General features: G+C 60.4%; 104 protein-coding genes and 2 pseudogenes (1 of these 106 running past the window's edge). 53 read left to right on the top strand and 53 right to left on the bottom strand.

The window, feature by feature from the left end; all coding sequences use genetic code 11:
* Positions 1 to 87: 87 nt before the first annotated feature.
* Positions 88 to 324: a hypothetical protein gene (locus tag GDN47_RS25035; protein WP_113354827.1), complete on the bottom strand. Its 237-nt coding sequence runs from the start codon at positions 322 to 324 to the stop codon at positions 88 to 90.
* A 443-nt stretch (positions 325 to 767) separates the two neighbouring features.
* Here GDN47_RS25035 and traI point away from each other — a divergent pair, with 443 nt between their 5' ends.
* Genes traI through trbI form a run of 12 tightly spaced genes read left to right on the top strand, consistent with a single transcriptional unit; the run spans position 768 to position 10907 of the window.
* The gene (gene traI / locus GDN47_RS25040; RefSeq protein WP_152094495.1) at positions 768 to 1391 is read left to right on the top strand and encodes an acyl-homoserine-lactone synthase; all 624 of its coding nucleotides are present in this window, start codon (positions 768 to 770) and stop codon (positions 1389 to 1391) included.
* A gap of 10 nt (positions 1392 to 1401) precedes the next feature.
* Positions 1402 to 2382, top strand: coding sequence for a P-type conjugative transfer ATPase TrbB (gene trbB / locus GDN47_RS25045; protein ID WP_145635157.1), 981 nt, complete (start codon positions 1402 to 1404; stop codon positions 2380 to 2382).
* Positions 2372 to 2755: a TrbC/VirB2 family protein gene (locus tag GDN47_RS25050; protein WP_145635154.1), complete on the top strand. Its 384-nt coding sequence runs from the start codon at positions 2372 to 2374 to the stop codon at positions 2753 to 2755. Before trbB ends, GDN47_RS25050 begins: the two co-directional genes overlap by 11 nt.
* Complete coding sequence (locus GDN47_RS25055) at positions 2748 to 3047, top strand: conjugal transfer protein TrbD (protein WP_069610839.1); 300 nt, start codon at positions 2748 to 2750, stop codon at positions 3045 to 3047. The genes GDN47_RS25050 and GDN47_RS25055 overlap by 8 nt, the downstream gene beginning before the upstream one ends.
* Positions 3048 to 3057: 10 nt before the next feature.
* A complete protein-coding gene (locus GDN47_RS25060) occupies positions 3058 to 5514 on the top strand; it encodes a conjugal transfer protein TrbE (RefSeq protein ID WP_152094496.1) in 2457 nt (818 codons plus the stop codon).
* Positions 5486 to 6289 (top strand): P-type conjugative transfer protein TrbJ, encoded by an 804-nt coding sequence (gene trbJ, locus GDN47_RS25065; RefSeq protein WP_152094552.1) that lies wholly within the window; start codon positions 5486 to 5488, stop codon positions 6287 to 6289. Before GDN47_RS25060 ends, trbJ begins: the two co-directional genes overlap by 29 nt.
* Positions 6286 to 6474: an entry exclusion protein TrbK gene (gene trbK / locus GDN47_RS25070; RefSeq protein ID WP_145323691.1), complete on the top strand. Its 189-nt coding sequence runs from the start codon at positions 6286 to 6288 to the stop codon at positions 6472 to 6474. Before trbJ ends, trbK begins: the two co-directional genes overlap by 4 nt.
* Positions 6468 to 7649 carry a P-type conjugative transfer protein TrbL gene (gene trbL, locus GDN47_RS25075; protein WP_113396282.1) on the top strand — a complete coding sequence of 394 codons (1182 nt, stop codon included), beginning with the start codon at positions 6468 to 6470 and terminating at the stop codon, positions 7647 to 7649. The genes trbK and trbL overlap by 7 nt, the downstream gene beginning before the upstream one ends.
* Before the next feature lie 18 nt (positions 7650 to 7667).
* Entirely contained in the window at positions 7668 to 8330 is a 663-nt protein-coding gene (locus GDN47_RS25080) for a conjugal transfer protein TrbF (protein ID WP_069610834.1), read from the top strand.
* A 16-nt stretch (positions 8331 to 8346) separates the two neighbouring features.
* Positions 8347 to 9159, top strand: a complete 813-nt coding sequence (gene trbG / locus GDN47_RS25085; RefSeq protein ID WP_152094497.1) for a P-type conjugative transfer protein TrbG — start codon at positions 8347 to 8349, stop codon at positions 9157 to 9159.
* 3 nt (positions 9160 to 9162) lie between these two features.
* On the top strand, positions 9163 to 9600 hold the full coding sequence (gene trbH / locus GDN47_RS25090) for a conjugal transfer protein TrbH (protein ID WP_152094498.1): 438 nt from the start codon (positions 9163 to 9165) through the stop codon (positions 9598 to 9600).
* Positions 9601 to 9611: 11 nt separating this feature from the next.
* Positions 9612 to 10907, top strand: coding sequence for an IncP-type conjugal transfer protein TrbI (trbI, locus tag GDN47_RS25095; RefSeq protein WP_152094499.1), 1296 nt, complete (start codon positions 9612 to 9614; stop codon positions 10905 to 10907).
* A gap of 125 nt (positions 10908 to 11032) precedes the next feature.
* Here trbI and pepT read toward each other — a convergent pair whose 3' ends face one another.
* The 7 genes from pepT to GDN47_RS25130 all read right to left on the bottom strand — a co-directional run bounded on the left by pepT (position 11033) and on the right by GDN47_RS25130 (position 19719).
* A complete protein-coding gene (gene pepT / locus GDN47_RS25100; protein WP_152094500.1) occupies positions 11033 to 12277 on the bottom strand; it encodes a peptidase T in 1245 nt (414 codons plus the stop codon).
* Between the two features lie 96 nt (positions 12278 to 12373).
* On the bottom strand, positions 12374 to 13657 hold the full coding sequence (locus GDN47_RS25105) for a CapA family protein (protein WP_152094501.1): 1284 nt from the start codon (positions 13655 to 13657) through the stop codon (positions 12374 to 12376).
* Positions 13658 to 13747: 90 nt separating this feature from the next.
* Positions 13748 to 15421 carry a dipeptide ABC transporter ATP-binding protein gene (locus tag GDN47_RS25110; protein WP_152094502.1) on the bottom strand — a complete coding sequence of 558 codons (1674 nt, stop codon included), beginning with the start codon at positions 15419 to 15421 and terminating at the stop codon, positions 13748 to 13750.
* Positions 15418 to 16293: an ABC transporter permease gene (locus GDN47_RS25115; protein ID WP_145635131.1), complete on the bottom strand. Its 876-nt coding sequence runs from the start codon at positions 16291 to 16293 to the stop codon at positions 15418 to 15420. Before GDN47_RS25115 ends, GDN47_RS25110 begins: the two co-directional genes overlap by 4 nt.
* 11 nt (positions 16294 to 16304) lie before the next feature.
* Complete coding sequence (locus GDN47_RS25120; protein ID WP_145635128.1) at positions 16305 to 17282, bottom strand: ABC transporter permease; 978 nt, start codon at positions 17280 to 17282, stop codon at positions 16305 to 16307.
* 5 nt (positions 17283 to 17287) lie between these two features.
* On the bottom strand, positions 17288 to 18877 hold the full coding sequence (locus tag GDN47_RS25125; RefSeq protein WP_145635270.1) for an ABC transporter substrate-binding protein: 1590 nt from the start codon (positions 18875 to 18877) through the stop codon (positions 17288 to 17290).
* A 266-nt stretch (positions 18878 to 19143) separates the two neighbouring features.
* Positions 19144 to 19719, bottom strand: a complete 576-nt coding sequence (locus GDN47_RS25130; RefSeq protein ID WP_145635126.1) for a hypothetical protein — start codon at positions 19717 to 19719, stop codon at positions 19144 to 19146.
* Between the two features lie 165 nt (positions 19720 to 19884).
* Here GDN47_RS25130 and GDN47_RS25135 point away from each other — a divergent pair, with 165 nt between their 5' ends.
* From GDN47_RS25135 to GDN47_RS25145, 3 genes are all read left to right on the top strand, one after another.
* On the top strand, positions 19885 to 20085 hold the full coding sequence (locus tag GDN47_RS25135) for a helix-turn-helix transcriptional regulator (protein ID WP_145635268.1): 201 nt from the start codon (positions 19885 to 19887) through the stop codon (positions 20083 to 20085).
* A 449-nt stretch (positions 20086 to 20534) separates the two neighbouring features.
* Entirely contained in the window at positions 20535 to 21929 is a 1395-nt protein-coding gene (locus tag GDN47_RS25140; RefSeq protein WP_233788743.1) for an Eco57I restriction-modification methylase domain-containing protein, read from the top strand.
* Positions 21919 to 22866: a hypothetical protein gene (locus tag GDN47_RS25145; RefSeq protein WP_145323671.1), complete on the top strand. Its 948-nt coding sequence runs from the start codon at positions 21919 to 21921 to the stop codon at positions 22864 to 22866. Before GDN47_RS25140 ends, GDN47_RS25145 begins: the two co-directional genes overlap by 11 nt.
* A 341-nt stretch (positions 22867 to 23207) precedes the next feature.
* On the opposite strand, the gene GDN47_RS25150 is transcribed toward GDN47_RS25145, so the two are convergent.
* The 4 genes from GDN47_RS25150 to GDN47_RS25165 all read right to left on the bottom strand — a co-directional run bounded on the left by GDN47_RS25150 (position 23208) and on the right by GDN47_RS25165 (position 27149).
* Positions 23208 to 23720, bottom strand: coding sequence for a GNAT family N-acetyltransferase (locus GDN47_RS25150; RefSeq protein WP_173002565.1), 513 nt, complete (start codon positions 23718 to 23720; stop codon positions 23208 to 23210).
* Between the two features lie 75 nt (positions 23721 to 23795).
* Positions 23796 to 25199, bottom strand: coding sequence for a hypothetical protein (locus GDN47_RS25155; RefSeq protein WP_152094503.1), 1404 nt, complete (start codon positions 25197 to 25199; stop codon positions 23796 to 23798).
* A 27-nt stretch (positions 25200 to 25226) separates the two neighbouring features.
* Entirely contained in the window at positions 25227 to 26285 is a 1059-nt protein-coding gene (locus tag GDN47_RS25160) for a class I SAM-dependent methyltransferase (RefSeq protein ID WP_233790118.1), read from the bottom strand.
* A 204-nt stretch (positions 26286 to 26489) separates the two neighbouring features.
* Positions 26490 to 27149: a helix-turn-helix transcriptional regulator gene (locus GDN47_RS25165; RefSeq protein WP_233790120.1), complete on the bottom strand. Its 660-nt coding sequence runs from the start codon at positions 27147 to 27149 to the stop codon at positions 26490 to 26492.
* A 658-nt stretch (positions 27150 to 27807) separates the two neighbouring features.
* On the opposite strand from GDN47_RS25165, the gene GDN47_RS25170 reads away from it, so the two are divergent.
* Entirely contained in the window at positions 27808 to 28512 is a 705-nt protein-coding gene (locus GDN47_RS25170) for an autoinducer binding domain-containing protein (protein WP_152094504.1), read from the top strand.
* 3 nt (positions 28513 to 28515) lie between these two features.
* Here the strand turns inward: GDN47_RS25170 and GDN47_RS25175 are convergent, their stop codons facing one another.
* Positions 28516 to 28836 carry a transcriptional repressor TraM gene (locus GDN47_RS25175; RefSeq protein ID WP_145635112.1) on the bottom strand — a complete coding sequence of 107 codons (321 nt, stop codon included), beginning with the start codon at positions 28834 to 28836 and terminating at the stop codon, positions 28516 to 28518.
* Positions 28837 to 29072: 236 nt separating this feature from the next.
* Here GDN47_RS25175 and GDN47_RS25180 point away from each other — a divergent pair, with 236 nt between their 5' ends.
* A complete protein-coding gene (locus GDN47_RS25180; RefSeq protein ID WP_069610815.1) occupies positions 29073 to 29294 on the top strand; it encodes a helix-turn-helix domain-containing protein in 222 nt (73 codons plus the stop codon).
* A 111-nt stretch (positions 29295 to 29405) separates the two neighbouring features.
* Here the strand turns inward: GDN47_RS25180 and GDN47_RS25185 are convergent, their stop codons facing one another.
* The 5 genes from GDN47_RS25185 to traA form a co-directional block, all read right to left on the bottom strand.
* The gene (locus GDN47_RS25185) at positions 29406 to 30599 is read right to left on the bottom strand and encodes an ATP-binding protein (protein WP_145635110.1); all 1194 of its coding nucleotides are present in this window, start codon (positions 30597 to 30599) and stop codon (positions 29406 to 29408) included.
* A 223-nt stretch (positions 30600 to 30822) separates the two neighbouring features.
* Positions 30823 to 31425, bottom strand: a complete 603-nt coding sequence (locus GDN47_RS25190; protein ID WP_152094505.1) for a TraH family protein — start codon at positions 31423 to 31425, stop codon at positions 30823 to 30825.
* A 16-nt stretch (positions 31426 to 31441) separates the two neighbouring features.
* Positions 31442 to 32605 (bottom strand): conjugal transfer protein TraB, encoded by a 1164-nt coding sequence (locus GDN47_RS25195; protein WP_145635106.1) that lies wholly within the window; start codon positions 32603 to 32605, stop codon positions 31442 to 31444.
* Complete coding sequence (gene traF / locus GDN47_RS25200) at positions 32595 to 33161, bottom strand: conjugative transfer signal peptidase TraF (protein ID WP_145635103.1); 567 nt, start codon at positions 33159 to 33161, stop codon at positions 32595 to 32597. Before traF ends, GDN47_RS25195 begins: the two co-directional genes overlap by 11 nt.
* On the bottom strand, positions 33158 to 36481 hold the full coding sequence (gene traA, locus GDN47_RS25205) for a Ti-type conjugative transfer relaxase TraA (RefSeq protein ID WP_152094506.1): 3324 nt from the start codon (positions 36479 to 36481) through the stop codon (positions 33158 to 33160). Before traA ends, traF begins: the two co-directional genes overlap by 4 nt.
* Positions 36482 to 36732: 251 nt before the next feature.
* Here traA and traC point away from each other — a divergent pair, with 251 nt between their 5' ends.
* The 3 genes from traC to traG are packed head-to-tail and all read left to right on the top strand — an operon-like array spanning position 36733 to position 39185.
* Complete coding sequence (gene traC, locus GDN47_RS25210; protein WP_152094507.1) at positions 36733 to 37041, top strand: conjugal transfer protein TraC; 309 nt, start codon at positions 36733 to 36735, stop codon at positions 37039 to 37041.
* Between the two features lie 4 nt (positions 37042 to 37045).
* Positions 37046 to 37261 carry a type IV conjugative transfer system coupling protein TraD gene (gene traD / locus GDN47_RS25215; protein WP_152094508.1) on the top strand — a complete coding sequence of 72 codons (216 nt, stop codon included), beginning with the start codon at positions 37046 to 37048 and terminating at the stop codon, positions 37259 to 37261.
* Positions 37248 to 39185, top strand: a complete 1938-nt coding sequence (gene traG / locus GDN47_RS25220; protein WP_173002566.1) for a Ti-type conjugative transfer system protein TraG — start codon at positions 37248 to 37250, stop codon at positions 39183 to 39185. Before traD ends, traG begins: the two co-directional genes overlap by 14 nt.
* Positions 39186 to 39582: 397 nt before the next feature.
* Here the strand turns inward: traG and GDN47_RS25225 are convergent, their stop codons facing one another.
* The 4 genes from GDN47_RS25225 to GDN47_RS25245 form a co-directional block, all read right to left on the bottom strand.
* A complete protein-coding gene (locus GDN47_RS25225) occupies positions 39583 to 39927 on the bottom strand; it encodes a hypothetical protein (RefSeq protein ID WP_113421294.1) in 345 nt (114 codons plus the stop codon).
* A gap of 65 nt (positions 39928 to 39992) precedes the next feature.
* Positions 39993 to 40847, bottom strand: coding sequence for a DUF932 domain-containing protein (locus tag GDN47_RS25230; protein WP_145635097.1), 855 nt, complete (start codon positions 40845 to 40847; stop codon positions 39993 to 39995).
* Between the two features lie 446 nt (positions 40848 to 41293).
* Positions 41294 to 41605, bottom strand: coding sequence for a DUF736 domain-containing protein (locus GDN47_RS25235; RefSeq protein WP_152094509.1), 312 nt, complete (start codon positions 41603 to 41605; stop codon positions 41294 to 41296).
* A gap of 967 nt (positions 41606 to 42572) precedes the next feature.
* A complete protein-coding gene (locus tag GDN47_RS25245; protein ID WP_162748852.1) occupies positions 42573 to 43160 on the bottom strand; it encodes a TetR/AcrR family transcriptional regulator in 588 nt (195 codons plus the stop codon).
* A 248-nt stretch (positions 43161 to 43408) separates the two neighbouring features.
* Here GDN47_RS25245 and GDN47_RS25250 point away from each other — a divergent pair, with 248 nt between their 5' ends.
* The 4 genes from GDN47_RS25250 to GDN47_RS32130 all read left to right on the top strand — a co-directional run bounded on the left by GDN47_RS25250 (position 43409) and on the right by GDN47_RS32130 (position 48687).
* On the top strand, positions 43409 to 44671 hold the full coding sequence (locus GDN47_RS25250) for an HlyD family secretion protein (protein ID WP_113421297.1): 1263 nt from the start codon (positions 43409 to 43411) through the stop codon (positions 44669 to 44671).
* Positions 44668 to 46251 (top strand): DHA2 family efflux MFS transporter permease subunit, encoded by a 1584-nt coding sequence (locus tag GDN47_RS25255; RefSeq protein WP_233790123.1) that lies wholly within the window; start codon positions 44668 to 44670, stop codon positions 46249 to 46251. Before GDN47_RS25250 ends, GDN47_RS25255 begins: the two co-directional genes overlap by 4 nt.
* Positions 46252 to 47384: 1133 nt before the next feature.
* Positions 47385 to 47894 (top strand): HIT family protein, encoded by a 510-nt coding sequence (locus tag GDN47_RS25260; RefSeq protein ID WP_152094511.1) that lies wholly within the window; start codon positions 47385 to 47387, stop codon positions 47892 to 47894.
* Between the two features lie 622 nt (positions 47895 to 48516).
* A complete protein-coding gene (locus GDN47_RS32130; protein WP_173002567.1) occupies positions 48517 to 48687 on the top strand; it encodes a hypothetical protein in 171 nt (56 codons plus the stop codon).
* A 185-nt stretch (positions 48688 to 48872) separates the two neighbouring features.
* Here GDN47_RS32130 and repC read toward each other — a convergent pair whose 3' ends face one another.
* The 3 genes from repC to repA form a co-directional block, all read right to left on the bottom strand.
* A complete protein-coding gene (gene repC / locus GDN47_RS25265) occupies positions 48873 to 50096 on the bottom strand; it encodes a plasmid replication protein RepC (RefSeq protein WP_152094512.1) in 1224 nt (407 codons plus the stop codon).
* Between the two features lie 187 nt (positions 50097 to 50283).
* Complete coding sequence (gene repB, locus GDN47_RS25270) at positions 50284 to 51318, bottom strand: plasmid partitioning protein RepB (protein ID WP_152094513.1); 1035 nt, start codon at positions 51316 to 51318, stop codon at positions 50284 to 50286.
* A complete protein-coding gene (gene repA / locus GDN47_RS25275) occupies positions 51315 to 52538 on the bottom strand; it encodes a plasmid partitioning protein RepA (RefSeq protein WP_069614999.1) in 1224 nt (407 codons plus the stop codon). The genes repB and repA overlap by 4 nt, the downstream gene beginning before the upstream one ends.
* A gap of 355 nt (positions 52539 to 52893) precedes the next feature.
* Between repA and GDN47_RS32430 the strand changes: the two are divergent.
* A pseudogene (locus tag GDN47_RS32430) lies at positions 52894 to 53094 on the top strand (IS6 family transposase); the annotation flags it as partial.
* A gap of 79 nt (positions 53095 to 53173) precedes the next feature.
* On the opposite strand, the gene GDN47_RS25285 reads toward GDN47_RS32430, so the two are convergent.
* The 4 genes and pseudogenes from GDN47_RS25285 to GDN47_RS25300 form a co-directional block, all read right to left on the bottom strand.
* Entirely contained in the window at positions 53174 to 54292 is a 1119-nt protein-coding gene (locus tag GDN47_RS25285; RefSeq protein ID WP_152094514.1) for a serine hydrolase domain-containing protein, read from the bottom strand.
* 127 nt (positions 54293 to 54419) lie between these two features.
* Positions 54420 to 54609, bottom strand: a pseudogene (locus tag GDN47_RS32435) (integrase); the annotation flags it as partial.
* 292 nt (positions 54610 to 54901) lie between these two features.
* Positions 54902 to 55069, bottom strand: coding sequence for a hypothetical protein (locus GDN47_RS32135; RefSeq protein WP_156090777.1), 168 nt, complete (start codon positions 55067 to 55069; stop codon positions 54902 to 54904).
* 106 nt (positions 55070 to 55175) lie between these two features.
* Positions 55176 to 56072, bottom strand: coding sequence for a LysR family transcriptional regulator (locus GDN47_RS25300; protein WP_145323638.1), 897 nt, complete (start codon positions 56070 to 56072; stop codon positions 55176 to 55178).
* Between the two features lie 90 nt (positions 56073 to 56162).
* On the opposite strand from GDN47_RS25300, the gene GDN47_RS25305 reads away from it, so the two are divergent.
* Positions 56163 to 57134: a nitrilase family protein gene (locus tag GDN47_RS25305; RefSeq protein WP_152094515.1), complete on the top strand. Its 972-nt coding sequence runs from the start codon at positions 56163 to 56165 to the stop codon at positions 57132 to 57134.
* A 27-nt stretch (positions 57135 to 57161) separates the two neighbouring features.
* Here the strand turns inward: GDN47_RS25305 and GDN47_RS25310 are convergent, their stop codons facing one another.
* Entirely contained in the window at positions 57162 to 57782 is a 621-nt protein-coding gene (locus GDN47_RS25310) for a class GN sortase (protein ID WP_173002568.1), read from the bottom strand.
* A complete protein-coding gene (locus tag GDN47_RS25315; protein ID WP_152094516.1) occupies positions 57779 to 60037 on the bottom strand; it encodes a marine proteobacterial sortase target protein in 2259 nt (752 codons plus the stop codon). Before GDN47_RS25315 ends, GDN47_RS25310 begins: the two co-directional genes overlap by 4 nt.
* 170 nt (positions 60038 to 60207) lie before the next feature.
* On the opposite strand from GDN47_RS25315, the gene GDN47_RS25320 reads away from it, so the two are divergent.
* Complete coding sequence (locus GDN47_RS25320; RefSeq protein WP_113421304.1) at positions 60208 to 60969, top strand: helix-turn-helix domain-containing protein; 762 nt, start codon at positions 60208 to 60210, stop codon at positions 60967 to 60969.
* Positions 60970 to 60977: 8 nt separating this feature from the next.
* Here GDN47_RS25320 and GDN47_RS25325 read toward each other — a convergent pair whose 3' ends face one another.
* Positions 60978 to 61727 (bottom strand): 2OG-Fe(II) oxygenase, encoded by a 750-nt coding sequence (locus tag GDN47_RS25325; RefSeq protein WP_371865533.1) that lies wholly within the window; start codon positions 61725 to 61727, stop codon positions 60978 to 60980.
* A gap of 234 nt (positions 61728 to 61961) precedes the next feature.
* On the opposite strand from GDN47_RS25325, the gene GDN47_RS25330 reads away from it, so the two are divergent.
* Positions 61962 to 62471 carry a cytochrome P460 family protein gene (locus tag GDN47_RS25330; protein ID WP_152094517.1) on the top strand — a complete coding sequence of 170 codons (510 nt, stop codon included), beginning with the start codon at positions 61962 to 61964 and terminating at the stop codon, positions 62469 to 62471.
* A gap of 438 nt (positions 62472 to 62909) precedes the next feature.
* On the top strand, positions 62910 to 64193 hold the full coding sequence (locus GDN47_RS25335) for an epoxide hydrolase family protein (RefSeq protein WP_152094518.1): 1284 nt from the start codon (positions 62910 to 62912) through the stop codon (positions 64191 to 64193).
* Between the two features lie 157 nt (positions 64194 to 64350).
* Here the strand turns inward: GDN47_RS25335 and GDN47_RS25340 are convergent, their stop codons facing one another.
* Positions 64351 to 65502, bottom strand: a complete 1152-nt coding sequence (locus tag GDN47_RS25340; protein WP_152094519.1) for an MFS transporter — start codon at positions 65500 to 65502, stop codon at positions 64351 to 64353.
* A 262-nt stretch (positions 65503 to 65764) separates the two neighbouring features.
* Between GDN47_RS25340 and GDN47_RS25345 the strand changes: the two genes are divergently transcribed.
* Positions 65765 to 66679, top strand: coding sequence for a hypothetical protein (locus tag GDN47_RS25345; protein ID WP_152094520.1), 915 nt, complete (start codon positions 65765 to 65767; stop codon positions 66677 to 66679).
* Positions 66680 to 66794: 115 nt separating this feature from the next.
* Here the strand turns inward: GDN47_RS25345 and GDN47_RS25350 are convergent, their stop codons facing one another.
* Together GDN47_RS25350 and GDN47_RS25355 are read right to left on the bottom strand one after the other, a co-directional pair.
* Positions 66795 to 68006: an MFS transporter gene (locus tag GDN47_RS25350; protein ID WP_152094521.1), complete on the bottom strand. Its 1212-nt coding sequence runs from the start codon at positions 68004 to 68006 to the stop codon at positions 66795 to 66797.
* Positions 68007 to 68017: 11 nt separating this feature from the next.
* Positions 68018 to 68842 (bottom strand): aldo/keto reductase, encoded by an 825-nt coding sequence (locus tag GDN47_RS25355; protein WP_152094522.1) that lies wholly within the window; start codon positions 68840 to 68842, stop codon positions 68018 to 68020.
* Between the two features lie 168 nt (positions 68843 to 69010).
* On the opposite strand from GDN47_RS25355, the gene GDN47_RS25360 reads away from it, so the two are divergent.
* Positions 69011 to 69940 carry a LysR family transcriptional regulator gene (locus GDN47_RS25360; RefSeq protein WP_152094523.1) on the top strand — a complete coding sequence of 310 codons (930 nt, stop codon included), beginning with the start codon at positions 69011 to 69013 and terminating at the stop codon, positions 69938 to 69940.
* A 54-nt stretch (positions 69941 to 69994) separates the two neighbouring features.
* Here the strand turns inward: GDN47_RS25360 and cueR are convergent, their stop codons facing one another.
* The gene (gene cueR, locus GDN47_RS25365) at positions 69995 to 70444 is read right to left on the bottom strand and encodes a Cu(I)-responsive transcriptional regulator (RefSeq protein ID WP_152094524.1); all 450 of its coding nucleotides are present in this window, start codon (positions 70442 to 70444) and stop codon (positions 69995 to 69997) included.
* 399 nt (positions 70445 to 70843) lie between these two features.
* On the opposite strand from cueR, the gene GDN47_RS25370 reads away from it, so the two are divergent.
* Together GDN47_RS25370 and GDN47_RS25375 are read left to right on the top strand one after the other, a co-directional pair.
* Positions 70844 to 72319 (top strand): multicopper oxidase family protein, encoded by a 1476-nt coding sequence (locus tag GDN47_RS25370; RefSeq protein WP_152094525.1) that lies wholly within the window; start codon positions 70844 to 70846, stop codon positions 72317 to 72319.
* A gap of 264 nt (positions 72320 to 72583) precedes the next feature.
* Positions 72584 to 73918 (top strand): acetyl-CoA hydrolase/transferase family protein, encoded by a 1335-nt coding sequence (locus GDN47_RS25375; RefSeq protein ID WP_152094526.1) that lies wholly within the window; start codon positions 72584 to 72586, stop codon positions 73916 to 73918.
* 153 nt (positions 73919 to 74071) lie between these two features.
* Here the strand turns inward: GDN47_RS25375 and GDN47_RS25380 are convergent, their stop codons facing one another.
* The 4 genes from GDN47_RS25380 to GDN47_RS25395 all read right to left on the bottom strand — a co-directional run bounded on the left by GDN47_RS25380 (position 74072) and on the right by GDN47_RS25395 (position 79703).
* Positions 74072 to 75163 (bottom strand): porin, encoded by a 1092-nt coding sequence (locus tag GDN47_RS25380; RefSeq protein ID WP_145323609.1) that lies wholly within the window; start codon positions 75161 to 75163, stop codon positions 74072 to 74074.
* Positions 75164 to 75555: 392 nt separating this feature from the next.
* Positions 75556 to 76743: an adenylate/guanylate cyclase domain-containing protein gene (locus GDN47_RS25385; RefSeq protein ID WP_371865534.1), complete on the bottom strand. Its 1188-nt coding sequence runs from the start codon at positions 76741 to 76743 to the stop codon at positions 75556 to 75558.
* A 48-nt stretch (positions 76744 to 76791) separates the two neighbouring features.
* Positions 76792 to 78399, bottom strand: coding sequence for an MDR family MFS transporter (locus GDN47_RS25390; protein ID WP_113354629.1), 1608 nt, complete (start codon positions 78397 to 78399; stop codon positions 76792 to 76794).
* A gap of 77 nt (positions 78400 to 78476) precedes the next feature.
* Positions 78477 to 79703, bottom strand: a complete 1227-nt coding sequence (locus tag GDN47_RS25395) for an HlyD family secretion protein (RefSeq protein ID WP_113354630.1) — start codon at positions 79701 to 79703, stop codon at positions 78477 to 78479.
* A 136-nt stretch (positions 79704 to 79839) separates the two neighbouring features.
* On the opposite strand from GDN47_RS25395, the gene GDN47_RS25400 reads away from it, so the two are divergent.
* Positions 79840 to 80742, top strand: coding sequence for a LysR family transcriptional regulator (locus GDN47_RS25400; protein WP_113354631.1), 903 nt, complete (start codon positions 79840 to 79842; stop codon positions 80740 to 80742).
* Positions 80743 to 81382: 640 nt separating this feature from the next.
* Here GDN47_RS25400 and GDN47_RS25405 read toward each other — a convergent pair.
* The 3 genes from GDN47_RS25405 to GDN47_RS25415 form a co-directional block, all read right to left on the bottom strand.
* A complete protein-coding gene (locus GDN47_RS25405) occupies positions 81383 to 82390 on the bottom strand; it encodes an ABC transporter permease (RefSeq protein WP_113333351.1) in 1008 nt (335 codons plus the stop codon).
* A gap of 128 nt (positions 82391 to 82518) precedes the next feature.
* A complete protein-coding gene (locus GDN47_RS25410) occupies positions 82519 to 84060 on the bottom strand; it encodes a sugar ABC transporter ATP-binding protein (protein WP_152094528.1) in 1542 nt (513 codons plus the stop codon).
* A gap of 102 nt (positions 84061 to 84162) precedes the next feature.
* Positions 84163 to 85119, bottom strand: coding sequence for a sugar-binding protein (locus tag GDN47_RS25415; RefSeq protein ID WP_113333353.1), 957 nt, complete (start codon positions 85117 to 85119; stop codon positions 84163 to 84165).
* A 369-nt stretch (positions 85120 to 85488) separates the two neighbouring features.
* Between GDN47_RS25415 and GDN47_RS25420 the strand changes: the two genes are divergently transcribed.
* On the top strand, positions 85489 to 86631 hold the full coding sequence (locus GDN47_RS25420; RefSeq protein WP_233790125.1) for a LacI family DNA-binding transcriptional regulator: 1143 nt from the start codon (positions 85489 to 85491) through the stop codon (positions 86629 to 86631).
* 57 nt (positions 86632 to 86688) lie between these two features.
* Complete coding sequence (locus tag GDN47_RS25425; RefSeq protein WP_152094529.1) at positions 86689 to 88020, top strand: hypothetical protein; 1332 nt, start codon at positions 86689 to 86691, stop codon at positions 88018 to 88020.
* Positions 88021 to 88054: 34 nt separating this feature from the next.
* Here the strand turns inward: GDN47_RS25425 and GDN47_RS25430 are convergent, their stop codons facing one another.
* From GDN47_RS25430 to GDN47_RS25440, 3 genes are read right to left on the bottom strand one after another with little or no spacing between them, the layout of a single operon-like run.
* Positions 88055 to 88627, bottom strand: coding sequence for a hypothetical protein (locus GDN47_RS25430; RefSeq protein ID WP_152094530.1), 573 nt, complete (start codon positions 88625 to 88627; stop codon positions 88055 to 88057).
* The gene (locus GDN47_RS25435) at positions 88617 to 89180 is read right to left on the bottom strand and encodes a DUF4352 domain-containing protein (RefSeq protein ID WP_152094531.1); all 564 of its coding nucleotides are present in this window, start codon (positions 89178 to 89180) and stop codon (positions 88617 to 88619) included. Before GDN47_RS25435 ends, GDN47_RS25430 begins: the two co-directional genes overlap by 11 nt.
* Positions 89177 to 89767: a hypothetical protein gene (locus tag GDN47_RS25440; protein WP_145323589.1), complete on the bottom strand. Its 591-nt coding sequence runs from the start codon at positions 89765 to 89767 to the stop codon at positions 89177 to 89179. Before GDN47_RS25440 ends, GDN47_RS25435 begins: the two co-directional genes overlap by 4 nt.
* A gap of 202 nt (positions 89768 to 89969) precedes the next feature.
* Between GDN47_RS25440 and GDN47_RS25445 the strand changes: the two genes are divergently transcribed.
* The 14 genes from GDN47_RS25445 to GDN47_RS25510 all read left to right on the top strand — a co-directional run bounded on the left by GDN47_RS25445 (position 89970) and on the right by GDN47_RS25510 (position 103585).
* Positions 89970 to 90974: a LacI family DNA-binding transcriptional regulator gene (locus GDN47_RS25445; RefSeq protein ID WP_113354638.1), complete on the top strand. Its 1005-nt coding sequence runs from the start codon at positions 89970 to 89972 to the stop codon at positions 90972 to 90974.
* Positions 90975 to 91033: 59 nt separating this feature from the next.
* Complete coding sequence (locus tag GDN47_RS25450) at positions 91034 to 92386, top strand: ABC transporter substrate-binding protein (protein WP_152094532.1); 1353 nt, start codon at positions 91034 to 91036, stop codon at positions 92384 to 92386.
* A gap of 62 nt (positions 92387 to 92448) precedes the next feature.
* On the top strand, positions 92449 to 93393 hold the full coding sequence (locus GDN47_RS25455) for a carbohydrate ABC transporter permease (protein ID WP_152094533.1): 945 nt from the start codon (positions 92449 to 92451) through the stop codon (positions 93391 to 93393).
* The gene (locus tag GDN47_RS25460; protein ID WP_113333361.1) at positions 93383 to 94231 is read left to right on the top strand and encodes a carbohydrate ABC transporter permease; all 849 of its coding nucleotides are present in this window, start codon (positions 93383 to 93385) and stop codon (positions 94229 to 94231) included. The genes GDN47_RS25455 and GDN47_RS25460 overlap by 11 nt, the downstream gene beginning before the upstream one ends.
* Before the next feature lie 27 nt (positions 94232 to 94258).
* On the top strand, positions 94259 to 95455 hold the full coding sequence (locus GDN47_RS25465; protein WP_152094534.1) for a glycoside hydrolase family 172 protein: 1197 nt from the start codon (positions 94259 to 94261) through the stop codon (positions 95453 to 95455).
* A gap of 100 nt (positions 95456 to 95555) precedes the next feature.
* Positions 95556 to 95822, top strand: coding sequence for a type II toxin-antitoxin system Phd/YefM family antitoxin (locus GDN47_RS25470; protein WP_113333363.1), 267 nt, complete (start codon positions 95556 to 95558; stop codon positions 95820 to 95822).
* The gene (locus tag GDN47_RS25475; RefSeq protein WP_152094535.1) at positions 95819 to 96262 is read left to right on the top strand and encodes a type II toxin-antitoxin system VapC family toxin; all 444 of its coding nucleotides are present in this window, start codon (positions 95819 to 95821) and stop codon (positions 96260 to 96262) included. The genes GDN47_RS25470 and GDN47_RS25475 overlap by 4 nt, the downstream gene beginning before the upstream one ends.
* Positions 96263 to 96523: 261 nt before the next feature.
* The gene (locus tag GDN47_RS25480) at positions 96524 to 97732 is read left to right on the top strand and encodes a glycosyltransferase family 4 protein (RefSeq protein WP_152094536.1); all 1209 of its coding nucleotides are present in this window, start codon (positions 96524 to 96526) and stop codon (positions 97730 to 97732) included.
* Positions 97733 to 97747: 15 nt separating this feature from the next.
* Positions 97748 to 98737, top strand: a complete 990-nt coding sequence (locus GDN47_RS25485; RefSeq protein WP_152094537.1) for an NAD-dependent epimerase/dehydratase family protein — start codon at positions 97748 to 97750, stop codon at positions 98735 to 98737.
* A 216-nt stretch (positions 98738 to 98953) separates the two neighbouring features.
* On the top strand, positions 98954 to 99907 hold the full coding sequence (locus GDN47_RS25490) for an N-acetylglucosamine kinase (RefSeq protein WP_113354646.1): 954 nt from the start codon (positions 98954 to 98956) through the stop codon (positions 99905 to 99907).
* On the top strand, positions 99904 to 100770 hold the full coding sequence (locus tag GDN47_RS25495) for an amino acid ABC transporter permease (protein WP_113390886.1): 867 nt from the start codon (positions 99904 to 99906) through the stop codon (positions 100768 to 100770). Before GDN47_RS25490 ends, GDN47_RS25495 begins: the two co-directional genes overlap by 4 nt.
* Positions 100767 to 101555 (top strand): amino acid ABC transporter ATP-binding protein, encoded by a 789-nt coding sequence (locus GDN47_RS25500; protein ID WP_152094538.1) that lies wholly within the window; start codon positions 100767 to 100769, stop codon positions 101553 to 101555. Before GDN47_RS25495 ends, GDN47_RS25500 begins: the two co-directional genes overlap by 4 nt.
* 63 nt (positions 101556 to 101618) lie before the next feature.
* Positions 101619 to 102509 (top strand): ABC transporter substrate-binding protein, encoded by an 891-nt coding sequence (locus GDN47_RS25505; protein ID WP_113390920.1) that lies wholly within the window; start codon positions 101619 to 101621, stop codon positions 102507 to 102509.
* Between the two features lie 68 nt (positions 102510 to 102577).
* The gene (locus tag GDN47_RS25510; RefSeq protein WP_145635027.1) at positions 102578 to 103585 is read left to right on the top strand and encodes an SIS domain-containing protein; all 1008 of its coding nucleotides are present in this window, start codon (positions 102578 to 102580) and stop codon (positions 103583 to 103585) included.
* Between the two features lie 5 nt (positions 103586 to 103590).
* Here GDN47_RS25510 and GDN47_RS25515 read toward each other — a convergent pair whose 3' ends face one another.
* The 6 genes from GDN47_RS25515 to GDN47_RS25540 all read right to left on the bottom strand — a co-directional run bounded on the left by GDN47_RS25515 (position 103591) and on the right by GDN47_RS25540 (position 109423).
* Positions 103591 to 104679, bottom strand: coding sequence for an ROK family protein (locus tag GDN47_RS25515; RefSeq protein WP_152094539.1), 1089 nt, complete (start codon positions 104677 to 104679; stop codon positions 103591 to 103593).
* Positions 104680 to 104925: 246 nt separating this feature from the next.
* On the bottom strand, positions 104926 to 105693 hold the full coding sequence (locus GDN47_RS25520) for an SDR family NAD(P)-dependent oxidoreductase (protein WP_152094540.1): 768 nt from the start codon (positions 105691 to 105693) through the stop codon (positions 104926 to 104928).
* 149 nt (positions 105694 to 105842) lie between these two features.
* A complete protein-coding gene (locus GDN47_RS25525) occupies positions 105843 to 106604 on the bottom strand; it encodes an ABC transporter ATP-binding protein (RefSeq protein ID WP_152094541.1) in 762 nt (253 codons plus the stop codon).
* Entirely contained in the window at positions 106601 to 107641 is a 1041-nt protein-coding gene (locus GDN47_RS25530) for a FecCD family ABC transporter permease (protein WP_113390891.1), read from the bottom strand. Before GDN47_RS25530 ends, GDN47_RS25525 begins: the two co-directional genes overlap by 4 nt.
* A complete protein-coding gene (locus GDN47_RS25535; protein WP_152094542.1) occupies positions 107638 to 108669 on the bottom strand; it encodes an ABC transporter substrate-binding protein in 1032 nt (343 codons plus the stop codon). Before GDN47_RS25535 ends, GDN47_RS25530 begins: the two co-directional genes overlap by 4 nt.
* A 166-nt stretch (positions 108670 to 108835) precedes the next feature.
* On the bottom strand, positions 108836 to 109423 hold the full coding sequence (locus GDN47_RS25540) for a GNAT family N-acetyltransferase (RefSeq protein WP_233790127.1): 588 nt from the start codon (positions 109421 to 109423) through the stop codon (positions 108836 to 108838).
* A gap of 148 nt (positions 109424 to 109571) precedes the next feature.
* On the opposite strand from GDN47_RS25540, the gene GDN47_RS25545 reads away from it, so the two are divergent.
* The 3 genes from GDN47_RS25545 to GDN47_RS25555 all read left to right on the top strand — a co-directional run bounded on the left by GDN47_RS25545 (position 109572) and on the right by GDN47_RS25555 (position 114779).
* Positions 109572 to 110045, top strand: coding sequence for a VOC family protein (locus tag GDN47_RS25545; RefSeq protein WP_113333372.1), 474 nt, complete (start codon positions 109572 to 109574; stop codon positions 110043 to 110045).
* A 522-nt stretch (positions 110046 to 110567) separates the two neighbouring features.
* Complete coding sequence (locus tag GDN47_RS25550) at positions 110568 to 111689, top strand: efflux RND transporter periplasmic adaptor subunit (RefSeq protein ID WP_233788749.1); 1122 nt, start codon at positions 110568 to 110570, stop codon at positions 111687 to 111689.
* 9 nt (positions 111690 to 111698) lie between these two features.
* Complete coding sequence (locus tag GDN47_RS25555; protein WP_152094543.1) at positions 111699 to 114779, top strand: efflux RND transporter permease subunit; 3081 nt, start codon at positions 111699 to 111701, stop codon at positions 114777 to 114779.
* 71 nt (positions 114780 to 114850) lie between these two features.
* Here the strand turns inward: GDN47_RS25555 and GDN47_RS25560 are convergent, their stop codons facing one another.
* A protein-coding gene (locus GDN47_RS25560; RefSeq protein ID WP_113354656.1) for a tyrosine phosphatase family protein crosses the window boundary here: on the bottom strand, positions 114851 to 115343 show its 3' portion. 92 nt of this gene lie beyond the right edge of the window; the window shows 493 of its 585 coding nt (coding positions 93-585); its start codon lies beyond the right edge, outside the window; it ends in the stop codon at positions 114851 to 114853.

Genomic DNA, 115343 nt, shown 5'->3' on the forward strand with positions numbered 1-115343 from the left:
GATTCAATGTAATCTCGGAGTGTCCACAGCTGCGCATGGTCGAATAGCGTAACAATTACAGAGATGGAAATCCCGGCCACCCGCTTGTCAACGATCAAGCAGGAGCCGGTCGAGTTTGCTGCTCGGATTCCCGAACACCAGATCCTTGAACAATGCGGAAACGATCCGCGGGCGCGAACCTGTTCTCTCATCGATCAACACCACCGAGAGCCTCTTGATCTCGATGGTGATTGTGCGTGCATCGTCACTGCGACGATACCTCCATGCATCGAGCAAATCGAAACCGTTCCGTGCGGCCCATGCCGCGACAATCTGCGCCGTCATGACGTGTCCTTCGGATGAGACGGCCACCATGTCCGCTCAAATCATCCTGCCCTATCGAAATAACTCGAACGGAGGAAAGGGATCCAGCGCCGGCTGGGCCAAGCGGTCGATTGTCGAAAACTGTTGCAGCTTGGACTCACACTTGAGGTGCGAGGTCGATCAACAGCAACCTTTGCATTGCTCACCCCCAGCATGGCCCGAACGACCACCGTGGCCGCCATCAGTTCGCGCCCATGCGAAATCCGCCACAAATCGCATGGCTCGAAATTTGCGGGCAGGCTCTGGTACCACATTCAACGGAAACGCTGTTGAAATATTGATCTTCCAGCATCTTTCCCAAGTCACCCGACCCAGGCCGCTACCGATTTGTAGGATTCTACAACTGCCACACGATTCCAATCTGTGCTGATTTCTCCGCGGAAGAAACAACGACGGAGAAGTTCATGCGAGTTGTCGCGTTCTCGACGCCCCGGACGATCCAGGAGACGCATCTCCTCCACATGCATCACAAACTCCGTGCCCGCGTGTTCTCCGGTCGCCTGGGTTGGGACGTCAAGGTAACCGCGGAATGCGAGTCCGATGACTTTGACGCTCATGGGCCAACCTACGTCCTCGCAATCTCCGCCTGTGGCCAAGTGGCCGGATGTGCAAGGCTGCTCCCGGCCCTCGGTCCGACCATGGTGACCGAGGTCTTTTCCTCGCTTCTCCCGAATGGCCGGCTAAATGCCCACCGCGCAATGATCGAAAGCTCGCGCTTTTGCGTCGACACCGCACTTAAGGAGGGAAGGGAAACGGGTTCAGTGCATGAAGCAACGCTGACCATGTTCGCGGGAATCATCGAATGGTGCATGGCGAACAACTTCTCGGAAATCGTCACGGTGACCGACGTCCGCTTCGAGCGGATCCTCGCTCGTGTCGATTGGCCGCTCCAGCGCCTCGGCCGACCCAGGAAGATCGGTGGTACCATGGCGGTAGCCGGCATCTTACCTGCCAATGAGGAGATGTTTCAGAAGCTCCGCCCTTCCAACTACCAGTCGGAATTCACCCCTAGCAACCATGCGATGTAAGGAGAAATCGGTGAACCAGCTTCGCTCTCACCCCCGGCTTGTCCGCAAACTTCAAGAAGCCCTCGGCGATCAGCTCTGCGTCGCGCTAGATGATCCGACCGTCGTCGAGATAATGCTCAATCCGGACGGAAAGCTCTACATCGAACGGCTTGGGCACGGTATCGCTCCGGCCGGCGAGATGTCGTCGGCCGCCGCCGAAATGGTGATCGGCACGGTTGCCCATGCCCTCCAGTCCGAAGTCGACGCCGAGCAACCCATCATCTCCGGAGAGCTACCGATAGGCGGTCACCGGTTCGAAGGTCTGCTGCCGCCGGTGGTCGCCAAGCCTGCCTTCACGATTCGCCGACGCGCTTCGCGTCTAATCCCGCTCAACGATTATGTGTGCTCCGGCGTTATGACACAGGACCAGGCCTTCACGATTCGAAGCGCGATCTCCTCCAGGCTGAACATCATCATTTCGGGTGGTACCGGGTCTGGCAAGACAACGCTCGCGAATGCGGTGATCGACGAGATCGTGAAATGCGCACCAGAGGATCGGCTCGTCATTCTGGAGGATACGGCCGAGATCCAATGTACGGCGGAGAACGCCGTTCTTCTTCATACCAGTGACACTGTCGACATGGCACGGCTCTTGAAGAGCACCATGCGCCTGCGTCCCGATCGGATTGTTGTCGGCGAAGTCCGCGACGGTGCCGCTCTCACCTTGCTCAAGGCATGGAACACCGGTCACCCGGGTGGAGTGGCAACCATTCACTCGAACACCGCCCTGTCGGCGCTGCGTCGTCTTGAGCAGCTCACGGCGGAAGCAAGCCAGCAGCCCATGAACGAGGTGATCGGCGAAGCCGTCGATCTCGTTATCTCCATCGAACGGACAGCGCGCGGGCGGCGCGTTCGTGACGTCATCCAGGTCGAGCGCTTCGTCAACGGCCGATATGAAATTGAATCCGACCAACTTAGCGAAGAACAGGAAGAAGCACATCATGTCGTGTAAGAACTTGAGTTTCATCGTTGCGCTGCTTGCCGCATCCTTCGCTCTTGCTAGCGTCACCCCAGCGTTCGCCAGTTCTGGCGGCAGCCTGCCCTGGGAAGGTCCGTTGCAGCAAATCCAGGAATCGATCACCGGTCCGGTCGCCGGCGCCATTGCACTGGCCGCCGTGGCCATCGCTGGCGGAATGCTGATCTTCGGCGGCGAGCTCAACGATTTCGCGCGGCGCTTGGTCTATGTCGTCCTCGTCGCCGGCATCCTGCTCGGCGCCACCAACATCGTCGGCCTGTTCGGCGCGACCGGTGCCTCGATCGGATTGCCGGACGCGCAGCTAACATCGAACGGACAACGCTTGGACGGGGAGAGGACTCATGACTGAGCCCGTATCTGGCCTGCAGCGCAACCGCATTCACCGTGCACTCTCGCGTCCGAACCTCCTGATGGGCGCCGACCGCGAACTAGTGCTGCTCACCGGTCTGGCCGCGGTCATCCTGATCTTCGTTGTGCTGACCGTCTATTCCGCGCTCTTTGGAGTCGCCGTTTGGATCGTCATCGTCGGACTTCTCAGGATGATGGCGAAGTCCGACCCATTCATGCGGCAGGTCTATATCCGGCATATCTCGTACAGACCCTACTATAAGGCGACCACGTCGCCTTGGCGCCGGTATTGAGGAGACGGCTATGGCGGCACTCAAACGCTTCCGCGCGACCGGTCCATCCTTCGCCGATCTGGTTCCCTATGCGGGCCTGGTCGACAATGGCGTTCTCCTGCTGAAGGACGGGAGCCTGATGGCCGGCTGGTACTTCGCCGGTCCGGACTCGGAAAGCGCGACCGATCTTGAACGCAACGGCCTTTCGCGGCAGATCAATGCGGTCCTCTCGCGGCTTGGAAGCGGCTGGATGATCCAGGTCGAGGCCATCCGCATTCCGACGGTCGATTATCCGTCGGAAGAGCGCTGCCATTTCCGCGATCCGGTCACGCGCGCGATCGACGCGGAGCGCCGGGCGCATTTCAAGCGGGATCAGGGGCATTTCGAGAGCAAGCACGCCCTCATTCTCACCTACCGGCCGCTTGAGTCCCGGAAGACCGCCCTCAGCAAATATATCTATTCGGATGAAGAGAGTCGGAAGAAGTCTTACGCGGACACGGTGCTCCTTGTTTTCAAGAATGCCATCCGTGAAATCGAGCAGTATCTCGCGAACACATTGTCGATCAGGCGAATGGAAACCCGTGAGACGATCGAGAAGGGAAGGGAAAGGATCGCCCGCTATGACGACCTGCTGCAGTTCGTGCGATTCTGCATCACGGGCGAGAACCATCCGATCAGGCTTCCGGATATTCCCATGTACGTCGACTGGATCGCGACGGCCGAGCTTGAGCATGGCCTGACGCCAAAGGTCGAAAGCCGCTTCCTAGGCGTTGTCGCGATCGATGGTCTGCCGGCGGAGAGCTGGCCAGGCATTCTCAATAGCCTCGACTTGATGCCGCTGACCTATCGATGGTCATCCCGCTTCATTTTTCTCGATGCGGAGGAGTCGCGGCAAAAGCTGGAGCGCACGCGCAAGAAATGGCAGCAGAAAGTCCGGCCATTCTTCGACCAGATATTCCAAACACAAAGCCGGTCGATGGATCAGGATGCGATGGCCATGGTGGCCGAGACCGAGGATGCCATCGCACAGGCCTCATCGCAGCTGGTTGCCTATGGCTATTACACGCCGGTCATCGTGCTGTTCGACAGCGACCGCGAGGCACTGCAGGAAAAGGCTGAGGCGATCCGCCGGCTGATCCAGGCCGAAGGTTTTGGCGCTCGGATAGAGACGCTCAATGCGACGGACGCGTTTCTTGGCAGTCTGCCAGGCAATTGGTATTGCAATATCCGCGAACCACTGATCAACACCAGCAATCTCGCGGACCTCATCCCGCTCAACTCGGTGTGGTCGGGAAGCCCGATCGCCCCCTGCCCCTTCTACCCACCGAATTCGCCGCCCTTGATGCAGGTCGCGAGCGGATCCACCCCGTTCCGGCTCAACCTGCACGTCGATGATGTTGGCCACACGCTGATCTTCGGGCCGACGGGATCGGGTAAATCGACACTTCTGGCGCTGATCGCCGCGCAGTTCCGCCGATACGGCCAAGCTCAGATTTTCGCGTTCGACAAAGGAAGCGCGCTTTTGCCGCTGACGCTCGCGGCCGGCGGCGATCACTATGAGATCGGCGATGACGCCGAAGGGAAGGACCGGGCGCTGGCCTTCTGCCCCCTATCCGAACTCGGAAGCGACGCCGACCGTGCGTGGGCGACGGAATGGGTCGAGATGCTGGTCGGCCTCCAGGGTGTCACCATCACGCCCGATCATCGTAATGCCATTTCCCGTCAGATCGGACTGATGGCGAGTGCTTCTGGGCGATCGCTTTCGGATTTCGCCAGCGGCGTGCAGCTGCGCGAGATAAAGGACGCACTGCATCACTACACCGTCGATGGGCCCATGGGGCAGCTCCTGGATGCCGAGGAAGACGGGCTGACCCTTGGCGCCTTCCAGACCTTCGAGATCGAGCAGCTCATGAGCATGGGCGAGCGCAACCTCGTCCCGGTTCTGATCTACCTGTTCCACCGGATCGAGAAGCGCCTGGACGGGTCTCCCAGTCTGATCGTGCTCGACGAGGCCTGGCTGATGCTCGGTCATCCCGTGTTCCGCGACAAGATCCGCGAATGGCTGAAGGTACTGCGCAAGGCCAATTGCGCGGTGGTGCTCGCGACCCAATCCATCTCGGACGCCGAGCGGTCCGGGATTATCGACGTCCTGAAGGAGTCGTGCCCGACCAAGATTTGCCTTCCCAATGGTTCCGCTCGACAGCCGGGCACGCGGGAGTTCTATGAGCGAATGGGCTTTAACGAGCGGCAGATCGACATTGTCTCCACCGCGATCCCCAAGCGCGAATATTACGTGGCGACGCCTGAAGGCCGACGCCTCTTCGACATGTCGCTCGGACCGGTCGCCCTTAGCTTCGTCGGCGCTTCCGGCAAGGAAGACTTGAAGCGCATCCGCGCGCTGAAATCCGAACATGGCCATGACTGGCCGATCCACTGGCTTGAATCGAGAGGAGTTCACGATGCCACATCGCTACTCAAGTTCGAATAGATGGTTCGCCTGCCTGGCGGCCGCGGCCCTGACGATCGGAACCGCGCCTTTAGCTCGAGCGGGGACCGCCACCGGTGCCGCGACGGAGTGGACGCAGCTCGCCAACAACGCGCAATTGGTGGACCTGCTCAAGAGCTCGGGCATCCAGGTCGACAACCAGCTGACGCAGATCAGCCAGCTTGCGGATCAGATCGAAAACCAGCTCAAGATCTACCAGAACATGCTGCAAAACACGGCTCGGCTCCCCGATCATATCTGGGGACAAGTTGAAAGCGATCTCAATCAGCTGCGCGGTATCGTCAACCAAGGTCAGGGCATCGCCTTTTCGATGGGCAATGCCGACGATGTTCTTCAGCAGCGTTTTCAGAGTTATGCCGATCTCAAAACCAACCTGCCGGACAACGCGACGTTCTCCTCGACCTACCAGTCCTGGTCAAACACCAACCGCGACACCATCGCCAGCTCCCTGAAGGCGGCGAGCCTGACGGCCAGCCAATTCGACAGCGAGGAGGAGACGATGTCGTCCTTGAGATCGTTGTCGGAGACGGCCGATGGGCAGATGAAGGCCTTACAGGTGGGCCACGAAATCGCCGCCCAGCAAGTCGCGCAGATGCAGAAGCTTCGCGGTCTCGTCTCACAGCAAATGACGATGATGGGAACTTGGCTCCAGACCGAGCAGACCGACAAGGATTTGGCCCAGGCGCGACGCGAAAAGTTCTTCGACGCCGAGGTCAAGAGCATTCCCGAAGGTCAAAAAATGGAGCCTCGCTGGTGAGCCGCGCTGCCCTCGTTGCCCTGTTGCTCGCCGTCACCGCCGCGAGCCTGTTGATCGCTGGTTTCCGGGGCGGAGCCAAACCTGTTCTCAGCGAGGAGCAGCGTGCTCTTCGGGAGAAATTCTTCGGCTCCGGCGGGGAGCCGCCACCGATTAAGGACGGACAGGAGATGCGCCCAAGATGGTGAAGAGCAATTTTGAGCGCCCGTTCCTGATCGCAGGACTTGCCTGCCTCGCCTGCGCCGCCCCCGCGTTAGCGCAGGAAGGACAGGTTCTCACCGAGCTGGAAAACCAAGTATCGGCCGCGGCGAAGGGATGGGAGACAACTATCATGGACGCGGCGAAATCGCTGTTCTGGATCCTCGCGACGATCGAAGTCGGTATCGCGGCGGTCTGGCTCGCCGTCCAGGCCGCGTCGCTGGATAGTTGGTTCGCCGAACTCGTACGGCGGATCATGTTCATCGGGTTCTTTGCGTTCGTCCTCACGCAAGGGCCGACGTTTGCACGCGCGGTGATCGACAGCCTGTTTCAGATCGGCTCGGGCGGTGGCTCAGCCTCGCCCGCCGAAATATTCGACGCCGGTATCCGGGTCGCCTCGCAAATGTCACAACAGGCGAAATTCGGGGTTTTCGAGGACAATGCCCTGGCGATCGCGGCCATACTAGCGATGGGCGTCGTCGTCATTTGCTTTTCGCTTGTCGCGGCGATCTTCGTATCGGTGATGGTCGAGATGTATGTTGGTCTGCTGGCCGGCATGATCATGCTAGGGCTGGGCGGCTCATCCTACACGAAAGACTTCGCCATCCGTTACCTCATATACGCCTTCGGCGTCGGCATGAAGCTGATGGCGCTGGTGATGATCGCGAAGATCGGATCGCAGGTCCTCTTGGGTCTGGCGAATGCTCCGACCGCATCCTCCGATCGATTTGTCACCACTTTGTCGATCGCCGGCATTTCCGTCGTGGTCTTCATTATCGCCATGTATGTACCGAGCATCCTTCAGGGTGTTGTCCAGGGAGCCTCCGTCAGCGGCGGTATGGAGACGATCCGCCATGGTGGACAGGCGGCATCCTTCGCCACCGGCGCCGGGTTCCTCGCCGCTGGCGCGGCTGGCGCGGGCTTCGCGGCGGCCCAGGCCGCACGAGCCGCGGGCTCTTCCGTCGCTGGCGCCGCTCTTCGCGGTATCGGTGTGGGCTTCGGTTCGGGCGCGCAAGCAGCCGGCTCAGCCGCCAAGGAAAAGGCGATCGGCTCCCCCGGCGCCTATGCCGGCTCCATTCTCGGACTTGCGAATGCGAAGCTCGATGAACAGCGTGGCGGTCACGGCGCGCCAAAGCCGCCCCCGGAACGCAACGACAGATCATAAATCACAAGGGAAGAACAAATGGCAGCGAACCGCGCACCTGATAATCCGTATCTCGCCGCACGTCTTGAATGGAACGAACGCTATGGCTCCTATGTGAAAGCCGCCGCCGCTTGGCGGATCGTCGGCATCCTTGGCCTGGCAATGGCCGTGATCGGGTTCGGCTACGCGATGTATCTGAGTACCCAAGTGAAGCTTGTCCCCTATATCGTCGAGGTCGACAAGCTTGGAACCGCGGTAACAGCCGGCTTCCCCGAACAAATCGAGTATGCCGATGCGCGGGTGGTACGCTCGACGCTCGGCAACTTCGTCACGAGCTTCCGTTCTATCACGCCCGACGCCGTGGTACAGAAGCAATATATCGACCGCACCTACGCTCTGCTGCGCACCTCCGATCCGTCGACCGAGAAGATCAACACTTGGTTCCGCGGCAATTCACCCTTCGAGAGGGCGAGATCCTCGACGGTCGCGATCGAGGTCAACAACATCGTGGCGCTTTCGAAGCAGACCTATCAAATCGACTGGACGGAATACGAGCGGGACCGGAAGGGCAAGGAAACCGGGACCCGTCGCTTTCGTGGCATCGCCACGGTCGCGCTTACCGCGCCGCAGGATGAGGCGACGATCCGCCTCAATCCCATCGGCCTCTATGTCCGGGATTTCGACTGGACGGCTCAGCTTTAAGGATAGGGATATCTCAATGCGAAAAAGAGGATTGATCGCGGCCGCCGGCTGCATGGCCGGACTCGCCTTTGTGGCGTGCGCGCAGGCGCAAAGCATGACCACGAATGAAGTGAGGGGAACGAATATTTCCCGGAAGTGGCGTGGGGCACCTGGCCTGGTCACGACAGGACCGGATGGCAAGATCATCTTCCTGTTCGGCGAGACCCAGCCCTCGGTCGTCTGTTCGCCGCTGCAGGTCTGCGATATCGAGCTGCAGGGTGGTGAGATCGTCCGTGACGTGCTGGTGGGCGACACGGTGCGCTGGAAGGTGGAACCCGCGACATCGGGGGCCACCGGAGGCCAGGCGATCCACCTGATCGTCAAGCCTTCCGAATCTGGTCTTGTGACCTCGATGGTGGTCACGACATCGCGACGCACCTACCATATTCAGCTCAAGTCTCACCCCAGCCAATACATGGCGCGTGTCGGCTTCGAATATCCGGAAGATGTTTCGACCAAGCTCGCGGATATCAATGCCCGTCTCGAAACAGGCGGCATTCCCGGCACGACGCCGGATAAGCTGAACTTCTCCTATTCCGTGAGCGGCAGCGCGCCCTGGAGGCCAAAGCGGGTCTATTCGGACGGTGTGAAGACCTACATCCAGTTCCCGAAGTCGATCTCGGATCAGGACGCACCGGTACTGTTCGTCGTTTCCGGCGGCCAAAATCGCATCGTGAACTATCGGATGAAGAATAACATGATGACCGTCGACTATGCCATCGACAAGGCGATCCTCGTTTCCGGCGTCGGTTGGCGACAGCAGAAGATCACTATCCGGCGGGGAGGATGATCGATGGGCAAGCTTTTCGGATTCCTGCTCGTGGTCGTGCTACTTTCCGGTTGCCAAACGGCGGATGACGCGCTGACCACGAGCTCAACTCCCGTCGCCGTCACCGGACCCGCCGCAAGCGCCATTGCCGGTGACATGGCGAGCCGGCTTGCCGAGCAGATCGGTCCGGCCGGTGTGGCGACGATCAAGATGGAGAACGACACCTCGGAGTTCGCGACCGCCCTCGAGGCGGCCCTGAAGGGGTGGGGCTACACGGTCGTCACGGACGGCAAGGTTGCGAAGGACGTCAAGCCGGTTGAGCTTGCCTATGCAATCGAGCGGTTCGATGGACAGGTTTTCGCGCGCCTGTCGACGCCTTCGATCGCTCTTGGCCGTGCTTATACGCCGACGGGATCCGGCGCCGCGCCGGCCAGTCCGCTTTCGATCATGCGGCGCAACTGAGGGAGATCGAAATGGGCCAATCGCTCCAGCTTGGCACGTCACGCCAAGCCGACGATCAGACCGGCATGCGCCGGCTCAACCGCCTGCCGATCATCGTCGCCATCATCGTCATCACGTTGTTCGTGGGAATCGTCGTCATCGGTCTGTCGCTGCGCGGTCTTTCCTTCCAACGTGGCGACATCGTGGAGGCGTCTAACAGCCCCGCGACCAATTTCGGCGACCAGCTCAAGAGAGGTGTAACCGATGGCATTATCGGTGAGCCGGAAAAGCAGGAGTCGTTTCAACCAACTCCCGTGATCGTGGAAAAAACGGAGAAGCACGAACCACTCGTCGAACGTCAGCCACCGGAGCGGCAAGATCGTCGACAAAGGCTGGAGTCGGAAGAGGAGTGGAAGGCGCGGTTGAAGCGGGAGCAGGACGAGCAATATATCCGTGAAGCACAGCGCCAACGGATGGCGCGCCTTCAGGCCCGCGCCACCGCGCTCGATTCACCGCTTAAAGTCGACATCTCGGATGTCGAGAAGGCGGCGAGTTCCACCAATGAGCCTGGTCGCCAGGCGCCGAATGCCGCCGCGAACAATGCTTCGGACCTCTACGCCACCGCCATGAAATCCGGGCTTATCGGCCAAAACGTCGACCAGAACGGCCAGGCGTCGAAGGAGGATTTCTTCAACCAGGACATCAAGGATCTCGGCTACCTGCCGAACCAGGTCGTGCCGCGGATGTCGCCTTATGAACTGAAGCGCGGCTCGGTCATTCCCGCGACCTTGATCACCGGCCTCAACTCCGACCTGCCTGGGCGCGTGACCGCGCAGGTCAGCCAGAACGTCTATGACAGCGCGACGGGCTATCGCCTCCTCATCCCGCAGGGCGCCAAGCTGTTTGGTCGATATGACTCGAAAGTTTCCTTTGGTCAGGAACGGGTACTAGTCGTCTGGACGGATCTTATATTCCCAAACGGGTCTACCTTGCGGATCGGCGGCATGGCAGGCACCGACGCCGAGGGATATGGGGGCTTCCGGGACAAGGTAGACCGCCATCTCTGGAGGACATTCGGTTCAGCGGCGCTGGTGGCGATTATCGGGACTGGGATCGACATGTCGATGCCGGAAAGCTCAACGCTTGCGACGCAGGACACGGCGTCGGATGCCGCGCGACGAAATTTCGCCGAGAGCTTCGGCCGGGTCGCGGAACAGACGATCTCGAAGAGCCTCAATGTTCAGCCGACGATCCAAATCCGGCCGGGCTACAAATTCAACGTCCTGGTGGACCAGGACATAATCTTCCCGGCCCCCTATCAGGGATAGGAGAAGCTTCGACGGAGCGTCAAGCGGAACATCAATGATTTCGGTGGATCCGTCTCGTTCCTACGTCGCTGAATTTTCCGTAGAAGGTGCCGATGCCAAACGAGGTCCTGCGAGTCCCGATTCCTTCAGCTGCCGTCCGATCCATTTTCCCTGGCGGCCAGCAGGCATATCCCGCGGGCAACATCCAATGATCGTTCGAAGGCCGGCAGAGGTAGAAACTCGAAGCGAGAATGAAAGTTGTGCGCGCCGGTGAAGAAGTTCGGAGTCGGTGTTCCTCGAGCGGAAAGCACGGCGCCATCGGTGCCGCCGCGCATTGGCAGGAGCTTCGCTTCGATCCCGAGCTCGGCGAGAACCTCGAAAAGCAGCTCAGCGGCGCGGTTATCATCGCAAAGGCTGCTGGCGATATTTTGGTAGGTATCGGCCAGCTGGCAGCGAACATCGCCAGTCGGATATCGCGAGTTGACCAAATCCGCTATCTCCAAGATCCGACGTTTGCGTTCATTGAATCCGATCTCATCGAAGTCCCGGATCAGGGCGATCAACGTCGCCTGGCTGTCATTTGCGATCAGATCCTTGAACCAGAAAAAACCCTCCCGATCCTGAGTGCATTCCGGTGCATCGCCACGGTCGAAGTGGCCGATGAAGTCTATGGCCATTAGCAGGGGATTGACGAGGGTGCCCTTCGCCGACATGGGATGAGCGCTGACACCCGTGAAGACGATTTCACAAGATGCGGCGTTGAAGGTCTCAAGGACTACTTCGCCTAGCTCGCAGCAATCGATCGTATAGGCGAAATCGCAAGGGAAGCGGGAGAGATCGAGCGCCTTGGATCCCCGCAGCCCGATTTCCTCGTCTGGTACGAAGGCAACGAAGATGTCTCCGTGCTCGCCTTTTGCATCGAGCCGGGCAAGGAGTGTCATGATGACCGCGATCGCCGCCTTGTTATCCGCGCCCAGGACGCTGGTGCCGTCGCCGAAGATGATCTCCTCGCCTGCCCAACGGAGAATTTCCGGATGTTCGTCGACGCGCAGCCAAATGTCCTCGCGAGGATTGAGGCAAAGATCCGCTCCCTCGAAGCGAAGAACCCGCGGTCGGACGATCGGCGAGAGACCGACGTCGACTGTATCAAGATGGGCTATGAAGCCAACTTTTGGAGCCTTCGGTCTGCTCCCGCGCTTCACCGCCGTCACGATCGCATGCTCGTCGACCTGGACATCATCGAGCCCGAGCGTACGCAACTCCTCTGCCAGCAAGACGGCGAGCTCGAGTTGTCCGGGTGATGATGGCAGCGATTGGGAACGGCCGTCGCTCTGGCTCTCGATCGCGGCATAACGAAAAAATCGACTGACGAGCTCGTCTCGAACTTGCATGTTTTTCATCCCATCCAGGCTGGCCCAAGGAGGTGCCGTCGAAATCCTCGGCATTCTCATTCGTGGCACGGCCGATCGCTGCATTTGGGCATGGCGTCAGATAGCGAAGCGATCGCGCATGACCTCCGACCCTGATGTCCTCGGCTCGAGCCGCACGACGCCAATATCGCCCTCGATCACGATATCGACGCCAAGGCTGGCCGATTGTTGGGAAAACCGCCGCAAGATTCTCTCGGCGCTTTTCGCCGTTGCCAGATGTGGCACCAGCCGACGCTCCAGCAGTCGGTCCTTCAGTCCCTCGTCGCCGCCGATGATGACGGGATGAAGCGTTATGGCGGTAAGATTGTTGTCACCGTCGAAAGAGCACAAGCTGATCACGCTCTCCCAGACCTCGGGTGCCGTCCAAGTCGATTTTTCCGAACGAACATGGAAGATGAAATTGCCAAGACTGTAGAAGATCGGCTTGGCCCGATAGATCTCCAGGGGCTGGAGAACCGGCGCGCCGTGGCTGACGAACATGGCGGCTCCCGCGTCGATGCATTGCCGGGCGACGCCGCCGACCCATTCGGGAACCTGGTACCAGTCCGAGGCCCAGTGATGATGGTGCAGATAGGCGACCACCAAGGAGCCGTCGGCCGCGGCGGAGCCGATCGCCGCGAGATTTCTTGCCATGTCGCGCTCATCGATCGTCACGCCGCGGCCGAACCCGTTGGATCGCGTGAACACGGCGCGACCGATACCGATCTCGCGATCTGGAGAAAGACGCCGTGGATCGTCCGGCTGGCTGTCATTGGCAAGGTCGATCGGCGTGTAGCCGACCCTATCCCGGATGACGCCGATCCGTCGGAACGACTCTTCGTCCACCTCGATCACCTGTGACAGTCCGAGCCGGTTCACGCCGGGGCGCTCGGGACGGCCGTTGTCCGCATCCGCCGCATACATGAAATCCGGACCCGGACCGCCATCCATCGCGATGATCGCGACACGCCGGCCCTTGATTGTCCCGACACCCGCACGCGAGGCCTCCTGACCGTTGCGACCAAGACCGGCATGGAGGAAGCCTCGCTTCTCCACCTCTTCCAGCGTCGACAACACGCCCGGCGGGCCAAGATCGAAGGCATGATTGTTCGAGAGCGAAAGCGCGCCGAACCCCATGGATCGGAGAGCGTCCAGGACGGCTGGTTTGCTGCATCCGAAGAACGAACCCTTTAGCGGCCAACCGCCGTGATTACCAAGGATCGTCCCCTCGAAATTGGTGAACGAGAGATCGGCCTGATGAAGTAGCGAGCGAACCTGCCCGAAGGCTGCAGCGCTTATATCGTGGATGTCGTGCTTTATGAGCGATTGGCCTGTGACGGCCAACGTGAAGCTGTTGTTCATGTGTCACCTTTTATCGCGGCGAATGCCGCCAATTTCCAAAAACCAATATTGAAGCGCGCACCGGCGCTCAGCCGTTGCAACAATCGAGGCTCAGGCCATGAAGCGGTGAGGCCGCGCGCTGATGAGCGTTTGCGTGTAGGGATTGCGGGAACGCGAGAAGACGGCATCGCAAGGGCCGGCATCCTCCACTTGGCCATTCCTGAAGATGTAAAGGGAATCGCAGAGCTGCTGCACGACGGCCAGATCATGGGAGATAAAGATCATGGTGATGTCCCGCTCGGTGATGGTGTCCTTCAGCAACGTCACGATCTCCGCCTGCACGGAGACGTCGAGAGCCGATGTCGGTTCGTCCGCCACGATAATTTGCGGCTGAGCCAGCAGGGCTCGCGCTATGCAGGCGCGTTGCTTCTGGCCGCCTGAAAGCTGGTGCGGATATCGGCCGAGCAGGCTTCGGGCGAGGCCGAGGCGATCCATCATCCTCACGAGATCGTCGGGCTCGCCTTCGTGACGCGAAACTCCGCCAAATCGGATGCTTTCGCGCAGCGTCTCCTCGATCGTCATCCTGGGATTGAGCGACATGGCCGGGTCCTGAAAGATCATCTGCACGCGGCCGAGAAGACCGCCTCGCCGGCCATTCCTCGACGGGTCATACTCCCTTCCGTCGATGATGATCCTGCCTATTTGTGCCGTGTCGAGGCCAGCGACGATACGGCCAAGCGTCGTCTTGCCGCTCCCGCTCTCGCCGACGATGCCGGTGATCGTGCCGCGCCGCAGTTGGACATTGACGTCACGCAGCGCGAACTTCGGGCCGTTCCGGCCAAGGCGCCACGCCAGGCCCGGCGGCGGGAAGGTTTTGGAAAGACCTTCAACCACGAGAAACATGTCTCGCTCGTTATCGTTCTCGACGGAAACAATCCCACCCGTGTCATTATCAGTCTTCACAGCCGTCACGGCGATCCGCAGCCGCGGGACGGCCGCGAGCAGGTTCCGCGTATAGTCATTTCGCGGCACGTCCAGGATAGCCGTGGTACGATCCTGCTCGACCACTTGGCCCTTTCTCATGACAAGGACTCGGTCGGTGATCTCGGAAACCACGCCCATGTCATGCGTGACGAGGACGACCGAGACGCCGGTTTCATCGACGAGGGTTCGAAGCAATCCGAGAATCTGCTTCTGGACGGTGGCATCCAGCGCCGATGTCGGCTCGTCGGCGATGATGATGTCCGGAGAGCCGGCAAGCGCGATGGCGATGACAATCCGCTGTCTTTGGCCACCCGAAAACTGATGCGGGTAATCGCCATATCGCCACTCCGGGTCGGGAATTCCAACTCGGCCCAGCAGATCGATCGCACGCGCGCGGGCCTGGCGCCGAAAAAGGGAGGGGTCGATCGCCAGGATCGTCTCCTGGATCTGCGTCCCGACGCTCATTAGCGGATCGAGCGAGGATGTATGATCCTGAAAAATAGCCGATATCCGCCGCCCGCGAATGGCATCTCGCTCACTCATTGTCATGGCGTCGATGGACTTGCCATCGAATTCGATCGTTCCGGTCGATTGCTGGAATTCCGGTGCGAGCAGGCCGAGCACGGCATTACCCAGCGTGGATTTTCCCGCTCCCGACTCGCCGATAATGCCGAGGATCTCGCCACGATCGAGTTCGAAGCTCACATCGGTCAGGATTGTGACCGGCCCGGACGCCGAGCGGTAACGAAGGCCAAAATTGCGCACCCGAAGCAGGGGAGTCTTCATGTTTTCTTCGCTCATGCCGCGCGGCTCCTCGGGTCAAGACGGCGGCGAATATCCTCGCCGACCAGATTAATGCTGGCGATCAGCCCGAATAGGGCGAGGCCGGGGAAAAGGCTGATCCAGTACTGGCCGGTCAGGAGATACTGAAAGCCGTTCGCGACGGTGGAACCCAGGGATGGCTTGTCGAGCGGAACTCCAAGGCCCAGAAAGGACAAGGTCGCCTCGAGCGCCACGGCGTGACCGATCTCGATCGGTATCAGGGTCACGGCAGGCGCGATGCTGTTCGGTAGCAGGTGGCGAAAGATGATCCGCGAGGTCGGCATCCGCAGCAAGCGCGCGGCATCCATGTAAGGCTTGCCCGCCTCGCTCAAGGCGATGCCGCGCGCCAGCCGCGCATAGGTCGCCCACTGGGCGATGATTAGGGCCAGGATGATCCGGTCCATTCCAGGCCCAAGTGTGACGATGGCGATCAGGGCGATGAGGATCGTCGGAAGGCTGAGTTGCAGGTCGACCAGCCGCATGATCGCGATATCCACCCACTTGCCGAAAAAGGCAGCACAGACGCCAGCGGTAAGCCCGATCAATGCGGCGATGGCGGCGCTGGTGACCGATACGACGAGGCTGATGCGCAACCCGTAGAGGATGCAGCTGACGATATCCCTGCCGAGCCCATCAGTCCCGAGCAGGTAAAGATAGCCGCCACTGCCGCCTGTGCCCGGGGGAGAGGACGCCTCCCAGCCGTAGATCTGCAGCGGATCATAAGGGTTTTGTGGTGCGATCGCCGGTGCGGCGACCGCGACGAGGATATAGACAGCGAGCACGATGTTGGCGGCGGTCAGGACTTGAAGACGCGGACGCCTCTTCAGCGTGTTTAGGATTTCAGTTCTCACGATGGATCACCTTATGAAGACAAGCGCACGCGCGGGTCGAGCACGGCCTGGAACAGGTCGACAAGGGCGTTCAGAACGACGAAGGCGACGGCGATGAAGGTCAGGGTGGCCATCACGACCGGCCGGTCGAGGAGCTGGATGGAATCAATCAGCAGCTTGCCGACGCCCGGCCACGCGAAGATGGATTCCACCACCACCGCGAAGGCGAGCATGCCGCCGAACTGCAGGCCGATGATGGTCACGATCGGCACGCTGATGTTGGGAAGCGTGTGGCGAAACAGTATCCGTCGCGGGGAAAGGCCCTTGGCGCGACAGAACCGGGTGAAGTCCAGGTTTTCGACTTCGATCGTGCCTGCTCGCGACAGCCTGGCGATCAGCGCGATATTCGGGATGGCGAGCGCCAGGGCGGGGAGGGCGAGATGCCACAGGCCGTTCGCGGTGAACACGCTCCAGTCCTCGCCGAGGACGACCACGGTCGAACCCCGGCCGCCGGAGGGGAACCAGCCCGTCAGGATGGCGCCGACTAGGATCAGCATCATGCTCAGCCAGAATGATGGAACGCTGAGCGCGAACACGCTTGATCTCAAGATGGCCTTATCGAGTGACGTACCCTTCCTCCGGCCGGCGAGGAGCCCCACTCCTACGCCGACCGGAGCCGCGATGAGCATCGCCACGCCGGCGAGTTCGAGCGTCGCGGGAAGCTTGGCTATGACCAGCGCGAACGCCGGCAGGTGATAGATGTAGGACGTGCCGAAGTTTCCATGCACGACATTGTCCAGGAACAGGAGATACTGACGCCAGATCGGTTGATCCAGCCCGAGCGCGATGGTCGCGCGCCGGATATCCTCGGGCGTGGCGGTTTCCATATTGACGATGCTGAACACCGGGTTGCCGACGCTGTGAAGCCCGATGAATCCGATCAGCGACATGGCGAGGAGGAGAAGGAGGGCTTGAGAAAGCCTGCCGAATGCGACTGAAACCAAGGCCATGATGCTTACTCCGTCGCCGCGAGCGCCTGCATCGCGGTCGTCCAGCCACGGGGATGCATCACATAGGAGGCGATACGCGGCCCGTAACCGACGATGTGATGGAAGTGGTAGAGCGGAATGATCGGCTGGTCGGCCATGACGAACTCCGTCGCGGCGGCAAGTGCCTTGTTCCGCTCCGGCCCATCCTGCATGCTTTCCGCCTTGGCGAGCATCGCGTCGAAGGTCTCGTTACGATAATGTCCAAAGTTCAGGGCTCCGGTTCCACGGCCGGGATTTGGGGAGGCAAGCAGCGCATCGAGGATGACATTCACGGTCTCGCCCGAGCTGCCGCCATACCACAGGGCATAATCGCCCGCCGCCCTCTGGGTATTGAACACCGAGAACGGCGAGGCGACCGGCCGGACGCTGACGCCGATGCGAGCCCAGCTCTGGGCGATGGCCTGAAGGCTCTCGGCGTCGCCGGGATAGCGGCCGGCGGGTCCGGCCAGAACGACGTTGAAGCCGTTCGGAAAGCCTGCCTTCGCTAGAAGCGCTTTCGCGTCGTCATAATTCGGCGCCTCGGGCTTCAGGGTCGCGGATGTGCCCGGCAGGCCCGCCGGAAAGACTTGCGCGGCGGCCGTGCCGTAGCCCGAGAGGATCTTCTCGACCAGGATACCGCGATCGATCGCCATGGCGAGCGCCCGGCGGACGGATGGGTCCTTAAAGGGGTTGGGAATGGGTTCGCCGGACTTTCCGGTGACGCCTGGGAGCGTATCTCTGCCAACGTCGAACTGCAGGAAATTAACGCGCGCGGCGCCAATGCTGGCGATCCGGACGCCGCGATTTTTTAGGGAGGCGACATCGCGCGCGGGAATGGCGTCCGCCACGTCGACATCGCCGGTGGCCAGCGCCGCCACGCGTGCGGCGGGGCTTTCAATGACCCGAAACGTCACCGCGGACCAGGCGGGCCTTCCACCCCAGTAGCCATCATTCCTGGAAAGCCTCAGCGTCTCGCCGGAACTCCAACTCTCGAACATGTAGGGTCCCGTGCCAACCGGACGGCCGGTATTGAGCTCCTCGGTGGTCTGGAACCCCTGCGCCGGCCTGTGCATCACGAAGATTGAGGAGAGGGACAAAGGCAGGTTCGGGAGATTGCCGTCCGTGTCGATGACAACGGTAAGGGGATCTCTTGCCGAAACTGACTTGATTCCGGTCAGATAGGACCGAAAGCCGCCGCTCGGTGGCTTCAGGACATCGCGGATTCGCTCGATCGTATAGACGACATCGTCCGCCGTGAAGGGCGAGCCATCATGAAAGCGGACATTGTCGCGAAGCTTGAATTCCCACTGCGTGTCGGAAACGGCGCGCCAGGAAACCGCGAGCTCAGGCCTGAGGTCAAGATGCTCATCCTGATAGACCAGCCGCTCATAGATATGGGACAGCAGTGATGTGTTCTCGTTGAGGTTCGCGTAATGCGGATCGAGCGTCATCAGCTTGTACGAGGTGGCGATCCGCAGCTCCTGCGCCTGTGCCGGGCCAGCCAGCACGCTCCAGACCGTAAACAGGATCAGCGGCGCGGACAGGATGAGCCGACGCAATGGATTTCCGAGTTTCATCATGAAGTTCCCTTTTCTTAATTTTGGCGCGGCCGAGGCCGTCGCGGTGGAAGCGATCCCACCACGCATGTCTATTGAGATGATTTCCTCAGGGATCCGGCTCGCACCGTCTGGCCCGGCCGGCCGTCCCGATGAGCAACCCCGAAGCGGCATCCTCCGATTACACGAGGCAGAGGCGTCTCCGCGTCAGCGGAGGGGAACGAAAACCGATAAATTCCTAGAGAGGAACCGAAGCGGCGAACCCGACCTGCGGCAGACGCGCGGTGCTAGACACCGAGCGTCGCTCCCTGCATCGCGGCCGTGACCTGACGACGAACGCTACCGCGGGACGACATTTCGGCGTCAATCTTCAGCAAGTCGGCGATGACAGAACGGAGCTGTGGCCAGGGATCCTCATCGCTTGAAGCGGATGGTTCCCATCTGGCGAGCATGGCATCGAGCTTGAGGCTCGCGCCGACGATTGATTCCGCGGGCGTATCCCACAGCCTTTCTGCCAGCTCGTCTTCAATGGCAGCCGCGCGTTCCTCTTCCCGAACCGCCGCGCTATATCCGAACTCTCGGTCGGCCGCCTTCCACGCCTCAGGCGCGTCGGACGGCGTGCCAACCATCTCGAACAGCCTCTTTTCGAGACCCTGCTGCCGCACGCATGATTCGATCAACCGGTGCCGTGCCGCGCACCATTGCTCCCAAATGGCAAAGGCGAGATCGTCATTTTGGATATCCAATGGCCCCATAAGTCGGGCTGCAAGCCCAGGATGTGTGGGAAAAGACGCCGACACGAAGGAATGGAGGTCTCCTTGCGTGACCATAGACAAAGTTCTGCTATTGTCGGAATCAGCCATGATCCGAGCTCCTGACAGCTTAGGTTGTGGTCAGATCGAACAGGTGTTGCCGCACTTGTTCGATCGCTGACCGTAGCCTCTCCTACAAAATGATAGAAGTCAATCAGAAAGTGTGCCTTGAATAATTTTCTTCTTACAACTGAGCAATGCCGCGGGGCACGAGCTATGTTGGGCTGGAGCCAAGCGGAGCTTGCAAAAGCAGCAAACGTGTCTCGGCAAACGATCGCTGATTTTGAACGCGGCGCTCATATGCCTATCAACAATAATATCGGCAGCATCATCGCCGCATTTCAGGCGGCCGGAATAGAATTTATCCCAGAGAACGGTGGTGGAGTTGGTGTTCGCTTCAGGAAGCCGGGGGCGTAGACCGTTAAAACACAATCGGCCGAACACATCGCTGCAGCCCGTCGCCCTTACGATTGTCGCGGCTCACTTTTTGCGCTCGGCACACGAGCAAGCGGCGCGGCTGCCTCCGAGCCATACAACACCGGGTACCACACACCGGCAGATGTGTTTGCCGACCTGCAGAAGGATTACACCGGTTTCCCCAACCCTGGACCTTCCTCTCAACATATCTCTGCCTGAAGCAATGATCTGTCTGGAAGAAAGATCGGGTGAGCTTGCGGACTCGCCATCAGCAGCCTTTGCATCTCTTCGATGTTCTTTGTATGTTCTGCCCATCGCGGGCGACATGCTCAGTTGAAACAGCGGATGGGGTGGGACAAGGTAGGGCGATGATAAAGGGTGAGTCGACTATTTTTAGCCAGAAACAATCTGGCGCGTATTTCACGCCAAGCGATGTCGCGCAGGCTCTCGTGAGTTGGGTGCTTCGTCGGCCGTCCGACCGGCTGATAGATCCGTCATGCGGCGACGGCCAATTCATTTCCGTCCACCATAAATCCGTCGGCATCGAGCAAAACCCGCTTTCCGCTCAAGCTGCCATTGCGGCCGCACCCTGGGCGCTGGTTCATAAAGGCGATTTCTTCGCTTGGGCTGCCGAAACGCGCGAGCGCTTCGAATGCGCAGCGGGCAATCCTCCATTTATTCGCTATCAAAGTTTCAAGGGCGACGTCCGACGCCGCGCGTTGGATCTGTGTTCGCAATATGGCGCGCACTTCTCCGGCCTGACATCGTCCTGGGCGCCGTTCCTGGTGGCAAGCGCCTCGCTGCTGAAGCCGGACGGACGGATGGCTTTCGTCGTGCCGGCAGAAATCGGGCATGCGCCATATGCCGCCCCTCTCCTGGAATACCTTGTCGGCTCCTTTGCTGAGGTTCACATCATCGCTATCCGGCGAAAGCTATTTCCATCGCTTTCGGAAGATTGCTGGCTGCTTTATGCCGAAGGCCACGGCGGTTCAACGTCCCGCATTGGCCTGACAGTGTGCGAGACATTCAAGCCCGACAAACACAGGCCGAAGCCTGATATCTTCGTCGACGTCGATGAATGGCGCACGACCTGGTCGCGTCGCCTGAGACCGTACCTCTTGTCGAAGAATGTTCGCGACATCTATGCGACGGCCATCCAGGATCCGACAAGCAAACGGTTCGGCGATATAGCCTCCATTGGTATCGGGTATGTGAGCGGAGACAATGACTTTTTCCATCTGCGGCCATCGGAGGCCAAGCGGCTGGGAATTCCGGCTGCATTTCTTCATCCCAGCCTGCGCAACGGCCGGGCGATGCCGAGCAGCCAGATTACCGAGGCAACTGTCGAAGCTTGGACCAAAAGTGATGATAAGGTTCTTCTCCTTCGACTGACGCGCGGACAGGAACTGCCGTCGAGCGTGCAGCGCTATCTGAACAGCAGTGCCGGCCGTGAAGCCCGCCTCGGCTACAAGTGCCGCAATCGCACGCCGTGGTATGCCGTGCCGGATGTGCAGATACCGGACTTCGTCCTGAGCTACATGTCGGGTCGATCCGCGAACCTCGTGCAAAACCTCGCCGGTGTGACCTGCACCAACAGCGTTCACTCGGTGCGTGTCCGTGATCGTGCGCTTGCAGCCAAGTTGCTGCCGCAATGGACAACCCCATTCGTGCGGCTGAGTTGCGAGCTTGAAGGGCACGCGCTCGGCGGCGGAATGTTGAAGCTGGAGCCCCGGGAAGCTTCGCGCATTCTCTTTCCAGTGGAGGCCAGAGCCGCTGAAGCCCACAACGACGCATTGGAAGATGCGATCAACACGCTTCATCGTTGGAGGCATTATGCCGAGTAATCTGGAGGCGAAGACCTGCCAATGGACCAATCAGTCTGATGCCTTGGCGGCTTTTGCGGAATTCACTGGCAAGACCCAGAGCGCCAGCCACATCAAGCCGCTGCATTGGTATGTAGCCTGTCGATTGGTCATCGAAGGCGGCTTTGATCCAGACGATATCGTACCCCGCCCACCATTTCGTATAAAGCGCCGTTCCGGAAAGCCCCCTCTTCTCGAATACGAACCGGCTTCGGCAGGAGGTGGCGAGCGGACCGTCCTTGGCGGCTTGAAGACCAAGAACGTCGACGTCGTGGTGACGCGCGAGGGTATTGGCCCGGTTCTGGCCGTTTCATGCAAGGGAGTGACCGGTGCATTCCGAAACCTGACGAACCGCATGGAAGAGACGATCGGTGAGTGTACCAATCTGCACATCACGTATCCGGCACTGGTTCTAGGCTACCTCGTCCTGCTACGTGCAAACCGAATGATTGAAACTGCACTTGACGATGCCGCCGAAGTCGCCGCAGATGCGGAGCAGGCAAGCGAAGGTGCCAAGACGCTTGCCGCCAACGACGTCGCTATGACGGAAGGTGGCGAACCGGTTGCCGGTATCGTCCGCTTTCATAATGCGCTGCGCGAACTCGTCGGCCGGCGCGGCATTCGCGACGATGTAAGCCGTTACGAGGCGATAGGCTTCGGTCTGGTCGAAATGCACGGGACTAGACGAAACAGCCTGCTCGATAGTTTTCCTGGTCCCGATAGCCCGCTTCGATTGAGCGGCTTCTTCGACACTCTGTATGCTCGCTATGATGAGCGCTTTGTGGTCAGCGCTCCCGATCTCTCGCGCACTACGAGACGACTGGAATGGGATCCTGCATCACCGGCCTTTAAGGTGCCGGATCTGGACTATATGCCGCGAGTGGGTGGAGAGATCGCGCCAGTCGAAAGTTCTGATTAAAATTCGCACTACTGGCAAGTATATAAAAGGCTGCTTCTCTCAACGGCGAAGCTCGACGCGCGTAATCGCCGCGATGAGACCTGATGGTGGCAGGAGATCTCTGATCTTCAATAGCGGCATTCAACTGGTTGGTTGCCTAGCATCCCACGACGTTCCGATTTCGCGCGAGGTATTTGATGAAAAATGGCTCGGCGCGAAAAATATTGGCCCCTGACCTTTGCCCCGTTTCTTTAAGGCTGGACCAGCATTTGCTCCATCACGTGAGCTTCGAAGTCCATCTTACGTGAGAAGATTTGCCGCGGGTCTGCCAGCCAGCTGGTCGAGGGTGGCCTGAGGGGTGCTCATCCGCCCAGTCGCCACACCATGATGATGTCGTCGATTGCCCTGCCGTCGTCGAGCACTCCGCCGGGAATTCGACCAACCTCGACAAAGCCATGGCGCCGATAGAATCGCGCCGCGACCGTATTCTCGGCGTTGACCGCGAGTTCCAACTGCAGAATTCCAAGACTTCTTGCATAATCTGAAACCGTGGTCAGAAGATCGGCCGCGGCGCCGGATCCGCGCGCACTCTTTCGCACATAAACACTCACGAGGGTTGCGCGATGCGCCAATTTCCTCGGGCGATGACGTGAGAGGCCCATCATCCCAACCGGCTCCTCATTGATGAAAGCGACGAAAGCCGGCTCGTTCAACCGGTTGCGCCACTCCTCGTCCGAAAGATCTACCCAATCTTCGTGGACGCTCGCAAATGCGGACGGTTCGCAGGAAAGTGCCTCCAGGCGAATGCGGCGGAAGACTTCGACGTCGTCGATTGTTAGGCGCCTGATCATTAGCCTCCGTGCGTTCGACGACATATCCATCTCCAGTAGAGTAGGGCCAGTTATAACGGGTGAGGGGGCCGTATGTTTCAGTTTCTCCGAGGCGGTTTGTTACGACCACCGTGCCCACTGCCACTCCGGCGGCGGAGCATGAAGCCCCCTGTTTCTCGCGCGCTCTCTCAGTTCCGCCCAAATCGGATCGCCGGTAAAACTCGCGAGATCACCGCATGCGTCCGTAAGCGACTGTTTACCATAGATCTCCAGCAGACCCATCACGGTCTCGTTCTCCAAGGCCGCAAAGGGAGAACCGTTATGTGGTTTCAGCACGCGATGTCCCCATACTCCTGGACAGGCGTCGGCGCGGAGGGAGTTCAACAGATCAGTTTCACCTGTCTTCCCGAGCGCTGTCGCAAGAACATGGCGCATGAGGGGATAGTAGACGACCTGACGACATCCACCGAGAACGCGTGTTCCTGGCAGGATTGAGATCACCAGAAACGCGACAAACAGGCTGGGCACGATTCTGCGTTCCCGAAGCGCTTCCGCGATACAGCTGGGCTGAAATGGCACGTCGGAGCGGGATCCCTTAATGTCCGACAGATCGCCATTTTTCAACTGCAAGGGATAGATCTTGCCGTCTGCCAATCCCCAGAACAGGTCTGTCGTTCTGCGAATCCATCCTGTCCATGGCCCGGTGTCAAGTTCATCGATCGCCTCCAGGATGGCGGAAGCCCATCCGCCATCTCCACCGATGCACTTCGAAAGCCATGAGCCCGTATCTTCAAGGTGATCTGCCACGAGATCCGCGACATCGATGTCGTCAATCTGAAGCAACTGAACCGGCTCCGGAAAAAACCGCGTCCATAGTGCCTGATTCCCGGCTTTGATCGCCTCGGCGGCCGATGCGAAGCCTTCGCTCGGCAGGATCGCTTTCAACCTCGCCGCAGACGGATTGGCCGCTTCGCTCCTTTCGATTCCCGACAACAGGAAATTGTAGGCGCCATTCGATCCACATAGGCTGTAGGCGTCCATTCGGCTTCGCGGCAGGCCGAACACATTGATCGCTTCGTTCTCAAGATTGAGCCACCCGGGCCCCTTCTTCGCCTTCTCGATGAATTTGACGGTGGAGGCGCCATACCAGATATGCCATCGAAGCCGATAGGCGCTAAGACCAAGCAGGCTGAACAGATGTGTGTAAAAGCTATCGGGCTCTATCAGCAGATGGCAATGTGGTCCGGTTTGCATGACAGGAGCCGCGGCCAATTGATCCGCAGCCTCTCGCGCCCGCGCGCGATCGGCACCTGACCTCAGTGCCGCCCGTTCGACACACGCTTTCAGCCGGATCATGGCATCGTCGCGAATAGCGCAACCGGCGCGGTGGCGCTCGACCTCGTAAACAGCTCTTGCGTAATCGTTAAGCTCGCGGCTCCAGAACTGGTCAAGGCCTGGCATCACATGTGACAAGGTCCTCTTCAGGTCCGCCGGGGTCAAATGGCCGTCGCCGCTCGCATCCATGCGTATCCGTTTCCTTGTCTTGACCCCTCATATGGCACTGTCAGAATCCACCGCAGGGCGAGCAGTCCGCCACGCCCACCGCTCATCGAGCGGCGACGCTGTCTCGTGCGCAAAAATAAGAGGCAGTTGCTCGTAGCAAAATTCCTCTGGAATCGCCGGCTTCACCATCGAGGTGACGAACTCTCGCAGTGACGCGGCCGAATTGGACGAAACGATCGTGTAGAAATTGCCGCTATTCCAAGTGACGACGGAATAGCTGAAATAGGATCCCAGCGCGGTGATCGACGTCTCCAGGTCCACCTGGAACTTCGTCATGGTGTCGAGAACCTCGTGCTTCTTGGCCACGATCTCGGTTTTCGAGAAATAGCGCGACTTGAATTGTTCGTCCTTCTGGCGCTCGCGTTCCAGATAGGCATCGACGTCCGGATGCGCGATCTTTTGCACCTGTATAAGCAGGCCGCCGGGTCTGATCCGAGGCGCGATGACGGCGAGTTGCTCCTTCCGGTCACGACCGTACATTTGAAAGGTCGTATCTTCGAAAAGTAGATCATAGCCGTCCCGGAATGGCTGGAGATTTTCATCGGTCGCATATCGTTCGTCGTCGAGCTCGAAGAACGGACCGTGATGGAAATGGGCATGCTCGCTTCCGCGCCGCGCGAAGAAACTGATGCGATTTCCGTCCGTGGGACTGCAGCAGAGCGTTTTCAGCCTCCCGTCGCCGAGCCTTGCCAGCGATCTCGAAAGCGTGCCGGCTCCGGCCCCGAGCGTATAAACGGCAGCGGCTTGCCGCCTGCGTCCCCATGCGTGCAGGGCAAGGACGAGCATCGCGGCGCCCAATCGGCACTCCTCTTCCAGGCGATAGGGAATGCTCGCGAAATAATGGTGGTCGAAATTCCCCCAAAGGCGGCGGTGCGTGTCCCAGAACGCCATGCAGTCAAGATCGAATTCCAGGAGCGATAAGTCGGGTTCGGGAGTGGCGAGGTCAGGCATTCCGCCAAGACCTCGAGCGGTTCGCTCAAAAAACGGCGCGAACGCGTTCAGGCGGGGCGCCTTTCGCCAAGCCTCGATCGTTTGCCTATCAACCATGTTTCAAATCCTTCCCGTCGGGTCGAAAGGAGCAGCCGCGTCACGATGCGATCACGGCTTTAGACTGGGTCGTCGTCAGCAGGCTGAAACGGCGGCTCCGTGATGCACAGATGTCATCGAGGTGGGATGGCGGAGCAATCGGCCGATTTTGTTAGATTGACGAGCAAGCGAAGGCTGTCGGATTGGCGCCGAGTGGCATTTGGCTCATACATCGATCATCTCCAGGAAACTGGCCCTGGCGACCGCCTGATGGAGCGTCCTGGCGCCGAGCTTGCGCCTGGCCAGGCGCAGATAAAGTCGTACCGTGCCTTCGGAAATCCCCAGCGTGGCGGCAATGCGCTTGGGAAGCTCACCGAGCGCGACAAGCCGCAGGCACTCGCGCTCGCGGCGGGATAGTACGGCGTGCTCGCGAAAGGCGCGAAGGCCGGAGACAGGTAAAGCCTTGTCATGCAGATAATGGGACAGGATTTGCAATTCGTGGATGCTCGAATCGCGAAGTCTCCGCCAGTCCGACCGGCTCGCATTTGACGTTACCGAAAAGAGGGAACGCTCTCCGCGTGACCCTCTCACGGGCACGGAGAGGCCATGTCTGCCGACGCCAAACGCTCTCGCGTCCCTCAAGAACGCCTTACTTTTTTCTGACGGCACGCGCAGGGCATGCCAGTCGACCGGAAGAAGGCCGGTACGGCTGATCGCGATGACAGGATCGATCTCGAAATGGTTTTCTCGCAAATAGGTGTCCGTCCATTCGGGCGGATAGGTCGTGCGAAAGTACGGATAGCAAAGGGGAGAAATTCCGGCACGGACGACAAGGAATGTCGCATGCGCGAAGCCATAGGCCTGGCGAATTTCCGCGAGGACCAAGTCCAACTCGTCACCGTGCCGCACACGCTTCAGTGTTTTCAGTGTCGACGACAACCGGCCTCGACCGAAAGATGTTTCCTCCGCGCCCGACCCCGTCATCGGTCCATGGCTCGGGCGGCGCGGCGTTTGACGAAGCCCCTTCTCAGCTCGTCGTTTTCCAATGGCTTGTCGCTTACCAATGATCTTCCTTGTCACGATCGAAATGTTCTCGAATCCGGTGATCGAACGTGCCGAGGGCCCTGAATGAGCCTCATCCAAGTCCGACGGAATGCCTGATCGCCAAGATCGCCGCCCAAGGGAGCGTGGGCAATATGAGGATTCACCAAGTCCCCTCCGAGGACGACGGACAGCTGCCGCAGGTGGCGCAAGCGTCGGGCTTCGTGTTGCTTGGGACCATGCAAGGAGCCGAGCCACGAGCGAACCGCTTGCCGTGTTCTACCGTCGGGGCCGAGGTTCGGTTCAGGACACCGCCGAACTTGAAACGAAAAAATCAGTACCCGTTAAGCGCGAATGCTGTTATCATAAAACGTTCACAAACACCGGGTGATGCGAGCACGGCGGGAGGCCGTGGTCGCCGCGATGATCTGGCGTTGCGGTACCCGGCGCCGTGCGAACAGACAAAAGGGAGGACTGACGCAATCGGACTGGAGACAACTTCATGGATAGTGATCTTCGCTCTCTCATCGACATGACTGAGATCGCCCACGACGAACGCATGATCAAGAGCGCCCTGAAGACATTTGCCCATTCATGTGGCTTCGAGCGCTTCGCATTTCTGCGGAAAGAGGGCCTGCAAATCCGAACATGCAATTCGTATTCGGAGGAATGGCAGGGCGTTTATTTCAAAAGCCGGTATGCGTTAATCGATCCCGTCATCATCGAAGCCAAACGTCGCATGGACATGTTTAGCTGGAGGGCAGATGATTGGCCGGCGCGTGGATCCTCTGAACTCAGGCGCTTTCGAGACCAGGCAATCAAACACGGCATTCGCAGCGGCGTGACGATACCCGTTGAAGGAAGCTTCGGCTCCACGATGATGCTGACCTTCGCGTCCTCGGCACAATCGGCCGACATTTCGAAACTCCGGGATCCGCGAAAGGCGGTTCATGCGGTGCTCGCGGTCCACTACGGCCTGAAAATCATCGCCGCCTCTACCATTCTTGCACCAAAACGATTGCTTTCTCCCCGGGAAGCCATGTGCATGATGTGGGCCGCGAAAGGCAAAACCGCTCCAGAAACCGCCAGGCTGACGGGGATCAAGGCGAGAACGGTCCAGCATTATCTTGATAAAGCCCGTCGCAAGCTCGGGGCCGCGACTGTTCCACAACTCGTCGCGATCGCGAAGGATCACGGATTGGTGTAACCGTCACGTCTCCTCGTCGAGCGGAACCTCGGGAACATAACCCAGAACGTCGATGATTTCCGAAAGCTCTCGCTGCTGTGCCTCGGCTTTCTTCTGGCGCGCGAGATATTCGTCTTGCAGACTGGCAAGAACATCGGCGGAGACCGACGGGTCCGCCGACGCACGGGTCCATTCTTCGTAAACAGCCTCGTCCGCGACAAGAAGGCGACGGTGTTCAAGGATCGCGGAAACGGCCAATGCTTCCAGCTCCGATTCTTGCATCGACCGGTAGCGAGAGTCACGGGCGGCCTGTTCGCCTGCCTCGGATGAGCCAGCCTCAATCATCCTTGTTTCCTCCTGCTTCATTTTCGCGGTCGCCAGGAACCGAGGCTTAGTGGCATCATGCATGCTTGCGATCGATTACCAATTTTCTGACAGTCGAGGGAAATTGATTTTTCTGTCGTTCACCGCCGAACATAAGCACCATTTGGCGCCGCGCAGGGCCTTGATTCCACATGTGGAACCGCGTTGTAGAGTATACTCCGTGGTGAAATACTCCACAAGCGGTTGCTCTCTCGATCATGGAGATTCGAGAGGTGTTCGCACGAAATCTGAAAGCTGCGCGTCTGGCCAAGGGCCTGTCGCAAGAAGAACTCGCGCATCGAGCAGGAATCGACCGAACCTATATCAGCTCCCTGGAACGCGGCGTATACAAGGCCAGTATCGTCGTGGTGGATCGCTTGGCGAGGGTCTTGGAAACAGAGGCGTCCGATCTGCTGAAACGGTTGCCGGAGGAGAAGTGAAGCCGCGATCTTGACTGACGAAAATCTCGCGGGACTTTACGATAGACATCTGCTGAGAAGGAAGGAATGCCCGCGGCAGCGTCTCGGCGAGAGACGCCGCTTGCTCGCGGCTCACATTGTCCATAGGAGAGATAGCGGTGCTGCCTGGAGCTTTTCTCCAAATGGCGTCACTCGGTCGTGGTCGTGTAGGACGAGCCCTCTCACGAAACGATCACCAACCGCCTCTTGTAACTGGCGCAACCCGCGAAAATCGTCAGATTTCACCGTTGCTGACGCCTTAACTTCTATCCCAACAACCCGGCCGCGCCGATCCTCAATGATGATATCGACTTCATCTTGGTCTCTCGTCCGGTAGTGGGAGAAGGAAAAACGCCGGCCTGACCATGACGCCAGCTTCAGCAGTTCTGAAACCACGAAGCTTTCAAGCAGAGCGCCAAATCGACCTTTGTTGTCACGTAACGCAACCGCGTCGTCTTCTCGCAAAGTCGCAAGCAAGCCTGTGTCCAGAAAGTGAAGCTTTGGTGTCTTGACGAGCCGGCTCAAGCGGTTGTTGGACCATGGGACAAGTGTCGTGATTAGAAAGAGACACTCGAGGATCGCGACGTATTTCTGTGCGGTGATGCTCGACAATCCAAGCGCCGCACCGAAACTGCTGTGATTGACCAATTGTCCAGCATGCTCCGCTAGAACTTCGAGCAACCGCGGCAACCGGTCCAACTGATCGATGTTGGCGATCTCACGTACGTCGCGGTCGAGGATCAGTTTCACATAATCTTCCAGCCAAGCCGTTCGCCGGTCGGCCGTCGGCCGACGCAAAACTTCTGGGTAACCGCCCTGCAGCACTGTCGCCATCAGGTCGTCACCAACCACCGTGTCCTCGCCGGCGGAAGGCTCCTCGCCGGCGAACAGCCGATCCAGCAGACGACCCGGGGTGGACCGGATCTCAGATTGGGCAAATGGAAACAGTGGGACAACGGCCATACGGCCGGCGAACGAGTCTGCAATCGCCGGAACGGTGGCAAGGTTGGCCGAGCCTGTAAGCAAGAACCGTCCGGGTTCGTCATCGCGGTCAACACTTTCTTTGATAGCCAGTATCAGTTCGGGCGCGCGTTGCACCTCGTCGACGACAGCCCGTTTGATGCCTCGGATAAAGCCGATCGGATCGGTCTTTGCTGCATTCAGCGTACCAACGTCGTCGAGGGTGATAAATGGACGATCTGAGCCAGAGACTTGTCGTGCGAGAGTCGTCTTTCCGGCTTGCTGCGGGCCGGCAATTAGCACAACACGCGTGTCAGTCAGCGCCATTTCGACGATCGGTCGGCTAATTTAAAGCGTATGTCTGACTGATTTTAATTTAATTTAAAGTACGGCTGATTCATAGCCTCGGCCAATCTCCGTAGATGGCGCCTCTCAAATTATAGGGGTTCGTCGCGCAGGGACATCAAGGGACGACACCAAGTTAATGCGTTTGGATCACACAAATTTTCTGCATCTGGCCCGACTTGAATAATCGTCCCCCCGCCGAGCGCTAACGCTGCCCATCGATCCGCGAAAGGTCGATCCGAATACCAGCGTCCTGCAGGTTCGATTGAGAAGCTACCGGCTCGACAGGTTGATCGGCCGTCGTCGCTTCTCGCTGGCTGGCACGAGTGGGCTGCTCTGCTGCCACGCCGCCCGGATCCTCGGCCTGAAAGACGCTCTCTCCCTCAAATTCGCCCGTCTTCCAGGCATAGACCGCGTCCTCGAATATCTGCGGGAAAACCTCGTCGCTCTTAGGATTGCCGTACCACTTGGCAACGATCCTCAGAACCTTGGCAAACATCGCAGTTCCCTTGCGAAGGTTTTCGCAAGGCTCCACGAGGTCCGGTTGCAAGTCGGCTGCATCCTTGATGCCGACGCCGGCGGGAAATTGCGTCAAGCCGACGCGAACCACCGCCTGGCCGACATATTGCCTCACGATCGCCATCGCCTCGTCGGCCGACTTCGCCTTCGGAACGAGGATCAACCGGCGCCCGGATTTGATCGTCACGGCGAGGGGATCCGTCGAGCCGGCGGCCGCCACGAACTGCTCGACGACAGCGGGCCTGAGTGAGGGATCGGCGCATTCCTTGATAAACGCAGCATCCAACATGACGTCTCCTCGGGCCTCAGGTGTTGAAGGAAAAAACAAGCGGCTTGGCGAAGAGCCTTGCCCAGGCGATCGTGCTTGCCCGTTGGATTGCGACGATCGACGTGCCTTTGGTCCACCATCCGTTTCCGACGGCGATGATCAGGTCGGGGTCATCCAGCATCGATTGCAGCACCGGCCAGACGACCAGTTGCTCGTAGCAGATCAGGGGAGCGCCTCGCGCATTCCCAAGATCGACAATGGGATTTGCGAAGAAGTGGGCTCTAGCTCCGCCGCTCTTACCGAACCATGACTGCCAAGGCTGCCACATCGAGCCCGGCACCGGCATCCGTTCGCGATAGAGGAGCCTGCCGCCAGTTGCGGAGACGGCAATGAGGACGTTGTCGTAGCCAGCCGCGTCCACGGTGGCCGCGCCAGCGACGACGGTAATGTCCGTATCCTGAAGAGCATTGACCCAGAGCCGTTCGACCGTCGGCGTCCAGAAACCCAAGGCGCTCTCTGGGAGCACGATCGTTGGGCGGTCATCAGCTCCACGACCCTTCACCGTCGCAATCAGATCACGGTGGCGTTGAATGCTAATGTCACGGCCGAGCGAAGGTCCCATTTCGAGATCGACGCCTTGCCAACCATCGGGTAGATGCGGCTCGGTCCAGGTAGCGGCGGACCACAACCAGAAGCCTGCGAAGGCGATTATGACAGCCGGCCACATGCGGGTTACGAGGCCCATGAGACCGGCTGTGATTGCAAGCAAACCCGCCCATCCCCAACCGGGAAACAGAACCCCGGCGGATGTCATAGGATTTGCCCAGCCGGCAATGCCGCAAGGTGGGATCGCCAATAGGGCAGTCGCCACCAGATAGCGCAACGGGCGAGGACCAGAGCGCTTCGTCCAGAGCACCGCATGCACGCCAACAAAACTCCCCGACGCACACAGCCATAGCAACAGGCCGGGCCAGATGTCCGATGAATAGAAGGCGGCGACACCCTGTGGCAGACCACGTGATGCTGCCAGGAAATACCCGGCTGAAACAAGCGCCGCCACCGATCGTGTTTGCGCCCGCGCCCAAAGAATCGGGAACGCCAGTGCGGTCGGGAGCAGCAAGACATGACCACTCCATCCGATTGTCCCCGCGACGATCGCTCCAATGATCAGCAGCGTTGGTTCGAAATGATCACGGCGCATAGGTCAGAACCTGTTGCGCGAGACCCAGGATGCCGGCAGCGGGAACGGGACCGAAATAGCGCGAATCAAATGATCCAGCGAAAGCCGAATGAAGGAAGACGCAGCTCGCTGGCACGATGCCTCCGACGAAAGGCATCAGCGGCCGTCCCTCGCCATCTCGCGGGACAATGGTGGAGAAGGGAACCGGACGGCCATCCACAGTCACACTGGCGCCGATATCGACCCGTTGTCCCGCAACGGCCATAACCATCTTGATGAGCGGTGCCACGCCGCCTGGGCACAAGCCGGAGCGCAGATAGCCGCGACTGCGCGCCTCCTGCATGGCTGGCGTTCGAGGCGGGCAGATGAACACGAGATCGCCGACGGCGGCCGCACGATCGAGCTTGACGATACGCCAGAGACCGAGTGGTTCGCTCGGCGTGAGATTGATCCGATAGTTGCCAGACCAGGCGACCAAGGTCGTTCCCAGCAAGGCCATTGGGATCATGGCCAAGCCAAGTTGGATGAGTTTGTTGTGTCGCCTTGCTGGCGCCATCTTCAAGACGGGCATGATCATGTCAGCGACATCCCCTGGGTCTTGCTCTGGCGAAGCGTCTCGGCCTGTTTGAGTGCTTCGACCGTCCGCTCATGGGCGCTGAGTTGCTGCGCCGCGCGCATCAGGCTCCAGGCAGATTGGACTTCCTCCTTCTGAGCAGAGTTCATGCCCCCAGTGACCGTCTTGAAGGTTTCCCCGTTCGTATCCTTGGCGGCCAAGGGCAGGAAGGTCCGTTCGCCGAAGCGCTCCGTGACCGCCTTGGCAAATCCCTCCAGTTCCGCCTTCACCATTTTGTCGGCAAGCGCGAACTCGAGCGCCGACGGAAGATCGTTTCGATCAATGGCGTCGCGCACCCGTTCAAGCGTCTGGCGCGCACTTGGCGACAGCGCCGGAATGTCGATCGAGACCTTGCGACGAGCCGCCATTTCATCCGCCTGATAGCGCTGTTCTGCGTGGCTGCGCTGACGCATGTAATCGCTGAGACTCTGCGCCAGGGCTGGCACATTGCGCTCAGCCCGCTCACGGTCCTGCTTGTCGGCGCGGCTGGCGAGCAAGCCCGATTTCCCGTTGAGGGGGCCAAAACTATCCGGTTGGTTGGCGATCTTCGCAAGCGTCGTTTTTGCGATCGCTTCATCCTTCAGCAAGGCGTCCACATTGACTGATCTGAATGCGGCTTCCGGCTGCGCGTAGACCAGATGGAAGCGGGTCGACACGTCATCCCATTGCTTCTTCAAGCCGGGATCGGCTTCGACCTTTTCGGCAATCGCCTGCTCGACGGTTTTCGTGGATGTCGCGATGCCGGCAACCATAGGGCTGGCCTCCTTGCTGCTTTGGGAGTGGGTCGGTTTGGTGCTGGCACCAACGCCGAGTTTGGCGCCGACGGTGAGGAGCCGGTGGGCAAGATCGGCCAGTTTCTGTTTCTGGCGGATCGTCCATTCGAGCCGGTCGCGAACAACCGTTCTGGCGACGTTGACGATATGCAGGCCGCGTCCTTCGGCAAAACGCAGTGCTTGGCGATAGAGGCTGCCCTTCTCGTAATCGAGCGTGGCTTCCTTGGCTTGTCTGCGTGATAGGATCTCGACGAGGCCGCCGGCGAATGCGAAGGACCGGGTGCCGTAATAAATGCGGAGATCCTCGCGATGACGCGTCATCGCTACATAGGTCAGATGCCGATCGAGGGAGAGTGACGCGAGCACCTTCACTCGGTCGACGGTGGCGCCCTGGCTCTTATGAATCGTCGTGGCATAGCCATGGTCGAGATTGCTGTAGAAGCGCTGTTCGACGGTAATCCGCCGGCGATGCTCACCTTCGCCGATCTCGGCGACAATGCGGTTTTGAGCGGCTTCGACAACCTTGCCGAGCATGCCGTTCTTGACACCGAGCGATCCTTCATTCTTCAGGAAGACGATCTGGTCGCCGCTCGCGAAGTTGCGGTGCCCATCCTCCGTCCGGAATGCAAAACCTTCGCCAAGGATGCCACGCTCGACGAGCTCGCCCCGTGCCATGCCGTTCAGTTTTCGCACATCACGCCGAAGGTGGGCGAGGATCAATGTCGTCTTCGTCGGGTCAAAGTCCCGACTCCAATCGGCGATAAGCCTATCGGCTGCCTCGTCCTTCAGCGTCAAACCGATCATTCGATCATGAGCGGTATAGGCAGCGATAGCCTTGCGGATATTGCCGCGAGCGAGATTGAGCGACGCATCGCGCATCCATTGCTCGCGCTGGCGGTAGATGGTCTCGAGCTCCGCATAACCGATACGGTCGGCGATCGCGCGAAACGCGGCTCCCGCTTCGATTGGCTGAAGCTGTTCGGGATCGCCGACCAGGACAAGCTTGGCGCCGGCCTTCGTCACCGTCTCGACCAGCTGCGCCATCTGCCGCGACGACACCATGCCGGCCTCGTCGAGAACGAAAACCGTCCTTGCGTCGAGTTGGTTTCGGCCTTGGCTCCAGCGAAGCTCCCAGGACGAAAGCGTGCGCGAGGCAATCCCAGCTTCCTTCTCCAGCCCTTCGGCGGCCTTGCCGGCAAGCGCGCCACCGACGACACGATAGCCGGCGGCTTCCCACGCCTCGCGCGCCGCCTTCATCATCGTCGTCTTGCCGGCGCCAGCACGGCCGATGACAGCTGTGATCCTCTCGGATCCAGCGACATGCTCGATCGCGGTCCTCTGCTCCTGCGACAGTCGGGAATGGTGCTTGAACGTCGCCGCCAACACGGCTTCCCGAACACCATGCGAGGATCGTGCCGACAGCCACATGGCACGGCTGGCCATCTCGGCTTCCAGCCGGATCAGTTCGCGCGTCGTGTATTTGGCCGGCACCCGGGCGCCGCTCGCAAACGCGATCCGCTCGCCTTCGAGACAGAGCGCTTCGGGGCTCTGCAGGACACGAACCATCAGATTCTGGAACAGAACGGCATCATCGATATAGCGATGCAGGATCTTCGCGACATCCTGGCTATCGAAGACGCTCCTTTCCCGGGTTATCAGCTCGAGGACGATCTCCGGCCGGCGCTGGATGCGTCTTGCGTTCTCACTTCGCCGCACCTCCTGCAGCTCGATCCGTTCGAGCTTTGGCGACAATGGCGATGATTGTGCTTTCGCCCGCTCCGCCTTCCGGTCAATGGCCGTCGCGCCGACGCCGACATGGATGGTCGGCTCCACTTCGACACTCTGTTTTTCGAAGGAACGGCCATCGACGCGAATGTCGAGGCCGGCCATCGCCAGATGCCGGTTCTGGCAGGCGAACCATCCGTCGCGAAAGGAATTGAAGTCATCGAGGCTTCCGGCCCAGAGTTCGTAGACGATCTTGCCAGAGTCGTTGCGGATCGGATTGCCGTCTGGCCCGGGAACCGCGACCTTCTTGGCACCGAACCCGTCTTCGGTCAGCGGCCTCAACGTCGTCATCAGATGTACGTGCGGGTTGCCCGGCGCATCATGATAGACCCAATCCGCCACCATTCCCTTGGCGGTGATGTGCCGTTCGACGAAATCGCGAACAAGCGCGATATTGCGCTCGGCCGTGAGTTCGATCGGCAGCGCGATCGTGACATCCTTGGCGAGCTGGGCATCGGAACGTTTCTCGAAATCCTCGACCTTGTTCCAGAAGGCTTCCGACGCGCCCGACACCGAGCGATCGGCGATCATCGACCGCAACCATTCCGGTGCGTCGGTTGGAATGACGAACTCCTCATGCAGGAGGCCCTGCTTGCGGGTATAGTCGATCGTCCGCGCTTCCCGCTCGTATTCCATTTTCGCGCAGTGGCGATAGGCCGCCGACAGCACCGCGCTGCGGCCGGAGCCGCGGGCGACGACGCTGACGGAGAAATGAGGCACGGCCACGACGGTCTGGGCTCCCGGTTGCGGACAAAACCAATGCTTGCGTCGGGAGCGGGCCTCGCCGGGGCGAAAAGCTAAGCGTCGCGACAGCGACGTATAATTGCGCCCTTGGAACCCGCTCCTTCGGAACGGCAGGGATCATTCACCAAAGCATCGCCCTTGGCGATTGTAGGATTCACAGTAGTGCCTTCGCTACTCGAGTTCCGGAAACTGGCCTTGAAAGACACGCTTTCTCAGCCAGGAGACGATCGCAAATGAAGAGACCTTCCTCGAAAATCCGCGACGAAATCGCCAGACTCCAGGGACAGCTCAAGGCCGCGGAAACCCGCGAAGCCGAGCGGATCGGCCGAATTGCCCTCAAGGCTGGTCTTGGAGAAACCGAGATCGATGAAGCGGAGCTACAGGCGGCCTTCGAGAATATCGCGCAACGTTTTCGCGCAGGCCAAGATGGCGGGAGTGGGGCCACGACCGGCGGCGAAAAAGGCGATGGAAAAGGCACCACGGGTACGCCGACCGCGATGGTCCCGCCTGGCGCGGCTCAGGGCGGCGGTCGCGAGGCTTGATCGGATGGCGAGAACGACGACATCCGATGCCCGCAAGAAGGACACACGCGAGAAAATCGAACTCGGCGGCCTGATCGTCAAGGCTGGCTTGCGATATGAGAAACGCGCGCTTCTGCTTGGAGCGTTGCTCGAACTGAACGCCCGGCTGAGGTCGGAGGAAGGCGAGCGGGCGCGGCTGATCGCGATCGGTGTGAAAGCGTTCAGCGATGACGGCGAATAAACTTGCTCTCCTCGCCGCGCCGGTCGTGCTGATGATGCTCGCCGTCCTCGGCACGGCCGGTATCGAGGATTGGCTATCGGCCTTTGGAAGGACGGAGGCCGCGAGGTTGGCATTGGGTCGCGTGGGCATCGCGACGCCCTATGTCACCGCTTCGGCCATCGGCCTGACCTTCCTGTTCGCGAGCACGGGCGCGACCGGCATCAAGTTCGCGGGTTGGGGCGTTGCCGCCGGGAGCATGGTGACGATCCTGATCGCGGCGATACGCGAGACGACACGTCTCATCTCATTCGTCGGTCAGGTTCCGGCGGGTGGGTCCATCGCCGCGTATCTCGACCCCGCAACGATGATCGGCGCGGTGGCCGCATTGATGGTGGGAAGTTTCGCGCTGCGGGTGATGCTCATCGGCAACGCCGCCTTCGCCCGCGCCGAGCCGAGGCGTATCCGAGGGCGCAGGGCGCTGCATGGCGAGGCCGACTGGATGAACATGCGGGACGCGGCGAGGCTTTTTCCCGACACCGGCGGCATCGTCATCGGCGAACGCTACCGCGTCGACAAGGATAGCACCGCGGCGCGTCCCTTCCGCGCGGGCGACGCCGAGAGCTGGGGCGGCGGCGGCAAGGCATCGCTGTTGTGTTTCGACGGTTCGTTCGGATCGTCGCACGGTATCGTTTTCGCCGGTTCGGGCGGTTTCAAGACAACGTCCGTGACAATCCCGACGGCCCTTAAATGGGCCGGCGGCCTTGTCGTGCTGGACCCCTCGAACGAGGTCGCGCCAATGGTGCGCGGGCATCGCGAAGCCGCCGCGCGCTTCATCCGCCTTCTCGATCCAAAGGAACCCGAAACCGGGTTCAACGCGCTCGATTGGATCGGTCGGCATGGCGGAACCAAGGAAGAGGATATCGCCTCGGTCGCATCGTGGATCATGAGCGACAGCGGCGGCCCGCGCGGCGTCCGCGACGACTTCTTCCGCGCATCGGCGCTTCAGCTGTTGACCGCGCTGATCGCGGACGTCTGCCTATCCGGGCATACCGACACGGCGAACCAGACCTTGCGCCAGGTTCGTTCGAATCTGGCGGAACCAGAGCCGAAACTGCGCGAGCGACTGCAATCCATTTACGAGAATTCCAACTCGGATTTCGTCAGGGAGAATGTCGCCGCCTTCGTCAACATGACCGCGGAAACCTTTTCTGGCGTCTATGCCAACGCGGTCAAGGAAACGCACTGGCTGTCCTACGCCAACTATGCCGCGCTCGTGTCGGGTTCGACTTTCTCGACCGACGCGCTCGCGGATGGCAAGACCGATGTGTTCATCAACATTGATCTGAAGACGCTCGAGACGCATGCCGGCCTTGCGAGGGTGATCATCGGATCGTTCCTCAACGCGATCTACAATCGCGACGGCGCGCTGGAGGGCAGGGCGCTCTTTCTCCTCGATGAGGTTGCCAGCCTCGGCTACATGCGAATCCTGGAGACCGCTCGCGATGCCGGCCGCAAGTATGGCATCACGCTGACGATGATCTACCAGTCGATCGGGCAGATGCGCGAAACCTATGGCGGCCGCGACGCCGCGAGCAAGTGGTTCGAAAGCGCGAGCTGGATCTCCTTCGCGGCGATCAATGATCCCGAGACCGCCGACTATATCTCGAAACGCTGCGGCATGACCACGGTCGAGATCGATCAGGTCAGCCGCGGTTCCCAAGCGAAGGGTTCATCGCGAACGCGTTCGAAGCAGCTGGCCGCCCGGCCGCTGATCCAGGCGCATGAGGTTCTTCGCATGCGAGCGGACGAGCAGATTGTGTTCACGGCCGGGAACGCGCCACTTCGGTGCGGCCGTGCGATTTGGTTCCGGCGGGATGACATGAAGGCCCGCGTCGGCGCGAACAGGTTTCATCGCGACGGGAAGACGTTCGAAAGACCTGACTGATCGAACCGACGCGCGGTCCAAGAAGCAAGGCCGATCCCCAAAAAAATGAAGAGCATCGGAGAAATCAGCAGGGCGCCGGCCGCCGGCCGGGATTTCGGGAATTCTCGACGCGCGAGGAGCGGACAAAGGGCAGCCGTGGGAGCTTCAACATCGTGGCCCGAAGGGAAAGCGGGACCGACTGCCCCGCTCCTCGCGCTCCGCTTTTTCAGGGGCGGGCGGGGAGCATCGAGGGGTGGGGCGCGAGGGGCACCCCTCGACCTGTCGCGCTCGGCTTGGAGAGCGGCGCGGGACAGGCAAGCCGCCGACAAACCAATCTAGCCTCATCAATGTCGCCAAGGGCGCTGGCGCGATCTTCGCCGCTGCTCGCCTTCGATGCTAATCGGCGGAAAGAGGCGATTTAGCCCTGGTCGTTTTTCTTCGATGTCGCGACCGCCAGGGCCTCGTCTGCCTCCTTGGAGAGTGTAACGAGCTCGAGGATCGGGCGAGGGGCCGAACAAAACGCGAGGCGATCGCGCACGATGCAGGAAAAGCCGCTATCGGTCGAAACGCGAAACCCTTCCGGGATCTCCTCCTCAAACCATCGGTCACCCGCTTCGATGCAGTCGCGAATATCGTTCAAGGTGACGAAGGACGCGCCACCCCACGACGAGGGAACGCGCCCGTGAATTGCGTTGGCCAATGCCATGGGACGAACATGCCCGTTGATCTCCCGCGAATTGGAGATGGGATGAACAGTGTTCATTGGTATTTTCTCCGATAGAATGGACATGAATGTGAAGCGCCGCCAGGGCGGCGGCGCTCCCGCGATCACCGCGCGCTTTTCAAGGCCGCCATCCTTTCCCCGAGCAGCCAAAGCGCCTTGTTGAGCTTGATGTCCTGATCGATACCGTTCACGGCGCGGGATTTCACGCGACGGCGCCTGCCAAGATCGTCGCGGCCAACACCACGCAACCCGCCCTTGATGGCGTTTTCCTGCACGACGTTCCAGACTGTCCAAAGATCGTCGGCTCGGTCGTCATGACGGCGGGGGATAAGCAACTGTTCGGCCTTGATCGGCGTCGTGGTCTCGCCATCCTTGTCTCCAAAGCGCAGGACATGGGCGGCGTCCGCGAGAATATCCCTCTCATCACGGTTCAATCGCAGGGTTGACCAATCCTGTGGGGCGACAAGCGTGCGTTCGGCCTCGCCAAGCACGCGATAGGTCCCCTCGATAACCTTGTGCTGGACATCGCCGGAATGGCGAACCTTGATGGCATCGATGGTGCCGGTCCGCGTCACCAGGGAATTGAGGCAACGAACCCGAAACAGTCCCGCCATCAATTCATAGGCGCTGGTGCCGTCATTGGCATTCTTGAGGAGGATTTCGCAAACGGTATCGCCGACATTGTAAACCTTGCCGTCGTCGATGCGGCGCAAGCGGATCAGATGCTTGGTGAAGTCGGCTTTTCCCTCAATGCGACTGTGCGACTGCTTCGCCCCGACCGGCATGAAGCCTTCCCGGACGAGACCCCGCAGAATCTCGATGGTGGGAATAGGCCGGAAGCGTTCCGACCGGCTTTCATGGGCGGTCACCGCGAAAATGGAAGGGGCAATGCGGCGCATTTCGGCTTCAGTCAGCGCGCGGCCAGTGTCGAAACGCGCGGTCTCGGTATAGATGCTCATTGTCAGTCTCCATTGGTTAGGGTTGCCATCCGCAGGGTAAGCCCCTCGGGCGAAGCCTCCCCGGTCTTGCCTGGGGAATGGCCTCTGACATTCCCCGGGACAGAGAGGGGAGGGCGAAAGCCCGCCCCACGGCGGCGAACGGGACTGTCAAGCGGCGTGGCGCGGAAGCCGGGGTATCTTCACGGGTCCGCTTGCGGACTGGCGCGGAAGATGAACCGGCTTCACGGGCCGCTTGACCGGCCTGGGCGGCGATGTCAGGGGCGAGCAAATTGAAGCGGCCCGGCACGGGCCTCATCAACGGATGCGTCAGCGCTGCGTTCGATAAACGACCGTTATCGGCGGAAGAACCGGGTGGGTGCCATCAACATCGAACGCGCTCCTTCGCGGAATGCGCCTCGGCCAGCAAATTGAGAAAAGGCCCCGCCTGATTGGCGGGGCCCCGGATCTCAATCGCGGTTCGGGCGGGACCAGATGAGCTGGTAGCCATCCTCGCCTTCGACCTCCGTGAGCATCGCGTAGATCGGGGAGGGGAAGCTCGGATCGTCCAGCTTGACCGAGAGATAGTCACGGTCGCTCTCGTTGGAGCGCTTCTGCCAGGCGGCGCCGAGCTCAACCGGACCGGCGTAGACGCGGAAGTGCGGACCCTTGTCGGAGGGGCTTTCCACGCGGGTAATGCGTGCCTTTACGTTGAGGGCGAGGGTGCGGATTGAGCCGACGAAGCCGCTTTCAGTCGAAGTGAAGGTGCCGATGGTAGCCATTTTCCTATTCCTTTTGCTGTTTCGAGCCGCTCCATTGCGGCTCGATGGCAGTCACAAAGGCCGGGGACGATCAGACCGCACCCCGTGGGGCCGGAACACGGTGGAGGGCGGCGCGGAGAGACTTTCTTGTCTCGCGAGGAATGACGGCGAAGCCGGAAGGGGATGAAAGTCTCGTGGCACCGTTGCGGGAAGATGAGCGAGGCGCAGCCGTTCTCCGGTCAGACCTGCCCCATCGAGCCCGCATGTGGAGCCGCGGCGAATGGGCGAGGGAATATGACGTTGGCGATCAGCACGGGGAAATTTCGGACAGATGGCCATGTCCGGCTCAACTGGACCGCCAGACTGACATGAAGGCATGCGCATTCCCTCGCGTGACGTCCGGCGAGGGTCGCGCTCGCGGGGCAAACTCGCAGTCATGGAGTTGCCGCGCGATTGGTCGCTTGGAGGAAAACCGCTTTAGCGCACAAGACCGTTTGTCACCGAGTCCAAGCACTCCCGGAAGCGGAGACCCAACACTCCGGATCGGTCGATCTCGGGGGAAATTGGATCTCAGCACCACGGAAAGGCCACGTGACCCCGCGAGCCGGCGAGGAAACCGGCACCACCAAGAGCGGCGGCCGGCATTGACGCCCCATCCGGCATGAAGAGCATCAAGCCGCCTTCCAAGCGTCCGCCATGGGCCGCGGTCGGTGGAGGCACCCCCGCTGTCGAGCGCGCGGCCAGCCCATCGACATGTTCTCGCGCTATCGCGAGCGCTTGCGGGAGCGGCTTGGACAGCACCGGAGACGCTTCGGCCGGCACGCTCGGACCTGACTGACGCTCACCGGCGGGCTCCGTTTCGCTGGGAGCTGCCTTGACGCCGCTGTCGCGCCCTGCTCACCCGCGCGGCGGGCCCCGCGAGGAACGATTTACAGGCAGCGCCGGAATATCTAGGCCTGTTGCCGCGATCTCGCGAAGGCCATGACCGTCAAACGCCGCTGTAGCCGCAGCCGCGTAGGAAAAAAGTGGCCGCCTCGCGTGCATGATCTTCCATTTGTGTCTTCACGGGCGTGAGATCGGCATGAAATAGCGAAGAGATCATCATCGGCAGCAACACCAGATCGATGAAGTATCGGGTCGTGGCTTCAAGGCTGGCCGGCGCGAAGGCGGGCAATGGCTTGAGTTCCTCGGCCTCCGCCAACTCCGCCACGAGTTTCATCGCGGTAGCCGTTCCGTGTGCTCGCATGGCGTAGTGGATCGTCGTCGCCAGATCCGGATGGCGGGTCGCTTCACCGATCACGCTGCGTATGAGCCCGATGGTCTCCGACCTTATGGCCCGCTGGAGGATCAGGACCCCCGCGGATTGGAAGCGTTCAAGAATGCTGCCCGATGTGGCGGAGGCGACCATCTCGCCGGATTTTTGCGCCCAACGGATGACGACTTCCCTGAACAAGGTCTCCTTGTTGATGAAGCGCGCATAGATGCTCGGCTTGCCGGCCCTCGCCACCTCGGCAATCTCGTCGATGCTGGCGCCCTCATAACCTCGAGCGATGAAGACCTGGAGCGCGGCCTGCAAAATTCTGTCCTCGACTTCCCCCGCCCTCTCCCTCGGGGGGCGCCCACGTCGCGTCGCATTTGTCTTCCCCGGTATAATCTGGGGTTTTGCCATCTCTCGCGGCATGACGGACCTCACTGTTTTTTGATTGGCTCGGACGCGGTTTAGCACCCTCCGCGGCTCTTGACTAACACTCCGATCAGTTCTACGTCAATATTTTAATTGAACGTTTCGTTTCAATTTAAGCCTAGTGACGGAAGAGGTAGAAGATGAGCACGCCTCAGGATGAGACCCTCGGAAAATTAATCGTACTGGAGCCGAAGAGCGCCGGTGCCAAGGTAAATCATGAGCAAGGCGGCCTGCCGGCCGAACAGGAAAGAGCGGAAGCACCACGACCCGGCGATAAAACCCTATCCCTCGACGAAAACGAGACGCCGGAGCCGGATGATCCCGGGCATGAGGATGCGACTGGCAGCCCCTCCCGGCGCCGGTGGGTGCTCCTGATCGGCGGAAGCGCACTTGCCGCGGCGGCGGTGGCGGCCTTTCTCTATTGGGACGACGCCTCTCATTATGAGAGCACCGACGATGCCTTCATCGCCGCGCGTCAATATGCCATCACCTCTCGGGTAGCCGGCTATATTTCTTCCGTCCCGGTCACCGACAACCAGCACGTAGCGAGTGGCGAGGTAATCGCCCGCATCGATGATCGCGACTACCAGACGGCTCTTGAGCAGGCCCAGGCGCAGGTCGCAGCGGCGAACGCCAATATCAAGAATACACAGGCGCAGAAGCGGGTTCAGCAAGCGAATGTGGAAGAAGCCGAGGCGCAGGTCGCACAGGCCGAGGCCAATCTCGTCTTCGCCCAGCAGCAGAACGACCGCTATCAGGGATTGGTGAAGAGCGGCTCCGGCACTCTTCAGGAAGCGCAGCAATATACCTCGCAACTGCACCAGCAGCAGGCCGCGCTCAACACCGATCAGGCTTCGCTGACCGCCGCGCGGCGTCAGCTGGATGCCTATGACTTCCAGATCGCCAACGTTGAGGCCACTCTCAAGCAGGATCAAGCCCAGCTCGACCAGGCCAAGCTCAATTTATCCTACACGACGATGGCGGCGGCTCAGCCTGGTCGAGTGGTGCAGTTGTCGGCCGGCGACGGCGAATATGTGCAAGCGGGCACGAATCTGGCGATGTTCGTGCCGGACAAGCTCTGGGTCACGGCCAACTTCAAGGAGACCCAGCTCGATCATATGCGTCCAGGCCAGCCGGTAACGCTGACGATCGACGCCTATGGGGGACGTACGATCCATGGCCATGTCGCGAGCGTGCAGCCGGGATCGGGAACGGCATTCTCATTGCTTCCCGCGGAAAACGCCACTGGCAACTATGTGAAGATCGTCCAGCGCGTTCCCGTGAAGATCGAGCTTGATGACGTGCCGAGCGATCTCGCGTTGGGCCCCGGCATGTCCGTCGTCCCGACGGTGCGCACCGATGCCAGCCCCTCTTTGTGGGAAAGCCTGAGGAACGTGTTGTGAGCACGAACGCTGCCGCCGGATCGGCGCCGAACCCTTGGATCATCGCGATCGTCGTCGCGCTTGCCAGCTTCATGGAAGTGCTTGACACAACCATCGCCAATGTCGCGCTGAACTATATTTCCGGCGGCCTTGGTGTCAGCCAGGACGAAGCGTCCTGGGTCGTCACCACCTACCTCGTTTCCAACGCCGTGATCGTGACGGCCACGAGTTATCTCGTGCGAATTCTCGGCCGTCGGACTTTCTTTCTCGGCTGCCTCGCACTCTTCACCATCAGCTCCGTTATGTGCGGCTTCGCGCCCAATCTGCAATTCCTCCTGCTTGCCCGCATCCTGCAGGGTATCGGTGGCGGCGGCATGGTGCCGGTCGCGCAATCCATTCTGGCCGACAGCTTTCCACCTGAAAAGCGGGGGCAGGGCTTCGCCCTGTTCGGCGTAGCCGTCGTCGTCGCCCCCGTGGTCGGGCCGACATTGGGCGGGTGGCTTTCGGATAACTTCTCATGGCACTGGTGCTTCCTGATCAACGGCCCCGTCGGCGTCTTGACGCTCGCCGCCGTTGCCATGCTGATCAAGGAGCCGGTGGGCGCCAAGCAAGAACGTGCCCAGAAACGCGGGCGGGAGCCTGGCTTCGATTGGATCGGCTTCGGGCTAGTCGCCACCTTCCTTGGAATGCTGGAGCTGATGCTCGACAGAGGACTGGAGGACGATTGGTTCGGCTCCAGCTTCATCGTCGTGGCGGCAGTGATCTGCGCGCTTGCCTTCCTGCTGATGATCCCCTGGGAACTGCGGCACCGAAATCCGGCCGTCGACATCAGGATGCTGGTCGGTCGTCAGTTCGGCACCTGCTTTCTGGTGATGATGGCAACCGGCGCGCTGCTGCTCGCCACGACGCAATATTTGCCCCAGCTGGTTCAGCAGAATCTCGGCTACACGGCCACATGGGCGGGGCTGATGCTGTCGCCCGGCGGCGTAGTCACCATGGTCATGATGTTCGTGGTCGGTTTCCTCTCATCGAAAATACAGCCGAAATATCTGATCGCGATCGGCGCCGGCTTCGTCGCCCTGTCGATGTATCAGGTAACCAGCGTCTATGGCGCCGTGGGTTTCTGGTATCTCGCCGCGGCCCGCATGCTGCAGGGGATTGGCCTGCCATTCATCTTCCTGCCGATCACCTCGGCTTCCTACGACGGAATTCCCGCTAGCAAGACCGACCAGGCCTCCGCGCTGCTGAACGCCGCCCGCAATACCGGCGGATCGATTGGCGTGTCGTTGATTTCCAACATTATCACCCATCGCGAACAGTTTCACCAAAGCCGCCTGGTGGAACACATCATCCCGTCGAACAGCGCCTACCAGGATACCTATGGTCAGTTGAGCAGCTATTTCATGGCGCAAGGAAGCTCACTTTCCACCTCCCATCAACAGGCACTCGCCTGGATCAATCAGCAAATTCAGAGCCAGGCTTCGTTTCTTTCCTATGTCGATGCTTTCTGGGTCCTGACGTTGATCTCGCTCGCGGCCATCCCTCTTGCCTTGACGCTGCGCAACGTGACGCTCGGCAAGAAGGCATCCATGGGACATTGACGCGCCGTCACTCCCGGCCGGAGTTTTCGAGGCGACGGGAGTTCCGACCGGGACGAGCCGGCCGCGCATACTGTGAGCGCAACCGTTCATCCGGCCATTGCGATGCATCGACGGTCTTCCGGAACAAAACCCTGACAGCTGTCAGGGTTTTGGCCCAAGCTCGCCGGAGGGGTGACGCGAAGTATATCGCCTCTGTGTCGGTCGCCGGGCGACGCGCACCTACCAAAGACCGCCCTTCTAATGGCCACTGTTTGAAAAACCCTGACAGCTGTCAGGGTTTTCGCGCGTCCACCAAAGCCAGACCACGCTCGCTCCAGCGAGAGAGAACTCCCAACTTCAAAGTTGAAGGTCGCCTCCAACCGCCCGTGATCATTACCTGCGAATATCGCCATTACCGCTACTCGCGCTCAGCGAAGTTCCAACACGTCCATCGAGCATACGCGGCTTTCCTCGTGGCGATCCTGGCGCATCCTGCCGCCAGGTCGCAATGCCGCGTTGATTACCGCGAATTCCATCACCCGTGGCCGCGAACTCGGACACCCTGGAACAGCCGCGGCAATGTTCGCAAGCCGCGCCGACCGACGTGCTCGGGATGAACGGCGCGCCTGCTCTAGCAGCCGAGTTCCTCGCATGGATACGATGGGCGGCAGCCCCATCTGGTCCATCGAGGCCTGTTCGCCTGGCGTTCATTCGCTCGCGATCCAACTTTCCGCGCGACTTTTTCATTCGCCCGTCCAATCCGGGAATCTTGCTGTTCCATGGAGCTTTCTTCCGGCAGCTCGTTTACGGCGGAAAGCAGTATCATTGCGCGCCCGGTGGTGCTTCCGACGACCTTTCCGGCCGTCGGCGTGCTCGGCCGCCGCAGGATGCTGCTTGCAGACAGGGATGGACATCTATTGGGGCGCACGGGAGAGCCCGCGATCGTCTTGCCGGAGCGGTCTCTTTCACCTCGACCGCCAGCCCGGCAGCAGCTACGCAACCTTCGCAATCAACGCGGGGCCTATATATTCGCCACTCAGCTTCGGCCATCGAAAAGCCAGGAAAACTTCAGCTTGCCGGTTCTGGCCAATGTTATTCACGCCTGGCCAGAAGCATAAATAGCTGACGAATAACAGCTGACACGAAGAGAAGACATGACGACTGCTTCACGATTTGTGATCGGCGAGAGCGACGGATGGCTTGTGAGCCACCGCGCGAATTCGGCGCTCCCCGGCTATCTCATCGTCGCGTCCAAAGGATTGGCCAATGACCTCTTCGATTTACCCGATGGCGCGCTGCGCGAGATCGGCCCGCTGCTGGCGCTGTCTCAAGCGACCCTGAAACGAGAGCTGGGCGCTCCACGCGTCTATATCGGCCGATATGGCCACATTCCCGGACTTCCCTTTCATTTCCATGTCATCCCCATCTACGATTGGGTGGAGAAACTGTTCTGGCGAGATGGCCGATATCGGATCCTCGGACAATTGGCGGAGGGGGAGGGGGAGACCGGGACGGACGGGGCGGAACTGACCCTATTCGTCTGGCGGGAGTTCTGCGAACGCCGGCGGGCGCCTCCGATCGAGGGACCGAGCGTTTCCGAGACCATCGCTCTCCTGCGCGAGACGATGGGGTATCGCCTGCGAGCCATCGAGCGATCTCGCTAACCGACAATTTCCTTGACTAATCGGCCTCGTTAGCGTGCTATATCGCACGAGACGGACGAAATGCTTCGCTTCTCCTGCCCAAATTTGGCGCCGCCTAAATATCTGATTCTCAAAGAGAATTTTTCCATCGAGAAGCTATCGCGGTATTAGCTTCCATGAGGCATACAGTATCGACTGAAGCTTCCGAGGCATGGAAACGCGCTGTTCCGCGAGCGGCAATCCCGCCCTCGGGATTGGCGTAAAACGGCCTTCGGACGGGTATTTTGGTCAGCTTTTTGGATGAATGTCCGCCCAGATTCGCCAATCACCAGATAGCCCGGACCGATAAATCTCCCGGGAGTTCGTGCTCGCTTGCTACCAAGGCTCCAGTTGCGGCCGGCGAGTGGTAGGCCAGCGGGGAGAGATCGGGCGATAAATGCGATCGGCCGGGACCGAGTTTGGCCAATGTACCTCAAACCAAGCTCCTTTCGCGTTCACCGCGGACGGCTCTTCGATCGGCGCCGATCTCCAGATCGCATTACAAAATTGTAAGGGTGCTATTCATTTTCGGTTAAGTCTCGATCGGTCATCAAGTTCATGCGTGAACACGCAGCATCAACCCCCAATGCTTACGAGGTTTAACATGAAAAGCCTTCTTCTCTCTTCGGTGATCGCCCTGGCATCCGTTGTCGCCGTCAGCGTTCCCTCTCAGGCAGCTCCATTCCATCTTCATCATCATGATTGCTTCGTGAAGACCGTGAAGCATAAGGTTCATGGCCACTGGGTCATCCGCAAGGAACGCGTCTGCCGGTAATCCACGGCCCGGATGCGTGCCGCCGGCGACCACCGACGGCCAATGGACGGCCATGGCTGAAAGATTGGCTTTGGCCGTACCATTTGCTGAAAATGACATATCATGCCGCCCACTCGGTAACGCTCGAGCTCTGGTTCAAGGGCCCACTCCAATCGTGGATATGCTGGAAGCCGAGCAACCATCCGTCATGAAACCCTCGATATGATATCGCCGTCGCCGATATTTGCTCGAAGCAATGCCATGAGCGCGGGACCAAGTGAAAATTCACCCCGCGTCGCCTTGGAAGTAAGATCTCGCAGATACGCGCCAGCCGAATTGATATGCCCAGATCGCTCGAGGATGCACGCCATCGTCGCGGCGGCGTTTTCTGGCCCCATTATCTCGCAAGCATCCTGGTAGGCCGAAGCACCGACGCCCAGCATTGATCGCACGACGACAGCCGCGGACATCAGGTCCCGCCAGTTGTTGATACCGCCCGTCGGTCCATAAGAGCTTATTTCTGGGCATGCCTTCAGCACGAGGCTTAACGGAAAGATCCGCATCGGTTCTTTCCGCGACCTGTCTCTTTCGATGGACCTCGTTTCCAGCTTTGCGCGAAAGCTTGGTTCAAGTTCATTAAGGGATTCGGGATTCGAACTCTGTATGTGCTGCTCATCCTGGGCATCATTGGTGCTATAATTTTCAATTTTTTGCTGCGTTTCCAAAAGGTTGATGATCTCGCGGCGAAGAAGCTCCATGTCTTCGAGAATGCAGACGATCTCGCGGATCGTCGGTGAACGAGGAATGCGGGCGACAATGGCGTTGTAGCTATCCTCGATTAGCGACCAGTCGCCACCGATGCCTTCCCCGCAGGCCGCCGCGATCAATTTGCGGACGTCGCGCCGGCAGATCGTCAGGCTTTCCTTGGCGCGGCGTAGCGCCATCCGTTCCGCCACGACCTGCTGGGCCATGATTGCGAGTTCCTCCGCGCGCGCCAGCAGCGGTGAGACATCGAAGCCGAATGCGTTTTCGATCTCGCCCGTCCTGCCTTTTCTCGCATAGCGCTTACCGTTGGCGCTATCCTTTCTGACGATCAGGCCAGCCTCGACGAGAAGCGCGAGGTGCCGGCGAAGCGTGGCGCCCGCGATGCCGTGAGCGCGCAAGGTCAGCTGCGCGTTGGATGGAAAGACAACAAGCTGGGCGTCCTGGCGCAGCTCGCTTTCCGGATGGAAGCTCAACAGGGCGTCAAGCACGGCAAGGCTGCGATCCTGCAATCCGAGTTTTTGCCGCGCTTCGGATACGTCTCGAAAGACTTTCCATTTATCGACCGACTTGCCGGGTTCGATCCTGTTCACGGCGATCTGTCGCCGAAGCAGGGCAAGCGTCATTGGCCGCCGCCCAAAAGGCGTCGTTACACTTCCATTCTGCATTTTCCTCACCTTCAAGAGGCAAAAGAAATACGATCACCAAAAACGGTGCCAAAGACTCTTGACTGGGATTCGAGGAAATGCGATTCTTCAGTTGCTACATTGAAGAGAAGGCTTCCACGACGGCAACGTTTGGGGGCCTTTTTTCTTTTGCTAGGTTTCCTTTCCAATCAGAAAACCCTGACAGCTGTCAGGGTTTGCGTTTGTCTCTCGAACGAGTGAAACGCTCGACAAGGTCGGGCAGCTCCTCCTCGACAAATCTTACGAATTCCGTACCCAATTTGCCCTCGGCGGAGATTCGAACCTCCCGGGGCGAGGTCATGAACACACCAAGCCTGGCTCCCGATCCATCGGAAATCGCGATCTGGGTGTTGCGCGTCTCGGGCGAAGGCTTGATCGCCTTCAGTGCCACCTGAAATCGCTGGTCCGAGGTTTCATCGGCGTCATTGACGTCGGAGAGAGCGGCGCGCACCACCTCAAGGGCATTGGGGGCCGCGGATATTGTCTTGGCCAACTCCAGCCAACGCGGTCGGCCGACCTTCGGAGCCCTGCCAATCGCTTCGATGATATCCGCCGGGATCGTGCGATAGACGCTCCGCATTCGCGCGAGCTCCGCGTCCTCGATGGAAAGAGCCGCGTAGATATGGCGCGCCTTGATGCCCGCATCGTCCATGCGCGAGGCGAACAAGGCGCGTTCAATCCATGTCAGATCTTGACGACTCGCGTTTTCAATACCCTGGGCCAGCACCAGGTCGAGATCGGATATCTCGACCTCTATGGCACGCACCGCGCGGCCGAGCTCGAGGGCGGCACGCCATCTGCGATGGCCATAGACAACCTGATACCGATCGCTCGAGGTGGGGTGCCGTCGAACCTGGATCGGAACCTTTTGGCCTTCCTCCTCGATGGAGCGCTTGAATCTCTCGAAATCACCCGGATCGTCGTCGGGCAGGCGATCCGGATAGGGCGAGGCATCGATCACATGTGGATCGAGATCCTGGATCCAGCCTTCGCCGGATTCGACAATGGCGCGCAGTCGATCGCGCTCCGCGCGGATATCGCCGATCGCGCGATGCGCCGCGCCGATCACCCCGGCACCGACGCGTACAGGCTGCGCGGGGACAGGGCTGGAAGGCGACGGTTCTGGCGTGCTCTCGCCGCTTTCCAATTCGGCCGAAAGCAGGCCGAAACTGGCGACGATGGATCGTCTCGGGCTCTTGCTCATTCACGCCCCCAACTTGCATTGATGAGATGAACGATGGCTTCGTTGACGGCGTCGACGGCCTCGCGGGCGCGCTTGTGCGTGTCTCGGCCGATCTGCCCCATCTCGAGTTCGTAGAGGGAACGCTTGGCGAGCCCCGCGGCCTCGACCGCGGTGCTCTCGATCGCCGTCGGCAAGAGAACATCGGTACCGAAGAGATGACGCAGCATCGCGACGACTTGCGATTGCGGCGCATCATTCGGGTCGTGGCGCGTGATCAGATAGCGGATGAAATCCTGGTCGAGCTGCGCGCCGCTTTCGTCGAGCACGCTGATCAGATCGCCCATCATGAGCAGGAACTGGCTCATCGATGCCACGTCCAGCATGGCCGGATGCACTGTGATGATCATGCTCGTGGCGGCGTAGATGGCGCTAAGGGTCAGAAATCCGAGCGACGGCGGCGTGTCGAGGATGACGATGTCGTAATCCTCCTCGACCTCGGCAAGCGCGAGCTTCAGGCGCTCGAAGAAGATGGCGCCGGAGCCGGACCTTTGGGCGAGAACCCGCGGCGTCTCGTGCTCGTACTCCATGACTTCCAGGTTGCCCGGAATGAGATCGATGCCGTCAAAATAGGTTTTGCGGATGATTTCGCGGATCGAGCGCCTCTCGGTCGCCTCGTATCTCAGCGCCGCATAGATGGTTTCGTTGGCGCCGACATCGATTTCCGGCTGGGCGCCGAACATGGCCGAAAGCGAGGCCTGCGGATCGAGGTCGAGCGCCAGCACGCGATAGCCATGCAGCGCGAGATAATGCGCGAGGTGAACGCAAGTGGTCGTCTTGGCGCTGCCACCCTTGAAGTTGGCGATCGCCATCACCTGCAGATGTTCGCCTGGCCGGCGCCGAGGCAGGAAGCGAAGGGCTTCCGCCGGCTTCTGCTTGGCGAACAGCTCCCGCAATTCGTTGATCTGGGCAAGCGTGTAGACGCGGTGATTGTTCTCCAACCTGCTCGGGGTGGGGCCTCGGCCCTCGCTCGACATCAGCTTCAGGGTCGAATCCGGGATCGAGGTCAGCTTGGATACTTCATTGGTCAGGAACTGGCGCAGCATCTTCTCGGATTTCGGCGGATACATCCGCGTTCTGAGCTGCTGGAGCTGACCAGACAGCACAGTCGCATGGCGCGCGATCTTGCTGCCTGCGTTTTCCTTTGAAGGAGCTATAGTCTCCGTGCGGTTCGCTATCGCCATTTGTCCCTCTTGGCGGCCTGTCGCCGGTTTGCCGACCTTTGCCCGCCAGAAGGTAGAACACGATTCTGTCAGGCCGTCCAGAGATTAACGGTTAATGACCGGTTAACATGTGACAGCCAGGACCTGGGCCTTTGCTATTTAATGCACTGCTTTTCTTCAATTTTCCCCGGTAAGTCGCCGAAGACGATCGCAGCGATGACTCACACCTTTTGATAGCAAGGCGCGGCTACCGTCGATCGTTCGACGCATATCCGGCTAAGATTAGCGACGAGAATCACTCTACCGGCGTGGGTGAGTCGCCCTCGTTGGCGCCGGCTTAACGACTTTGTCTTGAAGGAGCCGGTATTTGCTGCCCATGACCGAAGCCCAGCCTGCTCACTTCGAACGCCACCCTTTTCCCGCCGAGATCATCGCCCATGCGGGGTGGCTTTGTCACCGTTTTCTGTTTAGTTTTTCGCCATGTTGAAGACCTGCCGGCCGAGCGCGGTATCGACGTTTCGTTCCAGACCGTCACAGAATGGCGGCGAAGCTCGGTCTAGAATTCGCTCAGCAGCTGCCAGGGCAAGACCGTAACGATCAAGCTTCCGTCGAGCCGCTAGCTCTTGGAACCGATAGATGCTTTCGCGCCGGAAGCATTAAACGCCATAAATCGCCCGAACGATATCTCGTGGAAAGGCTCCCATGCAGCCTTCAACCGCCGTGTTGGACATGATCGCCGCCGAAATGCCTTCCAAGGGATCGATGAACCAACTGTGTCCATAAACGCCGCCCCAGCTTACCGATCCCTTCGCCATTGGAACCTCCGCCAAGATGGGATCCCGGATCACCGCACCCAAAAAAGAGAATCCTTCTCCTGGTTTGCCCGGGCGCGGGATGTCGCCAATCTGGTTGAGAAGCGCCGCCCGTGCGGTCTCCGCCTTCAAGATGGGCGCGCCGCCGCCGCGAATGGCTTCGAGGAAGGTGATTAGATCCGGCGCCGTGCCCACCATGCCCGCTCCGCCGGATTGGAAAGCCTTCGGATTGAACAGCCTCGTCGGCGCAAAGGTAAGCGGGTTGCCGCTATCATCCGGAACCAAATGGCGATCGCTCATTCTGACGGCCGTCGGAGTGGCATCGGCGTAGGGCGTGGCAAGTCGCTCAGGATCGCTCACCGAAAAACCGGTGTCGCTCATGCCCAGCGGTCCCGTTACATGAAGACGCACCGCCTCTTCCAGGCTGCAAGCCTCGATCCGCGCTATGACCGCTCCAAGAACGTCAATGGCGATCGAGTAAGACCAAAGTTTGCCCGGTGCGGCCAGCAGCGGAAAGGTCGACAGTCGACTGAAGTTCTCCTCGAAGTCGAGATCCGTGTCGGCGAGGCCAGCGTTGAACATCCGCTCGGGCGATGTTGTCTTGGGATCTGCTCCATAACCGAGACCTGCCGTGTGAGTGAGCAGGTGCTGGATGGTTATATCGGCGATCTCTCCATCTGGCTGCCGGGGCCGGAAATAGGGGAGATAATCTCGGGCGAGGTCGCCAAGCGCCAGCCGGCCCTTGTCGACAAGAGCCAGGGCCGCCGCCGCCACGAGCGGCTTGGTCACGGAAGCGAGACGGAATATCGTCCGCGTATCGGTGGCTTTTTGGGTTTCTCGATCGGCATAACCAGCAGCGTGGCTATAGACGGTCTCTCCGTTTTTGACGACGATCACGACAGTGCCGACGATCTTGCCGGACGTGATCGCCTTTTCGATAACCGCGTCGATCCCTGTCTTCATCGCAACCATCCTCCCCGTGCTCCCGAATAAGCGGTCGTAGAACCGCATATTCCAGCTTGGTTCGCAAGGCGGCGCGGCGCCGATAGCGTCGTGTCGAGCTACAAGCGAAGCCGGATACCGTGACCTGGACGATCAATCGAGCCGCCGGGCCGTTCTTCCGCACGGCATTGTTGTAATAGCTGGCGGCCTGCGCGACTGACTGACTTATGCAGGGACCGCTCCATAGCCTCCCGTTGGGGTATGCCTCGTTCGGCCGCCTCGGTCAGATAAGCCGAGCGCGGGCCGTGTGCCGGGAACGCCTCTGGATCGAGGCCGCTTGGCTGTGACGCGTTCTTCATAAAAGCACATGTGATCCGCGGATCATCGCCAGTTTCGCTCCAAGGCCATCAATACCTGGCGGTAATCGCTTCGCCGATCAAGGCGTGAAATTCAGGGCAAACTACCATCGCGTCTCAAGCACGGTTAAGACGGCGCCACCTTTCGACACCGCCTCCGTAGAAACATCGCGCGAATATCCGTTGTGGACGAATCATCGCCATCCCTTGTCGAAGGCCGAGTCGGCTCTACTTTGCGAATCATCAATGATTTGTGGGGGTTAGTGATTTTGAGTTATGATTGGAGCGGCGTCAGGACCCGGCGCATCAAGGCGATCAAGATGGCGGTTTCCGTGGGGATCGCCTTGGCGATTCTCGGCACTCCGACGATGCTTTGGCTGCATGGTTCGTTTTGACCACCAAGGCGCTTGAACCGTCCGCGGACGACGCCGAGCAGGTTCATGTCTAGCGCCTTTCGGACAATGGGGTTGGAATGCATAATCCCACTCTTGGCGATGAGAGCGGTCGCTTTCATCGCACAATGCCCATGCGTTAGGCCTTTAACTCGATTACCGATCGGCCTGCGAGCCGTGGAATTCCAGATTCTTCGATACATGATCGATGAAACGGGCCAACAGCGGGCTCGCATGTTCGCGATGCCAGCAGATCCCAACCGGCCATCTTGATTCCGGTCCGGAGAGAGACTGTTTGTGGCTGGACCCCGCCAATGCCTGCACGCCACGCCAGGGCAGGAATGCTGCGCCCAGGCCGGCGGAAACGATGGCGTGCACAGTTAGTATGTCGTCGGCATATTGGGCGATGCGAGGCTCGAAACGGGCAAGCGAACACCAGCGCCTGATCTGATCATCCAGTCCCGGTCCGCGCGATGGCGAAAGCGCCACGAAGCCAAGCTCGTTCAACTCCGCCAGCCGATCCTGGGCCGGTATTGTCACCCCGCTTGGAAGCACCAGGGCCAAGTGCTCTTCGATAATGGGCATGAAGGCCAGGCCGCTATCCTCCTCCGGCGCCCGGCAGAAGCCGATATCAAGCCTGCCGTCGAGCAGGCGCTGATGCTGTTCCCGCGATGGCAGATCGTTGAGCGTGATGCTGCAATCGGGCGTCGTCGCACGAAAGCCGGCGATCAGCCGCGGCGCCACGACAAGGGTCGATATTCCAAATCCGATATCGAGGTATCCGGTAAGGCCGGCCATGGCGCGATGCATCTTCCGGTCGACATCGTCGTTCAATTGAAGAAGCGGGCGTGCTTCACGCCGCAGAAGTTCTCCGAGAGGCGTCAGTTTGGCGCCATGGCGGCCACGCTCGAACAATGCTCCGCCGATCGCGGCTTCCAAGGCTTGAATCTGCTTGGTCAAGGTCGATTGGGTGACGAACAGTTTCGCCGAAGCCTTGCCGTAGTGGCCGGTGTCGATCAATTGAACGAAGGATCGGAGGAGCTTTATTTCCATTCTGTCCAGGAATAATTTCAATCAATAAAGTCATTTTACGAAAGAGAAGCCGCATGGTCAAATTGCTTCATAGCGAAAGGAGCAATCGACATGGCGCTCAAGATTTCATCCGTGCAGTTTCAGCATCGGGCCAATGACAAGGCCTTTAATCTCTCTCGCGTGGAGCATTTCACGGAAGAAGCCGTGCAGGCCGGCAATCAGCTTGTCGTCTTTCCCGAGATGTGCATCTGCGGATATTGGCATGTTCCGAAACTCGATAGCTCTGCGCTGCGGGCGCTGGCGGAGCCGCTCTCCGGTCCTTCGATCAGCCGGGTAGCCGCGCTCGCGCGTAAGAAGGGCATCGCGATCGGCGCGGGCTTCCTGGAGGTGGGTGAAGACGGAAAGCTCTATAACAGCTACGCGGTCTGCATGCCGGATGGCCCCATTCATTGCCATCGCAAGCTGCATGCCTGGGAGCATCGCCTCATTTCCAGCGGCGATGCCTTCACGGTCTTCGATACACCTTGGGGAATTCGGGCCGGCATCCTGATCTGCTGGGACAATAATCTGATCGAGAACGCGCGGGCGACCGCGCTGCTTGGCGCCGAACTCTTGATCGCGCCGCATCAGGCTGGCGGCGGGCATTCGGTTAGTCCGCACGGGCTGAAGCGGATACCGGTCGAAAAATGGATCAATCGCCACGAAGATCCGGAGGCGATCGAGGCCGAATTTCGAGGACCAAACGGTCGGGAATGGTTCATGCGCTGGCTGCCGTCGCGCGCCCACGACAATGGAATGTTCCTCGTCTTCAGCAATGGCGTCGGACAGGATGAAGACGAAGTGCGCACCGGCAACGCCATGATCCTCGATCCCTATGGTCGGATCCTAGCCGAAACCTGGGCGGCCGCCGATGCGAGGGTGAGCGCTGAAATCGATCTGGCCTTGCTCGACAAGTGCACGGGCCAGCGCTGGATAAGAGGCCGCCGTCCGGAGCTCTATGGTATCCTGACGCAAACCAACGCCAACGGTCTCGCCCCAATGGATGCGCGTTACTCGGAAGCGTCTACCCGCACCGGCGGGTAGGGTTGATTTCCATATCCTGGCCGTCGTCTATTTACCCGTCGTTCCTTCGAGATCGGCATAGACCAGATAGCGCAGCGGTCCCGAGGTCACGGCGTCGAAGGGAAAGCAGGTCGCCAGCACGAGATGGACGCCGCGCGCGTTGGGGTCGATCTCTGCTTCATCCCAGCGGGCAACGGCCATGCGGGTCACGCGGAAAGTGAAGGTCCGACCATCGCTGCGTGTGATGCGGATACGGTCGTTCACACCGATATCTTTCAGGAAAGTGAAATGGGTATCGCGGTGCGCCGCATAGACGGCCGTACCCTCTTGGCCCGCTTGCGGGGTATTGTCGAGATGACCGGGGCCGAAGGCAAGCGCCTGTCCGCTCGCACCCTTGAGCGCGATGGCGGAAACGCCAAGGCGTGGAACTTCGATACGCGCCACCGGCCAGGTGTCGGCCCAGCTCCAGGGCTTGACCGGTGCGCCTGATATCACGCTCTCGGCGAATGCGCGCTCCAGCAGAAGCTGCGCCAAGGCCGCCTTGGCGTAGATCCAACCCCCCTGTGCGGCGAGGAAGAGACCGGCGGCGATGAGAATGCCGGCCGCGAAAGTCAGGAGGGAGCGCGCTGGCGCGCTCCCGATGGTCTGGATGCGAGTGGCGGCGATCATGCCCGGCTCCTTCGCGATGCGAGGACCAGCAGCGAAGCTCCACACAGAAGGGCAAGCAATCCCTGGAGAATGAGAAGCATTCCGGGCGTTGCGGTCTGCGGCAGCGAAACGCTGGCCGGAGCCGGCGCGGAGATGGGTTCAAGCTCCGCATCGCCATCCACACCCTGCGACTTATCAGCTGTCTGCTGATGTTTGTTGTCGGCTTTCGCATCCCGCGCCGCACCGATGCCGAGGAGCTTGTCGTAATCCCAGCCCGCGGGAAGCTGCAATGGAATGTCGGCCTGTGTCAGCGGCGCGTTTGCCGGGCGCAGACGCTTCGTATCGACAGCGACGAGACTTGTGAGGCGCGTGACCAGATGATGGTCGAGTGCCAATCGCAGGATACGCTTGTCGGCATCAGCCTGCGTGATCTTGCCGAGCGTGAGATTGACCTCGGCGTCATCGATCTGGCGGCGAGCCCAGATCTTCGAGATGCCCTTGGCATTGCTTGCCTGGTCGAGCGGCAGGGAGATCGTCCACGCGCGATCGCCGATCTCGCCGCTGACGGTCAGGGTTCCGGCTGCCTTTCCCATCCGGGCCGCCAGAACCAGCGGTTCGCCATGGTAGATGTCGGGCAGGAGATTGGGCGACAGGTTGACGTTCTTTTGCGAAAAGGCGGCCGCGACGTCGGTGACAGCCGGGTTCTCCAGCTTGTCGAAGAGGGCGCGCATGTGCTCGTTCACCTCGGCGACCGAACCGATGTGGGTGAAGCTGCCCTGGCCTAGTTCGGCGGCGCGGTTCATCAGGTACGTGTTCGGCGCCGAGCCGATGCCGACCATGAAAATACGAGAGCGTCCCCGCGATTTCGCGATCGCATCGAGAAGCTGCTGCTCGTTGCTGACCTCGCCGTCCGTCAGGAACACGACCTGGCGCAATCCGCTGGCCCGGTGGCTGTCGTCGAGCGCTGCTTGAAGCGGCGGCAGCATTTCCGTTCCGCCGGCGGCTTCCAGGCCGGTGACGAAGCGACGGGCCGAGGCGATATTCTCGGCCGTCGCCATCACCGAATCGGAGAAGAATTTGGTCATCGTATTGTCAAAGCGAATGACGTTGAAGCGATCATTCGGCTCGAGCCGGGACAGGGCATAATCGAGGCTTGCTCGTGCCTGTTCGATCGAGGTGCCGCCCATCGAGCCGGAATTGTCGATGACGAAGACCACTTCGCGGCCGGCCTTTCGCGGCGTCGCCACCGCCGGCGGCATTACATAGGCAAGCACATAGTCATCCTGGCCGACACGTTCGCGGAAGAGGCCGACGCTTGGCATATTGCTCGCGACGGCGCTCCATTCGAGCACGAAGTCGCGATCGGCGGCCGCTTCGCCATCAAGGACGATCCGGCGCTCGGTGTCGCTGACCTTGTCGATCTTGACCGCGTGATAGAGGCTTTGGACGTCATCGAGCGGGAAACCGGCGTTGAGATTGACCTTGAGGGTGACGGGGTTGGTGCGATCGCCGCCAGGAGCCATCAGGGGTGTCGAGATGGATTTGTCGCTGACCTCACGCGATGGGCGCTGTTTGGACTGACCCCAGCCGGCCTTTAGATCTGCCTGCTGCGTGATGGGCGATGCGTCTTGCGGGCTGTAGCGCGGTGCGACGACGAGCGGCACCCGCAGGGAGAAGCGACCGTCCGCCAGGCGGACCGACTGCTGATATTCGATCTGCACGACGATCTTTTCATGCGGGCCAATATTCGCGACCGCATTGGTGAAGACATTCGGGCGCTGCTGTTCAACCAGGGACGCTTTCTTTCCTTCTGTGCGCGCTTTCTCGTATATGGCACGCGCGGCCTGCTTCTCCTTGATATCGGCGACAACGACCCGGTTGCCGACGATCATCTTCAGGGAATAGACGGCGCTGTCTTCCGGAAGTGGAAATACGTAGAGGGCTTCGACCCATTTGTCGGTCGTGTTCTCGAAGGCTTGCGTGAGCACCGCGCGTGCCGTCGGTCCGTTGACGTCGAGATCGACATCGGTCGCGAGCCGGGGTGCCTCGATATATCTTCCCTCTTCCTTGGTCTGAAGAAGAAGGCTGCCCGCGCCCATTTCGTTTGGCGTGACGAAGGCTGCGGGTTGCGCGCGCGATTCCAGGGGATGCAGGAGCGCGAAAACGACGGCGAGGACCGGCAGCAGGATGGCATTGCTGAACCAGAGCAGCAGGCCGAATCCGATGAGGAAATTTTGCCGTTTCTGGTAGCGCGAGACGTGTGGCGAGGCTGACATGACAGGCTCCTTATTCGCTGGTGGAATGACTGAAGCCATTGTGAACAAAGGCTATTTTCTCGCCAGCGTAAGCTTTGCCCTCTTTCGTCCGCATCTTGCCGCAAACGGTCTTGCCGGTTACGGCCATGTGTGGAATTGTGAAGAAAATTACGCAATCAGGAAACGAGTGAATGGTCCAGGGCGACCCCTATTTGTCCGACAGCCAGAACAGCGCCGTGGCGGCGCGGGTTCGCGAGGAGATCGCCCGACGGCGCATTTCCAGGCAGCGTCTCGCCAATGATGCGCGCATTAGCCTTTCGACCTTGGAGAAGGCTCTTTCGGGCCACCGGCCCTTCACGCTGGCGACTCTCATTCGGCTGGAGCAGGCGATGGGCGTCGTGCTGCGGGAACCCGCTGGAACGCAAGCCCCCATCGTAAAGGAAAGGCCCGGCCATGCCCCCGAGGAACTTGGTGCCTATTCCCGCGCCTCGGTTTCCTGGCTTGAAGGCACCTACCTGACGCTCCGTCCGTCCTTCGGCGATGCGAAGGCGATTTTCGCCTATTGCACCGAGATCGCCTGGGATGAAGACGGGACCTGCCTGAGCTTCCGCGAACGCGAGCGCAGCGACGCCTCGTTTTCACAGCAGGGCTCGGTGTCGGTGCCGCACCTGTCGGGGCATATCTATTTGGTGACGAATTCGTCGGGGCAGTATCGCATGGCGATATTGTCGAGACCCAGTATCACCGGCGAGATGTTCGGCTTGCTGACGACATTGCGCGCCGGGCAGGGCTCGCATCTCACACCCGTCTCGACGCCGCTCGCCCTCCTGCCGATGGCGGCATTCGCGCAACCGTCGCTGGGGCGCGTCCTGGCGGGCGATCAGAATCACCAGGCATATTCGGCCATCATGCATAGAATTACCGGAGAAAATTACGCCGGCTTCATCGGGTAGGGGCGCCCTTAGCGGGCGTCATGAAAGATGATGCCGACAGTGTGGCGCTTGCCTGAGCGGACCCGGCTTACCCCGTGCCTGAGATTGACACGGTAGTTCCCCTTGGTTCCCCGCACGGGCCGATTATGGACTGCGAAGGCGACGGCATCACCTTGTCGAAGCGGCACGACGTCCACGCGGCTTTGCATGCGCGGCCGCTGTTCGGTCAGGACAAACTCACCACCGGTGAAATCCCGCCCCGGCTCGGACAGCAGAATGGCCACCTGGATTGGGAAAGCGAGTTCGCCGTAGAGGTCCTGATGCAGGCAGTTGAAGTCTCCCGGCACGTATTGCAGCAGCAGCGGCGTCGGACGCCGCTGACCGGCCTCGTGGCATTGCCTCAGGAAGGCGGCATGCTCATCGGGATAGCGTTCCTCAAGGCCCATGCGTTCATTCCACCGGTTTGCGATATCGGCGAGACGAGGATAGAGCGCGGTGCGCAATCCACCGAGAAGCCCTGGCAGCGGATAGTTGAAATAGCGATATTCGCCTCTTCCGAAACCGTGGCGCGCCATGATGACGTGGCTGCGGAAATGACGCTCCTCGGGATAAAGGCGGGAGATTGCGTTGCATTCATCGGGTGCGAGAAGCTTCGGAAGGACGGCGCAGCCGAAGCCGTCAAGTTCTCCCGCCAGCGACGGCCAATCATAGGCGTCGACCCGGGCCACGATGGGGCTTTCCAAGGAACCCGGAGCAAAAGTGGAGATCGATACGTTCATGTTCATATCCTCGGTCTGGGCGGGCTTTCGAGGGCGTTCGAGGCCTGCGAATGCCGCGATAACCTGGAGCCTAGCGCCCGAACCGGAGCTGCCGCCACCCGATTTCCGATGAGCGGCTCACACGAATGGGCCTCGCCGGCTACATTGCGATACAATCGCGCCGTTTCCTGAAATCTCGCGGATACAATTCCAGGCGATCTTCCCGCGAGATCATCCATCAGGCAGGAGGCCAGAATGAAATTTGCGTTCCTCGGTGCATTTGCCGTCTCAGGCCTTGCCGTCGGCGTCGCCGCTTCGCAATCGGCGGGTTCCGCGACGCTGCCGGAAAATGCCTCGCCGATCTATGGTGTGACCATACCGGAAGGCTATCGGGACTGGAAATTCATCGCGCCCGCGCAGGAAGCTCCGCCGCTCGACGAACTTCGCGCCGTGCTCGGCAATGATATCGCCATTGAGGCCTACAAGAAGGGCACGCTGCCTTTCCCGGATGGCTCGATCCTCGTCAAGCTGGCCTACAAGCGCAAGCAATCGACGGAGTTCGCGCCGGCAACGGTGCCGGGAGCGCCGACGACGGTTCAGGTCATGGTGAAGGATTCCAAGAAATATCCCGACAGCCACGGTTGGGGCTTCGGGCGCTTCGTCGATGGCAAGCCGGTCGATATCGCCCAACATGAAACTTGTCTCAGCTGCCATGTCGGTAACGTTAGGGATCACGATTACGTCTTCACGCGCTATGCGCCGTAAGGTGCGCTAACGCGATTAAGTGGAATTTGCCGGCCTGATCTCATCATAGACGGCCGGCCGGCGATCCATGGTTCTCCTCCCGCCGGGATAGCCGCCTCTATTTGGCCGATGGGCGAGCGTTGCTCCGAGCAAGCAGCCATCGAACCGCTTCCATCTTCACGGAAGACAACTTTCAAAAACCCGCGCAATCTCCATGGTGCCGCCTCGGGAGAGGTCTCCAAAATTCTTCTTCGCCGGCTAACTGGGCAGGTTCCGGAATTCCGGCCTGCATTTTGTCGATGGTAAAGTCAAAGCGCGTAGTTCTGTATTCCATTGTAGCCTCGGTCGATCCGGACACGGAAGGATACAATTTGCCTGGGTTGAGGACACAACCGGGATACACGCCGAAAGCAAAACATCGCGGCATTCAACAAACCTCCCAAACATATGGAGATCCTGATGTCGCCTTTATCCTTCTCAATGAATAGACGTGCCTTTGTAACTGCGGCCGCTGTCGCCGGAGCGGCCTCGCTTCTGAAGCCTGCCATCTCCTTTGCCGCATCGGACGCCTTGCCTGATGGTGTAAAGCCGTTCAAGGTCCATATACCGGACAGCGCAATTGCCGAGTTGAAGCAGAGGCTTGCAACGGCCCGCTGGCCGCTCAAGGAAAATGTCGCTGACGACTCCCAGGGCGTGCAGCTCGAACGCCTGCGCGATCTCGTCGGATATTGGGCCGACGGTTATGATTGGCGAAAGGTGGAACAGAAACTCAATTCTCTGCCGATGTTCGTGACCGAAATCGATGGGCTGGATATCCATTTCATTCACGTGCGCTCCCGGCACGAAAACGCAATGCCGCTGATCATGACCCATGGCTGGCCTGGCTCGATCCTGGAAATGCTCAAGGTGATCGATCCCTTGACGAATCCGACAGCGCATGGTGGCAGCGCCGAAGACGCCTTTCATCTCGTCGTGCCATCGATCCCCGGTTTCGGCTTCTCCGGTAAGCCGACGACGCGCGGCTGGGGTTCGGACCATATTGGTCGGGCATGGGGCACGCTGATGCATCGTCTTGGCTACGAGCGCTTCGTCTCGCAGGGCGGCGATTGCGGCTCGGTCATCTCCCAGCGCATGGCGCTTCAAAATGTACCGGGATTGCTCGGTATCCACCTCAATATGCCTGGGATCGTCCCCAAGGAGATCGCCCATATTCTGGCTGCTGGCGATCCCGCTCCGGCCGATCTGACGGATAAGGAGCGTGCCTGCTTCGACAAGTTGGCGGAGTTCTACCGCGATAGCTCGGGCTATGCCAACATGATGGTCACCCGCCCGCAGACCATTGGTTATTCGCTCGTCGACTCGCCGGTGGGTTTGGCTGCCTGGATCTACGACAAGTTCGCCACCTGGACTTATAGCAACAAGCAGCCGGAAAAGGTCCTGACCCGCGACGAGATGCTGGATGACATCTCCCTCTACTGGTTCACGGAAACCGGAACCTCCGCGGCCCAGATCTATTGGGAAGACCATTCCAACAACTTCAATGCCATCCAGATTCCGAGCCTGCCGGTCGCGGTCAGTGTCTTTCCGGGCGAAATCTACCAGGCACCAAAGACCTGGACCGAGCGCTGCTATGGCAACTTGATCTACTTCAACGAAGCTGACAATGGCGGGCACTTCGCGGCCTGGGAGCAGCCGGCGATCTTCACCAACGAAGTCAGGGCGGCATTCCGCTCACTACGCTAAGCGGACGATACATCTGACTTGGTGGAGGCACCCGCGGGCAAGCGATGCCCCACGCTTGGCAGCGGAAGAGGGGGAAGCGTATAGCCTTCCCCCTCGCCAGCCGATAACGGATGCTGGCTGATTTGATCCAGCCGATTCTCGCTGGATCGCTGAGTCCTTACGCAAAGGCGCTTCGGCGTCCGGAAAGCGAACCCACACCCATCAGGCCGGCCAGGATGACCGGGATGCACACCAGATAGGCGGTGCGAATGCCGGCGTGTTCGGCAATGAATCCAAGCAAGGGCGGCGCCAGGAAGAAGACGACAAAGGACATCTGCCCGAGGGCCGCGACGTTGACATGGGCCGGGCGGTCAGTGCGCTGGGCGGCGGCCGAGACCACAAGCGGATAGACCGCGCTGCAGCCGGCGCCCATGAAGGCAAATCCCAGAAGCGCGACGTTGGGGTGAGGTGCGAGCCAGACGGCGCAAAGCCCGGTTATCGCCAGGAGCATCAGGGAAAGCGCGACGCAGCGGGAGCCGTAGCGATCGACGAACCCGTCGGCGAACAATCGCGTCAGTGCCATGAAGAAGGTGAACAGCGTCAGGCCGAGGCCGCCGACGAAGGGTTCGACGTGAAAGACGTCGCGCATGTAGATCGCCGACCAGTCGATGCCGGCACCCTCGACCAGGAATGCCGCGATGCCGATGACGCAGAGCGGCAAAAGGCCGAGCGTCGGCAACGCGATGTGATGGGTCTCGACATGATCCTCGGTCGGGCGGGCCGGCGCGTTGCGCATGCCGGCAATGGTAATCGAGCCGACGATGAGGACGAAGATAAATGTCAGGCCGAGATGCACGTGCATCGGCACGCCCTCCTGCCGGATCACCGACGACACGAGTGCCGTCACAAAGAAACCGAGGCTCCAGAACCCGTGCGCCCGACTCATGACGCCGCGGCCGAGCTGGGCCTCGATGCGATCGATCTCGACGTTGAGATTGATCTCCAGCGCACCTGCCAGCAATCCCTCGCAGAAGAGGACAGCGAAGACCAGCGGAGCCCAGCCCATCCACGGCACGAGCGCGAGGGATGCGGAGGTTCCGAGCACGGTGATGAATGCCGTCTTGCGCGCGCCGAGGCGTGCGACGATCGGGGAGACGAAGGTGAGTGATATGAGCGCGCCGATCGCCGCACCGATCAGTGTCAGGCCGAGCTCGGATTTGTCGATGCGCAAGGCATCCTGCAGATCGGGAAGGCGCGAAAGCATCGCGCCCATCGAGACCGCGAACAGGAAGAAGCAGACATAAATTCGCTGCTGCGGTTCAAGACGCATTTCGGCGCTCCAGGAAATCTGAACACGAGAGATGGAAAGGGTCTATCCGAAAGCAACCTGCGCTGGCAATACGAAGGCTCTTAATTCATCAGACAAATTAGAAACGTGGGCTAATTCGGCAAGTGCGCGCGACCGATCAGAAACAAAACCCGCGACTGGACAAAAAAATTCGCCGACCTAACTCAGCCGGCGGGACACGCATAAATCGCATCGCTCTCATTTTTCATCCTTCGTCAACAGATCAGGAAACGGCAGATCAGATATGGGATTAGCACCGCTCACCAGGCCGGCGGGCCAGACGTCGCAAACGGATTTGAACAGCTACAGGCTGATACCGCTCTCCAGTTGCCCGATTCTAGGCAGCAGTGCGGCATCGGGACTGCCGTCCGGCGTCGTTTTTTCCGGCCGGTCCTTCGAAGCGGCAAGCGACAGCGCCCTATCCTGCTGCGGTCGCTATAACCTGAGGAACAGCCTGCATCAGGGCGTAGCGGCGATTGGCGATGACGGACATCTGATCTTTGCCGTCAACAGCTGGGTGAGCGGGCAGCGCTGCACGGTCATGGGTGCCTTCGACCCCATGGGCAAGCCTGTCGCGCCGACCAGACCCCAGCAGGATTTGCTTGGAAAATATTTCCAGTCGCCCGAGCGTCCCATCGTTCTCGATTCAAAGGCGAAGAGCGACATCGGCTTCAAGACGAATGGGCTCAATCCGAACGTTGGCGTCTATGTCGGCAACAAGACGATCATCTTCGACATCAAGGCACGGTCGTCGGATGGTAAGACCGAAGGCAGCGCCACGATCACGACCGATTTCAACGGCAAGGTTCAGGATCAACTCTACGAGCTGTCGACCAAGGGTAACAATTCGTCCCTGAGTGGCAGCTATGAACGCAGAGGCACCCAGACAGCGGAGAGCCTGAAAGCATCATGGGACAAATGGTCCTTGGAGGGCAAGCATTCCCAGGATGGCACAAGCAGGAACCGCGAGCTCAATCTTTCCTATCGCGCCACGGATAAGATAACGATCAAGGCCTCCTGGAGGCCGGACGTGAAGCCGCCATCCACGCCTCCGCGCATAAGCGACTATTCGATCTTCTCGGCCACCAACCCCAATCCGCCGCCGGCTCCTCCGAACTATAGCAACTACATGATCACGCTCGAAATCAAACTGCCCTGAGCAAGGCTGTTTCAATTGAGTTAGGCCGTCCGCGGCAAAAGACCGTGGACGGCTTGATTTTAGCGGGCAGGGCATCGAGAAATTTCGACGCCCGATATGGGGACCAGTGGATTGATCACGCGCCACAATTTGCCGGCAGCGACGACGGCTTGCGTGTGCCGATCAATACCAGCGCCAGGCCGGCGGCGGCCAGCAGACCTCCGGCGATCGAGACCGCCGCATAGCCAAAACCAAGGCTGATGACGGCGGCACCCGTTGCGGCCCCAAGGGCGTTACCAAGATTGAAGGCTCCGACATTGATGGAGGAGGCAAGGCCTGGCGCTTCCGCCGCCGCTTCCATGACGCGCATCTGCACGGGCGGAACGATCGCGAACGCCGCGCCACCCCAGAGAAGCAGGCCAATGACGGCTCCTACGTGGGTGATCATTGCCAATGGCAGCGCGAACATGATCGCCGCAAGCAAGGCCAGGAAGATCTTGGTCGCGCCGTCGAGCGACCAGTCGGCCAGCCGACCGCCAAGCCAGTTGCCGATCGTGAAGCCGATGCCGATCAGCACCAGTCCGAGGGTCACGAAGCTATTGGAAGCGCCGGTGAGTTCGTTAAGCGTGGGAGCGACATAGGTGTATAGCGAGAACATCGCGCCCGCGCCCATGACGGTGGTCGCCATGGCGATGAGAACCGTAGGATGGGTGAGCACGGCCAGTTCCCGCCTGATATCAGGCATGGCACCGCGCTCGCCTTTCGGAAGAGCGATCCAAAGCGCGGCGATGGCGGCGACACCGATCAAGGCGGTTCCAGCGAAGGCCATGCGCCAGCCGATCGCCTGACCGACCCAAGTCGCGGCCGGCACGCCGCCGATATTGGCGATCGTCAACCCCATGAACATGGCGGCGACCGCGCTTGCCTGTTTTTCCTTCGTTACCACGCTTGCCGCCACGACGGCACCCAGGCCAAAGAAGGCGCCGTGGTTGAGGCTGGTGACGAGCCGGGCAAGCAGCAACGTGAAGTAGCCCGGCGCCATCGCCGACATGAGATTGCCGATCGTGAAGATGCTCATCAGCAGCATCAACGCCGTGCGCTTGCCGAAGCGGCTGAAGGCGAGCGTCATGAAGGGGGCGCCTACCATGACGCCGATCGCATAGGCACTGATGAGGAGGCCTGCCGTCGGGATCGAGACATCGACCCCCTTGGCGATGACCGGGAGAAGTCCCATCGGCGAAAACTCGGTCGTGCCGATACCGAAGGCGCCGATCGCAAGCGCGAGAAGAGCCCATCGGGCGTGAGAGGGTGTTTGGGCCTTTTCGGCCGTCGAAATCTTGGCGTCCATGTTGAAACTCCTTAGGCGTCCCATTGGGGCGCGAGGCCGGGTGGGCTGACAATGCGGCCATCCGGGCGGGCGAGAGCGGCGATGGCGATCATATCCGCCTCGTCGAGATTGAAGTCGAAGATCGCGATGTTCTCCTTGACGCGCTCGGGATTGGCGGTCTTGGACAGCGCGATGTGGCCCTGCTGGATCAGCCAGCGCAGCCCGACCTGCGCGGCGCTCTTGCCGTATCTGGCGCCGACCCGCTGCAATATTGGCTCTTTCGGCACGGCACCGTCGGCCATGCCGTAATAGGCGGTGATCGCGACATCATTCGCTTTCGCCGCCGCGATAAGGGCGTGTTGAGGCAGATAGGGATGGATCTCGACCTGATTGGTCACGATCGGCGTGCTGGATAGTCTGGCCGATTCCCGCATCTGCGCGATATTCTGGTTGCTGACGCCGACGAAGCGGGTCTTGCCGGCGGCCTTGACGGCGTTCAGCATTTCGATCTGGTCGGCGACCGGCACCTTGTCGCCCGGCCAGTGCAGCAGCAGGAGATCGACACGGTCGGTCTTCAGCTTGTCGAGGCTCTCGTCAACCGAAGCGGCGAACTTCTCCTTGCTGTAATTGTCAACCCAGACCTTGGTGGTCAGGAAGAGGTCGTCCCGTCTTGCGCCAGCCGTTTGCAAGGCCCTGCCGAGCGCTGCCTCGTTCTGATAGATCTGCGCCGTATCGAAATGACGGAAGCCGGCTTCGAGCGCGGCCGGGATGACACGCTCCACTTCCGCGTCCGACATGCGGAAGACGCCGAAGCCGAGCGCGGGAATTGTAGCGCCGTGGGCGGTAATGGTGAGCATCGAAAACTCCTTTTTGAAAATCTCGACGGCCTTGGCCGCCTTGAATGGATGCCGCGCCGGATTTGAAGGCGCGATTTCTTCGGCCTATGAAATAGAGAGAGCATCCGCACTTGATAATTGGGTAGCTTTTCACATTATTTGTGAAACCAAATCAAAAATAGGTGCTCCATGGACAATCGCGTCGGGGAGATGCAGGTATTTCTTCGGGTGGTGGAAGCAGGCAGTTTTTCCGAAGCGGCGCGCCTATTGCGCATGACGCCGTCCACCGTCAGCAAACTGATCTCACGCATCGAATCCCGGCTCGGCGTGCGGCTTGTCGAACGTTCGACGCGACGGCTATCGCTGACCCTGGAGGGGCGGGTCTACTATGAGCGCAGCCAGGCCCTGCTGCATGATCTCGACGAGATCGAGCAGGAGCTTGCGCAGGGCGCGACGACGACGGGCGGCACGGTACGGGTCAACATTTCCGTTGCCTTGGGCGTGCTCGGCCTTGAACCGCTCTTGCCGGAATTCTGGCAGAGTTATCCCAATGTCGTCGTCGATCTCTCGCTGTCGGATGAAATCGTCGATCTTTATCTCGACCGTACCGACGTCGCTTTTCGGGTCGGGGCCTTGCCGGCGTCAGGCATGATAGCGCGCCCCATCGGCATTGCGCGCCGCAAGATCGTCGCCGCGCCCAGCTATCTCGATCGCCATGGAATACCGCTGACCGTCGATGATCTGTCGCGGCACAATTGTCTGGGGTTCAATTTCCGCCGTCTCGCGCCCGTCTGGCCGGTAAGGGAAAGCGGCCGCATCGTCGATCGCGCCATGACGAGTTCGCTGCTCGCCAATAATGGCGAAACCGTGCGGCGCATGGCGCTGGCGGGTGTGGGGCTTGCCCGCATGGGGGACTATCACGTCCGCGCCGACATCGCGGCCGGCCGTCTCATCGAGGTGCTCGCCGATGTCGTCGAGCCGGATGAGGAGCAGATCCATGCGGTCTTTCTCGGCGGCGCGCGCATGCCGCAGCGCGTGCGCGTCTTCCTCGATTTCGTCGTGCCGCGCCTCAGGCAATTCCTTGAAGGGGAGGCCCGAGCGGCCTCGGTGGGAATTTAATCCCGGCCATGTCCTGTGCCGGCAGTCCGCCACCGGGACGTTGGCAGGCAGGGATCACTGCAAGGGCCGGGGTATCGCGCCGGTTCGAGGCTCGATCGACAGATTTTCGTCCTCCTGATCGGTCTCGAGCCGCTGCAGGATCGGGCAATGCGGACGATGGTCGCCCTGGCAGGAATTAACAAGCATGGTGAGTGTGTGCTCCATGTCCTGCAGGTCGGCGATCTTTTTTTTCAGCGCTTCGATATGGCCCTGAGCCAGGCGCTTGACCTCGGCGCTCTGCCGGGTTTCGTCTCGCCAGAGTTCCAGAAGCTCGCTGATTTCAGCGACGGCGAAGCCGAGATCGCGTGCCCGGCGGATGAAGCGCAGCATGTGCACGTCGTTATCCGAATAGTCGCGATAGCCCGATGCCGTCCTGCCGGCGACCGGAATGAGGCCGGTTTCTTCGTAGTAGCGGATCATCTTGGCCGAAACGCCGGATGCCTTTGCCGCTTGTCCGATATTCATGAAGCTTCTCCAATGACAGGCACCGCCTGATTGTCGCCGATGGCAGGTGGCCCTTCCAACCATGGAAAGGTCAATAGCATATTTTTCGCCAGGGGGCACTTGACCTTACCACGGTTGGAACCTCCACCTTGAGCACCATGAGATCAAAACCCATGAGAATTCTCGATGGGCCCACGGTCAAGGTCGAGACGACCGCCATTCAACCGCTACCCGGACACGTGGTCGAACAAGCGGGCTGGCAGGCGGTCGCGAACTGGGCAACCAAGGTCATGAAAAGCTCTCCACGATCACCATCGACGCAGAGCCGGTTGAAGGCGCCTTAGGTTCAAGGACCAAGGAGCGCGAGGCTGCGGTGAGCGGCCTAATGGGGACATTGCCGTGAGTAAGAGGAAGCAATCGATGCACCGACGTCGTTTTCTAACAGGGCTGGCGGGCCTGGCGATTTCCGGGCCGGCCGCGGCCCAGATGATGCATGACATGCGACATATGGGGGCAAACGGCGCTCATGACATGCCGATGAGCGGCGGCAAACCTGTCTTGCCGGAAGGGCGGCCCTTGCGTGAGTTGCCGCGCTTGATGAACGAGGCTGGCGAAGCGGGTCTGTTCAAGGCAAGGCTTGCCGCCGAACCGGGGTCGGTTCGTTTCGCCGAGGGGCTCGACACGTCCGCGCTCCTCTATAACGGCGGAAATCCGGTGATCGAGGCGCATGAGGGCGACAGGGTCGAGATCAGTTTCAGGAACGGCATTCCCGATGAGCCGACGACGGTTCATTGGCATGGGATGCCGGTGCCGGCTGATCAGGATGGCAGTCCTATGGAGCCCGTCGCCTCGGGTAGCGAGCGCCTCTATGCTTTCGATCTGCCTCTAGGCAGCGCCGCATCCTATTGGTTCCATCCCCATCCGCATGGCCTTACCGCCACGCAGGTCTATCGCGGACTCGCGGGCGTCTTCCTGGTCAAACCCAAGGATGACCCGATCCCCGCCGAATATGGCGATACGATCCTGATGTTCACCGATCTCCGGATCGGCGAAGATGGAAGCATGCCGGCGAGCAACATGATCGATCTGATGAATGGGCGCGTCGGCGATCATATCCTAGTCAATGGCCAGAGGAATCCGGTCCTGGCCGTCGCGAAAGGGGAAAAGCGCCGCCTGCGCCTCTTCAACGTGACAAATGCGCGGTTCCTGCGGCTGACATTCGAGAATGCCGCCATGGTGCTCGTTGGAACGGATGGCGGCCTTATCGAAGCTCCCGTCGGCATAGACGATTTGTTGCTCGCTCCCGCCGAGCGCGTCGAGCTCATCATCTCCTTCGACAGACCTGGAGCGGCGAAGCTTGTCACGCTCGACTACGAGCGTGGGTGGATGGGGCCGGGCAAGCCCGAAGAGGCCGGCATGACCTTGCTGACGGCAAATGTCTCGGAGGAAGCCGCGCCTGTCGCGCCGCCGCTTCGCGCGAAGCTGCGCACCATTGACCGCCTCGCAGAGCCGGCAGTCACGCGTCGCTTTGTATTGACGGAATCCATGGAAGGCATGGAGATGAAGTTCCTTATCAACGGCGCCAGCTTCGATATGAAGCGCATTGACGAAGTCTCGAAGGTTGGACAGGTCGAATTGTGGGAAATCGTCAATCAGGCGGACATGGACCATCCGTTTCATGTGCATGGGGCGCAGTTCCAGCTTGTCGAACGCGAAAGAGATGGCGCGGTCACCAAGCCGTCCTACCACGCCTGGAAAGACACTGTGAACGTTGCCGCCGGTGAGACAGTACGCATCCTGCTACGACAGGATTCGCCGGGACGGCGCATGTATCATTGTCACATCCTCGAACATGAAGATCTCGGCATGATGGGCACAGTCGACGTTAAGGCCTGACAAGCTCGGGCATCAATCGAAGCGAAGAGGGAAGATTGTCGTTCCCCTCATCCTTGGCCTCGAACCTAAATCAGGTTGAGGCCGAGTTCGCTTTTGTCGGTGTGGATGTGCTGTTCGGGTCTTGCGCGAACAGCGGGTTCGGCGCTTTTATGTAAGCGCGTCCTACTGCAGCGAAGTGTTCGCGGCGACCTTGGAGGAGGGTCGATCGCGATCCCGCAGTGGATGCCAAATTGTGCTGACGGTGGCATTCAAGGGGAGGACTCGATGGCCGCTAATCATCAGACGCAATACCGCGAACGCGTGAGCTCTGCCCATGAGGCCGTTGCCTTGATACCATCGGGCGCGAAGATCGCCATGCCGATCGCTGCCGGCCAGCCGCCGGCCATTCTCGCGGCATTGGCCGAGCGCGCGCGGGCCGGCGCGGTGGACAATGTCCGGCTCTACTACCTGCTTTGTACAGGCGTCGCCGGCTCGAGCGTGCTCGACTTCGACCTGCGTGACCGCATCATTCCCATGAGTTATTTTCATGGAGCGGTGGATCGCGCCCTGGATAAGCGGCGAATGGCCGAGATGCTGCCGGCCGCCGAAATCGTGCCGTGCCATTTCAGCCAGGTGCCGCGCTCCCTGGTGGAGCATGTGGGCGTCGATACGTTGATTGCCACCGTCTCGCCCATGGATGCGGACGGGAATTTCAGTCTCGGCGCCAGCACGGATTATGCCCTGGCGGTCGCCCGCAAGCCCGGTGCCCGGCTGATCCTCGAGGTCAATCCCAGCATGCCCTATGTGCGGGGCAATTGCATGATCCCGATCTCAAGCGTCACCGCGCTTGTCGAGAACGACGCAAGCCTGCCGGCGCTCGCTGCCGCGCCTCGCTCGGAAGTCGATGATGCGATCGGCGCCATAGTCGCGGGACTCGTGGACGACGGCGATTGCCTGCAGATGGGCATCGGTGCGTTGCCGGACGCTGTTTGCGCCGGTCTATCCCAGCACCGCCACCTGGGCATCCACACCGAAATGATGACATCAGGACTTGCCGCTCTGGTCAGGGCCGGCGTGGTCGATAATAGCCGCAAGCAGATACATGTCGGGCGAACCATCTTCACCTTTGCGCTGGGAGACAAGCCGCTTTACGACTTCCTGAACGATAATCCCGATGTCGAAGCACATCCCGTGGATTATGTGAACAATCCCTTCGTCATCGCCCAGAATGACCGCATGGTGTCGGTCAATGCCACGCTGCAGATCGATCTCAATGGCGCGTGCAATTCCGAATTCGTTAATGGGCGGCAGTTCAGCGGCACGGGCGGGCAGGTGGATTTCGTCCGAGGCGCCTATGGCTCACGCGGCGGCCGCTCGATCATCGCCTGTCATGCGACGGCGGCCAAGGGAACGCTTTCGCGTATTGTTCCAACGCTGACAGGTCCAGTAACGACGTCGCGCAACGATATCCATATCGTTGTCACGGAATATGGCTGGGTGAACCTCAAGGGAAAATCGGTGGCGGAGCGGGCGAGGGCGATGATCGCGCTTGCCCATCCCGATTTCCGGGAGGAGCTGGATCGGGCTGCCCACCAGGCGGGGTTCTACGCGCCGGATTGACGTCATCAGCGTTGATCTTGCATGGGGATAAGAAGAAGCGGGGGGAAATCGGATCCTTCCGGCTTTGATCGGACGTCAACCGATCGATGGAAGAAGCCCGAGGGATTGGACCTCAGGCTTCTCATACCCGGCGCTAAGCCGGGTAATTCCATATTAGAAGCTACGCTGGAAGCGCAGGATACCAGCCCACTGATCCTGGTTCACAGAATCGAAGTTGGTGTAGGAGACTTCCGGCTCAATGAGCAGGTTCTTGACCGGGTTCCACTTGACGTTCGTGGTCGCCGCAAAGATCTTCGAGTCGGTGTAGGCGAGCTGGAGGTTCCACTTCAGCTTTTCATTGATCGGAACGCCAACGCCGCCCCAGACAGCCCAGTCACCCCAGCCGCACTTCGATGCATCGTTAGCCGGGCAAGAAGAGCGAGCCAGGTTGGTGCCCGCGTACTTGTTCAGGTTGTCGCCGTCCGTGTTCCAGCCGCCCATCAAGAAGGCGGAGAAGACGCCGAAGTCAGCATCGACGCGAGCCTTGATGGCGCCTTCCGACTTAATGGAGTCGTAACCGCCGACAACCTTGAAGCCCCATGCGCCGGACTTGAAGCCGGCACCGGCAACGACGTCGGGAGCGTAGTGGTTGGCCTTGTCGTCGCTTGCCCAGCTCGCGCCATAACCAGCGCCCGAGCCGCTGGAGTTCGAGTCTTCAACCGAGACGACAGCCGTGAAGCCGTTGCCGGCATCGTAGGTGTAGGTCAACTGGTTGAGTTCGTACGGGCCGTCATAGATCACGTCGTCGTTGATGACGTCGCCGGCATAGCCGATGTAGTAGTTATACTGCGAATCGGCCTTACCGACCAGGAAACCGCCGAGGCTGATGTTGGCGAACAGCAGCTTGCTTGAGGTCGAGTTGCCTTCCTGCCAATCCCAACGGATGACCGTGTTGGTCTTCAGCGGGCCGTATTCGGTGTCGGTCGCGGTGTCGAGGCTCAGCTGAGCGCGGGTATGCCAGAGAGTGCCGTTGTGGCTGTTGGCATTGTAGGCATCGTACCACTTGCCTTCGGTACGGACCATGCCGCCGACCTTGAGGCAGGTTTCGGTACCGGGAATGAAGAAGTAGCCAGCACCATATGCGTCGCAGATGCGAACGTATTCCAGCGGCTCCGGCTCGGCGGCGACGATCGCGTCTGCTGCGTGGGCACCGGATACCGCCGCCAGAGCGGCAGCGGAGCCGAGAAGAAGGCTCTTGATGTTCATTGTAAACTCCTTGTCGTAATTATTTCTACGTAATCCAAGGAGCGAGCATAATAGGCTGCCATGGAAGTGCTCCCCGCAAACAGGAAGCCAAACCAGGCGCTGCATCTGCAATAGACCGCCGGTACTATCCCCACCCCGATAGGACCTCGTTAGCTGGCGGCTGAAACAACAACCCCACCAGATCGCAAGCTAATTAGGTCCTGACGACAGAGCTATATACATTCAGATTGTTTGTAAATCCGACCCGGAGCCATTCGAAAACGGAAAAACTGGTTGTTGATTTAATGCAACACATGTTTGGCGGGAAAATTCGGAGAGGAAACCCCATCCAAGCAATCGACGGATCGACCGAATGCTCGGATGGCCCAACCTCTCTCCTCTCATCGGCGGCGTCAGCATGCGATCGCAAACAGCTCCATCGCATTGGCGAAGCCCTTCAGCGGCTGCCGCCCGATCGAGATCGCATCGTTGATATCAGCCTTTTGCTGGAATGGGCCTGATATCAGGAGCGCTTGGCCGCTCTCGCTGCAGACGTTCTGGATACGGCTGACGATATTGACGTCAGGGCCGATCAAGGTGAAGTCCAGGCGGTTGCCGGAGCCGACATTGCCGTAGCTCACCTCGCCATAGTGCAGCGCTATACCGACCTTGACACGAATGCCTTCATATTCGAAGCCGCCTATTTCATCGAGAATTGTCTTCGCCGCGGTCAGCGCCGCATCGCAGGCTCCAGTCGCATCGACGCCTGGAAAGAATGCCAGAACCGCATCGCCCATGAATTTCAGCACCTCTCCACCTTCGCGGGTGATCGCCGGTATCACCTTGTCGAAATAGGCGTTCAAGAGCCCGAGCACGGTGCCGCCTGGCAGCCGATTGGAAAGCTCGGTGAAGCCGCGTAGGTCGCACAGCAGAAGTGCGGCCTCCATGGATTCGATTTCTCCGCGACGAATGTGTCCTGCGAGGATGCGGCTCGCCGTCATCGGGCCGATATAGGTGTCGAGAAGGCTGAGTTCGCATTGCCTTAGGACGCGAAGTTCGCACGTGTTGCGCAATGCCGGCAGAATACGCTCGATCAGGTCATGCTCGCCGGATGTGAAGCCGCCTGGCCGCCGCGTGGCGAAGACGGCGCAGCTGATCGGTCCGTCGGCGTTGCAAAGCGGCGCCACGATCAATTGCACGAGCCCCCGGCCGGAAAATATGTCGATGTGTTGCCAGCGCCCATGCGGACTCTCACCCGGACCGACGACGAGCGGTTCGCGCATCTCCTGTGCCTTCATGAGCGGCGTGTTGGCAAGCGCGAGACGCGAGCCATGTTCGCGATCATGGATCTCGACCGGCTCGCCGGGCGCCCAGGCGAAGGTGCGGCCGATGAATTCGGGATGCAGCGTCGTCAGGTGCAGCGTCAACCGATCGATGGGAAGGCCGAGGGCCCGCAGGCGGCGGCCGAGCCCGGCGACGAGGCCGGCCTCGTCGAGGGCGTGGCATTCATCGCCTGTCAGCCATTCGATCAGGCTGAGGGTAGCCGCAGTATTGACGCCAATATGGCCCGTCCTGGAATTGATGATCGAGGTCTTGGGCATGTCGTGCAGCAGGGTCATGGCTATCTCCTCCTCTTTGAGATGCGGCGCTCAGTGTGCCGCACCGCCGGAAAGGTGGCCGGGTTTCTTCAGAAGCAGGCTCGCGACGAGGGCGATGACCAGCGCGACGCCGAGCAGGAAGAACGTGTCGCTGAAAGCCATGATGTTGGCCTGCTTGCGAAGACTGGCGGCGATGGCGACGATCGCTTTGTGCGTGGCAAGCGCCTGGTCGCTGACACCATGGTTCATGAAGTAATTCGTCAGATTGACAACGCGGGCACGGGTCGCCTCTTCGAATGCCGAGACCGAATTCGTCAGGATGTTGGAATGAAACTGCTCGCGCTTGGTGAGAAAGGTCTGCAGCGCGGCGATGCCGACCGCGCCACCGAGATTGCGCATCATGTTGAAGAGCGCCGAGGCGGAACCGGCATTTTCCTGCTCGATGCCGGCGGTGGCGATCGCCGTCAGCGGCGTGAAGGCGAGTGCCTGGCCGACGGCGCGCACGATATTCGGCCAGAAGAGCTGATCGCTGGCATAGTTGCCGGTCATGTGAACATTCATGAAATTCGAAGCGGCAAAAAGCGCGAAGCCGACGATGATCAGCAGGCGGGCATCGACACGTTTCATCAGCCGTGGCACCAGCGGGATCAGGATGAGCTGCGGAATGCCGGTCCAGGCAAGCACCATGCCGATCTGCTCGGAATTGTAACCCTGAATACGCGTCAGGTAGATCGGCAGGATGAAGACCGAGCCATAGAGGGCGACACCCATCAGGAAATTGGCGACGATGCCGAAGCCGAAATTGCGGCGCGCCAGCAGGCGCAGGTTGAGGAGCGGATGGGCGGCGCGAAGCTCGATGATGAGAAAGAGCGTCAAGGAGACCGCGGCGATGACAGAGAGGCGGACTATGAAAGGGGAACCGAACCAGTCGTCCTTGTTGCCTTCCTCAAGCACGGTCTGCAGCGCGGCAAGGCCAACCGCCATGGTGATGATGCCGGGCCAGTCGCCCTTGGCGAGCAGCGAAAGGTTCATCGGCGCGCGATCGAGCGAGGCCCAGAGCATGCCGATCATGAGAATGCCGGGCACAAGATTGACGTAGAAGATATATTCCCAGCCCCAGTTTTCCGTGAGGTAGCCGCCGATGGTCGGCCCGATCGCCGGCGCGAAGGTCGCCGAAAGGGCGAAGAGCGCGAGGCCGATCGGCTGCTTGGGCTTGGGGAGCAAGGTGATGATGATCGTGAAGGCCATCGGGATCAGCACTCCGCCGGAGAAGCCCTGTATGGCGCGCAGCACGATCATCTGCTGCAGATTGGCGGCAAAGGCGCAGCCGACCGAGAAAAGCAGGAAAAGGAGGGCGTTGGTCAGCAGATAGATGCGCACGGAAAAGACGCGGGCGAGCCAGGCGCTAAGGGGAATGACCACGATTTCGGCGATCAGATAGGAGGTCGAGATCCAGCCGCCATCGTCCGTTCCAGCGCCGATCGCGCCCTGGATGTCGGCAAGCGAGGCATTGACGATCTGGATGTTGAGAACGGCCATGAAGGCGCCAAGTGTCGAACCAACGACGGCGGTCCACATGCGCAGCGGGCTCATGGCGGGCCGGGCAACCGGAGCGGATACGGCTGAATTGTTGTTTGCGGCGATCTGAAGGGTAGCCACGGCGCGTCTCCTTCCGGCTCATGCCGGAATAATCTCATGACGATACAGAGGTGATAATCGATGAAGATCGGGAAGGATCATCCAGCGTGGCTGGATAATCCTTGTGCGTCCGTCGTCGATGTCTGGATGGCCTTGGTGTCGATTTCCGGCTCCACCGACATGCCTGAGCGCAGCAGACCGACGAGGTTATCGTCATCGATGACGATCTTCACCGGTATGCGCTGGACGATCTTGGTGAAATTGCCTGTCGCATTGTCCGGTGGCAGCAGCGAGAATTCGAGCCCGCTTGCCGGCGAGAGGCTGTCGACGTGGCCCTTGATGGTGACGTCCGGGAAGCTGTCGACCTTGATTTCGACCGACTGTCCGGGACGTACATAGGTGAGCTGCGTCTCCTTGAAGTTCGCGACGACATAGACCGAGTGCAGCGGCACCACCGCCATCAGCTGCGTTCCCGATGTCACATACTGCCCGACGCGAATCGAGCGGGCGCCGACCGTGCCGTCGACGGCGGCGACGATGTTGGTATAGGAAAGATTGAGCTCGGCCTGCTGAACGGCCGCAGCGGCCCGATCGCGCTGGGCGGCTGCCTGATCTCGCTGGGTCTGAAGCACCGGCACCTTGTTCTGAGCAGCGACAAGCGCGGCCTGATCGCGCTCGACGGCGGCGGCTGCCTGCTTTCTGGCCGATGCCGTCTCTTCGGCGCGCGACTGTGTGCCGACGCCGTTGGTGATCAGCCGAGCCGAACGCGCTGCATCCGATATCGCATAATCCAGGGAGGCTTGCGACGCGTCGACCGTCGCCTTGGCCTGCCCGATCAGCGATTGCTGCAGCTGGATCTGCGCATCGATGTTGGAAATCGCCGCATCCGCGGCCTTCAGATCCGCCTTCGCCTGGGAAAGTGCGGCCTGGAAATCGCGGTCGTCTATGCGGGCGAGCACCTGGCCGACCTTGACCTTATCATTGTCGTTGACAAGCACATCCTTGATATAGCCGGCGACCTTCGGCGCGATCGTGGTGTAATCGGCCTTCACGTAGGCGTCGTCCGTGGATTCGATGAAGCGCCCGACCGTCCAGTAGCGATAGCCGAAATCCGCCGCGATCGCGACGCCAGCCAGCAGCGCGGCGATCAGCACGCCGCGCTTGATGAGCTTTCCGCCTGTCTTGGGCGTGGCCGAAGCGACAGGCGCTTCGACGGTCACACCCCGCGGGGCTTCGCTCGTGGGAGACCTTGCGACCTCGTTGGCCGGAGCAGCGTCGGCTTGGCTCGCGTTCTTGAACGCTTCGTTGCGGGGGAGTTCCACCATCGTCCGTTTCCTTCAATGCGCCACCCCTTTGCCCGGGGTCATTTTGATGCGATGAAGATGCATCCGAACCGTCCTTCTGATAATCTCCTCAAATCGGGAAGGATCATCAAGTCACAGTGGATAATCCGAGGACAATATGGATCGGTTGACCAGCCTCACAGTCTTTGGCCGGGTGGTGGAATGTGGCGGCTTTTCCGCCGCCGCCCGCCGGCTCAACATGTCCGTCACCATGGTGGGCAATCACGTGCAATCGTTGGAAGACCGCTTGGGTGCGCGGCTTCTGAACCGGACGACGCGCCGGATCAGTTTGACGGAAACCGGCAAATATTATTATGAGCGTTCCTCACAGATACTGGCCGATCTCGAGGAGGCCGATCGGGCCGCCGGCGCGCTTAGTACCATGCCGCGAGGCACGCTTAAGCTCTATACCAGCGGCGCAATAGTCCGCTTCCTGCTTCCCGTCGTCAACGAATTCATGACCCAATATCCCGCGATCTCGCTCGATTTCAACGTCGGCGAACGGTCGATCGACATGGTCGAGGAGGGTTACGACCTGATGATCCGAACCCTCCCCGCATCCGACTCGACACTCGTCGCGCGCAAGCTCGCGCCCTGGCGGCACATGCTCGTTTGCTCGCCCGAATATCGTGACACACATCCGATGCCGAAGGTTCCGGCCGACCTCGCGGAGCATAATTGCCTGCAATATACCTATTACCCGTATGGCGACGAATGGCGTTTCGAGGATGCCGATGGCAAGCAGGTGGGCGTCAAGATTTCTGGCAATGTCGTCTCCAACAGCGCGGAGACGCTGCGCTTTCTCCTGGCGAGCGGGCAGGGCATCTTTCTCGCTCCGAGTTTCATCGTCTTCGAAGAGGTCGCCGCTGGCCGTCTCGTGCGTGTCATGCCCGACTATCGCGCCGTGGAATTCACGATCAGCGCGATCTATCCGAACCGTAGCCATCTGCCGACGAAAGTGCGATTGTTCATCGACCTTTTGGCGGAGCGTTTCGTCGAGCACCGCAAGTGGATGACCTGAGCACAACAAGGCCGAGTCCTGTCCATCGGTGACGCAGCAGTGAATGGAGCCATCTCAAAGCCATGGCGAACCGAATAACATGCGAGGGTCGTCCGGAGCTGCCTGCGATTCAGATGCAGAACGGATTCACCGACGTCTTCGTGGAAGTTCTCGCCATTGCTGCTTCGGTGTTGGCGCGAAGGAGGTCGGATCAAGCGTTTGCATCCTGGATCGCATCGCGAGATCACGCGGTCTTGGGACTTGGGGCGGTGGGATTCGACATCGCCGAAATGCCCTGGCACGTCGCGACATTTGCCGCGGATCGGAATTTTGTAATTCGGGCGATCACCGCCGCGGAATCGAAAGTCGATTGGGAAAAGCTGGGCTACGAGCCGAAGGAAGACTGGCTGATGCCGCGCCTGATGCGTTTGCGAATGCTGTGTCGGCATTCGGACCACACAATATCAGGGCAAGCGGCGCGGCGATCCATTCGACCTTTTCCGAGAGCGACCTCAGGCGCTGCGAAACGCATGGGATCATCATGCATGCTTACGGATGCCTCGTCTGCAACAGGTCGGCGCCTTCCTGAAATTCACGGGCATGTGGCATGGCCTTACCGATCGTACAGGACGTCCTCGGGTCGATCCGGCCGGTGGCGGCATCATGACTGCGGTTGTTCGGCGGGCTGGCGCGTTTCCGCCTGGCGTGCGGCCGACGCGAGGCGCCGTTGCGCCCGGATGGCGCTCCATTGTTGATCGATCAAGACGCCGATCAGGATGACGCCGCCCATGACGGCGAAGTTGAGCGAGGAGGGGATACCCAAAAGGTTGACGAGGTTCTGCAATTCCTGCAGCAGGATCGTGCCCAGCACCACGCCGATCAGCGATCCTTCACCGCCACGCAGCGAAAAGCCGCCAAGCACCGCCGCGGCGATCGCGTAGAGCTCATAGAATTGCCCATGGCTCGCCGGCGAAATGGAGCGGGTGTACATGGCGAAATAGATCGCTGAAAGCGCCGTCAGCACGCCGCATATGATGTAGGCGACCGTTACCATCTTCCTGGTGCGGATGCCGGAATATTTCGCCGCCTCCTCATTCTTGCCGATGGCGTAGAGATAGCGGCCGTAGACGGAGCGATGCAGAACGATCCACATGACGGCGGCGATGATCACGAGCGCGATGAAGGTGTTCGGCACGCCATAGAAGCGGCCGGCGGTCAGGAATTCGAGGGTGGGAAAGTTCTGGCCGAAGGCGAAGCCTGCCGTGCCGTCCGCTGTGTAGAAGCGCGCCGCGCCACGATAGATCAGGAGGCCGCAAAGAGTGACGACGAAAGGCTGGAGGTTGAGCCGGGTAATCAGCCAGCCATGGATCGCTCCCAGAATGCCGCCAAGGATCAGGATCAGCGGCAGGGCGATCGCCCAGGGCATGTTCTGGACGGCGATGAAATCGATGAACAGGACGCCGAGCAAGGCAACCAGCGAGCCGACGGACAATTCGATGCCGCCGGTGATGATGACGAAAGCCTGGCCGATCGACAATATCCCGAAAAGGCCGATAAGGTTCGACGTATTGGCGAGGTTGATCGGCAACAGGAAGCGCGGATTGATGATCGTCACGACAATGCCGACAACGATAATCAACAAAAGCAGGCCCAGATCTTTCTTACTCATCGATATCAATTCCCATTGGCCGCGGCCGTTAGAGCAATTCCAAGCGAAGTGCGAAGCATCTTTCGCGGGAAATTGCGCAAAAACAATGAGATAGAGCGGTTCAGGTTTCCTTGGATAGCTGAACCACTCTAGTGTAGCGTTTTGCCGACGGCCAGCAAAAGCACGTTTTCCTGACTGAACTGATCCTTTTCGAGGATGCCGGAGATCCGACCCTCATGCATGACGGCGATGCGGTCGGAGACGCCGATCACCTCTTCCATGTCGCTTGAGATCATCAGGATCGCCACACCGGCATCGGCAAGCTTGCGCATCAGGCTGTAGATTTCGCTCTTCGCGCCAATATCGATACCGCGGGTGGGCTCGTCGAAGATCAGCACCTTCGGGTGCATCGCCAGCCATTTGGCAAGTACGACCTTCTGCTGGTTGCCGCCCGAAAGCGTGCCCGTGCGGGTCGCGATCGATGGCGTCTTGATGGCAAGCTGCCTGCGCTGCGTTTCGGCCATGGCATTTTCCCGCTCCGGCGAAACCATGGAGCGGCGCGCAAAGGCCGGGAGGTTGGGCAACGATATGTTCTGCGAGATCGGCATATCGAGCAGGATGCCATTCAGCTTGCGATCTTCAGGCACGAGAAAAATGCCGTTGGCGACAGCGTCCCTGGCGGATCGCAATTTCAGGTCCTGTCCACTGAGGGCGATGGTGCCGCCATAGCTATGGTCGACCCCGAACAGGACGCGGGCAAGTTCCGTCCGGCCTGAGCCGACGAGACCGGCAAGGCCCAGGATTTCACCGTAACGGATATCCAGGTTGACGGGCTGCGCCGGATAGGCGGCTGTGCGGACCGCCGCGATCTTCAGGGCGATATCGCCCGGCGGACGGGCCGCTTCCACGGAGCGCGCGGCCAATGCCCGCCCGATCATCAGCTTCACCATGCGATCATGGTCGATGGCGTCTTTCGCCAATGTGCCGACAAGCGTCCCGTCGCGCAGAACGATGACGCGATCGGCGACACGTTCGACCTCGTGCAGGCGGTGCGAAATGAAGATGACGCTTATGCCTTCGGCTTTCAGCGAGGATATGACGGCCAGCAGCTTTTCCGTCTCGGCAAGCGGCAGGCTCGAGGTCGGCTCGTCGAGAATGACGAGACGGGCATTGATGGACAACGCCTTGGCGATCTCGACCATCTGCTGCTGGGCAAGCGATAGTGACGCCACCGGCGTATCCGGCGAGAAATTGGCGCCGACGCGCTTCAGAAGAGGGGCGACCATCTCGCGCAGGCGGGCGCGGTCGACCAGTTTCAGGGCGCCGCCGCGCAATGGTTCGCGGCCAAGGAAAATATTGGCCGCGACATCGAGATTTTCAAAAAGGTTTAGCTCTTGATGGACGAAGGCAATCCCGGAGGCGATGCTGCTTTCGACCGTGAAGGCCCCGTGCTCGGCTCCATCGAGCCGAATACTGCCATGATCCGGCCTGACGACGCCGCCAAGGATCTTCATGAGCGTCGATTTGCCGGCGCCGTTCTCGCCGACAAGACCGATCACCTCGCCGGCGCTGACGTCCATCGAGAAATTATCGAGCGCGACCACGCCCGGATAGGTCTTGCCGATTCCCGAAAGGCTGAGAAAGGGCATCGTGGTTTCAGCCGATGCCAAGTTATCCGAGCGCTGGTTCATAACGAATATCATGCCTGTGCGATGTGGCTTCGAGAGCCGCGACGACGCGAGCAACTGCATTCGAGCAGCGCCGGTCCTCGCAACCGGCGCTGCTGGTTGGCCTTAATTGCCAGCCATGGCCTTCAGATTGGCCGCATAGGCATCGACGTCGTCCTTGCCGATGATTTTCGTCGGGATGATGATCAGCTTGTTGGCGGGAATACCCGATTTGTCGCCCTTCAGGTAGGCGGCCATCAGCTTCATGCCCTGATAGGCCCAGAGATAGGGCTGCTGCACCACCGTCGCGGCGATCGTTCCTTCCTTGACGCCGCCGAGCGTGATCGGATCATCATCGAAGCCGACGACGGTGATCTGGCCGAGCTTGCCGGCTTCGCGCAGTGCTTCATAGATGCGGGGCGTGTTGTAGGAGTAGAAGCCGACCATGCAGGTGACGTCAGGGCTCGCGACGAGCGCGTCTTCGACATTCTTCTTCGCTCTCGTCTGGTCGATGTCGTCGCCGCGCACGTCGGTCAATTCGATCTTCGTGCCCGCCAGGCCATCCTTCATGCCCTGAATGCGCTCCTTGGCATTGTCGGCGCCGAGAAGTCCCACGAAGCCGATGCATTTGCCCCCGTTCGGCATGGCTTTCTTGGCGATCTCGGCGGCCTGCTTGCCGGCATCGACGTTCGATGAGCCGATATAGGCGACGCGGTTCGTATCCGGTGCATCGCTATCGGTGGTGAACAGCGCCGTTTCCGAGCCGATCTTGTTCAGCCCCTCCGTTGATGTCTTGGGATCGACGGCCGAAACCATGATGCCCTTGACGCCGGCCGCCACGAGGTCTTCCATCAATCGCTGCTGGATCGCGACCGATGATTGTTCAGGATATTTCAATTCCATGTTGAAGTCCGGCAATTCGGCCTGAGCCTTCTTGACGCCGGCTTCGGCCGCCTTCCAGAAGTCGGACGCGCCGTTGACCACAAATGCGAGAGTGGGCTTGTCCGCGGCATAGGTCGCCGTCGCATAGCTCAGCAGCAACCCTGCCGCGAAGGCGGCAGCGCCCCGTGTTACGTATTTCATGATCGTCCTCCCATAGATCCGCCTGCGGGATCTGGTTGCAACTCGCGGCAGGCCGTCCTGAGCCCCCTCCCAGGGTTTTCTCGCCAAGCGAGATAAGGCACGTCCCACCACGACACCGACGGTATACGACTAATTTCAATTAGTAAATAGTATTAGTAATACAGTTGCCTGCGCGCGAAGCGGCGGACTCTCGAAAATCTAGCTATTTGGTTCAATTGCCAGCGATCTCGCGCTTAAAGATGTGGGTGGCGATTGTATGCCTGTCCGCGCCGGTTGCCGAGATCGTGCAATTGATGATAATAAAAATTAGCGCATGAAGGCGGCCGTGGGGATCGTAGGCCGTTTTCGCTTCAGGGGAGATGAGACGCAGTGAAGAAGATATCGGCCGCGAACGGCGATCGCACGGCCACCGACAACAGGGCAACGAAGCGAAGCGGCCGTCGTTCCGGTACGAGGGTCACGATGACCGATATCGCCAAGGCGGCTGGATGTTCGCAAAGCGCAGTATCCTTTGTCCTCAACAATACGCCGGGCATGCGGCTATCGCAGCAGACCCGTGAGAGGGTCATCGAGGCAGCCCGCCAGCTTGGCTATGTCGCGCCGGTGCTTGCCGCGCCGCCGGCGCTGCTGTCTCCGTCGAGGCTCGATGGCGTCATCGGCTTTGCCGTCGACCAGCTTGCAACCAGTCCGGAGGCGGTTGTCGCGATCGAAGGAGCGCGCCAGGCCTGCTGGAATGCCGGAAACGTTCTGCTCGTCGCACAGACCATGAGTGATCCTGTCATGGAGCCGAGAGCGATCAAGGCGCTCACCAACAGCGGCATCTCGGCGCTCATCTACATGACGATCTTCACCCGCGAGGTGGAGGTGCCGGATTATCTTTATGATCTCAATATCCCGATCATTCTTCTGAATTGCTATACGTCCGACTATGCCTTTCCGTCCGTCGTTCCGAGCGAAATCGCCGGCGGGCAGACCGCGACCCGGCATCTGATCTCACATGGGCATCATCGCATCGCGACGATCACGGGCGAACCGTGGATGCAGGCCGCCCAGGATCGATTGACCGGTTATCGTCGCGCCCTGGCGACGGCCGACATTCCATTCGATCCGGAGCTTGTCATAGAGGGTGACTGGTCGGCGAGCGCCGGCTATGCCGGCACCATGAAACTACTTGCGCTCCGCGAGCGCCCGACGGCGATTTTCTGCCAGAACGACCGCACCGCCATTGGCTGCTACGAAGCGCTGAAGGAGGCTGGCCTCCACATTCCGGAGGACATGTCGGTCATGGGTTATGACGACGAGGACATCTGCCGTCATCTCGTGCCGCCCCTGACGACCTCGGTCCTTCCTCACACGGCAATGGGCCAATGGGCGATCGAGCATCTGGAAACGGCCGTCTTGCCGCGAGAGCGCCGCTACCAGATCACCAAGCTCGAATGCTCGCTTGTCAAACGTGCGTCGGTTGCCGCACCGGCTGGCATCAGAACCGGGCGCAAGGTGCGAAAGGTTTGATCGGATTCGCCGGCAGGCGCGGGGCGATCCGTTCGCCTGGCAACCTGTAGAGGCGTCTTGGCGACTGACGGTTCGATTGCTACGATGCGCGTCATGACGGTTCTCTCTCCGGATACCCGCCCGCCGCTCCGGCTTTCGTTCCGGCTGCCGTCGCTCACCCTGCGACTGCTGTGGCGCTTCTGGCCGCAGCTGATGGCGCTGTGGCTGCTCGGCCTGATCGGAAATTCGCTTCTCAACGAACTGGCGGTCATGATCGGCCGGCTGAATGCGCTGGCCGGGCTGTCTACCCTGGCCCTTGTCGTTCTCCTGAAGCTTGTCATTATCGTCGCGCTGTTCGAGACCGTGCGACCCGGGTTGGCCTCGCTTGACGCCGCCTCGCGCGCTGCGGCTGCCTCGCCGGAAACCGATACCGGCGACGGCGCCGCGACGCCCAGCTTTACCTCGATACTCGCGCTGACCCTCGTGCCATTCTTCGCCTACTATGCCGCCTGGGGATTTCTCGGCGACACGGTGAGGGAATATTCCAGGCTATCGCTCGACCTGATGCCGTTCGGGGAGGATTATAATCCTCTGAAATTCGGCAGCAGTGCCTGGCTCCTCGTCTCGGTTGCCATCGCCTGGGCGGTCAGGCGCTTTGCCAAATTCATGCATTCGCGTTCGAAAGCGCCTGTCTGGGCTGTCATCATCGTTGTTTGTGAGGCGAACTGGGCCTTCATCGGTCTCTTTGTTATTTCGACCTGGGAAGGCGACATCCGTTCCAGGGTCGCCAAGCTCCCCGAAACGATCGGGCATTTTTTCGGCTTTCTCAATCCGGTCGGCGATGCCGCGGCGGCCACCATCTTTCCGCCGACGGCGGAGGACGCGTCGCTTTCCTTTTCCAGGCAAATGCGCGGCCTGTTCCTTTATGCTCTTTATCCCGTCGTCTGGCTGACGCTCGCAGCCTTGGTCTATGGCTACGACATCAATGGCGAGCGCCCGCTGACGGAGGGCCGGTTGGCGCGCACGGTTTCGCGCTGGCGGTCGCTGCCAAAGGCGATCCGTGATTTCATTTCGCATTTCATCGCGGGCACGGCAAAACGCTATCGTGCCTTGGCCGAGGGTGTCGGGCTGACACTCGGCTCCGGTCTCGGGCTGATGCTATCAGTCATTCTGCTTTACCGGCTGCTGGATTGGAGCTCGGCCTGGGCCTGGTACGGCCTCTCCAGGCTGATCGGTCCGCACGATCTGCCTTTGTGGCAGATGATCGCGCAGGCCATTTCGCTCGTCTTCGGCAGTCCCAGCGCGCCGGGTGACGGCGTCCTCATCATGCCGATAAAGATCTGCCTGCTTGCCGCGGCTCTGGAAATCGGTTTCGCGCAGGGGCGGGAATGGCGCCGCGGCGGAAGCTGAAGCACGCAGCGGTTCAGCCTCTCGTGGCTCTGCTTTAATTCAGCCGCAGCGGAAAGGATATGGCGTCCGGTCTCGTCGAAGCGAAGCTCAGCTGTGCCGACAAGGAGGGGATTGCGTCGGCCGGCACGACGAATTTTTCCTCCATGAGCGTATTTGCGCTTTTGGAGGGCGGCTGGCGCGATACGGTATCGCAGCCATCGATGGGAGTGGCCTGTGGATCGAGGTCGCGGCTGAGATCCTTGGAGAGAATGAAATTGAGGGGCTGCCAGCGACGGCCCTTCGGGTCCGTCAGGGTCAGGCTGCATTGAGCCCAGGACTGTCCGATATCGTCTTCGGCTCTCGCGGCCAGCCTTACGATCACCAGGCGCATCTGGCCGGGGAAGGTCATTTTCCCGTCACGTCCGTCGCCGATCACCCTTGCCTGGTCGAGTGTCCAGGAGGCCTTGGCATAGGTCTGCCCGCCGATATTGCCGCTTACGCGCAGCTCGCTTCGCTTGATGTAATCCTCGGCGTTGCGCCATGCGTTGATGGCATAATAGCCGGCGAGCAAGAAGGGCAGGCTAAGCAGAGATGCCAACCAAAGCCGTCGTTCTCGTCTAGACGCCATTATTACCGATCTCCGCGCGGTCGCGGGTCTCGACGCTTCCACCGTCGAGCTTGACGCGAATTTCCGAATCCAGCTGAGGTGATGGCTGCCTGGAAAGCACCAGTGTCATATTGCTCGTTTCGTCTTCCGGCAGTTCGAAGATGAAGATGCCTGAGGTCGGCAGGCCCGGCTGCAAGTCCCTGGATGGCAGAAGGCGAGGGGCACCATCGGCACGATGGGTCTGCCGGTAGGAGCGGCCGGAAGCTCCTTCAATCGCCGCGGCCTGGATGGTCATCGTGTCATATTTCGACTGCAGCTCGACACTGACGATCAGCCAGACGCCTTCGGTCTGTCGCTCGACCGGCTTGCCGTAAGAGGTGAATGCGATCGTTTTCGCGCGCAGGAACTTGGCGACCTTGACGCTGAACGTCTTGCTCGACACGGTGTCCTTCTGCGGTCCCGACGTTTCGATGGGACCGGTTAGAACGGCGTAGCTCGGTGTCGTCGATTGCAGGAAAGCCAGGAGCAGGGCGGCCACGCCGACGAGCAACACGGAAAGCAAGAGACGTGTCAAGGATTTGCTCCTTGCCCCGCCGAAAGCGGCAAGCCGACGCGCGCCACGTCGTTCGGATTGAACCAGCCCGGCGCGGCATAGAGATTGTCCTTCGGCTTGTAAGTGGTTCCCACGATCGCGACATTCAGCACTTTGGGAAGCGCCTGCGTCGCGGGCAATTGCCAGACGACCTTGACCTTTTCCGGCATCATCGGCTGAAGGTCCCAAAGCAAATCATTGTCCCGGACGAGATAGAATTGCGGGACCGGCGGATTTTCGAGATTTTCGAGCTTCAGCGTATCCCGATAGGAATTCGAGCTTTCCGCCGTCATGTTCTCAAGGGTCAGATCGAGTGTCAGCGCTTTCTTGCCATCGGGAAGGTGTCGGCCATCCGGCGTTTCGGCAGCGACGCCGCCGGAATGAAGCGTCACCATCCATTGGCCGGCATCGACGGGTTTGCCAGGCGCCACCTGTGCCACTTCCGCTTCTTCGCGGGTTTGGTAGATCGAATACCCAAGCGAGAGTGCGCCCGCCAGAAGGCCGCCGATACCGGCGATGATTCGTGTATGGAGCGCCTTGTTCGCTTTGCTGATGGCGGACTGATTCATTGCCTGATGCGATCGGGTGGTGACTTTCGCGGCCTGCATCCGAAGAGCGGGCGGCAATCTCTATTTGGTTCAGCCGGTCGATACGGCAAGGGTGGGTGGTGCCGGAGCGCTGGAATATGTGCTGATGTCACCGGATAGGCACCTGGTAAATCGATTTGCAAAAGCATTTGCAAATCGATTTACAATGCCGTAGCCTGCGCGCATGACCACAATCGCCAAAGTTGCCAAACGTGCCGGAGTGTCGCCGACCACAGTGTCGCATGTGCTCAATCATGCCGACCGTGTCTCGGCGGATTTGCGCAAGCGCGTTCAAGAGGCAATCGCGGAGCTTGGTTATGTGCCGAACCCGCTCGCCCAAAGCCTCAGGACCGGCCGCACCAATCTCGTTGCCATGCTGATCCCGGATATCCGCAACCCCTTCTATCCGGAGATGGTGCAGGCGGCGCAATCCGATCTCGAGGCGATCGGGGTCGATCTCCTGATCTTCAATACCGATGTTCCCGGAGGCCATTCACAGGAGCACGGCGAGCACTATCTCCGCCAGATCCGTAGCCGGCGCATTGACGGTCTTATCGTCGGCGATTTCGCGCTGCACGGCATGCATGACGCGCTGCTTGAAATCGATCTGCCGACCGTGTTCATCGGCGACCTGCCAAACAAGGCGGTCGACAGTGTCAAGATCGACGATTTCGGCGGCGGCCATCAGATGGGAACCTATCTGGCGAAGAAGGGCCATCGTCGCATAGCGCATCTGACCGGCCCGTCCTTCTTCGCCGAGGCCATGGCGCGCGCCGCCGGATTCGAGCAGGGCTTGCGTGACAACGGCGTCGAGCCGATCGCCGAACTGCGGCGGGAAGGAAGTTATCTTGGTCCGTCAGGGCAAGAGGCGGTCGATTGGCTTCTGGCAAGCCATGGCGACAACCTGCCGTCGGTGATCTTCTTCGGAAACTACCTGATGGCGGCGGGAGCGCTCGCCGCCTTCTTCGATCGTGGCATCAGCGTGCCGAAGGATATCGGCGTCGCCGTCTTCGGCGACCAGCCGCAGCTCGAATATGTCAGGCCGCGGATCACAAGGGTCGGCAACACGCCGTCGCTGCTTGCCCACCGCGCGACCGAGATGCTGCTGGAGCGGCTTTCGGGAGCTTATGCCGGGCCCGCGCGTTCGGACGTGATCCCCTGCAATCTACACGCCTACGATACCGCATGAATTGAGGCTCCGTCACCCGGGAGGAGAGTGGTGACGGCAACGCAAAATGGGAGGAAGTCATGACTGGTAAGGATAAGTTCATCGCCCCCGCCACCCGTCGCGGCGTGCTCAAGAGCGGCGCGATCCTCGCCGCCGGCGCGGCTGCCGGGTTGAGCGGTTTTCCCTACATTTCGCGCATGGCCGTCCGTGCGCAAGGCGCGCCGTTGAAGTTCTGGCAGTTCTACGCGCCGGGCGGCCCGGTCCAGAGCCAGATCGACTGGTTCGAGAAAGCGGTTGCGGCCTGGAACGACAGCCATCCGCAAAAGGTTGAACTTGAATATGTGCCGAACGCGGAATACATCAATGGACCGAAGCTCGCGACCGCATTCGCCTCTGGCGAGGGGCCGGACATCTTCCTGATCTCGCCGGGCGATTTCCTGCGTTATTACAATGGTGGCGTCCTGCAGGACCTGACGCCCCATATCGATGCCAAGGAGGATTTTCCCGAAAGCGTGATCGCCAACCGCATGGTCGATGGCAAGATCTACGGTATTCCGATGGAAGTCGAGCCGATGGCGATGTACTATTCGGTCAAGGCTTTCGAAGAGGCGAAGCTCAACGAAAACGACGTTCCGAAGACCTGGGACGATCTGCTTGAGCTTGCCAAGAAGCTGACGACGCCGAAGCGTTTCGGCGTGCTCTTCGAGACCCAGCCGGGCTACTATCAGAACTTCACCTGGTATCCCTTCCTCTGGCAGGGAGGCGGCGAATTCCAGGGCAAGGACGGCAAGAGCGCCTTCGATTCTCCCGCCACCGTGCAGGCTCTGAAGTTCTGGCAGGATGCCGTCAACTCGGGGGCGGCTCCGCGCCAGGTGATGGGCAGCGGCGCCAATGACACCGTCGCCAACCTCGCCTCGGGCTATTGCGCCATCCAGAATGTCGGCATCTGGGGCATCTCGCAATTGCAGAGCAACGCCAAGGATTTCAAATATGGCGTCTTCCGCCTGCCGACACCGCCAAATGGCAAATATGTGACCGTCGGCGGCGGCTGGGCCTTCGTCGCCAACGCCAAGAGCAAGAATCCGGATGCGGCGGCACAGTTCTGTGCCTGGGCGCTGGCCTCCAAGGATAAAGGCTCCGTTCAGCGCGTCGCCGATTGGTGCACCAAAGGCAAGTCGGACATGCCACCGCGCGAAAGCGCTCTTGCCGCCGGCGGCGATGCCTTCAAGACCGGCATGATCGGCAAATTCGCCTCCGATGTCTATCCGGGCGCGCGTGCCGAACCGCGCGTGCCGCCAGAGGTCTACAAGATCATTTCCGATGCGATCCAGCAGACGCAGCTCGGCGGCGCCGATCCTCAGGCGGCGGCAACCTCGGCCTCGCAGCAGCTCGACGCGTTCCTTGGTTCCTATAGCGGCGCGCCGATCCTTTAAAAGAAACGTCGGCCGCCGCGGCAATCCGCTCAAGCGGCCGTCTCTCCTTCCGGGACGAGATCATGACGACAATTGCAGATGCGACGACAAGCCATGCGAATGGCAGGCGCAAAGGCCTTTCCGCCCGGCATCGCGAGTGGATCGCGGGCTACCTCTTCGTATTGCCCGACGCCCTCGGCCTCTTTCTGTTTCTCGGCGTGCCGATGCTTCTGTCGCTCGCCCTGAGCGTCTATGAAGTCAACGGCTTCGGTGGCTACAATTTCGTCGGCGCCAAGAACTATATCCGCATGTGGCACGACCCCCTGTTTTGGAAGGGAGCGAGGGTGACGGCGCTTTATGCCGTCATGCTCGTGCCCTCGCTTTACGTGACCGGTCTGGGGCTGGCGCTTCTCGTGCAGCAGACCAACCGTTTCAATGCCGTCATGCGGTCGATGTTCTTCGCGCCAAACATGGTGAGCCTCGTGGTCGTCGCCCTTGTCTGGCAATTCATGGTGATCGACAAGATCGGCGTCGTTGGTCAGACCATGGCGAACCTCGGTCTTCCCGCTATTTCATTTCTCGGCGATCCGAATTTCGCATTGATCACCGTCGTGCTTGTCAGCGTCTGGTTCCTGATGGGCTTCTATATGCTGATCTTCCTAGGTGGCCTGCAGGACATACCAAAGGAGTATTACGAGGCGGCGATGATCGATGGCGCCGGCCCGGTCAAGCGTTTCCGATATATCACGCTGCCGCTCTTGAAGCCGACGAGTTTCTTCGTTCTCATGGTGTCGATGGTTGCCGCCGTTGCCGGTGCCCAGGCCTTCGACATCATCTACGTCATGACCAAGGGCGGCCCGGCCAATTCGACGGCGGTGCTGATCGTCTACATCTATCAGCAAGCCTTTTCTTTCGGCGCCTTCGGCTATGCGGCCGCGATGTCCTCGATCTTGGTCATCGCGCTCATGGCTGTGACAGCCACTTTCTTCGCCGTCACGCGCGGAGGACGTTTCGATCATGCCGAATGATGCCTCCAACGCCTATCTCGCGCGATCGCAGGTAACGCTGGTACGCTGCCTGTGGATGCTGATCGCTGCCATCCTGGCGCTGATGACGCTGTTTCCGTTGCTCTGGATGGTCTCGATCGCCTTCAAGCCGGCAGCCGAATCCTTCTCCTCATCGCTGATACCGGAAGCGCCGACGCTCGACAATTTCATCTATGTGCTGACGGGCGTACCCTTCATTCGCTACATGCTCAACAGCTTCCTTGTGTCGGCGACGGTGACGATCGTCGCGCTCTTCTTCCACACCATGGCTGGCTATGCGCTCGCGCGCCTGCGCTTTCCAGGCCGTGAGATCATATTCCTGGCGATCTTCTCGACCTTTCTCGTCTCGCTGCCGGTGGTGATCGTACCGCTCTTCATCATCGTCAAGGCGATGGGCATGATCAATTCCTATGCGGGCCTCATCATTCCCGCGATCTTCAACGCCTTCGGCATCTTCCTGCTGCGGCAGTACTATCTTTCATTGCCGCGCGAGATCGAGGAGGCGGCGGTGATCGACGGCGCGGGTTACTGGCGGATTTATTGGAGCGTCATTTTGCCATTGAGCCGGCCGATCATGTCGGCGCTCGCTATCCTGTTCTTCCTCGCCAACTGGAATTCCTTCCTCTGGCCGTTGACGATCACCTCCAATCCGAACCTCTGGATGGTGCAGGTCGGCATCGCCAACTTCAAGAGCCAGTATTCGGCTTCCTGGAACTACATGATGGCGGCCTCCACCATCGTCGCCATCCCCACCCTCGTCCTCTTCGTGATTTTCCAGCGGCAGATCATGGACTCGCTGAAGACCAGCGGCCTGAAATAGCCGTTTTCCTCAAGACAGGAGACATCTATGAGCAATCTCGGCCTTTCACCCTTGCGTGGGCTGGCTAAACTGCGCGAAGCAAGGACGCGCCGCTTTTCGAGCTACGACCGCACCGGCGGCAACGACGACCGCTTCCATATCGAGCCGGGAAAGACGGAGGTGATCGCCGAGCACTCGGGCGCCGGCATCATCACCCATATCTGGGCGACGCTTGCCTGCGAGAGCGAGAATTTCCTGCGCAAGATCGTGCTTCGCGCCTACTGGGATGGCGAGACGGCGCCGAGCATCGAGGCACCGATCGGTGATTTCTTCGGCATGGGTCACGGCCGCACGGCGAATTACGCCAGCCTGCCGATGCAGGCGAGTCCCGAAGACGGCAAGGCGTTCAACTGCTACTTCCCCATGCCCTTCGGCTCGCACATGAAGCTCACGGTGACGAACGAGGCCGAACACGACCTGCTATTCTACTATTATGTCGATCTCGAGCTTCATCAGACGCTAGAGGAGGACATGGGACGCTTCCACGCGCAATATCGCCAGTCTCAGCCGCAAGGCATGAGCGACGCGGGCCTCACCAACGAGGAATATCTCTTCGGCGGCGAGAATGTCGACGGCAAGGAAAACTACACGATCCTCGAGGCCGAAGGCCGCGGTCACTATGTCGGCGTTCTCTACAGCGTTTATTCACGCCGCCGCTCCGAGGTGTGGGATTGGTACGGCGAAGGCGATGACATGATCTTCATCGACGGCGAACAGGGGCTCTCGGTGCGGGACACGGTGCGCAAGCCCGATCCGCGCATCGGGCCGAAGGCGGGGCTGATCGAACCGCGAGATGAATCCGCATCCGGTGCCAACGACGCCTGGCCGCCGACCCTGCACGGCACCGGCACCGAGGACTATTTCAATACGGCATGGTGCCCGACCCAGGAATACAGCGCGCCTTATCATGGCATCATCGCCGCCGGCGGTCCAAACTGGACCGAGCCGGTGACGCTCTACCGTTGGCATATCGAAGATCCGGCGATCTTTCAGAAGCACATCCGCGTGACGATCGAGCACGGCCATGCCAACCGACGCTCCGACGATATTTCCTCGGTCGCCTTCTGGTATCAGGCCGAGCCGCACAGGCCGTTCGGCGCATTCCCCGAGGTCGCGGAGCGCGTGCCGACCTTCCGCCGGCCATTCAAGGAAATGGAGATCGCCGTGAAGAAGGCGAGGGGCTGAGAGCGGCAGCCTGAACTTCACTACAATCGCTATTCCATGCCTTGATTTTGCACAAATGCATCCCTAAAAGAGGTCATATGTGACCTTTTAGGGATTCGCCATGACAACGATCAGCTTAAAGGATGCCAAGGCGTCATTTTCCCATGTCGTCGATCAGGCTGCCGCCGGTGAGTTCGTGACGATTACGCGCCACGGGCGCGCTGCAGCCGTCGTCGTTAGCGTGGGGGTGGCCGAGGCGGCAAGAAAGGCGATCCGGAGCGGCCGGCCGAGCCTGGTGCAATATCTGAAGACCTTTCCGGGTGATTTCGATCCTAGCGATGATGTTTTCTCAAGAAATCCCGCTCCCTCTCGTGAGGTCGATTTGTGAGCTTTCTTCTCGACACCAACGCGATCTCCATGTTCGCCCCCTCCAAGGCAAGTGCATCGAACACGTTTGCCGAATGGGTGGATGAACAGGATCGGCGGGACGCAATCTATCTTTCTGCGTTGACTATCCACGAGATCGAAAAGGGCGTTCGGTTATTGGAAGCAAAAGGTGCGAAGACAAAGGCAGCAGGGATTCACACTTGGCTACAAGGGCTAATTGCCGGGTATGGTGATCACATCCTGCCCGTCGACAAGGATGTTGCGCTTGAATCCGGAAGGCTCGAGGCGAAGGCGGTCATTGCCGGGCATGATCCAGGCGCGGCGGATGCAGTCATCGCAGGAACGGCAAGTGTTCATAGGCTCGTCGTGATCACAGCCAATCTCAAACACTTCCTACCGTTTGAAATCCCCGTCCAGTCGCCAGACCAACTCGCGCGCTAATGCTCCGGTTTGAATAGAGCGTCCTGGCAATTGCAAAAACAGCAAGCTGGAGCACATGGCTTGGTAAGCATGCGCTACCGGCATTTCCCTTTCATGCATCGAAGAGATCCTGTGGATTCAACCTGAAAGCGGGATGCTCTCGTGCGAATGGATGAATTGAAAAAGCGCTGCGTTAGGGCGCTTTATGTATCGGGCGCGAAACGTAAGAGGACGGTTTCTTTCGCCGCGTCGGGTTAATGCCATAGGCGAGTTGCTGGTCTCATGCGTCTCATACTTGTCAATGATGTTTCGATCGTTCGCGGTGGCGCGACCAAGGTGGCGCTGCAATGTCTCGAGGCAAGCAGGGATGCCGGGCTGACATGCGCCATGCTGGTCGGTGATGATGGCGAGGGCCTCAAGCAGCGCTTTGCCGACATCCGCACGGTCGCGCTGGGCGAGCGCGCCCTTCGGGAAGGCCCGGCGACCGTCGATATCCTCGCGAAGAACTACAATCGGCGGGCCTATGAGGCGATGGAGGGCCTGCTTCGGGAATCGGATGAGGAAACCGTTGTCCATGTACATGGCTGGTCGCAGATCCTCTCGCCCTCGATTTTCTATGCGCTTGCCAGGCATCGGGTCAAAGTCATCGTCACGGCGCATGATTTCTTCCTGACCTGCCCGAATGGCGGCCTTATCAATTTCCGCAGCGGCGAGGTTTGCGACATCAAGCCGCTATCTCTCGCCTGTCTGACGACCAATTGCGACAAGCGCAGTTATCTCCATAAGCTTTGGCGCTTCCGCCGCACCCTGACACAGCAGGGGGTCGGCGAGAGGTTCTGGAGCCAGGTGGGCATCGTCCTGGCGCATGAGAGCATGGAGGCATTTCTACGCACTGGCCCCTTCCGGCATTTCACGACGCTGCGCACGCCGACGCAGCCATTGACGCCGGCGCCCGTCGAGGCGTGGCGCAACCGCCGCACTGTTTTCCTCGGTCGCATGTGCTGGGAAAAAGGGGTTCAGACACTGGCGGACGCGCTCAACAAGACGGGCAGGACGGCAACGCTGATCGGGCGTGGGCCATTGCTAGCCGAGATGCGGCGGCTGTTGCCGCATTGCCATGTGCCTGGCTGGCTAAGCGACGAAGAGGTGAGCGAGATCGCTGGCACAGCGCGCGTTTTCGTCATGCCGTCGCGCATGCCGGAGCCTTACGGCCTGGTCGCCGCCGAAGCATTGATGTCCGGCATCCCGGTCATCGTCAGCAGCAATGCGTTGATCGCGGCGGAGGTCGAGGAGAATGGCGCCGGCCTGGTTTTCGATAGCGGCGATGCGGATTCGCTGGCCGAGAAATTGATGGCGACGGATGACGATCGATTGATGCGGCGGCTGAGCGAAGGGGCATTGGCCCTTGGCCGCCGCATCGCGCCGAGCAGGGCGGAATGGGGGCGCCGCATGGTGGATATCTATCTGGGACGGGGCGATTTTTCCGCATAGTGGTTGGGGGAGACGATGGTGCGCGCATTGGTGACTGGTGGTTGCGGTTTCGTGGGCCGGCATCTTGTCCGGCGGCTTCTTGCCGAGGGCTTGGATGTCGTCTGCGTCGATTCCCTGGTCGCGGGAACGGGCGCGCTGCATCCGGAACTGTGGCAGCGGCTTCGGCGTTCACGCTTCACCTTTTGCGAAGAGGATTGCCGGACGTTCTTCGCACGGCCTCCCGAACATTTCGACTATGTCTTCCATCTGGCCGCGCTCGTCGGCGGTCGCTTGACGCTCGAGACGCGCGCGCTCGACGTCGCCAAGGATCTGGCGGTCGATGCGGAACTGTGGCAATGGGCATCGCGAGCCAAACCCGGTTCGGTCATATTTTTCAGCTCCAGCGCGGCCTATCCGGTGTCGCTACAGACCGTCGCCAATCATCGGCTGCTGTCGGAGGAGATGATCAATTTCGACGCCGCCGTCGGTGTCCCCGATCTCAGCTATGGCTGGGCAAAATTGACCGGCGAATATCTGATGAAACTCTATGTCGAACGCTACGGCCGGCGGGCCATCGCCTACAGGCCGTTCAGCGGCTATGGCGAGGACCAGGATCTTGCCTATCCTTTCCCGGCGATCTGCCGCCGCTTGCTTGCGGAAAAGGGCGCGCCCGAGGTCTTCGTCTGGGGCTCGGGCCGTCAGTGCCGGGATTTTATCCACATCTCGGACTGCATCGACTTCATCTGGCGGACGAGGGAGCTGCTTCCAGACGGGGCAAGCCTCAATCTATCGACCGGCACCGCGACTTCCTTCATCGAACTCGCCGAGACGATCAGTCGGCGGATCGGCTGGCAGCCGGTTGTCAGCGGGCGATCGAATCATCCGGAAGGTGTCTTTTACCGTTGCGGCGACACAGCCTTGCAACGCTCCTACGGACTGACCCCCACGGTCGGTCTGGAGGAGGGGATCGCACGCATGCTCGCATATCTTCAGGCCGAGCAGGCGTCATACGCAGTCGCCATCTGACCCCATCACCAATCATGGTTATCACGTCTCATCGACGAGGTCCGGGGCCGACCGGTTGCGCCCCCATCTAAATTCGGCGGCGCACCGATCGCTCCGGCCACGCGTCGCCACGCGTCAACTCGACCTCGGGATCATCCACCGATCTGAAGAACCGCGAAATAGTGCTTGCGCGTCTCTTATAATTAGGTAAGTTACCTAACAAATGGATCGGGACGCATGATTGCTGGAATTGATATTGGTGGAACCAAAACGCAGCTCATCGCCGAGATGAATGGCGAAACCGTTGGCGAAAGAGTCGTCCACACGGCTGAATGGCGCGCTCGCGTCGATCATGATGCGGATGCGCGGGCCCTCGTTTCGCTGCTTGTGGCGACGACCGGAGCCATCCCAAAGATCACGGTCGTCGGCGCGCATGGCTGCGACAGCGACGAGGATCGGCTTGGGCTGCAAGCAAGGCTCGCCCGGCACTTGCCCGGCGCCGTGCTGGTCCTCAACGACTCCGAGCTGTTGCTGCCGGCGGCGGGCAAGTCGACTGGCATTTCCGTCATCAGCGGCACCGGTTCAATTGCGGTCTCGCGCGATGCCGCGCGCAGGATGATCGCATCCGGCGGGTGGGGGTGGTATCTGGGCGACGAAGGAAGCGCGAGCGGTCTTGTGCGGGAAGCGGCCCGGACCATCCGATTTGCGCTAGACCAGGGCCAACCGCTTGATCTCCTCGGTCGCAGCCTCATCGAGGCCCTTGCGATATCGTCGCCGATAGAGATCGGGCGGGCGTTGGGCGAGATCGGATCGGCAGCCGGCATAGGCCGCTTCGCGCCGCTCGTATTCGAGGCGGCGGATGCCGGTTCGCGATATGCCAACAAGGTCATCACGGAGGCGGGTGCCTCCCTTGCCAAGCTCACCGCGCAATTGCTGGAACGTGGCGCGCCGCGTGGCGATGTCGTTACCGGCGGCGGCGTCATTGCCCGTCAGCCGCGGCTTCTGGCGGCCTTCAAGACCGCCCTCAGTGACCGCTTGCCCGATCTGACGCTGACCCTTCTCGACGAGCCGCCGGTGGCGGGGGCATTGGTGCTCGCCCGCAAGCTCAGTCGTGGTGACCTGCCGGCCACCTTGCCGCCGCCGCATCTCGACGGCGAGCTGAAAACCGCTGATGATTGGAGAGCCGCATGACCTCCCGGAAGATCATTCCCGCACGAAACTGGGGGCAGAGATTGATCGCGGTCGTGCTGATCGCTGTCGTCGTATTGCTGGCGTTCATGGTCGCCACCAGCCGTCACATCGCCTGGTCGGCCATACCGCAATATATCTTCGACGAGACGATCCTGGATGGGGTCAAGCTGACCATCCTGTTCACCGTCTTGTCGATGATCATCAGCATCGTTGCCGGCGCCATCCTTGCCACGATGCGGCTCGCGTCCAATCCGGTGCTGTCCGGTTTCGCGAGCCTCTATATCTGGTTCTTCCGCGGCACGCCGCTGCTGGTTCAGATCATCTTCTGGTTCAACATCCAGCTCTTCATACCGAGTATCGATGTCGGATCGATTCATATCGACACCAACTCGATCGTCACGGCTTTCGTCGCGGCGCTTCTTGCCCTCAGCCTCAATGAGGCGGCCTATATGGCGGAGATCATTCGCGGCGGACTGCTCGCCGTCGATAGCGGCCAGCATGAGGCCGCCAAGGCGCTCGGTTATACGCCCGCCCAATCGATGCTGCGCATCATCTTTCCCCAGGCGCTTCGCGTCATCATCCCTCCGATCGGCAACCAAACGATCTCGATGCTGAAGACGACCTCACTCGTCTCCGTCGTTGCGGCCCAGGACCTGCTGACGCGCGCGCAGAACATCTATGCCAGGAACTTCCTGATCATCGAACTGCTGATCGTTGCCAGCATCTGGTACCTCGTGATGACCACGATCGCCTCCGCCATCCAGCTCGTCATCGAGAGCCGGCTTGGAAAATCCACGAACCAGGCGCCTGGCCTCCTGCAAGGCGCCCTGCGCCTCATGGGCGCGGAAGGGAGAAACGGATGAGTGCTCCTGCAACATCGTCCTCGGCAAGGGCCCTCGTCGAGGCGATCGACGTCCACAAATCCTTCGGTTCGCTCGAAGTGCTGAAGGGCATCAATCTCTCCGTCGACAAGGGCGAGGTCGTCTGCCTGCTCGGTCCCTCGGGAAGCGGGAAATCGACCTTCCTCAGATGCATCAACCACCTGGAGCGAATGACGGCGGGCCGCATTCTCGTCGACGGGCAGTTGATCGGCTATCACGAGCGCGGCGATGCCCTGCACGAGATGAGCGGCAAGGAGCTGGCCGTGCAGCGGCGCGACATCGGCATGGTGTTTCAGCGCTTCAATCTTTTCGCTCACCAGGACGTGCTGACGAACATTTCGCAGCCGCCGATGCTCAATCGCGGCAAGTCGCGCGAGGAGGCTCTGGCCCGGGCGCGGGAGCTCCTGAAGATGGTCGATCTCGAAGGCCGCGGCAGCGCCTATCCCTATCAGCTCTCCGGCGGCCAGCAGCAGCGCGTGGCGATCGCCCGGGCATTGGCGATGAGCCCGAAGCTGATGCTTTTCGACGAGCCGACATCCGCGCTCGATCCCGAACTCGTCGGCGAGGTGCTGAACGTGATGCGCAAGCTCGCGGCGGACGGCATGACGATGATCGTGGTGACGCATGAGCTTTCCTTCGCCCGCGACGTCGCCGACCGTATCGTATTCATGGATCAGGGTGTCGTCGTCGAGGAAGGGCCGGCGCGCGACGTGCTCGACAATCCGCGGCAGGAAAGAACCCAGGCGTTTTTGAGACGGATGCACTGACTGGCAGGCACCGCGACAAGGCCGCACGTCCTTCACGTGCACGAGCAAAAAAGGGGAATGACAATGACAGGGAAGACAAAGCTGACAATCACCTTCGCCTTGGCGACCATGCTCGCGAGCTCCACGGCCTGGGGCGCGGGCGTCGACCAGAAACTGCACGCCATGCTGCCCGAAAAGATCCAGTCCTCGGGGGAGATCAAGGTCGGGACGGAACCGCAGACACCGCCCTACGATTTCTACGGCGAGGACAATAAGACGATCATCGGCCTCGAACGCGATCTTCGCGACGAGATGGGCGCGCGTCTCGGCGTTAGGTTTACCGACGTGCCGGCGCAGTTCGCCAGCATCATCCCCGGCATCCAGGCCGGCCGTTTCGATATGGGCATGTCCGCCTTCGGCGATTTTGCCGAGCGCGAGAAGATCGTCGATGTCGTCAACTACATGCTCGAGGGCACCAGCATCATCGTGCTGGAGGGCAATCCGAAGGGCGTGCACAAGCTGAAGGACGCCTGTGGGCTCAATGCCGGCGCGGTCCAAGGCTCGATCCCGCTTCAGCTCCTGGACAAGCAGAAGACGCTTTGCCCGGCCGATAAGCCGCTCAACGTCATGCAGTTTCCCTCGAACGACCAGATCAAGATCGCGCTGCAGAGCGGTCGCGTCGATCTTTCCATGGATACGACGGGCGTCGCGGCCTACAGCCTCCAGCATCAGCCGGCGGGTAACAAGAAACTGGAGCTCGTGACCGGTGCCCAATATGCGGTGGGCTACCAGGCAATGCTCGTCGGCAAGGATGATCCGAAGCTGCGCGATGCGCTGGCGGCCACCATGCAGTCGATGATCGACGACGGCTCCTATGCCAAGATCTTCGAGAAATGGGGCCTTGGCGAGAACAAACTCGACAAGGTCACCATCAACGATGCGGCGCGCTTCGCCGACTACATGAAGCTGGATTGAGATCGGCCAATCCTCAGGCGGCCGCTACTTACGCGGCCGCCATTCCTTGTAACGAAATGGGAATGATCATGACAGACAGAGTGCCTTACCGCGAAGCGATCGCATTGCAGCCCGCTGCCCTCAATACCTGCTTCAATACCGTCTCCAAACGGCTCGAAACGCTCGACCTGGAGCCGGTAAGGCGTGGACCGACGGTCCTCGTCGGGATCGGCGCCAGCCTCTATGCGGCCGTCGTCGCCGCCGCGCAGATGCGCGCGCAGGGCCTACGCGCCTTCGCCCTGCCGGGTACCGATCTCCATGACCCATCCGTCGATGCCGGCGAGGCCTATATCGCTTTTTCCGCCTCCGGCCGCAGCGAAGAGCCGGCGCGCGCGATGGAGCTCCGTCCCAACGCCCATTCCTATGGTATCGCCAAGGCGGACTGCACGCCGATTTCGCGGGTCGTGAAGCATATGATCGCAACCGAGAGCGGCGCGGATAGCGGTCCGAATACGACAAGTTATCTCGGATCGCTTCTGAGCGCGGCCTTGCTCATCGACAAGGCCGGTCGCCCGTCCGGCGCGAATTGGCGGGAGCTTTCAGGTCGCGCCGAGGCCGTATTAACCGAAACGCGCGCCCAGGCCGACAAGGGAGCCAAGTTGCTGGCCGGCAAGACGTCAATCGATTGCGTTGGTGCGGGCACGGCACTCGGCACGGCCGGCTATGCCGCGCTCCTGATCCGCGAGGCCGCGCGCGTCGCCGCCCAGGATTGGGATACGCTGAACTTTCTCCATGGGCCGATGGAGCCGAACGACAGGGATAGCGGCGTGCTGTTGTTCGGCAACGGTCGCGAGGTGAAGCTGGCGCGCGATCTCGCCGGCTTCGGCATTCCCTCCGTCCTCGTCACCGCGCGGACCGATATCGCGGATGCCGACAATCTCGTCGTCATCCATGTGCCGGCCTTCTCCGAAGGCATTGGCGATGCCATTCTGCAGGCAATTCCCGCGCAGTTGCTGATCGCGACGCTCTCGGAGGATGCCGGCCTGCCGGTCTGCGAATTCCGCTACCGTCAGACCGATACCAAACGCGACATGTGAACCTCTCAGATGCTGATGCGACCCACGGTCAGCGCATTCGGATAAAGGAAGGCGGCCTTGCCTTCCTCTCCTAAAAGTCTCGCCATGGCGAAGTCGATGGCGAGGCGCACGGCGCCAAGAACGGTCGCCTGGTTCGATAGCTGGCCATTGACCACTTCCACAGGCCAGCACAATTCCCTCACCACATCCCTCACGCCCGGCAGCAATTGCGGGTTCTGCCCGACGCCGCCGCCAAGCACGATCAGTTGCGGATCGAGCACGCTGACGCAGGCGGCGGCCAGGTTTCCGACATCGCGGGCGTGCTGCTCGACAATGGCGCGCGCCGTGCGGGATTGTTCCATGCGGGCAAAAAGCTCGCTGGTGCTTTTCGGCGGCGCACCTTCGTTTTCGGGCCAATCTAGCGCCGCGCGCTCGAGAAGGGCCGTGGATCCCATATAGGTTTCCACTTGCTGCCATTTCGGCCGCTCATGTTGCGACCACGGAAAGGGCAGGTGGCCGATTTCGCCGGCGCCACCCTTAAAGCCCCGGAAAAGCCGGCCGTCCAGCACGATGCCCATGCCGGTCTTCACGCCGATCTGCATGTAGATCGCGAAGGAATACTGTTTTGCCGATCCTTCGTGATATTCGGCAAGGGCAGCGCAGTTGACGTTGTTTTCAAGCAATACGGGCGCGGCGTAGATGGCCTGAAAATGTTCCAGAACGGGTATCAAGGTTTCGCGGCCAGACATTCTCTCCAGCGATGCGGAAATGATGTTCGGCAGGGCGATCGCGATTGCGCGCAACGGCGTCGATCGTGCTTCGAACTGGGAAAGCAATCGTGCGACGACATCTTCTATCAGACGAAACCGTTCATCGGCGGATTTGTCGACAAGCGGCATTTCGACGGTCGCGAGTGTTGTCCCGTCGAGGCCGCGGGCAATGGCGTTGATATGGGTCGTGCCGCAATCGACGCCGACGACGAAGCCCGCCTTTGGTCCTAGACCGTAGGTGACGGAGGTTCGTCCGATCGAGCCACGATTGATGCCGACCGGCGCGAGCAGGTCGTGCCGTTCAAGTTCGCTGACGGCCGCCGACATGGTGGGTTTCGAAAACATCAGCGCCGCGCTTAATTGCGGTCTGGTCGCGGGGCCGCTGCTCGCGATGGTTCGCAGCACCGCCCGCGCGCTCTCCGTCAACGGCGGCGCGTCAATTCCGGTCTGTTGCCAAGCTGTACTCAAAGGACACCCGGGGCAGTGAAGTCATTCGTAAAGCTCCCTTACCATCGGTGTCATGAAATTGACAGTCATATCCTATTGAAAAATATCGATTTGCTCGCATGATCGCATGCGGATGCCTTTCTGTCAGATGGCGGTAAAGCCATTGTCGACGAAGAGGTGGATGCCGTTGACGAAGTTGGACTCGTCGGAGGCCAGATAGAGAGCGGCGCGTGCCACATCCTCGGGCTCGCCGATGCGCCCTTGCTGGGCCGCGATCGCCGCATCCGAGACATCGACGCCGAGAGCCTTCAGCTCCGCAACCTCGCGCAGCCCGTGCGGCGTGCGGATGAAACCGGGACAGACGGCGTTGCAGCGGATATTGCGATCGCGGAATTCGACGGCGATGGCGCGGGCGAACATATGCACCGCTCCCTTCGTCGTGTCATAGAGCACCTCCATCGGGGTCGCCGCGACGGCGGAGATCGACGAGGTGCAGACGATGGAGCCGCCGCCGGCGGCGATCATGCCCGGCAGCACCGCCTTGGTCATCAGGAACATCGAGCGGACGTTGACGCCGTGCAGCCACTCCCATTCCTCGAGCGTCGTTTCGAGGAATGGCTTGATGACGATGGTGCCGGCATGGTTGAACAGTACGGTGACGGCGCCAAAGCGGCCCTCGATGTCCTTGACCGCGGCATTGACGGCCGCTTCATCCGAAACATCGGCAACCCAATGATCGGCGATGCCGCCGGCATCGCGGATTTCGCGCGCGGTCTGTGCCGCCGCATCGCCATTTCTGTCGATGATCGCGACCTTCGCGCCTTCGGCCGCGAAAAGGCGGGAGGCCGCACCGCCCATGCCGGTGGCGCCGCCCGAAATGATGGCGATCTTGCCCTTGAGCCTGTCTGTCATGTGTTCCCCCATCCGCCGCGTGTCCAGGACCGGCGCCTTGCGATCTTCTTGCGATGCCCTTCGAAACGCTCGAGCCTGCCGAGCTTATCGCGAAAGATGCGCTCGGTTCCATGGTGAGGCAAGGGCAATCAGGGGCGTTCCGGATTTCCTCATCGCAGATAGTGAATATGCGGCCGGGGTTGGTGAGGAGAGGCTTCGATCCTTGCCTCGACAGCAAAGACGGTTCTCAGCAGATCTTCGGTCAGCACGGCTTCCGGGGTGCCGGAGGCGACTATCCTGCCTTGCTGCATGACAATCAATTCATCGCAGAACATGGCGGCATGATTGAGATCGTGAAGAGCGATGATGCTGGTGACCGGCAGGCCGGCGACCAGCCGCATCAGGCTGATCTGATGCTGGATATCGAGGTGGTTGGTCGGCTCGTCGAGGATCAGTTCCTTCGGCGCCTGTGCCAAGGCGCGTGCGATGTGGGCGCGCTGCTTTTCGCCACCCGACAGGCTCTGCCATCGGTCGTTGCGTTTTGCCCTCATGCCGGCGCGTGCGAGAGCATCTTCGACCGCCTCGTCTTCTGCCGACGTCCAGCCGGAAAACATCGAGCGATGCGGAAACCGGCCGAGCCTCACGACATCGATGACCTTGAGATTGGCGTTGGTGGTGCTGTGCTGCTCAACGAAGGCGATGCGCCTTGCGATCGAACGGCGGGACATCCGTCGCAGATCCTTCTGTTCGAGCGTGATGCGACCGGAATTCGGCCGTTTCAAGCCGGCAAGCAGACGCAGGAGCGAGGTCTTGCCGGAGCCGTTCGGTCCAAGCAGGCCGAGCATCTTGCCCGCGGGCGCCTCAAAGGAGACCCCGTCGAGTACGGTCTTTGTGCCGATTTTCCAGATGACGTTGTCGGCCTTGATGCTCATGATGCGCGCTGGAACCGGTAGAGAATGATAGAGAAGAAGGGAACGCCCACCAGCGCCGTGACCACTCCGATCGGCAGAACCTGCTGAGGGATGAGGGCGCGCGAGGCGATATCCGCCAGCACCATGAAGATCGCTCCTACAATGGCGCAGGCCGGCAGCAGCCGGATGTGGAGCGGGCCGACGAAGAAGCGGGCCGCATGCGGCACGACGAGACCGACAAAGCCGATGGATCCGACCATGCTGACAATCGTTGCCGTCATCATTGCGGTCAGCGCGAAGAGCCAGATCCGCGCCCGCCCGACATTGACGCCGAGAGACGACGCGGCCTCGTCGCCAAAGGCGAACGCATCCAGCACGCGTGCATAGAGCAGGCAAGCCACCAGGCCGAAACCGACAATGGTCGCGACCAGCATGAATTCCGGCCAGCGGACACCACCGAAACTGCCGAGCAGCCAGAACATCACATCCCGTGCCTGCTGCGCGTTTCCCGACGTCGTCACGATATAGGATGTCGCAGCATTGAACAGCTGGGAGGCGGCGACACCGGCAAGGATCGTGCGGTCGGCGCCGCCTCGCGTGCCGTTCGAAAGCAGAGCGACGAAGAAGAAGGCCGCGAACGCGCCGGCGAAGGCACCAGCCGAAAGGGAAACCGCGCCCGCGCCGATATTGAGTATGACGATCGCGACCGCGCCGGTCGAAGCGCCCGCCGAGATGCCGAGCACATAGGGTTCGGCAAGCGGGTTGCGAAGGAGCGACTGCATGATCGCGCCCGAGAGCGCCAGGCCCGCTCCACAGAAAGCGGCCACGAGCGCCCGGCTGAGGCGATAGTCCCAGATCACCGTTTCGTGGATGCGGTTAAGTTCGATCCCCGTCCATCCCAGCCTGTTGGTGATGGCATGGAAGGTCGTCGAAAGCGGGATCGGTAGATCACCGATACCGACGCTGACGCCGATCGTCAGGCTGATCGCCGCGAGAGAGGCAAAAAGCAGCAGGCCGATGATGGCGAGCTGCCTCAGGGTTCGATACACGTCGGTCACTTCAGAAGACCAAGCGCCTTCAGCTGCTGGGCGACCTGCTCGGCGCCATAGATTGTCCGGATGGTCGGATTCATGGCCTGGCCGTCCATGACGACAATCGCCTTGTTCTTGACCGCGGCTAGCTGGCTGACGGCGGGATCGGTGGTCAGGAACTTGATCTTGGCTTCAGGCTTGTCGAGCTCCCAGCGATTGCGGTCGAGGCTGGCGACGACGATGACGTCCGGATTGGCGGCTATGATGTTCTCCCAGCCAAGCGTCGGCCACTCCGCTTCGGTGGTAATGGCATTGCGGCCGCCAAGCAGGTCGGCGATATAACCCGAGGGGCTGTTTTTGCCGCCGACATAGGCATCCGCGGATGGCGACGGGCTGGAGAACCAGAAGACATAGGAGAGCTTCTTGCCATCCTTCGGCGCATTCGCGCGCAGTGCCTCTTCCCGCTTTTTGAAATCCGCGATCAGCGCCTGGCCCTTGTCGCGGACATCGAAAATCTGCGAGAGTTCGTCGATTTCCTGGTAGAGCGTGCTCATGTTCCAGACCTGGCTGCGGGCGGCATTGCCGTATTTATCCTGAGAGGCGCCCTGGGCCGGGCAGATGCTGGGGGAAACATAGGTGGGAATATTGAGCTTTTCGAAGTCCTCGCGCTTTGCCACCTTGCTGCTCGGTCCCATCAGGGTCGGCAGCGCGGCAGTGACGAAGTCAGGATTTTCCGAGAGGATCGATTCAAAGGTCGGGAATTCGACCGTCAGCAGCTTGACCTTGGAATTGGCTTCCGCGAGCTGCGGCAGAACCTTGTTGGGCCAGAAGGCGGTGCCGACCATTTTGTTTTCGAGGCCGAGCAAAAGAAGAATTTCGGCACTGTTCTGTCCAAGCCCGATCGCGCGCTCCGGAGCCTTCTGGAACGTGACCTTGGTGCCGCAATTGTCGATGGTCAGCGGATAGTTGGTCGCAGCGGCGGAGGCTGTCGCTGCGGCAGAGGCGAGCGCCGCGCAAAGAGCTGAAACGGTCAAAACTGATTTCAATATGGTCACGAAATATATCCCGGTGGCTATTGTCAGCGCGATCGGACGAAATCGCCCGCGTGATATAGCCTCGTCGCCCGGTTACAAACAAGAGGAAAAAAGTCATATTATTTTGCGCTGCGAGCATTTGTAAACTTTGCCCGCCATGCATTTCCGACAGAAGACGTATTTTTCATCAGCTCCGGTTGGCCGTGTCATCCTCGCGTCCGGGTCTGGAAAGGAGGAGGCGGTTCATCTCTGGAACGAAGCGAACCATTCTGAAGCCTGCCATCTCCAGGATTTTCCTTGAGGCTGCATTGTCAGGATGGGCAAAGGCGCGGACCTCTCGAATCCGCAGTTCCCGGTCCGCCAGCCGTAACGCCGCCGTGACCAATTCCGATGCATATCCGCAGCCCCAGGCATCCCGATGGAAGAAATATCCGATTTCGCAGCCCCAGCCTGGTTCAAACGGATCGTCGTATAGGCCGCCCCAGCCGATGATTTTTGCATCATCCTTTCTGATCACCGTCCAGGGTGCATATCCGTCGCGTCGACGTTGCCATTCATGAACGGCGATCCTGCGACGGCAGGCGGCAGGTGTCGCGTCCACATGAGTGTGCCTCATGGCTTCCTTATCGCCGAGAAATTCGAACAAGTTGGCGGTATCGGACAGAAGCGAAGGGCGGAGCAGCAGCCGCGGCGTTTCGATCTGCGAGCCGATGTTCCTCATATGATTTCGCCTTCCATATGCGAATGTTTCACGAAGTGAACGGCAGGCCGACATGGCCGAGCCTTCAAACCGCCCGTCGGATGTAGAGGCTACGACAGGAAACAACTCATTGCCCAGCCGAAATGGCATTGATGAGGGTGGAGAAATGCGATTGCGCGCCTATTTCAATGATCGGGAAATGGAGAGCAGGAGGACCGGGATAATGGCAAAGAATACGATTTGCTTGTGGTACGACAAGGACGCGGAGGCCGCCGCCAAGTTTTATGTCGAGACTTTTCCAGATAGCGCCATGGGCGCCGTCATCCGCGCGCCGGGAAACTATCCGGAGGGCAAGCAGGGCGATGTGCTGGTCGTGGAATTCACGGTCGCCGGTGTTTCCTGCGTCGGCCTGAATGGCGGCCCGGTGTTCAAGCACAATGAAGCCTTTTCGTTTCAGATCTACACCGAGGATCAGGCAGAGACGGATCGCTATTGGAACGCCATTGTCGGCAATGGTGGCCAGGAAAGCGAATGCGGCTGGTGCAAGGACAAATGGGGCGTCTCCTGGCAGATCACGCCGCGTATTCTGATGGAGGCGCTTCGCGAGGGCGGCGATCAGGCGAAGCGCGCTTTCGATGCGATGATGACCATGAAGAAGATCGATGTGGCAGCGATCGACGCGGCCCGGCGTGGCTGAGGACTGAAACGGCTTGCTGAGCACGCATCCCATCCAAGGTTGCCGAGGTCATGGTGATCTGGGATGGGGGGCGTGCGCGGGGCTATGATTGCTTTTATTCAAGACTCCATTAAATATGCGCTCAGGCATATGAAATCGGCTGTTGTGGATCGGATAATAACAACTTATCCTTGATCGAATGCAGAGGCAGGCCAATGGCGGTTGACTGGTGAGGTTTACAGAGGATGGCCGCACGGAACGCCGCCAGCTGGAATCATTGCAAGGTCACCGCTGTCTTCAGTGGGCGACCTGCACGACCGCGTAATGAAGGCCTTGGCCAAGGAATTTGGCTGACCGAACCTGCCAGTTCCCACAAAAGTCGCTTCCGATGCAAAGATTGGCCGCGGGCTGTCATGTGCTTGCGACTGCTTCGGTGCCGGCGGGTTTCCGGGAGGATTGCTGTGAAATCCCGTCACGCCGACGCCATCAGAATTCCTCCCGACCTGTTCCCGAAGAGTAGAGCTGACACTCATGATAAAACGCATGATAATCATGCTGATCATCATAGGCCTGATCCTTGGCGGGATCTTCGGCTTCCAGGCATTCAAGAACCGCATGATCGCGGCCTATCTGGCTAATCTCAAGTCGCCACCGCAGACAGTCTCGACAATCACGGCGGCTATGAGCCCGTGGCAGACGACGCTGCAATCGATCGGCAGCTTCAATGCCGTCGAAGGCGCCAATCTCTCGGCGCAGGTCCAGGGCATTGTCCAGAAGATCGGATTCGAGGATGGTCAGGACGTCAAGAAGGGCGATCTCATCGTGCAGCTGCTTGCCGATCAGCAGATCGCGACGCTGGAACAATACAAGGCGTCGATGACGAATGCGCAGATCGCCTATGAGCGCGATTCCAAGCTGATCAAGGCGAACACCATCGCGCAAAGCCAGGTCGACAGCGATCTGGCGAACTGGAAGGCGGCGCAGGCGCAGGTCGCGTCGCAGCAGGCGCTGATCGATCAATATTCGATCCGCGCTCCCTTCGATGGCCACCTTGGCATCAGGCTGGTCAGCCTCGGCCAGTATCTGCCTGCAGGAACCGCGGTCGTCACCTTGCAGTCGCTCGATCCGATCCAGTTCGATTTTTCGATGCCGCAACAGGCCCTGTCGCAGCTGAAGGTCGGACAGGCGGTGACAGCGACGGTGGATGCCTATGGAAATCAGACGTTCGACGGCAAGATCACGGCGATCAGCCCGCTCGTCGATACCCAGAGCCGTAACATCACCATCCGGGCAACCTTCCCCAATCCCGATCGCAAGCTGTTGCCCGGCATGTTCGGCAACATAACTGTGGTGGTCGGGGATCCGAAGGAATACATCTCCCTGCCGCAGACAGCCGTCACCATCAACCCTTACGGCAATGTCGTCTATGTGGTGACCGACAAGGGCAACGGCGCGGATGGCAAGCCGCAGCTCGTCGCCAATCAGAAGTTCGTCAGCACGGGACAGGCCCGGGGCGACCAGATCTCGGTGACCAAAGGGTTGAACGCGGGCGAAGTGGTGGTGACCTCCGGCCAGCTGAAACTGAATAACGGCTCGCCTGTCATCATCAACAACGAGGTGCAGCCGTCGAACGATCCCAACGCGAACCCGGCAAATCCCAACTGAGGTGTGGCGATGAATATCACCGATATCTTCATCAAGCGCCCCGTTCTTGCTCTGGTGGTCAGCGCGTTGATTATCGTGATCGGCTACCAGTCGTTCCGTTCGCTAACCGTGCGGCAATATCCGCAGACCCAGAATGCCGTCGTCACGGTGACGACCACCTATCCCGGTGCGGCGCCCGACGTCATCGCCGGCTTCATCACGACACCGCTCGAAAACGCTATCGCCCAAGCCAACGGCATCGATTACATGACCTCGACGAGCACGAGCGGCACGTCGACGATCACCGTCAACCTTCGGCTTAACTACAGCGCCGATGCGGCGATGACCGAAATCAACGCCAAGGTATCCTCCGTTCTCAATCAATTGCCCACGGGCACGCAGCAGCCGATCATGACGGTCTCCATTGGCCAGTCGATCGACGCCATGTATATCGGCTTCCGAAGCGACGTTCTGGCCAGCAACCAGATCACCGACTATCTGACGCGCGTCGTCCAGCCGAAATTGCAGGCGGTCAACGGCGTTCAGACGGCCGAAATCCTCGGCGCGCGAACATTCGCCTTGAGAGCCTGGCTGCAGCCGGACAAGCTTGCCGCCTATGGCTTGTCGGCCGGCGATGTCTGGACCGCGCTTGGCGCCAACAACTATATCTCCGGCATCGGCACCACCCGCGGCCAGATGACACAGACGGTGCTGACGGCGCAGACCGACCTGCATTCCGCTGATGAATTCAAGGAAATGGTGGTCAAGCAGATCGGCAGCACGATCGTGCGGCTGAAGGATGTCGCGACCGTTGCCCTCGGGTCCCAGAATCCCGACGTCCAGATCGGCTTCGATGGGCAGGACGGCGTGTTCATGGGCATCCAGATCGCCCCGACAGCCAACCTGCTCGAAGTGATCGCCGGCGTGCGCGCGGTGTTTCCAGGTATACAGCAGCAATTGCCGCAGGGGCTTGAAGGCTACATCGTCTACGATTCCAGCACTTTCGTTACCACCTCCATCGATGAAGTCGTAAAGAGCCTGGTCGAGGCTCTCGTGATCGTCATTTTCGTGGTCTTCGCCTTTCTCGGTTCACCGCGATCGGTTGCCATTCCCGTCGTCGCCATACCTCTGTCGCTGGTCGGCACTTTCGCGATGATGCTGATCTTCGGCTTCTCGATCAATCTTCTGACGCTGCTTGCCCTGGTTCTGGCGATCGGGCTCGTCGTCGACGATGCCATCATCGTGGTGGAGAATGTCAACCGTCACATCGAAGAGGGATCGACGCCCATGAGGGCGGCGCTGGACGCGGCGCATGAACTCGTCGGGCCGATCCTGGCCATGACGGTGGTGCTGATCGCCGTCTACGTTCCGATCGGTTTCCAGGGCGGCCTGACGGGCGCGCTGTTCACGGAGTTCGCCTTCACGCTTGTCGGCGCCGTTACCGTGTCGATGATCATCGCGCTGACGCTGACGCCAATGATGTGCTCGCGCATCCTGAAGCCGCATTTGACCGACCGCAGTGGCTGGGAAGAGCGTATCTCCGACTTCATCGACCGCCGCTTTTCGGAAATCCATCGGCCCTATGTGCGCATGCTGCACGGCAGCCTGAACACGGTACCGGTGGCATTGGTCTTTGCTGTGATCGTGCTTGGCAGCATCTATTTCCTCTATACCAGCGCCAAGACCGAGCTGGCTCCCAACGAGGACCAGGGCTTCCTGGCCGCGCAGGTGACGAACCCTCCCAACGCGACGCTTCAGCAAAAGCTGCTGAATTCAAATCAGGTCACCAAGATCTTCCGCAGCTTCCCCGAAACCGACAAGACCTTGCAGGTCGAGGTGCCCGGCACATCCTTCGAGGGCATGGTGCTGAAGCCCTGGGACCAGCGCACGAGAACGGCGGACCAGCTGCAGCCACTGGTGCAGGCCGATCTGGCGAAGATCGCCGGCGGACAGTCCGTGGTCTTCCAGATACCGCCGCTGCCGGGCGCCAGCGGTCTGCCCGTGCAGTTCGCCATCGGCAGCACCAGCGGCTTCGAGCAGCTCAACGAGGTGTCCACCGCCTTCCTGCAGGAAGCGCAGAAATCCGGCGAGTTCATCTTCCTGACGAAGGATCTTTACGTCGATAATCCGCAATATTCGATCCAGATCGATCGCAGCAAGGCCTCGGCCCTCGGCCTGTCCATGAACAATGTCGGTTCGGCGCTCGCTTCCATGCTGGGTGGCGGCTATGTCAACTACTTCAGTATCGACAACCGCTCGTATCAGGTCATCCCGCAGGTCGAGCAACGGTCGCGCCAGACCATCGATCAGATCATGAACTATCCGATCGCGAACGTGAACGGTAACAAGATCCCGCTTTCGGCGATCGCGACGGCGAAACTCCAGGCTACGCCGCGCTCGGTCGCGCATTTCCAGCAATTGAATTCGGCCACGATCTCCGGCGTGCCGGCGCCTGGTGTTGCCGTCGGCGATGCGCTGAATACATTGAAGTCGATCGCGGCACGGACGTTGCCGCAGGGCTACTCGGTCGACTATGGCGGGCAGTCGCGGCAATATGTGCAGGAATCGAGCGGCATGGCGACCACATTCGCGCTCGCCCTGATCATCGTGTTCCTGGCGCTTTCGGCGCAGTTCAACAGCTTCCGCGACCCGTTCATCATCCTCGTGTCGGTGCCGATGTCGATCGCGGGCGCGCTTGCCTTCATCAGCCTCGGTATCGGCGGCGCGTCGATGAACATCTATACGCAGGTCGGATTGGTGACGCTGATGGGTCTGATCAGCAAGCACGGTATTCTGATCGTCGAGGTGGCAAACACGCTGCAGGCCGAGGGAAAGACCAAGCGCGAGGCGATCGAAGGTGCCTGCGGCATCCGATTGCGGCCGATCCTGATGACGACGGGCGCCATGGTTCTGGGCGTCGTGCCGCTGATCCTGGCGACCGGAGCAGGAGCTGTCGCCCGCTTCAACATGGGCCTGGTGATCGCCGCCGGTCTTGCCATCGGAACGCTGTTCACGCTCTTCGTCGTGCCGGCGGTCTATATGCTGCTCGCCGCCGATCATCACAAGAAGGATGCACCGGAAACAGAAGCAGAACCGGCTCCCGCGCATTGAGTGGGGGCTAGTCAAGATGGGTAACGAGGCTATCGTGCCGGCTGTCGGTCTTCAGGCGGGGGAGGCGATCCTTACGCGGGGATCGCCATATTGAGTTCTGCCTGACGTCCGAGATGCGTCATCCAGTCGACGAAATCGGGCCGGCTCTTGATCTGGCGACCGTAATGGCGGGCAAGCGCGGCCGTCAGATCGCCCTTTCGGCCGAGCTGTTCGTCGGCAAATCCGATCATCTGGGAGTTCGGCCAGGCCTGCGGACGGATGGCGACCAGACGAGTAAACAGGCTCTCACCCGGCTCATCAGGGTTTGCTTGCGCCATCAAGGACAGCATGGCGGCGGTCGAGCGCGATACGCCCATGTGGCAATGCACCAGCAGATGACTCGAAGCCCCGGGATATTGTCGCGCCTGAAACTCGGAGCCGAATTTCAGGATGGCTTCGACATGTTCCGGCCGGGGCATGACCCGCCCCGGAGCCGTCGCGATGATATCGTGAAAACGAAGCGTCGTGCGATGATGCTCGGCATAGGAGTGGAAGACATCGAGCTCGGGATATTCCGGATCGAGG

This window comes from Martinezella dioscoreae (assembly GCF_009176305.1).
Classification (GTDB): Bacteria; Pseudomonadota; Alphaproteobacteria; order Rhizobiales; family Rhizobiaceae; genus Rhizobium; species Rhizobium dioscoreae.

Coding starts and splice junctions, on each gene's coding strand:
- GDN47_RS25035 (WP_113354827.1), bottom strand. CDS start 324: ATGACGGCGCAGATTGTCGCGGCATGGGCCGCACGGAACGGTTTCGAT.
- traI (WP_152094495.1), top strand. CDS start 768: ATGCGAGTTGTCGCGTTCTCGACGCCCCGGACGATCCAGGAGACGCAT.
- GDN47_RS25050 (WP_145635154.1), top strand. CDS start 2,372: ATGTCGTGTAAGAACTTGAGTTTCATCGTTGCGCTGCTTGCCGCATCC.
- GDN47_RS25055 (WP_069610839.1), top strand. CDS start 2,748: ATGACTGAGCCCGTATCTGGCCTGCAGCGCAACCGCATTCACCGTGCA.
- GDN47_RS25060 (WP_152094496.1), top strand. CDS start 3,058: ATGGCGGCACTCAAACGCTTCCGCGCGACCGGTCCATCCTTCGCCGAT.
- trbJ (WP_152094552.1), top strand. CDS start 5,486: ATGCCACATCGCTACTCAAGTTCGAATAGATGGTTCGCCTGCCTGGCG.
- trbL (WP_113396282.1), top strand. CDS start 6,468: ATGGTGAAGAGCAATTTTGAGCGCCCGTTCCTGATCGCAGGACTTGCC.
- GDN47_RS25080 (WP_069610834.1), top strand. CDS start 7,668: ATGGCAGCGAACCGCGCACCTGATAATCCGTATCTCGCCGCACGTCTT.
- trbG (WP_152094497.1), top strand. CDS start 8,347: ATGCGAAAAAGAGGATTGATCGCGGCCGCCGGCTGCATGGCCGGACTC.
- trbH (WP_152094498.1), top strand. CDS start 9,163: ATGGGCAAGCTTTTCGGATTCCTGCTCGTGGTCGTGCTACTTTCCGGT.
- trbI (WP_152094499.1), top strand. CDS start 9,612: ATGGGCCAATCGCTCCAGCTTGGCACGTCACGCCAAGCCGACGATCAG.
- pepT (WP_152094500.1), bottom strand. CDS start 12,277: ATGCAAGTTCGAGACGAGCTCGTCAGTCGATTTTTTCGTTATGCCGCG.
- GDN47_RS25105 (WP_152094501.1), bottom strand. CDS start 13,657: ATGAACAACAGCTTCACGTTGGCCGTCACAGGCCAATCGCTCATAAAG.
- GDN47_RS25110 (WP_152094502.1), bottom strand. CDS start 15,421: ATGAGCGAAGAAAACATGAAGACTCCCCTGCTTCGGGTGCGCAATTTT.
- GDN47_RS25120 (WP_145635128.1), bottom strand. CDS start 17,282: ATGGCCTTGGTTTCAGTCGCATTCGGCAGGCTTTCTCAAGCCCTCCTT.
- GDN47_RS25125 (WP_145635270.1), bottom strand. CDS start 18,877: ATGAAACTCGGAAATCCATTGCGTCGGCTCATCCTGTCCGCGCCGCTG.
- GDN47_RS25130 (WP_145635126.1), bottom strand. CDS start 19,719: ATGGCTGATTCCGACAATAGCAGAACTTTGTCTATGGTCACGCAAGGA.
- GDN47_RS25135 (WP_145635268.1), top strand. CDS start 19,885: ATGTTGGGCTGGAGCCAAGCGGAGCTTGCAAAAGCAGCAAACGTGTCT.
- GDN47_RS25145 (WP_145323671.1), top strand. CDS start 21,919: ATGCCGAGTAATCTGGAGGCGAAGACCTGCCAATGGACCAATCAGTCT.
- GDN47_RS25150 (WP_173002565.1), bottom strand. CDS start 23,720: ATGTCGTCGAACGCACGGAGGCTAATGATCAGGCGCCTAACAATCGAC.
- GDN47_RS25155 (WP_152094503.1), bottom strand. CDS start 25,199: ATGGATGCGAGCGGCGACGGCCATTTGACCCCGGCGGACCTGAAGAGG.
- GDN47_RS25160 (WP_233790118.1), bottom strand. CDS start 26,285: ATGGTTGATAGGCAAACGATCGAGGCTTGGCGAAAGGCGCCCCGCCTG.
- GDN47_RS25170 (WP_152094504.1), top strand. CDS start 27,808: ATGGATAGTGATCTTCGCTCTCTCATCGACATGACTGAGATCGCCCAC.
- GDN47_RS25175 (WP_145635112.1), bottom strand. CDS start 28,836: ATGATTGAGGCTGGCTCATCCGAGGCAGGCGAACAGGCCGCCCGTGAC.
- GDN47_RS25180 (WP_069610815.1), top strand. CDS start 29,073: ATGGAGATTCGAGAGGTGTTCGCACGAAATCTGAAAGCTGCGCGTCTG.
- GDN47_RS25185 (WP_145635110.1), bottom strand. CDS start 30,599: ATGGCGCTGACTGACACGCGTGTTGTGCTAATTGCCGGCCCGCAGCAA.
- GDN47_RS25190 (WP_152094505.1), bottom strand. CDS start 31,425: ATGTTGGATGCTGCGTTTATCAAGGAATGCGCCGATCCCTCACTCAGG.
- GDN47_RS25195 (WP_145635106.1), bottom strand. CDS start 32,605: ATGCGCCGTGATCATTTCGAACCAACGCTGCTGATCATTGGAGCGATC.
- traF (WP_145635103.1), bottom strand. CDS start 33,161: ATGATCATGCCCGTCTTGAAGATGGCGCCAGCAAGGCGACACAACAAA.
- traC (WP_152094507.1), top strand. CDS start 36,733: ATGAAGAGACCTTCCTCGAAAATCCGCGACGAAATCGCCAGACTCCAG.
- traD (WP_152094508.1), top strand. CDS start 37,046: ATGGCGAGAACGACGACATCCGATGCCCGCAAGAAGGACACACGCGAG.
- traG (WP_173002566.1), top strand. CDS start 37,248: ATGACGGCGAATAAACTTGCTCTCCTCGCCGCGCCGGTCGTGCTGATG.
- GDN47_RS25225 (WP_113421294.1), bottom strand. CDS start 39,927: ATGAACACTGTTCATCCCATCTCCAATTCGCGGGAGATCAACGGGCAT.
- GDN47_RS25230 (WP_145635097.1), bottom strand. CDS start 40,847: ATGAGCATCTATACCGAGACCGCGCGTTTCGACACTGGCCGCGCGCTG.
- GDN47_RS25235 (WP_152094509.1), bottom strand. CDS start 41,605: ATGGCTACCATCGGCACCTTCACTTCGACTGAAAGCGGCTTCGTCGGC.
- GDN47_RS25250 (WP_113421297.1), top strand. CDS start 43,409: ATGAGCACGCCTCAGGATGAGACCCTCGGAAAATTAATCGTACTGGAG.
- GDN47_RS25260 (WP_152094511.1), top strand. CDS start 47,385: ATGACGACTGCTTCACGATTTGTGATCGGCGAGAGCGACGGATGGCTT.
- GDN47_RS32130 (WP_173002567.1), top strand. CDS start 48,517: ATGAAAAGCCTTCTTCTCTCTTCGGTGATCGCCCTGGCATCCGTTGTC.
- repC (WP_152094512.1), bottom strand. CDS start 50,096: ATGCAGAATGGAAGTGTAACGACGCCTTTTGGGCGGCGGCCAATGACG.
- repB (WP_152094513.1), bottom strand. CDS start 51,318: ATGAGCAAGAGCCCGAGACGATCCATCGTCGCCAGTTTCGGCCTGCTT.
- repA (WP_069614999.1), bottom strand. CDS start 52,538: ATGGCGATAGCGAACCGCACGGAGACTATAGCTCCTTCAAAGGAAAAC.
- GDN47_RS25285 (WP_152094514.1), bottom strand. CDS start 54,292: ATGAAGACAGGGATCGACGCGGTTATCGAAAAGGCGATCACGTCCGGC.
- GDN47_RS32135 (WP_156090777.1), bottom strand. CDS start 55,069: ATGAACCTGCTCGGCGTCGTCCGCGGACGGTTCAAGCGCCTTGGTGGT.
- GDN47_RS25300 (WP_145323638.1), bottom strand. CDS start 56,072: ATGGAAATAAAGCTCCTCCGATCCTTCGTTCAATTGATCGACACCGGC.
- GDN47_RS25305 (WP_152094515.1), top strand. CDS start 56,163: ATGGCGCTCAAGATTTCATCCGTGCAGTTTCAGCATCGGGCCAATGAC.
- GDN47_RS25310 (WP_173002568.1), bottom strand. CDS start 57,782: ATGATCGCCGCCACTCGCATCCAGACCATCGGGAGCGCGCCAGCGCGC.
- GDN47_RS25315 (WP_152094516.1), bottom strand. CDS start 60,037: ATGTCAGCCTCGCCACACGTCTCGCGCTACCAGAAACGGCAAAATTTC.
- GDN47_RS25320 (WP_113421304.1), top strand. CDS start 60,208: ATGGTCCAGGGCGACCCCTATTTGTCCGACAGCCAGAACAGCGCCGTG.
- GDN47_RS25325 (WP_371865533.1), bottom strand. CDS start 61,727: ATGAACGTATCGATCTCCACTTTTGCTCCGGGTTCCTTGGAAAGCCCC.
- GDN47_RS25330 (WP_152094517.1), top strand. CDS start 61,962: ATGAAATTTGCGTTCCTCGGTGCATTTGCCGTCTCAGGCCTTGCCGTC.
- GDN47_RS25335 (WP_152094518.1), top strand. CDS start 62,910: ATGTCGCCTTTATCCTTCTCAATGAATAGACGTGCCTTTGTAACTGCG.
- GDN47_RS25340 (WP_152094519.1), bottom strand. CDS start 65,502: ATGCGTCTTGAACCGCAGCAGCGAATTTATGTCTGCTTCTTCCTGTTC.
- GDN47_RS25345 (WP_152094520.1), top strand. CDS start 65,765: ATGGGATTAGCACCGCTCACCAGGCCGGCGGGCCAGACGTCGCAAACG.
- GDN47_RS25350 (WP_152094521.1), bottom strand. CDS start 68,006: ATGGACGCCAAGATTTCGACGGCCGAAAAGGCCCAAACACCCTCTCAC.
- GDN47_RS25355 (WP_152094522.1), bottom strand. CDS start 68,842: ATGCTCACCATTACCGCCCACGGCGCTACAATTCCCGCGCTCGGCTTC.
- GDN47_RS25360 (WP_152094523.1), top strand. CDS start 69,011: ATGGACAATCGCGTCGGGGAGATGCAGGTATTTCTTCGGGTGGTGGAA.
- cueR (WP_152094524.1), bottom strand. CDS start 70,444: ATGAATATCGGACAAGCGGCAAAGGCATCCGGCGTTTCGGCCAAGATG.
- GDN47_RS25370 (WP_152094525.1), top strand. CDS start 70,844: ATGCACCGACGTCGTTTTCTAACAGGGCTGGCGGGCCTGGCGATTTCC.
- GDN47_RS25375 (WP_152094526.1), top strand. CDS start 72,584: ATGGCCGCTAATCATCAGACGCAATACCGCGAACGCGTGAGCTCTGCC.
- GDN47_RS25380 (WP_145323609.1), bottom strand. CDS start 75,163: ATGAACATCAAGAGCCTTCTTCTCGGCTCCGCTGCCGCTCTGGCGGCG.
- GDN47_RS25385 (WP_371865534.1), bottom strand. CDS start 76,743: ATGCCCAAGACCTCGATCATCAATTCCAGGACGGGCCATATTGGCGTC.
- GDN47_RS25395 (WP_113354630.1), bottom strand. CDS start 79,703: ATGGTGGAACTCCCCCGCAACGAAGCGTTCAAGAACGCGAGCCAAGCC.
- GDN47_RS25400 (WP_113354631.1), top strand. CDS start 79,840: ATGGATCGGTTGACCAGCCTCACAGTCTTTGGCCGGGTGGTGGAATGT.
- GDN47_RS25405 (WP_113333351.1), bottom strand. CDS start 82,390: ATGAGTAAGAAAGATCTGGGCCTGCTTTTGTTGATTATCGTTGTCGGC.
- GDN47_RS25410 (WP_152094528.1), bottom strand. CDS start 84,060: ATGAACCAGCGCTCGGATAACTTGGCATCGGCTGAAACCACGATGCCC.
- GDN47_RS25415 (WP_113333353.1), bottom strand. CDS start 85,119: ATGAAATACGTAACACGGGGCGCTGCCGCCTTCGCGGCAGGGTTGCTG.
- GDN47_RS25430 (WP_152094530.1), bottom strand. CDS start 88,627: ATGGCGTCTAGACGAGAACGACGGCTTTGGTTGGCATCTCTGCTTAGC.
- GDN47_RS25440 (WP_145323589.1), bottom strand. CDS start 89,767: ATGAATCAGTCCGCCATCAGCAAAGCGAACAAGGCGCTCCATACACGA.
- GDN47_RS25445 (WP_113354638.1), top strand. CDS start 89,970: ATGACCACAATCGCCAAAGTTGCCAAACGTGCCGGAGTGTCGCCGACC.
- GDN47_RS25450 (WP_152094532.1), top strand. CDS start 91,034: ATGACTGGTAAGGATAAGTTCATCGCCCCCGCCACCCGTCGCGGCGTG.
- GDN47_RS25455 (WP_152094533.1), top strand. CDS start 92,449: ATGACGACAATTGCAGATGCGACGACAAGCCATGCGAATGGCAGGCGC.
- GDN47_RS25460 (WP_113333361.1), top strand. CDS start 93,383: ATGCCGAATGATGCCTCCAACGCCTATCTCGCGCGATCGCAGGTAACG.
- GDN47_RS25465 (WP_152094534.1), top strand. CDS start 94,259: ATGAGCAATCTCGGCCTTTCACCCTTGCGTGGGCTGGCTAAACTGCGC.
- GDN47_RS25470 (WP_113333363.1), top strand. CDS start 95,556: ATGACAACGATCAGCTTAAAGGATGCCAAGGCGTCATTTTCCCATGTC.
- GDN47_RS25480 (WP_152094536.1), top strand. CDS start 96,524: ATGCGTCTCATACTTGTCAATGATGTTTCGATCGTTCGCGGTGGCGCG.
- GDN47_RS25485 (WP_152094537.1), top strand. CDS start 97,748: ATGGTGCGCGCATTGGTGACTGGTGGTTGCGGTTTCGTGGGCCGGCAT.
- GDN47_RS25490 (WP_113354646.1), top strand. CDS start 98,954: ATGATTGCTGGAATTGATATTGGTGGAACCAAAACGCAGCTCATCGCC.
- GDN47_RS25495 (WP_113390886.1), top strand. CDS start 99,904: ATGACCTCCCGGAAGATCATTCCCGCACGAAACTGGGGGCAGAGATTG.
- GDN47_RS25500 (WP_152094538.1), top strand. CDS start 100,767: ATGAGTGCTCCTGCAACATCGTCCTCGGCAAGGGCCCTCGTCGAGGCG.
- GDN47_RS25505 (WP_113390920.1), top strand. CDS start 101,619: ATGACAGGGAAGACAAAGCTGACAATCACCTTCGCCTTGGCGACCATG.
- GDN47_RS25510 (WP_145635027.1), top strand. CDS start 102,578: ATGACAGACAGAGTGCCTTACCGCGAAGCGATCGCATTGCAGCCCGCT.
- GDN47_RS25515 (WP_152094539.1), bottom strand. CDS start 104,679: ATGTTTTCGAAACCCACCATGTCGGCGGCCGTCAGCGAACTTGAACGG.
- GDN47_RS25520 (WP_152094540.1), bottom strand. CDS start 105,693: ATGACAGACAGGCTCAAGGGCAAGATCGCCATCATTTCGGGCGGCGCC.
- GDN47_RS25525 (WP_152094541.1), bottom strand. CDS start 106,604: ATGAGCATCAAGGCCGACAACGTCATCTGGAAAATCGGCACAAAGACC.
- GDN47_RS25540 (WP_233790127.1), bottom strand. CDS start 109,423: ATGTCGGCCTGCCGTTCACTTCGTGAAACATTCGCATATGGAAGGCGA.
- GDN47_RS25545 (WP_113333372.1), top strand. CDS start 109,572: ATGGCAAAGAATACGATTTGCTTGTGGTACGACAAGGACGCGGAGGCC.
- GDN47_RS25550 (WP_233788749.1), top strand. CDS start 110,568: ATGATAATCATGCTGATCATCATAGGCCTGATCCTTGGCGGGATCTTC.
- GDN47_RS25555 (WP_152094543.1), top strand. CDS start 111,699: ATGAATATCACCGATATCTTCATCAAGCGCCCCGTTCTTGCTCTGGTG.